Here is a 100,141-nt window from a genome sequence, read left to right as displayed (position 1 = left end):
GTACCGCCTTGAGGTGCCCGCCCTGCCCGCTCACGTTGATGCGAGCGCGATGCGCGCCATCGGTGAAGCGATCACGCGGGAAATGAAGGACACAGGCAAAAAGCTGCTTACGTTGAGAGTCGAGGGGTTTGGCGAGGTGGTGGTGTTTCCGCCGGAGATGAGCGAAACAGTCCTGCTGGGCACAAAGACGACCCTGTTGAACGCCTAACGAACGGAGCACTATGACGATGAAGAAGCTCCCGGTAGTTGCTCGCTTTGAGTCGGAGAACGACTTTCTGAGCAGGCAACTCAATCAAGATCGCCCTGCCCGATTGGCAGTTCGCGTGGTTTTGAACTTGGCCCAGGTCCAAGGAAACCTCGTTGAGAAGCTGACCGAAGCGGCGACCGCTGTCGGTCAAACGATGCAAGTTGCTTTCAAGCGACACATTGCCAACATGGCGGATGCTTCGCAAGCGCTTGCGACACAACTGATCTATGCCGAGATAAACCGTGTATCGCCAGCCCAACAGGCCGAGCTGGTGAAGCAAGGCCGCGATGCTCCTATTGTCTCTGAGGCGACACTGAGGCAGCGGCGCATCGCACCAGAGGTGCAGGCAGCACTGATTGAGCACTGCAGCGGCCACACATCGACCTTGCAGGCCCTGGCGGCACGGCCTGATGCGACGCTGGACACACTTTCTGCCTTGGCAGGCAGCAATGACCAGCGAACGCGGTTGAACGTGGCTGCGAGCATTGGAGGGCACATGCGCGTAGACGAGCCAGGCCTGGCAACTAAAAAAGCTGCTATTTTTAGTGCTTTAATGGTGGGTTACGAGAGCGATTTCGCTCCATATCTCGTCCCCGTGTGCCAGTCATCGGAGCAGCTTCGGGAAATGTTCGACAAGACCTCGAAGGCGCTGGGCGTTGTTGAGGCCTTTGTCGAAAACCCCTACACACCGGACAGCGTGCTGGTGGACATAGCATCGTCGCCCACGATGCACCTTGTCCAGCACGGTGCGGCCAAACGTGCAAGGGATTTGCTGCAGGCCAGAGCAGACCTGCGCGAGTCTTCCAGCTACTCAGACGATATGGCACCATCATGACAGCACATGAAGGCTATATGTCGAATTTGTCCGTCCGCAGAGCAAGCGAGGCCGCTATAGGCATTGCCGCTTTGCGTCAGCTTGCATCCACTCCAGAGAACAGCTATGCGATTGATTCCATGGCTGATGAGATGCTTGGCGAAGACAGTAGAGCGCTGTCGGTGCGCACGGGCATTCACACCCTGGCAGCTCGCGAGAGCCGGTTTCTCAAGGAACGCGCTACACACGCCACAGTTTCCCCTCGGGTCAACGAAACCCGTGAGCGGGAGCTTTCCTCCATGGTCAGCGTCTACGCAGCAGCATTGACCACGTTGAATTCCCTCCCGGCGTTGCGCAGCAATGATGCTGACGGCATCAACGCGCTGCAGGAGAGCTTCGTGACTGCCATGCAGGGCATTGACCAGTTCCCCATGGGCGCGAAGGCGCGGCAGGAGCTGCGCGCGCAGTTTCAGAGCGAGACGGCCCTGGCGGTGCCGGAGGCCAACCGGCCCCAGGTCGCCGAGCTGCTGCTGCAGGCCGAGCAGATTTATTTGAAGCGATATGCCGACATGGTGTATTCGCACTACGACGAACCAAATGACGGCCCTTCGCCGTCGATGTGAGCGAGGTGTCTATGTCTCCAGCGTCCTTCCAGGCTATGTCATCCAGCGTTCTGCCATCGCAAGAACGTGAAATTCTGATTTCCAAGCAGTCCGCGCTGTCGGCCCATGGCCAGCAGACGCGGGCAGCGCTGAACAAGCTCCCTCCCCCGGTGGTGGACTCGCTCCTGGCCGACTACAAGGCGCCAAGCAACGAAACGCTCGATGGCGTTTTTGTCGCCATGGCAGAGCGCGAACGCATCATCGAGTCCGCCGAAAAGGGGCAGAATCTCGATGTGGAATGGCTCAAGAATGGAGCCGGTACTTCTCGTCAGATGGACGAGATCGGCCTGGGGTCCAATGATCCTTGGAATGATGGCCCGTCGATATAGGCCGATGCAAGAAGCTGCTCTTTGTAGCCTTCAAGGAATACAGCCGCCGTAAACTCTTGGGGCAAGAGACACTGGAGGCCGCTGGCCAGCAACGATTGGAGGTAGTCGAATGAGCACCGCACCGACCCTAGACCCTCGCGTCAGCGAGTTCGAGACGCAAGATCAGGCGGACAGCCATGACCTCTGGTTTCGCGCCAAGGTGCAAGCTGCAATTGACGACCCACGCCCGAGCATTCCTCACGACCAAGTGATAGCACGCATGGATGCGCGCATAGCCGAATTGAAGGCGAGACGGCTGAAGGTCGCTTGATGCTTCCTATCGTCTGGAACGCCCAGGCTGAGGATGATTTGCTCTCGATCATCGAGTTCATTGGAGAGCGTGACCCGTGGGCTGCAGAGCGCCTTGGTGAAGCGATCCGGGCCAGCACATGGCCCCTGCCTGAGCACCCCTACCTTTTCCGTCCTGGCCGGGTGCTGGGAACGAGGGAGATCGTAGCTCACCCGAACTACATCATCGTGTACCGCGTTGAGCTGGCATACATCCAGATCCTGCGAGTGCTGCACTCCCGCCAAGAGTATCCATGATGGACCGCGACGATCCCATGGTGGGAGCGAAGGGCTGCTTCTGTGGGAGAAGAAGCCAATCTAGAAACAAAGAGACCCCTAACTACACGACATTTCGGCTCCGATTGCCCAGTGTGGGACGTAATTAGGGATCTGCAAGATATTGTAGGCGCCCAAACGGGCTGTAGGGCCTTACCAACCGATGATGCTCGCGCTGGGCGCCATCGCATGGGCTCAGCATTTTAGTGTCGCTTACGAAGCTCAGGCAATGCTTAGTTCAACCACAAACCGTACACCATCTTCACTGAAGAAAATAGCCGGGTTTAAATAGTAATCATTCCTGGCCTTGGCGTGCGCTATGAGGTTCTTTTTGACCATCTCATTTATTCCATCATGCCAAGCTGATTTTGATATGATAAATCCATCCTCATTGGCATAGTCTGGATGTAATGTAATTCTTTTTTTTGCCCTATTTTGTTGGTGGCTGTGTATTAAATATCGAACTACTTTGCGCGATGCGCTCTTTAAATCAAAAAATACACCAATTTGTTCTGCATGCAAATTTATAAAGTCATCCTCATCGGTAGACACCGATTTCGTCAGGCAGCCGTCGATGCGCGTGGTGCCATTGATGCTTTCCTTCGATGGAGAGCGAGCAGCCTCTACCAAAAAAGGGTTGTGATCGTGTCTGATCCGATCATTATTCTTTTGGGTTTGCAAGCGCGATTTTGAAGCGGTGGCGACCTGGTCTTTCATTTTCTGGTGATTTGGCTTTAAATGGGCGTTATTAAATTGGCATCTAAAATTGCTAAGTTGGCTGTTCTTGTATTCCAAGCGGCGCGCTTGTTAATGATGTACGAATTTAAACCGCCTTTTCCACCGATTTGAACAACCTCTATCCATTTGCCTTTTTTTAATACAGAAACGGCACGTTTAACCGTTGAATCGCTTTTTCCGATTAAAAGTGCTAAATCTTTCCTTGAAGCTATGACAGCGTTATTTTCACTCATCTGTGCGGCCAGCACATGCATCAGACCCGCTGCAGTGCTGTCTTGCGCCGTGAGCTTCGCCCATGCCAGATGAGCTGCCCTCTCTGTCTGAGTCCATGATTCCTGCACGTTTTCCAACGTAGCACCAAGCGACTTATTCATTGCAACCGATAAATCGTGATTAAAAGTACCGCGCCATGTCGCGGCTGTTCTGGCGCTCTTTCGTGGCCTCGTTGAGTGCCGCAACAACGTCCCCCCGCTTGATCTTGATGCCCAGGCCTTGAGGCCTGCCAACATCAATGATCTGGCCCTCATGGACCGTCATCTCCACCGGCACGACATAGTTGGCCTGTGCCATCTCTTCACGCTTGGCCTTTTGATCGCACCAAATACCTATGGTGAGTGGGGGGAGGTTCACCTCCATGCACTGCGCGCCATCTGTGGACAGATAGAGCCTGTCGGAGACGTAGGCCGAGTCGAATGGCATGGCGGATAGCCAAGTCATCTCGAAGGGCTGCGCGGCCAGGAGCAAGGAGCTGCCCTCGACCGCGAAGGCAAACCGGCTGGACTGCATCGTACTGAGCATCACCACGGATGCGTGGCGCGGGTGCCGCTTGATCTCGTCACGGCGGAAGTTCCCTGCCCAACGCATGAAGTTGGTGTATGCGGTCAACAAGGTGGTGGCTTTCTGGAGCCGCTTCTTGTCTTCCTCGGAAATCTCAGGGGCTTCGCTTTGTTCTTGTTTTGCCATTCCGCGCTCCATGTTGCGGTTTTTGGGGTTGAGGTCGTTTTGCCTTGACACGAACTGGTCGGGCCACAGGCGCAGGAGGGGCCGCTGCGGTAGCAGGAGCCTCTGCCTTTGCTGGCTGCAGTGCTTTGCCACGCTTGCGAGCGTCAATGAGCATGAACAGGTCGTGCAGCAAGGAGTTCAGCGCCCTGTTCGGCGAGTAGCCCGTCGATTTAGCATGCGCCAGTACGCGCTCCTCAATCTTCGCGTTGAGCGTCCATTTGATGGCGCTCGCCTCTTTGCGAGATTTGAGCACTGTCATGCCCATCTGGCGGGCCATGACCATCACCGTGTCGTAGTCACGCAGGGTGAGGTTGAAATGAGCCCGCACGTCCACCTTGCGGCGAGGGTTTGCAAGGTGCTCGCCCTCCTTGATCCACTGGATGACCACCGGCATCTTGATGAAAAGCTGGTAGAGCTTTGCCATCAGATTGAATCCGTATGTGATCTGGGTCTGCTCGACCGCCCCGCGTTCGAGATCGGGGCGGGCGAGGTTGCTCGCCAGTGTTTTCAGGGTGATTTCGTTGTCCATCACCAGGGGGTCGCGGTTCTTCTTCGTTTCCGAGAATTCAGGCGACTCGCCCCGGATGTAGTAGATGGAGCCGCGTTTGGAGACTTCGAGCTGCAAGAACGAGCAGGCAGCACAGAACACGTCTTCTGTGCAAAGGCGATGGCGCACAAGGGCAGCAATTTGCTCGCCCTCCACTTCCCCAACAGGATGGACGGCCAGTGTTGCGTTGTACTGGTCGTCGTACTGCTGATAGGCCCTGCGCTTCGCCTGTACGGCCTCGTCAGTGTCCTCCGGCATGTTCTTGGTGTGCTCGTGTGCGAGTACAGCCGAAGTGAGCACTATTCGCTGCAGATCGCGCAGCAGGTTGAAGTAGCTCTTGATCGGCAAGACCTTGTGGGAGATCAGAACCAGTCGCCGAAGCAAGATGACCGCATCGGTCAGTTGCTCCGGTGACGGGATCAAGAGGTAGCGAGTTCGGAGGCAAAAAGCCGCTATTTCCTCGCTCAGTGCTTTTAGGGCGGCGGGGTCGTTTTCGACGTTACTGAGTTCGCGCATACGTGGGACGTGGCTCAACTATTGATGTGTAATGGGCCGCTATGGTAGGCAAGTCGTCTACCCCTTGCTCGCGCATCAACTTAATAAATAGTCGCGCTGGCTCAAGTTGTTCGTCTTGCTTCCATTTGGGCAGTAGTTTGTCGTCGCGGTCACGCATGATGCTCGTCAAATGCCGAGCAGCAGCATCCCGCCAAGCCTGACGCTGGCGGGTGGGGATGAGAGCAAAGTCACCACGAAGACTGGGCACCCTACCTTCCATGAAAGCATCCGGTGTTATGGGGCCGCAAGACAGCCCAGGTCGCCGTTTTTGCCTGGATCAAGGCCCATTTCTCTGAGGGTATTCCTTGTGATCTCGATCTGTTCGTCGCGGGCGCGAGGGTCGTTTGCAAGCGCCTTGTTGACGGCGGACTGAACGGGATCAGAGGACGAAAGCATGATTTTGAGCGTTGCGGCCAAAAGCAGCAAGGCCAGCAGGCCAACAAACCAAGTTGCTTTTTTGCTCCAGCCCTTTTTGCCGCCGCTGTTGCGCGCTGAGCCTGCAGGGGCGGCTGGGCCGCCAGCGTAGGCCAGGGCTGGTCTGGCGGGCCAAGGAGAGCCAGCGGGAGCCTGTTCATAGGCTGCGGTGGTCGGGGCGGCACCTGCGCCGCTGCTGTAGATCATTTCCAGGCTTGCCTCGGTGAAGGCGTCGGCCACGCCCTGGAGAACCTGTTGTTCGACTTCCAGAGCTGGAGGGAAATTGAGCTTCCCTTCCTTGCTGCGCTTGCCGTTGCCCTCAACTTCCAGCGAAAACTCGGCCAGAAGGTATCGAGTAGCTTCTGCTTCGCCCTTTTGGGTGAGCAGGTTGATCTTGCCTTGGTACAGCGCACGGTCCACCAGTTCCTGGGTGGTCACATCGGTCACTTCTGTGGTGATGTTCGTGACGCCTTCGGTGTCGATCATCACCACGCGCGGCGAGCGTTTGAGGTCAAGGTCGGTGGCCGTGTCGAACACGACGACTAGACGGTTGCTTGCGGTTCCTGCTGCTACAACGCGCAGCTCAGGAGCGAAATCGGGCAGAGATTGTTTTGCCATGGGATTTACTTCTTGGGGTTGCCGAGAATGTCGTCAATCACAGCCTGCTCGGACAGGCCCATCATCATGCGAGCCTTGCCAGAGCGCCGATCAACGAAGAATGCGACGGGAACGCCGGGACTCGGCTCGTTGTTTTGTTTGAACGCCTCGAACATGAAATCGAGGTTGTTATTGAGGGCTGCTACGTCTGCCTGGGCGGGCTCAGTCGCGATGGACTCATGCTTGCCCAGTACGCGCTCCAGCACCGCAGGGTCTTTGGAGCGAAGGATGGTCGTCGCCAGGGGGAGGCCCTGTTCGGGGCGCCCCAAGGCGGCAGTGGGAATCCATTTGATGGTCATGCCCTTGGCCACATGCTCGCGCGTCTTGAGGTAGGCGCTGCGGCAGTATGGGCACCGAGGGTCAATGATGATGTAGAGCGTGTCCGCTGGACCGCCCTTCCCTTCCTTGAAACCAGCCAAGCCATCAACGAGCTTGATGGCTTCGGGGATCTGGCTAGGAGCCTTGCCGTCGAATGCGGACGGTGTTGAGTATTTGCCCGTCACAAGGTTGTTTGTGGGCGCGGCAGGCGCCACAACTTGGGGCAGGCGTGCCGCATAGCTGGGGTCGCCTCCGGGCATTGGCATGGGCAGTGCAGCGGATTCGGATACGTTGGCGCCGCTCTCCAGATTCCACACCACCCCGGAAACGAGGGCCTTGCCATCTGCGGTGGTGTACAGCTTTACGGTCTTGCCGGATTTGCTGATGAGGGTCCACATCGTCAGCCCGCCAACAGGCATAACCTGCTTGGTCACAGGTGTGCCGTAGCGTGCGAGATGAGTCATCACGGGGTCGTTTTGCAGAGCCTGAGCAGCTTGCGCCGCTTCTGCGGCACCCGCCCCTACCGCTTGAGCCGTGGGTGTGCCTACGGTCGGCAGCGTCGGGGGAGCGTCGAATCCACGCGATGGTGGTGCAGGTGGGAGCTTGACCTCTGGCCGCTCTCCGGTAGGAGGCTGCAGTGCTGCCATCTTGTCGTGGATGTCTCCACTGAGATCAGGTGAGCGAGGTGGCGCCTTGAAGTCGGCAATGCCATCTGCAGAGAGTTGTGGGGATGCGGTGCGGCTGGCAACGAGCCAAACCCCACCCATCAAGACGGCCACCGCAGCGGCGGCAATTGCGAGTTTTTTGCGTGTCAATTCCATGAGCAACATCCGGTTGAAGCTCACACGATGCTATCACCGATTTAGAAAAGCGTAACGACTAATTTTTGACAACCTTGGCGTTTTGGCGGTCATCAGGCGTTTCTGATTGGTCTTTTTGCTCGGTTAATTCGGGTGGTAGCGCTTCCGCGATTGACCGTGCCCCAGCCCGGTAGGCGTCACGATCCGATGGCCTGTAGCGGAAGGCTGTCAGGGCCATATCCAGGGCCGTAATCGCCTTGTCCAGTTGCGGTTCGATCAATGGGTTGTTGGACTTGATCTCGTACAAGTAGTGGACGTGGACCGCACTGCCCTCCACGTAGGCGCCTTGGCGACCGAAGTTCTGCAGCACGTACCACAGCGTGCGATCAAAGAAGCGCATCCAGCGCATGTCTGCGGGCGGCAGCACGCCCAGGCTGCGCGCGGCGGTGAACATGGCAAACAGGATCGTCCGCACGTAGGCGTGCTTGCCCAGGATGGCCTGCATCGGCTTGCTCTCGATATGGCGTGCAATGACGGTGCGTGGCATCGTCAAATCAATCTCAGGTTGAAGCCATGCGAGTGGGTCTGTTGCGATACCAGCTTTGTCAGCCTTGGCGCTATCCTTTGGCGGTGGTTTGAACTGGTCCCAGCACCAATTGACCATCTCGTTGGACTCGGCAAGACAGGCCTTGAAAGCAGCATCGTCCAGCGAGCCATCGGTGGCGGCTACGCGCGGGATAGCGATTGCGAGCAACAGCGTTTCTGCTGGTGTGAGGTTTGCAACCCCGGTCCAAACAGAGCCAAGTTGCTCTCGCAGCACACGCTCTGCTTTGGCTCTATCCAGCACAGGGGTGACAGAGCCATCTGCCTCTTCTATCCAGCCGTCCCCAGGCTCCCCGTTGTCCACGATAAGGCGATGGTGATAGACGAACTGGCGCGAGGTTTGAGACATGCCCAAGACGGGGTGATCCAGGGGCGCCTCTATCAAGTCCAGCGCATCGAACATGCGCAGGTGGCGATAGAGCGGCTTTTTCTCGCGAACAAAGCTGTCCACGGTGAACGTTTTGGAAAACCGATTGTTCGGATGCTTGGACTGGATGTTTGCGAAAATTTTGAACGCAAAAAGCATGATGAAGGGCAGCAAAATCACATTCACGTAGAAGGCGAGATTGGTAATTTCCCTCCAGCTCATCGTGCTGAAATCGCGTGTGCAGCGCTCCAACAAGCCGCTTGCAGCGCAGCCCTTGGCAAACCATTTGCTGACTGCTGCCGCGCCTGGAAGACCTGTGGCTCCGATCATGTCAAGCCACCACAACTCCACTCGGCGCACGTATGTGTACGCCATCGAAAGCTCGGTATGAAACGCGAGCCAAGCAATGAAGATTGCGATGACCGACCCTGCAAGGAGGGCCAGGATCATCGTGAAATCGTCAACGCTGCGCCCGTTGCCGCTGCCGCTCGCGCCAGTTGCCATCAGTCGCTCCCTTTTTCTTCGGAGGTAATTGGTTTGGGCTGAGTCGCACCGCCTACCAGCGAGTTCAAAGCGCCCCAGCGCGGTTTTGTAGCCGCTGGCTGCACTTCGTGCGTCACCGGCGGTGCAGCCTTGTCGTCAGGTTGGGATGGCTCGCGCAGCGCCTCTGACGGCTGCGCAGGTGCTGTCACAACCGCCTGCACATGAGCTGGTGGTTGTGCAGCGTTCTGCGTTGTGCCGCCCTGCCCTTTCCGCAGGCCTCTGACCTTCAAAAATTCAGCCGCTTGCCGGAAATCATGTTGTGATTCCTGTGCGCCAAATAGCGCGGCAAGCGCTGTCGTCAGCGCCGCGTGGTCCTGCGTTTTTTCGCACAGGTCCAGCGCGAGCTTGTAGCCGAGCAGTGCGTAGTTGCGGAGCAACTCCGACTTCCGACCCTTCACCGTGCAACTCTCAAGCTCCTGCAACAGTTGCTGATCGTCTTCGGGTGAGAGATACATGCCATGGCGTTTAGGGCTCATGCGGTTGACCTCCACCTGGGTGTGCCACGGCAGTCGCCGCAGCGCTGCCATGACTGCTGTGGCTGGCCTTGAAGCCCGCCCGGATCAACGCACGCAACAGCTTTCCGCTGTTGGATGTGTCGGTCTTCTGGAGATCGCTCTGCAAGTCGCTTTCGGCTTCGTAGCTGCCGTTCAAAGCTGTCGAAGCCCTAACCCACTTGCCTTCGCTCGCCATTAGGCCCCCACCACATGCTTGGCGAACTTGAGCATGCCACGGGCGTTGGCGAACACTGGTTCGTCTGGCACCCGAGCATGGGGATAGTGTTTCAGCAGTTGCTCTTTCAGCACCAGTGCCCCACCACCGACGAAGAGCACATGATCGAGATCAGCGCCGCTGCCGACCTTCGTGCGGACTGCGCTCATGATCTGCTGGGTCAGGCGCTCCTTTTCGTCGTCAATGATCTTCTTCACGTCCTGCTCTTTGCCATACAAGCGGACGGTGCCTGTGGTCAATGCTTTTTCGATGGCCGAGGCAGGGAGCGCAGCGTCCAATTGCAGGTGTGCAAGCAGCTTGGCGCCAACGTTTTCCATGAGCTGCAGCACGCCCACATCGTTTGAGCCTGAACGGCTGGGGTCAACGACCATTCCAGGCAAGAGCACTGCGCAATCAGTTGTCTTACCGCCCACGTCAATGACGCCCACAGGCATCTCGGAGAGGTTCTGGAAGTCACCGGAGGGGTTCCCATCGAGGTCCATCAGTTGATCCACAAACGAGGCAACCGCTTCGGTTGTCACGGTGTTGGCAACGATCTTGGCAAGGGGGGTATCGCCGTAGCTGACCCGCTTGCCCAGGTTGGCAACTTTCGCGTCGATGAGCGCTTGATTCTTCTCGCCGTTGGCGAGGTAGTAATAGCTGACGGGGAGGCCCGTGGTGATACGCACGTTGCGGCCACCCAGGCCTGCGCGGCGCAGTGCGTCGTGCACAAGCACACGGTTCAACTCGGACTTTGGGTAGTCCATAAAGCGCGTGTCCTCGAACTTGGGGAGCTGAGCGCTAACCGTGAAGGTGCGGCCTTCTTCGGTGTCGTAGAAAACGCCGTCGTCGCTATCGCGTAGCGAAATCAGGTGTTTGCCTGCAGCGGCCCGCGAGGGGATCGAGAACGTTTGACCAGTCTCCAGAACGATTTTGATGGCGTAGTGACCATCATCCACGCCAACGAAGAGATCCTTATCGCTATTGTTTTCGCTCATTTGGGAGGTTTCCTTCTTTTTGGTTGCCATCATTGCCCCTTGAAAGGCCGCTCAACACGTATCGCATGACCCAGGAAAAACGTTTTTTTCGATTTGAGAAACGTCCTGAAATTCATTTTCTTGAATTGCACGTACAGCAAAAAAGCCGTCAATATCAATGCAATTGCGAGCGTGGTCCAGCGTGGAAAAAGAATCAGCGCAAGCCACGGCACACTTGCCGACGCATTGATTATGAAAAATTTGGCTTCTCCAGAGACATTGCTCCAGTGATAACGCCCAGTTGACATAAATCCCCCTTCAATTTGTCAGCAACAAGAGTCGATACAAATACCCATGAACAAGTCCCAAGGGACCAATTCATGGCACGTAGATGGCGTTGCGCGCCATCGTGAGTGCAGTGTAGCACTCACGGCACGTAAGCGACACCAAAACGACACCAATACAACACGCAAGCGGCCTATGTGGCACGTAAGCGACACTAAAACAACCCTATACAGCACTTTTGCGGCGCTTATATGGCACCCAAACGGCACCGATGTAGCACATAGGAGCGAGGTGCTTAGGACTCCTGACTAGCCAGGATCGCCTTTAGCTGTTGCTCCTTCTGCGGTGGGAAGATGCTTTCAGCGACGGCTTTGGTGATCCGCCCCTCGGCGAGCAGCGTGCTGGCTTCCTTGCGGAAGGAGTGACCTTTCTCTTCAACGATTCTGGCGATTACGCTGGTAATCTTTCCCATCTGGTCCAGCTCAGCCAATTCATCGCGGATTTCGTCGGTGAATTTTAAGTATTCACGTACAGCGATCAATTTCCCGTCAATGCCTTTTACAAGGCGCTGCGCCATTATCATGCGCGCAGTATCAACAATGTCGTAAATGGCGGTTGCGCGCTCGTTTGATGGAAATCGGGATATGAGTCGTCGCATTACCGATGGCACGTCAGTAGCATGCACCGTGGCGAAAACTGGATGCCCAGTAAGAGAAAGCTCCACACCGGCACGAATAGTTTCTTCGTCACGCATTTCGCCAACCAGTACAAGTCCTGGCTTTCTGCGCATTGCTTCACGATTGGCTGCGTAGAAATCCTTGAAGTGCTGTGGCACCTCAGATTGCACGATGATTGAATGCTGGCTGTTGATTTGGTCGTATGTGAACTCAATCGGTTCTTCATGCGTCAACAGATTACCCTTGATGGGTGTGTCGTTTTCCAGGATGTAGCGGATGATGGCCGCGAAAGTGGTGGTCTTGCCTGATCCGGTAGCTCCGGCGATGTAGACCAGTCCGCTCTCGGGGATGCAATCGCGCACAAGCGTCTCTGGCAACCCGATTTTGTAGAACGGTATTGGCTCGTTTGGGATCGAGCGCAGCACGATCTGGCCAGACGTACCACCAGGGTTGAGGATCGGGGAAATGTTCACCCGGTAGCCGTAGCGCAGCTTGGCGCCACGAGCATCCCTTTCCGTGGGCGAGAAAAGCTCGTACCGAGCATTGACAGGGACGCCCGAAAGAATGTCCGTCTCAGCAGTGTCCCGGTTGCTAGTCCACTTAATCATGTACATGACCTCGCTCTCATCGAGAGTGCTGGGGGTCAATGCCATGAGGTCGCCATTGATCCGTGCACAGATCGGCAGCCCAGGCTGGATGTACACGTCGCTGGCGTTGTGTGCCTGAGCTTCGAGCATGACGCCCTTCAAGTGCTCCGGCACGATGAAACGCTGTGGGGGCACGAAGTCGGTCAGTCGTTCAGCGCGCGGTAGCAAGCCACCGGCTTCAACCCGCAGCTTGTGCACGGGTTCGCTCATGTCAGACACCGGCAGCACCCTGCCCTTCGCCGTCCTGGCCCTGTAGCTGAGGGCGGCGTTCGGTGGATGGCGCCTGCGCTGGGTCTGGCGCGGGGTTGAACTTGGGCGAAATTCTGCGCATGGACTGTGTAGGCTGCGCTGGAATTGGAGGCACGATTTCGGAGGACTTGACCGAAGCCCGCCATTTGTCGATGGCGGGATTGAACTCGGGCAAAGTCGTGATGCGCAAAAGCGTTTCATCAACAGCAATAGTTTCATTTTGCTGTGCTGAATATGCCCAGGTTTGCGTCGCAATAGCGGGCATCGTAATTTTGTTCTGCAGCACGAACGTGTGGAATCGGATCATTCCAGTTAAATCGCGGTTCAGACGGTCCATGCCATATTGCAGCATGACATTCGCTTGGTCGATGCCTTGCTGCCAGCCCTTGCCGATGTATTCACGCCAAAGCTGGCGTTCATATTCTGTTTTGGGGCGCATGTTGCCGAAAGACACGTCATCGTCTTTGTCGGCGTTGCCGAACCAAAGGTAATCACGCCAGTTCGGCGGAACAGATGAAAAGCGTGGCTGCTGGTCGATTTTATAGGAAGCGCCTGACAACCGCAGGGCGTATGCGCCGTCTTGGTTATAAAGATCACGGGCTTCCGTGATAACTGCAGGTACTACACGATCACGAATCATCAGGTTGCCGAAGTCGTAGATCGTATCCAGCTCGCGTGACTTCTTTTCGATCACGCCGTTAATGTGGGCGAGTTGTTTGCGCAAGCCGCCCTTGACTCCAATGCCCAAAGCAGCTTCTTTGAGGGCCTCAATCTTGACACTGGATGAAGAATCATCTGCGGATCGAACCATTGCAGGACGATCATATTGCGCCTGCAGTTGTTCAAGGGACATGGGAATATCAGCAGCCATGACGATTAGCCTCCCTTGGGTTGATTTTGTTCGCTGTCACGGTTCTTGTACTCAATGGTGAGTGACTTGCCGGGGCGATTCAGAACAATATCAGCGGCAAGGTGCATTTGATTGCCAATATTGCGGAGAACAGAGTCCGGTGTAACTGCTTTCATGCGGATATTAATGGGGCGCAATTCCGCTGGACGGCCAGTCTCGTTGAAAGCCATGCCATAACGAGAAGCGAGCGATTGCACCAGCTCGCGTGGATTGCCGATGTAGTCAACGTCGATGGTGTCGGTATCAAAAGCTGCCTGACGCTTTTGAACGGTCGAGTAGTCCTCTGCGAGCAATGCTGCGTAATCGCGCTGAGCACCGGCTGCGATTGCTGCCTTCTCAGCAATCAGCTTGGACGCAAAGTCCTCGTCCATGGGGGCGGGGGGTGTGGCGCAGCCCAACAGCGTGAACGCCACGGCCAGACTCGCACATGCAGTCAATCTCAATCCCATTGCAGACTCCTTCAAAAAGTGAAACGACGATAAAACGACAAACTGTGATGTTGTGGCGTGCTTGGAGCGCACTTTCGCACGCGGGGATCATACCCCGTCGAGGAAAAAGAAGCATCCCCAAGTTCATGAATTCGAGGGCAAAAATGCGTTCTCTAGCACCAAAACGACACGCAAACGGTTCTTTACTGACACGTACACGGCACCAACGCGGCACCTATCTGGCGCCTTCTGCGCCCCGTGGAGGCCTTGGATGGGTCTGTTGCGGCACCTACACGGCACGTATGCGGCGCGAATGCGGCGCTTACACGGCGCTAACCCTACCCCATATGGCACCATTGCGGCACGCATGCTGCAGTTGTTGGCAGTCCTCTGGTCGCAGGCATCATGAGATTCTGGTCACAGGAGCCCACATGGGCGTTACTCCGTGTGTTTTTGCCGCGAAATTTCGACCTTCCATCTGTGCCCCTTGTACCTGCTGCAATACATCCGCATAATTGCTGAAATCGGCATGCATGGCCCTCTTTTTGGGCACTTTGAGGGGGGGGTTGTTGCTGCGATACATCCACCTTTTGGCGGCGATACATACAACTTCTGGCGGAGTAACGCCCATCTGTGACCAAGCCGACCAATCTGCGACCATGCTTTTCCGCCTCTGCTACCGAAACACCGATGATCTGGAACCTCCGTCTGTTACCGGAGCCCGCGTGCCGGGACTGCTGGGGGCGTGTGTTCTGGTTCCGAAGCACACATTCTGGTCACAGGATTCGCTTGGTTCTGCGCCCTTTTGGCGAGCTGGTGCCAGGCCCTGTGCCAGGTCTGGACGGTCTGCTGAACTGGTGCCTGACTGGAGGTTTTCGCTTGATGCCGCCCTGTCTTCTTCTGTTTGGAATTGCGGTACTTTGGATGATCTGTATTCGCGAAATGCCTATTTTTTGAGACCTAAATAAATAATTGCTATGTACGAAAATTCGATAACAGGAGGCACGCGGGCACTTGATCTGCTTTCTCGTATTGGAGCTGAGGAACGTGTGGGTCAATCACTGTCCGCAGATACCATAGTTCTGTATTCGAGAAAGATAAGACAAGCCGCCAGCCGAGTGGCTGGCGGCGAAATTTCCAGATTAACACCTGAGATGCTGGTGCGCGATCTTTCGGATCGCGTGGACAACAGCCAAATTACCAGAGCCACAGCGCGCCTTGAAAAGGCCGCTGCTTTATTTTGGATAGCGTCGGAAGCGCAATCGCTTATGGATTCTGGTGATTTAGTCATTGACCGTTATGAGTCTGCCTACAGAGATATTCAGTTTCTAGGCACAGGCGGACTACCAAAAAAATCAGGCATGACTTCAAGTCCAAATTTGAAGGCGTTTCCCGATGAAGCAGTTGATATTCTTTCTAAGGCTGCAATTGATGACAGGAACTTGAATCTCTTGCATGGACTGTTGTTTATTCGTGCAAATCTCGTGGTTGGTTTGCGGCCAATTGAATGGTTGAATGCAGCGCTCATCAAACATCAAAAGACAGATCCATTGGGAGAGTTTGTTATCGGTAAAGATGGCGAGATTGAAACCTGTATTGCTTTGCGGGTATATAACGCAAAGCAATCTGTTGAAAGGGCCAATGGCGAGCATCGAATAATCATGCTTGAAGGTCTGACAGACCAAAATCTTTCCTATATCAGAAAGTGGCTTGCTGCAATCAAGGAGTTGTACACGCCTGAGATTGCTAGGTTGTCTTATGGAGATAAGACCAAAAGGATTTATGACTCTTTGCAGAGGGCGATACGCCGAACGCTTCTAAGTAAAGGGTGGGAAGGAAGTGTTCCGTCTATTTACGGGACGCGCCATCAAGCTGTTGCAAATGCAAAAGCTGATGGTCAGGACCGCCGTCAGATTGCTGCCTTGTTTGGGCATGCAAGCGAGGAAACGGCGCACAGGCATTACGCACGGAAGTTTTCGGGCTACACCGGGCGAAGCATGCGCGCCGCGAGGGAGTCCCTGCTGGCCGTGCGCTACACGCAGGTAAAGGCGCCCCAGGACGCTGCGCAGTGGAGTGAGCCATCGCCCCGCCCAGGCCCCCGGCCAGATAAGAGTTGACTCAAAAGCACGACCGTGCTTTGCACCTACACACTTGCACGCACAGTTGCAATTGTTAAATTTCGCAACATTGCGTCGATACGCATTTTGTAATCGTGTGACACGTATGCGACACGGGGGCGGCACGCAGGCGGCGCCCAACTGACCCTCAAGCGGCACGCATGCGGCACCCAAGAGGGAGTGCTGTACCTTGTGTATACCAACACGGCACCATAACAGCACCGATACGACCCATACACGGCGCAGACGCGGCGCGTATGCGGCGCTTATGTGGCGCCTTCGACGGGTGCAGAAATCCAGGCTTTGACTGTCTCTTCAGAGTGGGCAACCACGCGCGCAGCGCTCTGCTGATCTGCCTCCAATGTTTGATGCATGGAATGCTTCAGAATGTTGCATAAGGGTATGTCTGCAAGGTCATAAGGGCGTGCATTGCAACAGCAACATACGCAGAAATCGCAAAATTGCGTGATTGCGGATTTTGAAATGGCTTGTAGAATGCGGCCCAACGAGAGGTATTCATGCGTCTGCACAGCGTTCGGGATTGGCTTTCGGGCCAGACGAGTTGGGGGGTCAGTGATGGAAGTTCGGACGTGCGCACATTGCGCCGTCTGAATCGCTTTTACGACCGCGCTGCCGTCTATGGGGAGGTGGCTGTAGTGGTGCTGGTCTTGGGCCTCATGGGCTCGTGTGCTTGGCTCCTTACGGAAACCAGTTATGAGGACGTGATCTTTTGGGACGCGACCGATCACATTTGCGTGCTTGACAGCCGCACCGGAGAGATTCGCTATGGCAAAAACTGAGAACAAACAACCGGAAAGCGGCAAGGATCAGCTTGAGGGGCGCCAGCTTGACGACGCGATCCTGACTCAGATTGCCAACGATCAGACCCCTGGTGAAGCTGCTGCAGTGCTGCGCGAAGTCGCACGCCTGCACCAAGAAAACATCACGCTCAAGAAGCGCAATGTGAGGGTCTGGGGATTGGCGCTCACACTGGGTGCCACCTTTGCGGTGTCAGTGAGTTCGGCACTCTTTCTGTTTCCTAAGTACCGCTACATCCCAACGACTGACAACAGAGCGCTGTGTGCAGTCAGCAGCGACGCGCAAGTGCGCGTCACTCCCGCTGCTCTGACTGAGTACGCCAAAGACACAGTGGTTGAGGCCTACACCTACGACTACGTGAATTACCGGCCCGCGATCAACGATGTGGCCACGAAGCGTTTCACGGATGCTGGACGCAAGCAGTACCTCGCCTCGCTCCAAGAAAGCGGCAATCTGGAGCGTGTCATCAAGGGGCGTCTGGTCCTTCGCACGATGGCTACGCGCACGCCGCAGATCGAGGAAGAGGGCCGTCGCGGCACCAAGCGCTACTGGGTGGCAATCGTGCCTGTAGCTATCGAGTTCTATTCGGGCGGCGAGAGCCAGCCACGGTCGCGCCAGGACTTCCTGGCCCATGTGACGATTCTTGAGCAAGAAGCCAGTGCAGTGAACTTGAAGGGTATCGCTGTCGATTCCCTGGTGCTGTCCCCAATCGCAAGTCAACGTTGAAGGCATGTAGGGAATGATGATGAAAGCAGCTTTTTCTTCTGTCGCAACGGCTGTTGCGGCGCTCCTGTTGCACGGCGCAGCCGCTGCGCAACAGAGTCCAGTCGCGCCTGCACCCCAGCAGGCGCCCCAGGTGTTGGCGCCAGCCTCATCTGCAGAGTCGGCGCCGGTTGCACCCGCACCCGCACCCGCACCTGCAGCCTCGCCTCGCGAAGCTGCTCCACCGAACAGGCTGGGGCAGCAGGTGAATGCTCCGGTCCCTATCGTGATGCCAGCGGCAACCGTCAATTCAACTGCTGATGGTCCCAGTGTGGTGTATCCACCTGCTGAGGCCATTGTGGAGCGGGCCGTTCGCCAGATCGAAAACATGCAGCTCACGCCCGAGCAGGTTGAGCGTTTGAAATCCATTTACATCGAACGCCAGCAGCAGCGTTCGATGCCCTATTTGAACCCCGCGAAGCCGGTCACGCGCACTCTGCTCGTGAATCTCGATCCAGGCGTCGCGCCTCCCACGTTGCGCTTGTCTCGCGGGCAGCAGACGAGCCTTGTTTTTTCGGATGTAAGCGGCCAGCCATGGATGATCGAAAAGGTCAGCATGAACCGCCAACTTTTCAGTGATGGTCGTGTCATTGGGGCAGGGCAGGGCGGGCAGGGCGGGCAGGCCGAGGCGCCTACGAACGTGCTGAGCATCGAAGCGCTCACCCCCGCAGCCTATGGCAACGTGACGGTTACGCTGCGCGGCCAATCGACGCCCGTGATTTTTGTTCTGACGACTGGTCAGGCAGAGGTCGATATGCGCGTCGATGCCAAGGTGCCGGGGCGCAATCCTGATGCCGAGGCTGAGGTGTCTATGCAAGCAGCACCAGGGCTGGACAACGCTATGCCGTACTTCCTTGATGGCGTGCCTCCTGCAAGCGCGAAGCGGTTGCGGGTGACGGGTTTGGATGGCGCCGAGGCCTGGGTCTATGACCGCAACCTGTATGTCAAAGCTCGCGCAAACGCCCAGTATCCAGCGTACTTCGCTGCTGCCCGCAGCACCAGCGGAGTGTCCGTGTACCGCTATGTCGGTGTGCCCAAAGCTGCGACGTTCACCATCGGTGGACGTGCACAGACGGCTTTCTTTGAGTGAGGTAGCAGCAGATGAGCGACACAAACAACAACGGTACGGGCACTAACCCCGACGCAGTAGCAGAAGACCTGGGATTCAGTCCAGAGCCTTCTGTGAATCCTCAAGCAACTGGCGCTGCGCGCAAGGCTGATGCCGATGTGCGGCGGCGCAACCTACGCGCGACTTTTGGCTCTGGCCCTGGCAAACTTGCGCTGATCGCTACAGCGGTTGTCGTAGTGGTTTTTGGTGTGCTTGCAGCAACGAATATGCGCAATGCGCCAGTGGTCACCAGCAAGGCTCAAGTGGATGCGCCCACTTCGCCACAAAATCGCGTATCGACCAATGCTGTGACGCCCGAAGAGGCTGCTCGCAGAGCCGAACAGTCACGGCGCGAAGCGGAGGAAGCGCAAAACAAGGGGGGGAGCTACCAGCCCGGTTTTGATTACAACATCGGTGCCAGCTCCAAGCAGGATTCCCCTGGTGCGCAGGCCAAGTTCGCTGGGTTTGCCACCCCCGAAGAAGAGGCGGCTCGTGCCCAGGCCAACGGTAGCGCGCGGAGCATGCAGGCGCAGCCCATGGCTTCGGGCACAGCGCCACAGCAGCAGACGCCGCAACAGCAAGCGGAGCAGCAACGCCGTGACCAAGAGCTGCAACGTGCTGCAGCGAAGCTGGAAACGGACCAGAAGCAGGCGGAAGGTGATCGCGATAAATATGTCGAATCTGTCTCGCAAGAAATCGTGAAGCAGATCGGCGGCATGTTTGCCTCACAGGGCAGTGAAAGCCTGAATAACCTGGGGGCCTACACCCAGTCCACCTACTATGTGGCCCCCGCTCGTGGTGCAAGCAGCGGAGCCGCTGCCAGCTCACTGCGTGCGGCGAATCGCAAGCCAACGATCAAGGCTGGGAACACCATGTTCGCTACCCTCGATTCGGAAGCCAACACTGACGATGGGCGCACTGTCCTGGCTACGGTCCGCAGTGGTCCATGGAAGGGTGCCAAGCTAATCGGCATGATCGAGCAGAGCTACAACAACATCTCGCTCACCTTCACTACTTTGGCTCCCCAGGACGAGCGCAGCACTATGCGCATTCGCGCTGTGGCGTTGCGCGAGCAGGATGCCAAGCTGGGCATGGCTGAGAAGATTGACCACCACACGCTCAGCCGCTATTCGGCACTTGCAGCGGCAGCACTGCTGCAAGGCGCAGGCCGTGTGTATCAGCAGCCCGTGGGGACTACGGTATCGACCCCTGGCGGCATCGTCACGACGAACGAAATGCCGCGTGACAGACAAGTGATTGGCTCTGCGGTCGGGGAAATGGGTTCAGCGATTGGAGCCGAAATTCGTCGTCGTGGCTTCAATCAACCGAGCACCTATTCCACGCCTGCAGAGACTGGTTTCATGCTCTATTTTCTCGAAGACGTGATGCCAACAAACGGCGATGAGCAGCATCAGCAGCAGCAACCTCAGCAGCAACCTCAGCAGCTCACGGCGCAGCAGTTGGCCCAACAGTTGGCCCAGCAACAGGCGCTCCAGCAATCCGGTGGTCTGGGCAACGCAGTCAATGCCCCAACGCCCGTGGGGTTCCCGCAGGCAGGGCAGGGCACCTTCAATCCTGGTTACGGAACGACCCCATACGGCTACGCCCCAGGCGGGACTGGTGCTGTACCGAGCCAGTACCAGGGCACTGGCTATGACAACAGGTATCGCGGTCCTTTGAACAGCAACTATTGAACGCAAAGCGAGAAATCATGGCAATCAATCTCAAAAAAATGTCGTTCGGCCAACTGGTCGGGATCGCAGCCGCCGTGTTTGTCGTCGTGATGGTGATCGCAGGCGCGCTCATCTCAGCGTCGGGCAAGCCTGAGAAGACGGTCAGAAGCAGGCCAGCTCAGTTTGATGCACCAGTCAACGGCGCATCAGTCGAGTTGGAGCAGCTTCGCCTTGAGGTCAAGGCGCTGCGCGAGAAGGTCGATGCCAATGCTCAAAGCGCACAAGCCGCTTTCTCGCAGACGGCCTCGGCGGTTGACCAGCAGAACAAGAATCTCGCAACGCTGGACAACAACATTCAAGTGACTGCCAGCCGCGTTGGCAATCTGGAGAAGGCCCGTATTGGCACGCGGATCAACGTGGTGAAGCCCGAAGAGCAGGACGCTCGGCCAACTCGCAGTGAGCGCCTTGCGGCTGCTGAGCGTCGTGCATCCAGGGACAAGTCGATGCAACTCACTGGCGGCGAGTCGAAGGTTCTGGCATCGGTCGGGAATCGTGCTTGGATTCGCAATGGCAATGACGAGTGGAGCGTGAGCGAGGGCGAGACGATCCCTCTGGATGGCGCTCTTGTCGTCAAGCGTGTATCGCCCAATGGGCAGGTGCTTGTCGATGTTCAGGCCAAACGCTGAGAGCCGTTTTGCGCACGTCATTTCTGGAGCACTGAACCATGGGCACCGGCTTCCCCGATCTACTCGATTTGCTCGTCAATGCAGGCAAAGTCGCTCCTGCATTGCTGATGATGATCCAAGGCATCGCAGCCTTGGTTGGTCTGTATCTCGTCGGCTCTGCCTTGGTCGAGCTGTGGGGGGTGTCTCATGACAACGCGCTGAAGTACGTTGCTGGCCGTCAGCGCTTTTCGACCGGATCGGCGCTGATCTCTCTGCTGGTTGGTGCGCTCTTGAGCGCGCTGTCCACCCTCAACCTGATGGGCATCATGTCCCGCACTGTGTCGGATGACTATGTGGCGTCGCGGATCATGCCAACGGACATGGCCTACACCGCTGGTGGGTCGCTGGCGGACAAGGGGGCCGTCGCCACCATCGCTCTGCTGTCGATCATGCAAGTCGTGGGCTTCATCGCGATGTTCAAGGCCCTGATGACCGTCAATCGCTACTACAACAATGAGCAGGCTCACCTGGGCTCAGCCGCTGGCTGGGCGCTTGGAGGCGTGCTCTGCTGGAACTTCAAATGGTTCGCTGATGTAGTCAACAACACACTGGGTTTCAACATCATCTCGATGTTCACCCCGTTCTGATCTCGTTCTCTAATTTTTACTTTTTTACAACCGGAGTTCACTCATGAAAGCAGCTTTCCTCAATCTCGCAGCTACCGCTCGCTACAAGGCATATCTCGCCTGCTCGTTGGTCATCGCATTTTTCAGCGGCACGCTGGCCCTGCCAGCACACGCGATCAGCAAGACTGACCTGACGCAGGACATTTCTGGTGGCAAGAAGTTTGACGACATTGCGGGCAACATCGACGGCGCCGCTCAGACTGGCGCATCGCTGCTGATCCAGCTCGTGGCCATCGGTGGTTTCGTGGTCGTGGCCATCTCGCTGTACACCCTCTGGAAAGCGTCCAAGGATGAGCGCGAAAAGCCACTCTCGGCTGTCGTGGGCCTGTTCATCGGTGGCGCGATGGCGGGTGTTGGCACCATCATGTGGATGATGCGTAACACCGTCACGGGCTAATCCGATCCAGCGGCCCAGGTGCTATCACTGGGCCGCACCCACAGCTCAATCACCGCATCACGGACGAATATGGGAAGCATGGAACTGATACCGCCTACGAGGCCCGAGGCCTTCCTGACGCGGTTCGCGAATTTGCCGGTGTTGAGCGTCAAGCGCAAGCAGTGGCGCATGGAGCAGTCGGAGCATGACCGCAATGAAGCGGATGCCGTGTTTCTGGAAGTGCGCAAAAAAGTGCTCGACCGCGATGGTCGGCGCTGCTGGTTCTGCGGGTTTGCCAGCACAGCAAACCAAGAGGTTCATCACCTTGATGATGACCACACGAACAACCGCGAATCGAACCTCGTGACGATTTGCAATATCGACCATCTCTGCTTTCACCTGGGCTTGGCCGCGATGCGCGGTGCGATGTTTCTGGCAGTGGTGCCTGAATTGACCCAAGCTGAGATCACGAACCTGATGCGCATCTACCACTGCGCAATGGCAGTGGGTAACGAGGATGTGCAGTCGCGTCTCAAGGGTCTGTATGCGATCTTCGAGAGCCGTTCTGTAGACATTTTCAAGCGCGTTTTTGAAGCTGACTTCTCCAACGGCCATGAGATTGCTGTGGGCCTGTCCAAGCTCGACGATGCAGCATTTGCGCTGCGCAACAAAACGCTCGATGGGCTTCGCGTGATTCCAACGGAAGCCGCGTTTCGTGACGGCCAAATTGCCGGTTACCTCACGCGAACGCACAGCCAGTATCTGGACATGAATCACTGGCCTGCGTTGCTCGATACGCTGCGCCCGCAGCACGTCTGAGCCAGTCGTATGCGCATTGGAGCCATAGTATTTGACCCCAGTTCGGTGATGGGGTCGGGGGATCGCTCAGTCGTCTCCCTGACAGCCGGGTGGGCCTCCATAGGTGGCACACCCGCGCGCCGCATTCAAGGTATCTCGGAGCTGCCCAACGATGTGATCTGGCTGACGAACCTCGGCTACTCGGCATTCCTTGCTGCCAAGTTGAATATGCATGCCAATTTCCGCAATGACAGTTGGCTGCGAACTTCCTTTGAGCAGATAGCCACGGAGTTCGGCCTGGGCCGCAATACCGGCAAGGCCAAGGACACAGCGGAGGCGTTGTCGCTGATTGCGCATCGCGTGGTGGCTTACTCCTGTCGGGAGTTGAATGTGAAGATCCAGAGCCATGGCCGTCTCAATGACGACTATGCGACCACCATGGGGTTAGACCGTTGCCGCATCCCCGAGGTGCACTACTCCACTTTCGAGACGATTGCGGGGCATCCAAGCGTCTCCGTGATCCAGCCCGTGAGCTTTGGCCGAGGCACCACCAGCAGCACCACGCTTCGCTGCAATCGCCTGGGCTATGCGCGACGCATGCTCGCCCATAAGGTGCCACCCGATACAGGCTGGGTGTTGGCAAAGCAAAAGCTGTCAGAAGCCGAGCTGGAGAACATGGAGCAGCCATTCATGGTGCGCTGCCGTATTACCAACGTGAAGCCGATCATGGCCGAGGCCCTGTCCTGGGGCAGCGGTTCCAAGTCCATTCGCGAGTGGTTGACTGATGTTGAGTGGCGCGTTGTGCGCCAGTACGCGGATGTGGAGCTGCGTGCCGCAATGATTTGCGAGCAGGGCTATGAGAGCCTTGCTGGCTATGCGGAGAAGCTGCCACAAGGGGCAATGGACGAGCTGTCCTACAGCCTCGGTCTTGTGGCCGAGCAGGTTTGGACAGCACTGATGAACAAGCAGCCGCGAGTGGGACGGATCACGGGCTTCACCGCGCGTGCGGCCTGGATGCGTGCCATCGACCGCATGCAAATGTTCGACTATGCCCAGCGCATGCAGTCACGCCGGGGCGTGAACCTGATTGCCTACGGCATGGGCAATGTCGTTGTGCGGGTGCCCGAGGGTGGCATCAAGCACATCCTCGACGTTGCGATGGATGTGGGCTTGATGCCACCCATGGCTAGTTTCATTGAAGCCAGGGAGTCGGCATGAGCCAGGGCGAGCAGGGAAAGAGTGGGCTGTACCAGATCGAAGCGGTGTTGCGCTCGCATGCAAGCGTGGTGCAAATGCTGGAGCTGGACGGGATTTTGGTGGACAGGGAGTCGGATGAGGCTGTGCGCACCGCGCAGGCTCATGGCTTTATCGAGCAGTTTGTCGAAAGGGTGAGTCATGCTGGAAAAATTTGAGTCGGTGATTGTCTCCATCTTGGAGTCGGTGAAGATGAGCGTGCAGGACTATTGCGACATTGAGACGGTGGACGAGGGCCGTAGCCTCGTCACCTCCGATGGCAGCTTTGCGACCATCGTGCGCTTTCATGGCAGCAAGGGCATCCTTGGCGAGGAACAGTTTCGGCAGTTGCTTTCGCTTGTGACGGGCTCTCTGGGCATCTTCTTGGACCACCGTGGGCACCAGTTGCAGGCGATCTTTCGCCGTGACTTGGATGGGCGCGAGGCCCTGGTGAGCAATGCCGAGCAGCAGCACGCAACAGCCAAGCGCTTGTCCCTGGCGGTCCACGATTTGATTGATGAGACGGTGGACCGCTACGGCGACTATGTGTACGACGAGGAGTGCTATCTGGTGTTCTGGTCCCGTCCATCGCTGCTGGACCCCATCGAAGGCAAGATTTTTCAGGAACAGGTCAACACGTTCCGCAAAGAAAGTGGTTGGCCTGCTACCCGCGATGCGCAGAACCTGTTGCGGCCGATTTCATTCTTGCGAGATCGCCACAACGCCTACGTGACCAAGGTGGTCACGGACCTGTGCTCGCCGGAGTTCAATTGCTTCGCGGAAATTCTCAACGCTGCCGACGCGCTGCGTGCAGTGCGTTCCAGCGTGTACCCAGACATAAGCGGCCCAGGCTGGGAGCCTGCGCTGCCTGGGAAGAAGATTCCTTTCCGCTGGAAGGACAACGCGAGGCACGAGGACTACAGCGAGTTCTTGTATCCGCGCATCGCTGAGCAGGTGATGACAGCCTCTGCGGACATTGGGTCGATCTCGAATCCACAGATCCCCGATCCGACCACCATTCGTGTTGGAACGCGCATCTATGCGCCGCTGTTCGTTAGCGCTCCACCCCGCGAACCCAAGTTCTTCAATCACCTGTTTTCTGCTCTCAATCGCTCCGATACTCAGGAAAATGGGCGTTCGCGGTCCATGCCCTACACCCTGTCGGTGATGATCGAAGGCGACGGCCTTCAAGGCACGGGATTCAAGCAGCTTTTCGCAAACCTGCTGGGCTTCACCTCTGAGATCAATCGCAATATCAACCTTGCGCTTCGCGATCTGCAGGAGCGCAAGCGCGATGGCGAGACGATTGTGAAGTTGCGGATTGCGGCCATGACCTGGGCCGACTACACACCAGAGGGTGTGCGCGAGCTGCGGTTGCGCAAGTCCAAGGTGCTCCGCGCGCTCGAAGGGTGGGGTAAGTCATCGGTCACGGAGCGCACAGGCTACGTCATGGATGCCTTTCAGACGTGCTGTGTGGGTCTGACCCCTAAGCACTACGCTCCAGCGTGCCCTGCGCCCCTGTATGAGGCGCTGGGACTCTTGCCGCTGACACGGCCCGCATCGCCGTTTGCGCGTGGTTCCATCATTTTCCGCAGCCGCGATGGCAAGGTGCTCAACTACCAGCGCTTTGCATCGGAACAAACCACATGGATCACGCTGATCGCTGGGCGCCCTGGCTATGGCAAGTCGGTGCTGATGAACTCCAACAACTTCGAGTCCTGCCTGTTGCCGGGTATCCAGCGTCTTCCGTTTGTGGGCATCATCGACATTGGTATCTCGTCGGCTGGATTCATTGATCTGGTGCAGGACGCTCTGCCTGAGAACATGCGGCACCTTGCGGTGTACAAGCGCCTGCAGAACAACGAGCGTGATTGCATCAACACGATGGACACGCCGCTGACGAAGCGTGAGCCATTGCCTCGTGGCCGTGAGTTCCTCAAGAACTTCATGACGGCCCTGGTCACCCCTCCTGAGCGGGATGGCAAGGCCTTCGAGGGCATGTCCACGTTTGTCGGTCGAATCATCGACCTTGCGTACATGCGCAAGTCGGATCGACTGGAGAAGGCCCAGCCGAATCGCTATCGACCTGGGCATCATCGGTTGCTCGATGAGGCCGTTCAAAAGCTGGGTATTCAGATCATGCCTGCCACCAGCTACTGGGAGCTGGTGGATGCCTTTTTCAAGGCTGAGCAGTATTACGAGGCGGAAATCGCACAGCGATACGCTGTTCCCACGCTGTCCGATCTCGCCGCCGTTGCCAGCTCCGAAGAGGTCAAGTCGGAGTACGGCAACACCAAGACGGAAGGCGGGCGCGAGCTGATCCCGACATTTGTCACGGGCGTGCGCGAAGCGGTTGGCGACTTCCCGGTGTTTGCCAGCTACACAAAGTTCGACCTGGGCGCGGCGCGCGTTGTGTCGCTGGACTTGCAAGACGTGGCGATGCTGGGCTCTGCCGCTGCCCAAAAGCAGACCTCGCTCATGTTCATGATCGCCCGCGAGTCGTTCATGAAAAAGGTGGCGTATTCGCGTGAAGACTTGCCATTCTTCGAGAACTACGCCCGTCCGTACTTCACCAAGATGGTCAACGAGATCGTTGACGAGAACAAGGTGCTGTGCATGGACGAATTCCACAAGACAGGCGGGCACCCAATCCTGCGGCAGCAGGTTCTCACCGATGGGCGCGAGGCGCGCAAGTGGAACATGGAAATCGTGCTGGCAAGCCAGCTCATGGAGGACTTTGGCGACCTCTGCAAGATCGCGACCACGCAGTTCATCATGGACTCAGGGACCGAGCAGACGCGCCGTTGGATGCGCGAGAACATCGGACTGACCCCCGTCGAAGAGCAGGGCTTGGTCAACTTTGTGCACGGCCCCAATGCCGATGGCGGCACCTTCCTGGCGAAGTTCGAGACGAAGAGTTCGCCCTTCTCGCAGTTGTTCACGCTGACGCCAGGGCCGATGCGGCTGTGGGCGCTCTCTACGACCGCCGAGGATCGCAAGCTGCGGATGATGCTCTATGAGGCAATGCCTCGTGATGCGGCTCGCAAGCTGCTCGCAAAGCGCTTTCCGTCTGGCTCGTGCAAGAAGCTCGTGGAGCGTCGCAAGCAGGAGCAGTTCGCGGATGCCGACTTTGTGGACGAAGCGATGGAAAGCTCTGTTATCGAGAAGATCGCCAAGGAGTTGTTGGCGGAATGGTTCGAGTCACCTCAGCACGCGCTGGGTTGAATGCTGCTGTAGGCGAAGGGGTTACGAATGGTTCAGTACAGGGGTTCTTCGCGTAAGCACGAGGTCAAGGCGACAAGGCGCCGCAAAGACACACGGCTCGCGGGACAGAAAATCTCGGAGTTCTTTTCGTCACCCGATGGCGGCGCGATCTTCCTGTTGATTGTGGTGGGCCTGTCTGTGGCATTCGCCATCGTCAAGCCTCTTCCCTTCGCAGGGGAGTTTGCGCTGCTCATCCTCTGGTTGTTCTGGCGGATGTACGGCAACGTGGACGGGCGGGCATTCGATTTCCCCTATCGCATGCCCATTGAGTCGAAGCTGCGCGATGGCTCCACGCTCAAGGGCAAGGGCCTTGGCTCTGGCATCACGATGCTGGGAAACGACCTGGAGACACGCGAGCAAATCTACGCTGGCGACAGTGACTTGCGGACTCACCAGCTTGTGCTGGGCACCACGGGCTCCGGCAAGACCGAATACCTGTTGGGCCTCGTCTTCAACGCCCTGGTACAGAACACTGGGTTCATCTACACGGACGGCAAGGGCGACCCCGCCCTGCAGAAGAACATCTTCAAGCTGGCCCGCCGTGTTGGCCGTGAGGATGACCTGCTCATCATCAACTTCATCACCTCTGGCCGCGACTTCGTTGAAAAGCAGTACGACAAGGTGACGAACAACATGAACATGATGGGGAATACCTCATCGGGCATGTTGATTGAGTTGATCGTGGCCTTGATGGACGATTCCGGTGGCGGCGGTGATATGTGGAAGGGCCGAGCAATCAGCTTTGTGGCCGCGCTAACTCGCCCCCTCGTTTTCTTGCGCGACAAGGGGTACATCAATCTGGCGCCGGAAAGCTACCTCGAATACTTCGAGCTGAACGCTATCGAGGAACTGGTGTGGGAGCACAAGGGCAAGTACGGTGAGACGTTCGATGTGGTGTGTGCACCGTTGCGCTCGTATCTGCTGACGCTGCCTGGATACCAGAAAAACAAGATCAAGAAGCAGGAGACGAAAACGCTGGAGCAGCACGGCTTTATCGTCATGCAGCTCACCCGGATTTTCAATGACCTGACTTTCAACTACGGCCACATTTTCAAGACGAAGGTGGGCGATGTTGATTTCTATGACGTGGTGATTAACCGGCGCCTGCTGGTGGTGCTGCTGCCCGCGCTGGAGCGGGCGCCAGACTCCATGCGCATGCTCGGCAAGATGATCGTGGGCTCCATCAAGCAGATGATGGCCGGGTGCCTGGGCAATCGCGTGGAGGGCCTGGTCCGAGAGATCATTGATTCCCGGCCCACCAACGCCGCTGTGCCGTTCTACACGATCCTTGACGAGTACGGCTACTACGCAGTGATCGGCTTCGCTGTGGCGCCTGCTCAGGCCCGTTCGCTTGGCTTCTCAGTGATCTTCGCGGCACAGGACTTTTCCTCGCTCAAGAAATCCTCCGCAGAAGAGGCCGACGCCACATGGGAAAACACCAACATTCGTGCGATTGGCCGTATCACCTCTGGGCAGGAGAGTGAGACGTGGAAGCGGGTGCAAGGCGCAGCGGGCGAGGCCGAGGAGGCGCGCATGGCGGGCTTCGAGCGCAAGTCGGGTGCGGTGAATGAGGTGTTTCGCCAGCAGGACAACATCACCATCGAGCGTCGCAATCGACTCGACTACGACGATCTTGCAATGCAGGAAAACGGTGAGTTCACATTCCTCATCGGCAAGAAGGAGCGGGGAGGGCAGAGCGGTGGTGTGCGTGTTATCCGTGGGATGGGCTTCTACACGGGTGGTGGCAAGACGCCGAAGGAAATGCGCATCAATGACTTCCTGCCCATCCAGGCGCCGGAGCCAGCCGATCTGCCGCAGAACCGCAAGGCTGTGAAGCTGCTGCAAGGTGCCTTGAGCGACGGATCGCTGGGTGTCATGTTGGTCCAGGCCGTGGAGGCTGACCCCATCTTGACCTCCATGAAGAACCTGTTTGCGCACAACTACGCGACGCCGGATTCCACGCGGCTGAGCCGTCCCGACGCGGCTGCTGCGGTGATGCACTGGTTCTTGTCCCGCAAGGGTAACGAGCTGGTCGGCGCAGTCGGCAGCAAGGCGCCCGCCGTGGCTGTGGTGCCGGTGTCAGCTCCTGCATCGGCGCCTGCTGATATGCCCGAGGTGCCGGAGACTCCCGACACGCCGGAATTCCCGCACGAGGCACCTGAGTTCCCATCGGATGCCGAGGACGCACAGGCGGCTGCTGGAGCCTCTGGGGCGGCGCAGGGTGGGTCCAGCCTGCGAAGCCGCCTTCTGGAGGTCTGTGAGGCTCTGAACGCCGATCCTGCGGCATTCCCCACCGCTACTGGATCTGCATCTGCAGCCGATGATGACGAGATCAGTCTCAGTGACGACTATGTGTCCACGAGCATTGTTCTCACACAGAGCGAAGCGAACGCCTTCAAGGAGAGGGCGCTGCCGCTGCTGCGTCAACACCTGATGCTGGCCGGGGCCGTGGATGCACCCCAGACAGAGGACGACTTCGATGCCGAGCTTTCTGTGGGCGATGAGGCGTTGCTCAAGGACATTGAGATGCTGGGCCGGGGCCAGCCCTACGAGAGCCTGGATGCGAAGTGGCAAGCCGAGCAAGAGGTGTTGGCCACGCGCAAGGCAATCATCAAGCAGACCTCATACATCGACCCTCCCATGCCCGCCAAGATGGACGTGCACGAGGCCCAGGAGCGCCTGTCGAAGCTGGATGCCTTCTGCGGGGCGCTCATGAAAAAGACCTTGAAAGAGGATTGATGCCTTCCCGGTCTTCTGTTCAAATAAGCGCAACGACTGTTTTTTGAACATTGCTAAAAGTTTGGCGTCAAAATGAGCATTTTTGGAAAAGCTAAAGGCGCTGCAAAGTACGTCTTTGTCACGATACCGGCTGGCGTCTTGGGTGTGAATACCCTGCGCCAGAACAACCAGACCATCAAGGCTCTGTATGACACATTGACCAACCCCCTGTGCCCGCATTGCTCCGGTGGGGTCATGCGGATGCAGGGAGCCCAGGAGGGCGACAACACTGCGATGGCCTATACCTGGGCCTGCACCAAGTGCGATTTCATGCTTCTGGGAGGTCGGGACAAGGACACGGTGATCCCGACCCTCATGGCGATCCGTGAAGAGCAGTCGCTCTCGGTATTTGATGGGTTGAGCGCTCAGGAGCGTGCATCGGTCGTGAAGTCGCACACCCTGAGTTCGCGGATATTCCTGGGCGCTGCGGTTGTCTTTTTCCTGGGCTTTTGCTGGATGCTGTTGCAGGGCTCAAGCCTTCTGCTGTCGATCAATTGGGCCGCGCTGGCCCTGTGCATGTTCGTGCTCTTTCTCAAAAAAAGCTACCGGGCATGGCAAGTGGAAAACGGTGTGCTTTACGTCAAAGGCGCTTTCAAGTCGTGGTTCAACAATGAGAAGTGGTTTCGCTAAAGCCCTGGCAGGGCTGACCGCGTGCGCGAGCGCTTTGACGGTCGTGAGCGCGGCGGCGATGCCCGTGCTCAACGTCAACGATCCGCAGCACCGCGTCGGCCCTGCGGACATTCCCTGTGTGATCCGCGCAGCGATGCGCCAGGGGGTTCCGGCGAACGTCCTGTTGGCATTGGCGTCTGTTGAGGGTGGCAAGAATGGGCAATTCGTTCGCAACACGAATGGCACTGATGACCTGGGCCACTTCCAGATCAACACCATGCATTTCGACACCCAGTCGGGTGTGTTCCGGCATGTCAGCAAGACCGATGCAGCATGGCGCGGTTGCTACAACGCCGAGCTGGCCGCATGGTTCCTTCGGCAGCGGCTGGATGCCCCTGGCAATCACGACTACTGGGTGCGTGTCGCCACCTACCACTCGGCCACAGCTCAATACAACACGATCTACCGGCGCAAGCTGGTGCCACTGGCTGCGCGTTGGGGGCGTTGGCTGATGGCGAATTACCCCACACAGGTTTCTACTCACTGATACAAAAGGAAGTCGCAATGTCTCGAATTCAAAACAGTTTTCAAGTTACTGGCCGCTTAGCAACTGACGTTGAGATCGTTAACCCAGATAGCCAACACCCTGTTGGGCGTGTGAATCTGGGTATCGAAAATGGCTACAAGGATCGCCAGTCGGGCGAGTGGGTCGATCAAACGTTGTGGGCTGAAATCACGTTCTTTCAGGCCAATCAAATTGAGCGGCTGCAGAAGTATTCTGGCAAGGGGGCCGAGATAACGGTGCGTGGGCGGTTGGATAAGAACGTGTGGGAGAGCAAGACCCGCACGAACGGTGATGGCACCCCCGCAATGGATGCCAAACTTGTTCTTATCGCGACAGAGCTGCGACTTCATGGCCGTCCGAAGGGCCAGGAGGGTGGGGCGCAAGCACCTGCGGGCGGTGGATACGATGATTCGGATGACACGCCCTATTAATTGATCTGCAAGAACTGTGGCGCTTAATTGGCGTGTTCTTGAGGGGCGCTGTGAAGTGCCCCTTTTTTATTTCTGATAGACGTGAGTTATCTTGAATATGGCGATTAATTTGGGGGCGCATGCGGCGCGGTTCGCTACATTTTTCGTGGCTGCGTGGAGTGGCTTCTTTGTCCTTTCGGTTGAGCTGCTCAGCTCAAGGCTTCTGGCTCCTTACTTCGGCTCCAGCATATTCGTATGGGGAGGGATTCTCACTACGTATATGCTTGCCTTGTCTCTCGGTTATTTACTGGGTGGGGTTTTTTCCACCCGGCAACCCAGACTCTGGAAGTTAGCTGCATTGCTGGCTGCAGAAGCGCTGTTGACACTGCCAGTAATTGAAGCAGAGCCGCTGCTTGAGGCGATTTCAATAGCCTTCCCTGATCCACGGTGGGGCAGCATCATCTCCAGCATGTGCCTCTTTGCCATTCCAACAGTCATCTCCGGCATGGTGAGCCCGTACTGCATCCGGCTGCTGGTGCGCGGCATTGGTAGCAGCGGTCGCGAGGCTGGGCTGGTGTACTTCGTGAGCACCATTGGCTCTGCCGCAGGCACGATTGGCACCGGCTTCTTTCTGGTGCTGGTCTTCGATGTATACCGCCTGATCGCCATGCTTGCTGTGATCTCGTTGCTTGTGGCCGCTGTAGCAGCAAGTCTGTCGTACCAACTGCGTATCCGCAATGATGATTAAAACCCTGGTTGCGGGCGCGCTGGCCCTGCTGGCAATGGTGGACGCCCAGGCGCAAGTCTTCGGGGCGACAAAGCCTATTTGGGTGCAGCGGTCGATGTACCGCAACATCATCGTCCTCGACGGGCCTACACACAGGTGCCTGACCTTTGGGCGCCGCAGCGCGAGGCAGAGTTGCATGGAGAAGGATGCTGCGGCGACAAAGTTGGTATTCGGTTATACGCAGAGGATGTTTGACGCTCTGCAATATGTACCAAACGTCAAGCGAGTTTTGGTGATCGGCATTGGCGGGGGCAGTATTCCCATGGCTATCCGTGAGAAGTATCCCGATGTGATGGTCGATGCTGTCGAGCTGGATCAGGAGGTGATAAATGTCGCTGAACGGTTTTTCAATTTCAAACCTAATAATGAACTTCTGAGAGTCTTCGCGGAAGACGGAAGAGTTCATATTAGGAGGGCAATTCGTGAAGGTGTTAAGTTTGATGTGGTGATGCTTGACGCATTTGATAAAGACTACATACCCGAGCACATGGCGACGGCTGAGTTTCTGACGCAAGTGAAGAGTGCGTTAACTCCTAACGGCATTCTTATGTCGAACACCTATAAGAAAACTGGGTTTGCCAAGTATGAGGAAGCAACCTATCAGCATGTTTTTGGTGGTGTCTATGAGTCGGCTATTCCCAATGGAAACCGCATTATCTTTGCGGGAAAGCATGCTGCGGATGTAGCAAGCCATCTTCCCGATTCTGCGCTTATTGATAAATCGGATGCGACGGTGATGCGGGATCGGTTCTCTCCGGTTAATTCTCTGCTTGTTCGCTGATGCGGATTGCGAAAGGAGTGCCTGTGTTGACGGATGAGGATATGGATGCTCTTTCACTCGGTGAGCTGATGGAGTTGCATGAGAATGTTGGCGCTCGAATAGCACGATTGAGGGCCGCTGGCAGGGCGCAAGCAATCGCGAAGGCCAGGGCATTGTGCGACAAATATGAAATTGAGCCATTGGTGATATTCGGCGCTGATTGGGAAAGTGGGCAAAACCCCCGCAAGCGAAACACGCAAAAATATACCGAAATGTCTGCTGGTAAGGATTGGGACGGGATTGGAAAAACACCCCGGTGGGTGGTGGGAAAATCCCCCAAGTTAATAAAGTTTCCAAACCTTGTCGGCTGAGTGCGCGGCTTATCTTTCCGGGCGATGCAGTCGCGCTGTCCTGTCTTGTAGTCGCGATGTTAAAGAAGCATCATTGCGTTTGTTGATCGAAAATTTCAAAAAGCGCGACGATGCATTTATGATGTTTGTCAATTTGTACGCGGTAAAAATGGCGAGTTGTTGACAGTACAATTTCATGCGGGCTATATTTCGGCCAACGTAATTTCCCTCGTTTATTTGGAGAACCGCATGAGCAACTTCGACCCTTCCATGGCAAAAGACGCTTTGAAGCCGCAGGCTCAGCAGCAGCGGCGCGTCTACGACGAGCGCGTCTTCATGGCTGTGGAGCGTTTCCAGCTTTCGCGTCCTGGCACAGGCGGTGAAGACTGGGCCATCGGGCGCTCCGTGACTGATCCCAATGTGAAGTTGGCTGTTCGTCTGAGCACGGTGGACGAGCGGATGGTGGACATGCCCAAAGCCAATGAGGCCCGCTTGCGCCAGTCCTACGAAAGCGGCGAATTTCGCCGCGAAACCCTGGCTGAGAAAGCGGCTGCGAAGATCAAGCTGATTGCGTTCGATGGTGCCCGCCCGCTTGGTGAAACAGAGCATGGCGTCAGGACGTACCGCGCCCACTGGCCGCAAACCATGGCGGCAAAGCCCGAGGCCGAGGTGCTTCATGGCCTGGGCACTATCAGTCTCTTCCAGCCCAAGGATGGCGCCCCTGGCAAGGCGTCAGCACACGTTGAATATCTGCGGACCTCCACCATTGTGGATGGCTCCAACGTTCGCGAGGCGTTGGTGTCGGCCCTGGCGACCAAGGATGACCTGGGCAACGCCCGTGACGGCCACGCCATCATGCGTGTCTATCACGGCGGGACGGAGTTCGCGACCGCGCGTGTCTTCCCTGCTCGCGAGGAAACGGCGGTGAAAGACCCGTTGTACGGCGACAGCAAAACAGTTCGTCTGCCGGTAGCGGGCGAGGCGAGCGTACAGGCGCTGCTCGATGGCAAGCGGGCGGGCCTGGACAATGTGGACGTGCAGAACGATCTGGCGCGGGCCATCGTCGCCGGGATGCTTGACGATGATGAGCCTCCCGTGTCCCACGTCATGGCGCCAGAAAAGGCTGCGAATTTCTTCTATGGGGCCAAGGCAGGCGAGCTGACGGTTGAGATCGTGGCCGCTGAGCGCATCAACTTCGGGCTGGACAGCGCGAAGACATACCTCAAGGACATTGATAACCCCAAGTTCGCCGGGTATCTGGTGCGCACGGAAGTGGAGGGGGAGCGCACCACTGTGGAGCGCGGGTATGGCAACACGGTGACAGCGATCCAGCGGCATCCCGATGGCCTGCCTTACGCGATCTACGCATCGCCGCAGGAGCACTTCCCCCAGGTCAGTCCCCTGGCGCACTTTGATGCGCAAATGCCTTTGACTTCGATCTTGCCGGAAGACCCCAAGGCCCCCCGAAAAGAGGCCGCTTACGAGAGCAGCCCAGGCATGTAACGCTCCATGAGCGGCAAGAAAACCACCACGGCGCCCAGGTGCCCTGGTGGTTTTCTGTTTGTGCCGTATTGGTGCTGTGTGGGCGCTGTATAGGTGTTGTGTGGGTGCTGTTTGCGCCCTGTTTTGGTGGATTTTGAGGGTAGTGCTTTGGCTGCAAAGAAATGGTTTGATCTCGCTTCCCATGGCTATTTTGTCGGTGCGGCAAGGCTACGCGACGGGGTGCAGCGCATCCTGTTGCTGGATGTTGAGGACAAGGCAGATGCCGACAAGCTGCTTGCGGCGGGCTTTGCTCGTACTCAGGGCTCGCCAGCCTACGAACGCGGGCTGTACTTCCTGGCGCGTGACGATCAGCGCATCAAAGGTGCCGAACTGGCTGCTGCGTTGGGTCTGCCCAACTGCCCGATGGTCATCAAGGAGAGCGACGAGATTGCTCGCGAATTTCAGGCTGCTTTCAAAGACAAGATTGGCAAGAACCTGTGGACTGCGCTGCAGCAGTCTCGCCAATTGGGCCGCAACAAGGATGGCTACCTTGTATACGAGTCGAACACGGGGCGACTGATCCAGTGGACCAACGACAACGGCGATGCTGAAATCGTTGCGGCGAACTCCAAGGCGGGCCGCGAGCTGGGGGCAGGGGCCTTCCTGTACGCCGATGACGCCGAGTCTCTGGCTGATTGCGCTCAGGGGTTCTTCGGGGAAATCAGGGCTGGTGCCCGCAAAGACTGGTCTGACATGGAGCGGGCCACCCGAGCTGCTTATGCGCGCCACCTCGTCAACGGCGAGGTGTCTGACATGCAACTCAAGGCCTTTCAGGAGGCGGTTGAGGCTGCTGGCTACCGAGCCTTCAATAGCCGTCCCTCCCGGAAGATCGACAAACTCGCGTTCACCGTGGCCGAGGACTACTACAACGGCCTGCCGGTGGCGCGCATGCGGACTGCCGAGTCGATAGCCCTGCAGCAGTATTCGACCCCGCTGCCGATGGGCGTCATCGCCCAGCGCCTTTTGGTGGGCAATGAGGACTTTCAGGGCAAGACGTTCGTGGAGCCCACGGCGGGTAACGGTGGGCTGCTGACGCTTGTGAACAAAGGGGGCCGCGTCTTTGCTATCGAGCTGGACAGCAAGCGTGCGAGCGTGCTCAAGGCTAACAACTGCGAGAAGGTGGTGGTCGGCGATGCCGTGGAGCTGAACTATCGGCGGGCGCTGGAGCAGCCAGATGGCTTCGATTACTCGATAACGAATCCACCGTTTGGAGCCATGGAGCGGGATCGCTCTTTCGAGAAGCTGCCGCGCGTGCGGCGAGCCGACTACTACATTGCCCTCAAGACCCTGGAAGCCCGCAAGCCAGAGGGTCGTTCGGTGTTGATCCTGGGGGGCGATGACGCGCGAAATCCGGGCGAGTTTCGTGGCGGCACCAAGGCGTTTCTCGAATACGTCTATGACCACTATGAGGTGCTGGGTGCGGTCGAGCTGGACGGGCGGATGTACGCAAAGCAGGGCGCGGGCGCCAACGTTCGCCTGTTCTCAGTCGGCGCGCGCCGCGAGGTGCCATTGACCATAGAGATTCCTGAGCGCTTGCCGGTGATTCGTACCTACGCCGAGGCTTGGGATTGGGCCGAGCGCGTCGTGGAAACCTACCCGGCGACTGTGGTCGAGGCCGTCACTGTGGTTGAGCCGGAGCGGCCTGAGTTCGAGCTGCAGGGCGATTCGCCCGCCCAGGCGCCGGTGATGGCCTCCGTCGAGGCGGATGCGGGCGGTGCGCCTGCTTCTGCCCCAGTGAAGAGCGCGCCAGAGCGCAAGGTGAACGAGTACCAAGCGCCCTATCAATCGGCATCCAAGGTGGCGCCCCCGACTGGCATGGTTCCAATCAACCTTGCCGGAGCTACTTATGGCGCTCTGGCCGATCTGGAGTCGAAGGTCGGCCCGATTGATGACTATGTGGCTGGCAAGTTGCAGTACGCGAAGGAAGACTTGGGCGGGTACTTCTCGCCCGAGCAAGTGGATGCGCTGGGCCTTGCGATCAGCAAGATGGACGATGGACGTGCATTCACGAACAGTGACTTCACTGGCTTTGGTAAGGGGCGCTTCTGCGCAGCCATGCTGCGCTATGCCAAGCTGGAGGGCAAGGTGCCGGTGTTCTTGACCCTCAAGCCTGAGCTTTTCACTGACATTTTCCGTGACCTCAAGGACATTGGTTCGGACGATCTGTTCCGTAGCCCGTTCATCTTCAATGAGGGTGTTGGCATCATGCAGTTCGGTTCTGGCTCCGATGTGTTGCACCCTGCTACATCGGCAAGCGCCCGCAAGGCGGCGCTCGATGGCGGCGTGCTGCCCGAGGGGACTGATCTTGTGCTCGCCACATACAGCCAATTCCAGCGCAGGCCGGAGATCAACCGCAAGGCGGGCTTCTTGGCCGAAATTGCACGCCAGGGCACGGCCTTCGTGGTGGATGAGGCCCATGTTGCTGCTGGTGAGTCCAACATCAGCGCGTCCATCGGCGCCGCCCTGTCCGAAACGGATGCGGTGGTTTATGCCTCGGCAACCCCATTCAAGGGGGTGGCGTCATTCCACATTTACTCGCGGATGTTCCCCAAGTCCGTCGATCTGGCAAGCCTGCCTGAGACGCTGAAAGCCGGTGGCGAGGCCTTGATGGAGGCCATCAGCTCCAACATGGCCCGCGATGGGGTGTTCATCCGTCGCGAGCTGGACTTGTCCAAACTGGAGTTTGCGTCGCGTGAGCCATCGCCTGAGCGCACTCAATTCAACCGCGACGTGAGCGACAAGGTTGCACGCATCCTGAGCCGCATGTCTTACCTGTCTGGTGATGTGAGCAAGGAAGTCAACGAGCTGAATGCGGGGTTCAAAAAGCAGCTCGAAGGCATCCCTGAAAACGAGCGCCAGGGTGCACGCATGCAGGCGTCCAGCATGAATTTTGGTTCGCGGCTGTACAGCCTCAATCGCCAGTTTCTGCTGTCGCTGGTGGTTGAGGATGCAGCCGATGCCGCGATCCAGGCGTTGAAGGAAGGCCGCAAGCCAGTGATTGCGGTCGAGAACACTGGGGAAAGCCTGCTTCGCGAGGTGTTGCAGCGCCGTGCGAACGTGGCCGATCTGCTCGATGAGATCGAAAGCATCAAGGCCCGCCCAGGCGACGACGCAGCAGCAGCGCAGGAGCGTCTGGATGCGCTCAAGGAACAGGTGGATTCGCGGATGGCGGCGGTCAAGCTCGAAAAGCCGCCACAGTTCCGCGATCTGCTGGAGGTCATGCTGGATCGCATCGGTGTGATTAAGGTGCAGGAGCGCTATGGCGAGTACAGCACTCACCGTCCATCGTCTGAGGAGTACCAAGAAGAAGCGCAGGCGTTGCGTGAGCTGATCCGGGAGCTGCCTGACATGCCGCTCAGTGCCCTGGACGTTATCAATCAGCGTCTGCGTCAGCAGGGGTATGAGCCAGCCGAAGTGTCAGGGCGCACCGTGTCGCTGCATCAGGACTTGGAAGGCGGGCAATGGGTGCCCACCGAGCACAAGAAGGCCAACGCGGTTGCGAATGTGGCGGGTTTCCAGAACGGGCAGTACGACTGCATCACGATCACGCGCGCCGGGTCCACAGGGATCTCATTGCACGCCACCAATCGCTTTGCAGACTCTGACATTCGGCAGCGCGAATTCATCATTGCTCAGAAGGCCGCGAACATTGCCGAGTACCTGCAGTGGATGGGGCGTGTGAATCGTCGCGATCAGGTGTGCCATCCGATCATGCGCAGCCTTGAGACTGCGCTGCCTGCGGAGTCACGGCTGACGATGATGCACAACTCGAAGCTGCGGCGCCTGTCTGCCAATACCACCTCCAATCGCGACAACTCGAACATCTCGGATGAGTCTCTTGATCTGCTCAATGACCTGGGAGACGAGATCGCTCTGGAGTGGCTTGTCGAGAATCCGCGGTTCGCTCGCGATCTGGACATTGATCTGCCAACAGACGAAAACTCTCTGGATGCCCGTGCCCAGGACAACCCGTACATCAACAAGCTGATGGGTCGTTTGGTGATGCTGCCCGTCGCCAAGCAAGAGGAAATTTTGGCTACTTTGTCCCAGCGGTTCCAGGCCAAGGTCGAGGAAATGGAGCAGCGTGGCGTCAACCCGTTCAAGGTGGATGTGTACGAGTGGGGCGCCCGCGTGGTGGCAGAAGATGAGCTGGTCGCTCCTACGCTCAAGATCACGTCATCGACGTTCGATGAGCCGGTGAAGATCGTGAAACTGCACTACGAGGAAGAGGTAGTGCCAATTCGCGAGGCCAAGCTGATCGAGATGATCCGCGCTGGCATGGCCGACTACCACGAGGCGTTTGGACATGGAGAGGAAGGCACCACGAACCGCGCAAGGTTTCGCGAGGCTGTTGCCAATGCCGCCGAGGCTTTCGTCCACAGGCAGCTCCCCGATGAGCTGCGCGATGCGGTCGAGGCTGGCACTAAGTCCATCCATGAGGCTCTGGAGCATGAGAAGGCGGCGAGCGCCAAGCGGGCCGAGATGCGCATGCGCACCCTGGTGAACGGGTGGCCTCAGATGCTCCCAGGTACGCTCATTGAGTTTGATGACCCGATCAAAGGCACGCTCAAGGGCTATGTGACCGATGTGTCATTGCCCAGACCGGAGGCCCTGACGTTGCTCGGCGACTACCGCATGCGTGTGGTGTTTCCTGGCGAGAGCGGGGTGAAGACTGTCTCGCTGGCCACGATGTTCAATCAGGACAAATCGCTGGGCGAGTTCAGCAGCTTGCGCATCAACACTGACAAACCAGACAACGGGATTGCGAGCTGGATGAAGCGTGAGTACGACAAGCTCATGTCAGGCTACAACGATGTGCCGGATGGGTTGGTGACTCGCTCGGCCATTGTGCTCAGCGGCAACATTTTTCGCAGCGTGGAGCTTGCGAGCAATAACGCCCTCGGTAACCCCATTCTCTACACGGACGCGGAGGGCAACCGGCAGCGTGCGGTGCTTGTGCGGTCGCATATCTCGCCTGAGAAGCTGAAAAGCATGCCCATCGGCATGGACGCCGATGACGTGGCCCAGTACATCCGCGCGGTGGATGCGAAGTTTGAGGCGCTGCCTGACAAAGGCTACAAGCCGTGCGTTGAGATGCTGATCTTCAACAACGCCCTGCTGGACGGCCCAGAGGATGGCGGCATTGTGCTTTCGCGCCGCACGCCTGGGCAGTACATGCTGCGCCTTCCCGGCACCAAGAAACATGCTGGTGGCTTGATGGCAGATGGACGAATTTTCGATATTGGTCCCAAGACACCGCCTGACAGCTTGCGGCTCAAGCTGGCGGGCACCCGAAAGACCATGAGCTGCAAGGTGGAAGAGGGGCAGTTGCCGGAGTTGTTGACCCGGATGAGCCAGGGCCACCATGTGAGTCGTTTTTTCGTTCACGACCTGGACTTGGAGGTCATCAAACAGCTCCAAAAGGCCAACAGGGAGAGCACTGCGGCGCTCGCGCAATCGCGCGATACCGAGGTTGTTGCTTCCTTGGGCTAATTGGATTTCTCAAAGGGTCCAATCGGTGTCAAAATAACGAAACGGCGTAATTTTGATGATTTCGCAAATGTTGAGTTTACCGGGGTGATTTATGACAGTAGGTAGCGGCGCTGCAGCGCCGATTGACCTCAGTGGCTACGCAATCATGTCCAACTTCGCGCGCAGTACCCAAAGTGCGCGGGTTTTGGCGTTCCTGCTTCGCATCGACAGTGTTGATGCGTGGGCGGTGGACTTCAAAGAGGACGAGGCAGCGAACGCACTGGAGGTCAAGGCATTTGTGACGCAATTGCAGGCATTCCTGAACTCCGGGGGGATGGACAGCCTGCAGGTTGCGCCGCATGAGTTTTTGGAGCTGCTAGGTGGCATGCGGTCCAGCCGATGCCTCTACTTGCTCAAGAAGGCGAGCGAGCAGAACCCTGTGCTCGCCGACCAGATAGAAAAGCTGCTTGGTGAGGCCAAGCCAGCGGATCGGTTGGTGATGGTCGTGCGTCGGAGGCTGGAGGCCTTCACCAAGGCGCAACTGATCGGGGAGATTTTTTCTAATTCACGGCTTGAGCGGATCAAGTCCATCATGGGAGTTGAAAATGGGAAGCGCTGAGAACGTAGTGCCGGTGTTGGTGTCCCGCAAGAACTTGTTGCCGGATTTCATGCAAATCTTTTTCAGCAAGGGGTTCATTGCTGGGGTTGCGCTGGGTGTTGCTGCGCTGGGTGGCGGGTACGCCATCTCTGCTTCTGGCGGCGGCGGCTCGCCCTCTGATCCGACCAGCACGCTGCTCTCCGATCAGGAATCTGTCATCACGGCGCAGATGCGTGCGGACGCGCAGGCGTGTGCGAGCGGCACGCAGCAAGGCACTGTGGGCAATGCGATCAATATGTCGCTCAAGGCCCATTTGGAGTTGGCTTCGGCTTCGCCGAACGTTGAGCAGCTCTTTGACGTGAATGCGGACTGCTTCGCTGGCCTCAGCGCGCTGCTGGACCTGTCCTTTGCAATTCCTTCTCTGGCTACCATCATCGCAGCGGCGCAGGCGGCTGTGATTGCCTACGCCAAGAAGAAAATTTGCTCCGCTGTGTCCAGGGTTACCGGCATGGTGACTGGGCCAATCAATCAGGCCATCGGACAAGCGAACCAATACATCGGTGCACTCAACGGCCTGAGCGCGAACCTCAATAGTTCTGGTGGCATGTCGTTGCTTGACCCGAACCTGGGTGCTAACTACAACATCGGTCAATCTGGCACCTACAACACCGGGCAACCGTTTGGCAACCAGCCACAAGCGACAGTGCCTGATTCTGCGGGCGGCAGCGGGTCTGGCACCGGGACAGGCACGGGCACGGGCACGGGCACTGGCACAGGGACTGGAACGGGCACCGGGACGGGCACGGGCTCGATGACGGGCAATGGCCCAGGCTCTTACTTCGCCGTGTACTCTGGGCTGATTAACCAGTTGAACACTGCCGAGGCGCAGCTTGCTACTGCCAACCAGAACTTGGCCGCAGCCCAGCAAGCAGCCAATGTTTGCGTCGCGGATTGCACGTCGCAGCAACAGGCGGTGGCTGCTGCGCAGACGGCGGTGAACAATGCACAAGCAGCAATCGACACCATCCGCTGCAGGATGAACAACCTGCAGGCGGATGGCACGATCCCCGCAAATGCTTGTGTCACCTCTGGCACGACTCTTTCGAGCCGTTCGGTTCAACAGAGTCAAAGCCCGCAGAGCCTGACACAGAAGCTGACCAACCTTTTCCAGTGATGCACGCATCATGAAAAAGTCCGTCGCATCTAAGCTGGCTCAGGTGGCCTTGGTGGCCTCCCTGGTAAGTGTCTCAGCCCAGGCCCACGCCTTTGGCTGGGCCTCGGTGGTGTCGTGGTTTATGACGATGCAGCGCGAGCTGAGCGCCCTGGCAATTGCGGTCAAGCAAACCGCAGTTGCATCGAACCAAATCAGCGATGCCGAAGTCAACACCCGCAAGCAGCTTGCGGTGGCGATGGGCGCGGTGATGACCAGTGAACGTGTGCGGGAAGTGGTCAAGAACTACGACCCGTCGCTCGGTCAGCCGATGTTGCTCAAGTGCGAGGCGCAGTTTGATCGTCGGCTGCAGGTTGAAGTCATCAACCAGTCGGAGAAGAACGCCCGTGTTCTGGTGTCCAACTTCGCCTCGGCGTCCACACCATCCCGTGCCGCAGCGGATCGGGATGTGCTGACCCAGCATCGTGAGCTGTTCTGTTCTGTGTCCGAAGCGAAGCAGGGCTTGTGCGAGCTGAAACCAAACGGCATGCAGGGCTGGGATGCTTCCTACTCAGGACCATTTGGCGAGCAGACGATGACGCCTGATGTGGAGCTGGCTGGCTACAACTACATCACCAACGTGGTGGACACCAGGGCGTCTCATTCCATCAATTGCAAGTCCGAGGCCTGCGCGGCGGCGCGGCTTGAGAACATGCAGGCCACTGCCATCGGTTCGATGGTGGCGGAAAGTTTCATTGGACAGTTGAGCATGCGCCGCTCGACTCGTTTGGAGTAGTGACTATGCGTAGACGTAATCGACATGCCGCCAAGCGGCATATCCTGCAGGCCTCTCTGGCTGCAGCGCTGGGTAATCCGAAGGTCATTGCGACCGGCGCGATCTCTGCCGGTGTGCTGGTATCGGGCGCGGCCTATGGCGCGCTGTACGGCTTCGGGCCTGCTGAGACGTGGACCATTGGGATGATTACGGCCATGACCAGCGCTGTGTCGGCCCAGCTCGCCGCCTTCCAGGCGCTGTTCATGGCGCAGAGCCAACTGCGGTTTGAGCAGGTGATTTCGGCTGTGGCCATCGCCACCAAGCAAGAGTCTGTGTCGGCGAACCAAGTGGTCGATGCCACGCGCAATTCCGGCCAAACCCTTGTGAATGCTGTCCGTGCGCAGCGCATCAACGATGCCACGGTCAAGGCCTACTTGGACTACTCGCCAACTACTGGGCAGGGCTTTGACGCCTGCGGCACTGTGGCGCGCAATCAGTCCTTGGACAAGGCATTTGATGACGTGCCAGGGCTGGCGCGTCAAACACTGGCTCAGCTCGACGTTGCGCCTGGGCGACTGGTGGATTCGCGCGTGGGCGCTATGTCAAACCGGCTGAATCTGCATCGGACGAAGTTCTGCACTCCAGCCGAGGCCAATGCAGGTCTGTGCAGCGTCGGTAGCGTTCCTGGCGGCGACACGAATGCCGCTCTGCTGTTTACTGGCGTGGATCAAGGTAGCGATGCGGCAGCGGCCCGCAAGGCGTTCATCCAGAACGTGGTGGGCGCCCCTGATGAGCGGATTACGCGGGACGCGGGTCAGTCACCTGCAGGGCAGGCCTATGCCTTCGAGAAAAATCGCAAGGATTCCCTGTTGTCGATTCCTGCGTACTCCCTGGCGATGATCGACGCCAACAACACGCGCAGTGAAGCCTACGGTGGCAAGTCTGCCAACGAAATGATGAAGCTGCGCGTGAACCAGTATTTTGGCGGCAAGGAAGCGCAGCAGTGGTCTTCGTCCATGGCCGCGCAGACCACGCGCGGGCTCGTCGTTGAACTCACCAAAATGTCCGGCCTGGAGGTGTGGATGCGCCATAAGCAGTACGAGCAGGGCCAGCGGATGGAGGCCAATCTGGCGGCATTCGTTTTGAGCAGCACTGATGACATGCAGGCCGAGGTCGATCAGAAGTACGACGCTGTGCTCCGACAAACGGCAGCGCAGGCAGTTCGGCCATAAAGGGGGCGGTATGCGTACAAGATTGAATCGTGCAGCACAAGCGGGCAAGACCGGGATGACCCGCGCCCAGCGGCGGGTGGTCACTGGCCTTGCAGGACTGACAGCAGCGACTTCGTTCGCTGCTTTCTGCCCACCGCAGTATCAAGAGACATGGGTGTACCCGGCGTTCGTGGCTGCGACCTCCACCTTGACGGCGCAGATCACGGCCATGGACGTTGCGCTGTCGGCGCAGCTCTGGTTCCAGAGTGAGCGACTGATTAGCGCGATAGCGATCATGACCAAGCAGAAGGCGGTTGCCGCCAACCAGATCGCGGATGGCTTGCGCAACACAAATCAGAACGTGGCAGTAGGCCTGAATGCCCTTGCAACAGCAGAGCGCGTGAAGAAAGCGCGCTTTGAGTATGGCGGTGACTTCGGCCAGGGCTACTCCCCTTGCTACGTGTTCCAGGGGCGTCTGGGGATAGCGCGTGCTGAGTCTGACCTGAGTGGTGCTTCTGCGGCTGCGCTGCGCGCAGACGTTCAGGCAGCTCCGGGCCGCTTTTCCAATCCGATCACCGCTCAGAAGGAGATGCAGATGGAGCACAACCAGCTCTTCTGCACTCAGGATCAGGCGAGTTCTGGCCTGTGTACCGCGCAGGGTAGTTTGCCAGGGGCCAATCTGAATGTGGCGACGCTGTTCAAGCCAACGGCGGGGGAAGAAGACCTGACGAAGGCCAAAACCTCGTTCATCAATTTCGTTGCTGGCCTGCCCGATGGCGAAGTACCCCAAGGCGGCGGCTCTTCCCAGGTTGCAGCGACGTATCAACTCGCAAAAATCCAGAAAGACGCGGTGCGCAGCAGTGCGCTGGCATCCTTGACCCAGATTCGCCTGGAAACCACCAGCGGTGGTCACGGTGAGCATGGTGACGGCGATCTCCCGCTCTCGATGCAATACGCCACCGAGGTCAAGCGCTACGCAGGCAATACGCCTGAATACAAGCGCTGGTCCAGCGTTATGGCTGCCCAGAATGACCGTGGCGTCATGGTGGAGCTGCTCAAGATCAAGGCGCTGGACCTCACGCTGCAGGAGCGCCAGTACCGTCAATATGAGCGCATGGAAGCGCAACTGGCGAGCGCAGTTGCTGCTAACCTCAAGTCGGGTCAGGCCCGCAAGGCGCAGGCCTCGGCAGAGGCTGCAGTCCGTCAGAACGCCGCGAGTAAAGTGGGGTTGTGAGCATGGCGATGAAGTCTGCCAAGTGGCTCGCATTCCTCGGCTCTGTTGCTGCAATCAGTGCAGCAGGCCTGATGCCGCAAGCAGCTTTTGCGGCTTCTGCCTCGTGTGCCATGGACCCCACCAAGGGCGGCGGTGGCATGGCTGCTACAAGCCGCTTCGGCACATGGCGTTCCTACTACAACGGCGGCAAGGGCGGCGGTCACGGTGGTCAAGACTTGCGTGCCGCCGTGGGCATGCAGTTGTACGCCCCATTCGATGGCACGGTTCTGTACAAGAGCGTGCAGCCTAGCGGCGCGGGCAACTTCCTTGCGATCAAGAACAGCAACGGGGATGTGGTCTGGTTCATGCACTTGAGCGGGTATGCCAATGACATTGCTGTCGGCAAGACGGTAAGTGCAGGCCAGTTCGTGGCCTTGTCCGGTAATACAGGTCGCAGCAGCGGCCCGCATTTGCACCTTGAGTACACAGTGAAGAAGCGCGAGGACGCGCGCAACGTGTTTGTGACCAAGGGGATGGAACGCGAACAGGTGTTCCAGGCAAAGAACAACTACGTGCAGAAGAGCGATGGCACCTACACCACAGATCCTGCTGGGTATATGTGCGATCCCTACACGTTCGTCGGCGATGCCACCAAAGACAACGCGGTGTTGGGCAAGAACACCAAGGAGCAGTACCAGATTCTGCATGGCAGCGTGCCCAATGGCACCCCTCCAAATGCCGAGTACACGGATGCCCAGTCGGTCGCAGCAAACTCGGTCGCAGTGCAGGCCAACGCCGTGGGCAAGACCATCCCCGAATTCCTTTCGGATCGTGATGGGTACGGGTCGTTGCCGGGAGTGCGCTATGAGAGCTACACCAATGTTTCGCCCTCGGAAATGATCGCTCGTGAGTCCAAGCGGCGCATGATCGACGCCGAGTGGCAAAAGAACCTGACACAGGTGTCGTCTCGCGCATTGTGGGTTGATTACGCCCAGACGGTGGCGGTCAGCAACTACATGCAGGAGGCCATCTATCGCAAGCGCGAAAAGGTGGAAGCGCTCCTGGCCACGTTGGCTGCTCAGAAGGCTGAGAGGCAACGCAGGGCGACAGATGCAGCGCGTGAGCGCGCTGTAAAGCAGGGTGCAACGAAGGCACTCCAGTAAGGCAATTTCGCGTAGGAGAAGACCATGAGTAGCGAGAAAGATATGGATGAGTTGAAGGTAAAAGATGGTCTTCCTAGCTTTGGGCCAGACCCAAAGGCCGCGAAATCTGCAGCGGCGAAGCCCAAGGATTCGGCTCAGCCGAAGAAGGCCGATTTGGCTCTGGATGCAGAAGCCCTCAAGGCGGTTCCTGGCGGGTTGCGAGTCATTCGCGGCGGCGGCGCGGAGATCGTGCAATTCGCGCAGGCGCAAAAGAGCGCCCTCGCGGCCCAGGCAGAGGCCATCGTGGCGTCCAGCTCAAAGACTGAGAAGGGATTTGATGCAAAGGTCGGCGTGGACAAGGATGGAGTGAACGCCAGTGTCGGCTTGAGCATGAAGAAGACCACCGAGGTCAAGTCCGAAAGCAAGTCCAAGGGGCAGTTCAGTCTTGAGGACAAGGAATTCATCGCAGCTTTGAAGGCGAAGGGTGTGGACCTTTCCAGCGGGAAGATTCCCCTGGACGTGCTCGCAGAAGTGCTCGCGGAGATGGCAGGAGAGGCGCCCAACACAGCGCTGCTTGATGCCAAGGCCCACGACAAGATGCTTGCCGACATTTCCAAGCGGTTGTCCGTTGGACTGCGCGAGGAAAAGGGCGCGGAGCTGCGCGCCGGGGTCACTGCTGGCGGTGGTGGCGGACGGGGTGCGCGAGGCGACGACGCGCCGCAGTACGGCAGCTCAGTCGGCGCCGAGCTGGTCGCCACAGGCGGCGCTTTGATCGGCGGGCTGGCGTCCCTTGCATCCGGCTCTGCCAAGCTCATCGGCGCCGCAGTTGGCGCCGCTGGTCGGGGCATCGGAAATTGGGGGGCGAAGCCTGAATTTGCCGGTAGCAGCTACGACCGCGTTTCGATCATGCCAACGATCAGTGAGTACCGGATCAATCAGATTGAGAAATCAACGTCCAACTACGAGAAGGCGCTGAACAAGTTTTGGCAGGTGGCGCCTATGGCTGCTCTGCGCGAAGAAATCGAGGAACGTGCGCGCAAGACGGGCATTTCTGTGCCCGATGCGATGGCAAAGATGAAGCCCGGTGGTGAATGGGCCGAGCTTCACGACAAGTTCGTGAAGGAGGTCGCTGCATCACCGGACGCGCTGCAGGCCAAGGTGTCCCTGGACAAGGCCCTCAAGAGCTACACAGGGCAGTACGAGCACAGCGCCGAAGAGCTGATGAATGCCGACATGACCGATCCAAAGACCATGAAGGCCCGCAACAAGGTGGATGCATCCAAGGACAAGATGCAGGAGCTGGCTGCAGAAACGCCGGTATTTGGCGGCGAGACTGAATCGCATGCTGAGCGTCTGAAAGCGGCTATCCAGGCCATCATTGAGCGCGTCAGGGAGCTGCTGCAGGCAGTGGGCGCGAAGTTCACGGGCGGTGAGCAAGAGCATGCAGCACCCTGAGTCGTTCGACCGCACCCATTTCCCTCGGCTGAGCCTGCTGCGCGCATCGGCCAGCGACTTTGGCTTGCAAGATGCCGATGCCGTTTGTCTCGATGCGATTCTGGGCGCAGCCATTTCCTTTGGCTCCGAGGCAGAAGATGGTGCGTTTTCGAGCATCCATCTGGCCTATGGGCAAGGCCAAGACCGGGTGAAAGTCACTGTCACCGGCACACGCGATGAGGGTTACCAGCTCGTTCTGGAGCGCGCCACCAGTGGTGCGAAGGAGTCGTACATGGCTGGGCTCGCTGCTACCACGTTGGGCGGTGGTAGTGCCTGGAATGTGGTGACGGCGCATGTAGCTGGGCAGCAAGCGACGGCAGGCAAGGTGCTCGCCGAGATCGCCGAGCTGCGCAGCCTGGTTCTGCAGGATAAAGAGGTCGGTGAGCGGCTAGAAGCGGTGGAGTGACGCAGTGAAGTGGTTCAATCTTTCCCGCTATGCGGCCAAGCTCACTGTGCTGCCAAAGTCCGATGCGCGCACGCGCACGGTATTGCGGCTGGAAATGCCGCATTCCAGGGACTGGGCAGCGCAACGGGCCATTGCCCAGGTGCTGGACCCTACGGTAGCGGAGCGCTACACCCCGGATCGCTTTCGCGAGGCGCTGGCCGATCTTGGATTCAGCGCGATGGACAGCACGCGGCTGGCCTCCGGGACTGCGGCCGATTTCAACGCCCACGGCTCCGAGTACCCAACCTTCGCTGCGGAGGCCTTGCGCGATTCAATCAAGTTGTCCGATCTGCAGCGGTTGTTCCCAGGCCTCACGGTGAACGATGTTGAAGACATGCCGCTTGAGCGTGTTCTGGTGGCGAGCGAGGATTTTCAAGGCTACGAGGAACGTTGGGAGCGACTGCGCAGAGCGATGGTGAATGATTCCATCGGTGTCTGGGTTCCCAATCAGCAGCCTTGGGGGCAAAGCGACAAACCAGTGCCACTGCGCGAGGCCCTGGAGACAGCCGGTTTGCTGGGCAAGGACCGGGATCGGACCATAGCGATTGCGCTTGCGCTCAAGGCATCGCAGCTTGGCTATCGTGATGATGCGCTCGCGGTCTACTACGTGAGCGAGGAAGCCGCCCAGGCGGATGGGCTCAAGGAGGGGCAGTACCACCGGAGCGGTTTCGCAGCCAGCGTCCCCATTGCCGTGGTGGGGCAGGGCAAGGTCGTGGCCTTGCGCGACGTGTGGGCGATGCCCGATCTGCGGCGCACCATCTCCCCGGAAAACGCGCTCTGGCTGCGCCAGGACAAGGTGCCGCAGTCGCTCGTGGTGGACTACCTCCGCGAGCGCATGGCCTATTCCACTAGCCTGAAGACGGCACTGGATCGACTGGATAGCTGGATCGCCGATCCCAAGCAGCTCAAGGACGAGTCTTCGGATTTGGTGTGGGGTCAGGTGGCTGTGTTCAACGAGGGCTATGCCCTGGTCGAACGCCATTCGTCGTTGGCCGATTCGGTCTTTGGCGAAACGGAGCTGGCCTTGGAGCGCAACGATGGTGGGAACTGGCGCCTTCGCAAGCTCAACAACATCGACAACAGTGCTTACGAGGCCCTGGCGCTGAGTGCTGAGAAGCTGGGTATTGCCTCCAAAGACAAGGTGCTTGACACCCTGTTGGGCGCCCGCCTGCTGTGGCAGAAGATGGTCAATGCGGAGATCGCTGCAGAGCGGGATGCTGCCATGGCCGCAGCCAAGGCAGTGCAGGCCAAACCTGTGCAGCAGCCATTGGTGGTCGATGCGCCCGACACGCGCAAGCATGTGGATGTGGGCGAGAAGATCGGTGGTGCGCGCAAGGACTATGCGAAGCGCGCGATGGCCCTTGACGATGTGTTGGCGATGAATGATCTTGAGATCAAGTTGCACGTCAACAAGCAGAACGTGTGGCCTCCTTTGAACTACGCGGCGATGAAAGAGGCTGGGGTGGAGCCGAAGGTCGCGATGGCATTGAAGCTGTTCAAGGACAGCATCAACACCGCTCCCGTGAAGTACAGCCCACTGAGTGATCGCGAGTGCGCCGACAATTTTGTGACCGCAGTTGGGCGGATGCGGGATTTCTTTGAAGGCGTGAAGACCGAGGCTGAATTCAGAAGCGCAGCGGTTGCTGCCGTTGAATACCTTTCGCAAGGGGAAGAGCGCCTGATCTACGGTGGCTCCCTGTGGCACCAAGTAGGAAGGGACACCTCCAAGTTCCTGCAGCGGGACTTTTTCTATGCTGCCGAGAAGAAGATCCAAAAGGCAACGCGGTCGTGGAACTCTGCTACACAGCGGATGGAGTACGCGGAGCCTTGGACAGCCCTGGTCAAGCCGACCAAAACGGCGACCGAAGAAGAGGCGGCAGAGCGCAAGCGCCGCACGGAGATCGACAAAGAGCTGCATGTCCCTCACCTTGAGCATCTGCAGCGCAACGGGGAAGACTGGCGCGATGGCCGTGACGTGACGGCTGACGAGCTGCTTGAGCGCTTCGGGTTTCGGGCTATCGAGTATGGCGAGTGGCTTCCGCAAAAGGAGCGGCAAGCAGTCATCAATACGGCGTTCGACAGCTTCGCCGATCTCGCCCTGGCGCTAAATCTCAGGCCCCAGGACTTGAGCATGGGCGGCAAACTGGCCGTTGCCTTCGGTGCTCGTGGAACTGGAGGCAGGGGGGCGGCGCTTGCTCACTATGAGCCGGGGCGTACCGTCATCAACCTCACGCGGCTCAAGGGCGGCGGTTCGCTGGCGCACGAAATGGGGCATTTTCTGGATCACCAGATCGCGGCGCTTTCTGGTGGCGGCACGTATGCCTCCGAGATGACGAGTCCTCCCTTGGATTCGATGCGCGTCCTGGCTACGCGGCTCAGTTGGCGGAATGCCACGGTCGAGGAATTGACTGAGCTGGCCTCGCGCAATGCTGCGCGCAGCAAGTCCAATGCGGAATCCTGGCTGGGCAGCGTGCCAGTGGAGCAGCGGCCCGAGGCCCTTGCTGATCTGGGGCATGCGATGGACTCCATGCGCATGGAGATAACGCGGCGCGTGGAGGCGCTGTTGCCCGATACCTTGGCCAACAACCCGTACCGTGGTGTTCTGGGTGAGGCTGGCGTGATTTCGTTCTCTGTGTTGCACAGCCTTGCTGACGAGGTGCGCGATGAAATGAGTACGAAATGGCGCGGCAAGCTGGGCAAAGATGGCTTCAAACACATGCGCGATAACTGCTGGCACATGGGCAAGGCTCTTGGGCTCGGTAGCACCCTGCAGGCCTATGCAGAGCGTGGCCTGCAGGTGCCCGAGGTGCTGCTTGGACAAAGCAGTTTGCGCAAGCAATCGGTGTTCAGCCGTGATGCAGAAAAGCTGGACAACCTTCGGTCTGCGCCCTACTGGAACACCACTCGCGAGCTATTTGCTCGCGCCTTTGCCGCTTATGTGCAGGACAAGATTGAAGAACTGGGCGGGCGCAGCGACTACCTCGTCCATGGCGCTGGCGATGGGCGAAAGGTGGCCGACATAGAGGCCAGTCCTAACCCATCGGGCGAGGATCGGGAAGCGCTGCGGGCCTGCTTTGACAACCTGCTCGATGAGTACCGCGCAACGCTTACCAACGAAGCAACACAGGACATGACACCATGAAAATGCAAGTGCAAGACTACAAGGACATGGTAGCCACGCCGGAGGCCCACTTGGAATTTCTGCGACACGCTACGCAGCTCGCCGAGGGCATAGAGGGCACGGGCCAGGATGTGGCTCGCAAGCTCAACACGGCGCTGCGCGAATCCATCGAAGTAGCTGGGCAACCCTTCACGCAGGCTCGCCATCTTGTTCAGCTCGAAAGACACAGCGATGGCTGGGACTTGGAGGCAACGAAGCCTGAAATCCTGCGCGAAGTGATCCAGTTGTCGGAAGGGTTGAAGGCTGTGGATGAAGGGTTGGACCTCCCGCATTTCACGACTGGATTCGAGTGGATGCGCGAACTGGCTGGCGGTCCTGAGATCGCACCGTCGCGTTGATCGGCACAACGGGACCAATTCTCGGCACCCGCGCGATCAAAAGCATGCCTCACTATGCCCAGCATCACGACGCTTCCCCCTTCGGGGTCTGCGCTGCAGGCCTGCAGCGCCTGGGCATGTAGACGCAGCAAGACCCGCCGACTCGGACTGCTCCGAGGTACGGCGGGCCTGCCGAGGGCCAGCAGCGGGTTACTCCAGCCCTTCCAGATTCCCCTGACTGGCTTTGGCCGCGCGCTCCGATGCGCGGCTGCTGCGTTTCTCGGTGATCGACTCCAGGGCATCGTGTGCCTCTTTCAGCGCCAGGAGCGCCGCCGCGTCCACCTCGATTTTCTGCCCCTTTGGCATCCCGCTGGCTTCCCAGCGGGCAAGCCCTTCGAGCACGCCGCCGCGCGTGCGCTTCCCGAAGAGTTCGCCAAATGCGCCCGTCACGGTTCCTGCAACCTTGGGTGGAATGCCGGCGCCGCGCACAGCTCCGCGAGTGACCTTTCCACCCTTGTTGAGCGTGCTTTGCATGTATTCGCCAGCGGCTTCGCCATGCAAGCGCACAGCTTCGATGGCCGCGTCTGCGGACACCTTGCCACTTTTGACCAGTGCATGCACGTCGCTGTTCGCCATGCCCAGCAGCAACAACTGCTCCACGCGAGCCACGGTACGGTGCATTTTTTGGGCGATCTCCTGATTGGAGTAGCCCTTGCGGTGCAGTCGCAGGTAGCCGATTGCTGTGTTCAAGGGGCGAAGCTGCAGGCCATCTGCAGAACGCAGCATCACTTCGATTCGTTCCGCATCGCTGCCCTTGAAGCTCACGCATTCGAGGTAGGGCAGGTCGTGGCCACGCTCGATGGCAAGCATTGCGCCACGTCGCCGCAGGTGGCCTTCGACAGGGCTGATGCGGCCCTCATCGTCGGTCCACACGATGAGCGGTGGCACGTAGCGCCCCGCAGCATATGCGTCTGCGAACGCCTCGATTTGAGCGATGACCTCTGGGTCGTCGTAGTCGCGCAAATTGAAGCCCTCGACTTCGATCAAAACGCGAGGATCGACTTTCCACAGGTCAGTCTTCTTCACCGCGTTGTTGTCTTTGTCGGCGGCCATTGCTTTCAGGGATTTACCGGACATTGCTGCGATCCTCCATGTGATTGTGCATGTGTGTATTATGCGCCGCAAACATGGCGTATACGCCATGGTGTGAGGCAAAAAAGCAGCTTTAATTTGTATCTAAATGTGGCGTATGCGCCATGTTCGTGGCGGAAAAGCTGCTTGAAGATGGCTCTAGGTGGGTGTTCATGGCGTATGCGCCATGGCTGTGCGTTGGGTGGCTGCTATAGTCATTTGGATACATGGAAAGGATATGGCATGGCCACAGACAAATTGCCGGGGGATACCTCCCCGTTGGAGCGATTGACACCCTCCGAATTTCGTGCCGAAGTCGTGCGCAAAGGATGGACCTTTGTGGCGATAGGTCGGCGCTGGGATATGTCAGCCAACTGGCTGCAGAAGGTGGCGGGGAACGCACAGCGGCCCAGGTACTGGGACGATGCAATTCGAGGTCTTCCCGACCGCGCGAAGGGGGAATGACGTGCGTGTGACATGGGGATACGCAGCACGGGACTTGAAAGCTGGCAACAGAGTTCCTGTGGCAAGTGATACGGCCTACACGGTGAATGGTCACGCGCTGATCTGCGGCATGACGGGCGCCGGGAAAACGTTCACGCTCAAGCGCATGGTGCGCGAGATGAGTGCCACTAGCGATAGCCGAAATCCTGTGCGGTTTCATGTGTTTGACGTTCACGGGGATATTGCCATCGAGAACGCCAGCAGCGTCATGTTTTCCGAGCAGACCGATGTGGGTATTAACCCGCTCAAGCTGAGCGCGGACCCTCACTTTGGTGGAGTGCGCAAGCGGGTTCAGGGATTCATGGCGACCATGAACAGTGTCATGCGTGAATTGGGGCCAAAGCAGCAGGCAACCCTGCGCAACGTCCTGTATGACGTGTACGAGCGTCATGGCTTTCGTCAGGACGACCCCAGCACTTGGGCCGTCAACGAAGATGAATCGCACCTGATGAGCGATGGCAGCGGAAAGCTGTACATCGACGTGCCACTCGCGGAAAAAGATTCGGCGAAGTCATTGGGCGCTCGTTGGGATGCCGGAGCGCGCTGCTGGTACATCGACGCCAGGGAGTACGACGGTGCCATCACCAGATGGCCTCCGAAGACGCTGACACGGACCTATCCCTCGATCAGCGATGTGCTGCGGACAGCTCGCTACATCATGAAGCAGAGCTTTTTGGGCAGTGGTCAGGAGGCCATCACCTGTCTGGCTGCGGCAAACAAAGCGTCTGCAGCCTATCAACGCAAGCTGCTTGAAGCCTTGCGCAAAGGTGAGCGAGGCTTTTCCGACGAGAAGATGCAGGCTGACATTGATAAGGCCAAGCAGAAGGCAATCGAAGCCTACACCGAGTATGTGAGCGCCATTTCGACTGGGCGCGAGGTCGATGACCTGCTTCGCTATGACAGCACTGATGTGTTGAAAGGGGTCGTGGATCGGCTGGAGAACATGAATGCCATCGGGGTGTTCAAACCAAAACCTCCGCCATTCGATCCAAATGCTTCGGTGTGGCGTTATGACATTCGCGCACTGGGGTTGGAAGAGCGCAAGCTGTTCGTGTTGTTCAAGTTGCAGGAGCTTTTCGCGCAGGCTGTTGAGTCGGGCGAGCAGGCGCAGCCAACCACAGTTATCGTGGTGGATGAGGCCCACATCTTCTTTGACGCGGACCCTGAAAATCCCCTCAACACGATTGCTAAAGAAGCACGTAAGTTCGGTGTCGCATTGATCTGTATCTCGCAGTCGCCAACACACTTCTCCGAGGATTTCATTGCCGCCGTGTCCACCAAAGTCATCCTCGGCATTGACGAGCTGTATTGGCGGGGTGCTGCCACCAAGCTGCGCGTGGAAGAGCAGGCGCTTGCCTGGATCAAGCTGCAGAAGTCGATGCTGGTTCAGATCAAGTCTCGCGGCGCTCCCAAGAACGATTGGCATTGGGTAGTGATACCGGAGATGGGCCATGGTTGATGTTCACAGCCTGCTCTCGACGCTGTGGGCGGCTGTGCTCGCCATGTCTCCCGTTGAGATGCTGGGTGCCGCTACGGGGATCTCCGGCGCGGTGTTGCTCGCTTGGCGTGGGCGGCTCGCCCCTTGGGCTTGGGTGTTGTGGATCGTGTCCAGCATTGCATGGATTGTTGCTGCGTACCGCCTGGGTTCTCACCCTCTGATAGCGCAGCAAACGATCTTTCTGTGTGCGAATCTTCTGGGTGTGTACCGATGGCTCATTCGCAAGGAATGCTGATGTTCGCGGAGCTGCCCGTGCTCTTTAGTGGAGGACTGTGTGATGGGGGCATTTGATCCCAGCGCAATGCATGTCACCAGACTTGCTGAGGCCGATCTGGGGGAGTCAGTGGCGGACACCACCGCGCAGATCAGCCTGATCGCCGATGGCGACGTGCGTCAGCGATGTGCAAGCGCCAAGTTGGCCGCTCAGATCGTCTCGCGGGTCTACCACGTCAGTGCGGACCTGGGCGATGGTGAGATTCTTGGGGGCATGACGAATGTGCTCAAGCGGCTTGCAGCGGTTCGCCAGACATGCCTTGCAATCGCCGGGGTGAACGAGGATCACCCAGACTACGGCGCGGCCTTTGCCATGTGCACTGCAGTGGCTCTGGAAACGGTGACCGAAGAATTCAAGTGGCGTCAGATCGGGGGGCGCACGAAAGAATTGCCGATGGCACTCTTCGGGCGCCTGATTGAGGCGGTGAGCGCCAAGCAGCCCAGGTTGTTCCCGAAATCGTCGGGGCAGTTGGACCTTGGCGCTGCGCGCAAGCTCGCCACACTGCACGCGGCCCCGGTGATGATGGGACTCGTGAACCTGTTCGACTTCTACGTGATGGACACGGAAGCGATGGCGTGCCGTCTGGTCTATGCCGTGGCGGCACAGGCGGAATTCCACGCGCTACAGGGCGTGGACGGCATGACGGAATACGGGCAGGCCTTGATGATCCAGCGCGCTTACGGGGTGAGTGTGGATGTGATGGCCCAGGTCTACAACGCATGTGCACGCAAGGCGGTCGAGAAGCTGCATGACATGCAGGAGATCGACCGCGCGTTCGCCATTGGTAACTACGAGCGCATCGGCGGCATGAACTACGAGCATGTGCTTGAAGAGCATGACCGCGTGATGCGCAAGACATACGAGGTGTGTGAGTTGATCGTCATTGCCCAGTCGGGCAGATCGGAGGGTAAAAATGTCGTTTGAGGAAAAGAACTGGGAGTCTTTGATGACCCTGGTGACGGGATTGGCTGAGCGCGAGCACGCGCAGGGCACGCAGTTTTTGTATGACAGGGCTCGCCTGTTCCCCGAGGATGTTGCGGACATGCTTCTGCCTTCGGTGATTTGCCTCGCACAGGGCGTTTCGCGCTATGTGGGCATGGGCGAATTTGGCTACGACTACAAGCTCGATCCTGAAAGCAAAGAGGCCTTTCCCCTGGTCGCTGTGCGAAACATAGACAAGCTGGCTCCATTTCATCGCGTCGGCCCGTTTGTGGTCGAGGTGTTCGATTCCTACGTGCTCGAACACCGTGCGGATGTGGCTCGTGTATTCGAGGCGGCTGCGCAGTCCATCCATCCAGATTTCACCTTGGAGCGCAACACGCGAGTGGGGCGCGAGGCGACAGCTTTCGGCAACCAACAGCAACAGGGGCCACGGGTATGAGCACTTATGGGCAACAACGGGGCGCGGCAACGCGCAAAACAGTCCAGATCGCACGCGAGCCGGTGCTGGAGAAATTGGTCATCCCTGACCTGATCGCCATGGCCGATGCGGGCAAGCGCGTTGATCGCAATGTCTTGCTGTGGATGCAGGATGCGTGGGTCCAGCAGGCTATGGTCGAAAACATGCCGCTGCTGATCGACCTCATGCGCAAAGGTCGCGAGGACGGCAGCTCGCCGGAAGAGCAGCACCGTGATCGCATTCAACTGTTGGCGAAGCTGGCGAAGGAAACCTACTCTTCCGAGAAGTCTCTGGGTCGTGGTGCTGACCTCAAGACTTATCTGGAAGCCGCCACAACCTTCTTTGAGGCCGAGTCCACCCGCTATGCGGGACACCTCAAGGACATTTCGGAAGAAATCGCCAAGGCCATTGCCAACGGTGAACGGCCTGACGTGGACCGGATCGCTCGCTCGATCTACGGTTCCACCTCGAAAATCCTGGGCGCCATGGACAGCCTGGAGCATCTGAACAAGGCCAGCGCAGACGCAGTGAAGAGGTCCATGGAGCAGGGCATGGAGCGGATAGGGATGATCGCGGCCACCAGCGGGCCGTTGGAGGTCAACCGCGTGTTGTTCCAGGCAATGGACCAGATCAGCAAGGAGCCGCAGCGCTACGTGCTGTTCACTGACCCGCAGCGCATCCAAATGCCCGACTACCAGCTCTGGGACTTCGAGCCTGAGCATCGGGCTCATTCGCTTTAACCTAAAAATTTCAATAATTGCAACGACGTTTTTTTGAACATAGTTCGAGAAAGTGCGTTAGTATTGGTGCCATAATGGCAGCGCGTCGCCATGGTGGCGCACATCGGAATGGAGTACGAGATGAGCAATCTGGAACAGTCGATCAAAGCACGCAGTCTCGCTTTCGGGAACTACATCGACCCGCAGCGCGAGCTGTTCGATGCGCCTCAGCTCTCACTGGTGCAAGTCGATTTGCCTGAATACGCGAATAGCGGCCTGGGTCGGGCGCTGTTGAGCGTGATTCGCTACGAATTCACCGATCTCGATGGCGCCTTTGGCGTCGAGGGCATGTCCGTGGGTGCAGACAGCAGCCGGGGCATGATGGTTTACAAGGACATGCAGCCCACGGTCGTGGCCGCAAGCCATGCCGAGTTGCATGCGCGCAATGCCGAGCTGGCGGAATCACTGCGCAAGGTCAATTTGCCGCCTGAGCTGATCTCCATCGGTGTCCTGCGCGCTGCAGAGTCTGCAATGTCTTTCGAGGACTTGTATCGGTTCATTGAGGTGTACCACGCACGCGCTTCGTGGATTGAATCCCATCCTGTCGAGGTGAAGTTTGCGAATCTGGAGGCCATGTCCGGTGGTTCTGGCATCCAGTGGAGCCGTGTACTGCCCAATGGGCCTTCCTTCGAGTAAGGGGTGAAGATGGCGACCAGCTTCGCTGATGCAATTCGGGGCCGTGTCTACGGCTACCTGACCGCTGCAGGGGCGGAGTTGACGCGCAACGGCATTGAGCCGCTGCGCGTTTCTTGGCTCGTGTCTGGCGTTGAGCTGGATGGAGTCAGGGCCAGCTTCTCCGATGCGGATGGGGTGATCGAGTTTGGTGTGCTGTCCCGTGTGAACGGCGTGCCGACTAATGTTCTGAATGCCACCCTGAGCCTGGACGACGATGAGGCTCAGATTTACTGCCTCTCCGAGGAGCGTGCAGACATGAATTTCACGGGGCCTGTGGGTGCGGAGCAGGCATCCGATGGGCTGTTTCTCGCCTGCGATTACTTCGCTGAGGTGACGGGGTTGGCGGCGCGTTCCTGACGGGCGTCCCAGGCCATGGCTGAGACGCTTGTCATCATTGAAGCACCCGGCAAGCGCGCCAGCTTGAAGGATGTGCTTTGGCGAGCTGGGATGCGTGGCTTCGAGGTGGAGGCCACCGCAGGCCACATTGCAGGCAACCCGGCGCGGCTGTCGCCACTGGGAATCACAAGCAGCTTTCGTGAGACAAGCTATGCGATCCGAGAGGATCGCATAGCTACGTGCGAACGCATCCGAGAGGCTGCGCAAAACACTACAGGCCGGATCGTCCTCGCCACTGATGACGACCAAGAGGGCGACGTGATCGCCAGAGACGTGTGGCGTTTGGTCATTGCCCCCGAGGACCGTTCGCGTGTGGTGCGTGTGCGGCTTCGTGCCCTGTCTCCGTCTGAGGTGCATGCTGCATTCGATGAGGCATTGCCCTTTGACCCGCTGTCGGCGGCGAAGGGCGATGCAAGGCGTGTGCTGGATCGCCTCGTTGGCGCACTCTCCAGCTCCGAGGGCGCAGTGGGTCGAGTGCAGGGATCGCTTCTCCTGGCCTTGGCTCAGCAAAAGCCCGTAGTTGGGGTTGCAACCTACACAGCCACTGCCGAGGACGGCGGCGAGCCCTGGATCGCGCAGCGGCCAGTGTTCGCTGGCGACGACACTCCTGAGCCCGCGATGCTGGACGTGCATCTGTCGGTCGGCAGTAGCGTTGAATCGACGGTAGGAGCCCGTCCCCTCAACTACGGTGAGATTGTCCTGCTGTCGAGCGTAGAGACGGGTGCCGAAGTGGCTGACGTTTCCAGGGCGATGCAGGACTTGTATGAGCGGGGGCAGATGACATACCCGCGATCAATGGCCCAGGCGATCAGCGTGGACGCCGCACGGCGTCTCGATGTGATAGCTCGCATGAACGGCGCCGCCTTCGACGCTGAGCGTTTCACCGCCGTGCGCGCCCATGGCCTGCAGGTTGAGCACGGCCATGAGGCGCCGAACCCCGCGACTTTCGAGGTGCCGTTGAATCGGGCGGCAGAACTGCTATCCCTGCCGGAGCATGTGCTTGTTCTCGTCGCTCGCAATCTGGTGGATTGTGGAGTGCGCTGCACGCTGGAGCAGCCAGCGCTGCGCGATCTGCAGCGACTGCCTGATGAGCTTGCAGGTTTGCCCTGGCACCGAAAGACGGAAGCCGGTTTGCGTCTGTACCCAGTGGTTGTGCCGGAGGCCGGATTCAAGCCTTGGACCCAGGAGCAGAGCCTGTTGCATCTAATGCACAAGAACGGCCTTGGCCGTCCTTCGACGCTGGTGGAGCATGTCAACAAATTCGCTTCGCGCGGGCTGGTAAATGAGGACTTCGAGTTGACGGCAAAGGGGCGGGATTGGAGTGCAAACGTTGGCCAACTGTTCCAGCACCGCAACCTCGCAAAAATGGTTGAGGATTACCTTGGAACGCACCGTGAACCAGCAGCCTTGATGGTTGCTGAGATGGTTGAAAAATTTGGCATCCCCGTGGTCACGGACGATGGGATGCCTTTAGTGCAGGAGCATGAATATGGACAAGAGAACGAAATATAGGCCCGCCACTTTTCTGGAGGTCGAAGACCTTTACGGTGGCCGCAAGACCGTCATGGTCGGCGCCGATGGCATCACATTCTGGGATGCCATCGACGCGGAGAAGGTCACTCCACTCGTGATCCATCCAGTATTCAAGCCGGTGGAAATTGGGCCTTTGATCGAGTTCGCGCGCAAGAACGATCTGCTGGACGCTCTCCGTGCTCTGACAAACCACATCAACGAAACCCAAGGGGGGCGCAGTGAGCGCGATCCCTTGTATGTGATGCGTGTGCTGGTTGCCTACTCGAAAGGTGCTTGCGACGGCAGTGTCGGCGCAATTCGTATCGCCGTGCTCGCGGCGAACGATGAGGAAGCCCGTGCCATCAAGGCGCAAGAGATCGTTGAGCAGTTCATCAACAAGGCCGAGCAGGACGCAGGCCAAGCGCACTGAGGGGATGGTGATGGGAAGAGTCTTGATCGTTGCCGAGAAGCCATCGGTTGCTGGTGACATAGCGAAGGCGCTGGGTGGATTCAGCAAGATCGACGGCCACTACGAGCGTGCCGACGCGATTGTGTCGAATGCACGCGGCCACCTGATCGAGATTTTCTCGAAAGAGGCGGACGAGGGTGGCAGGAGCTTGAACGACTTGCCGGTGATCCCTCAGCGGTTTGAGCTGCGTCCAACGAAGGACGCAGGCCCGCAGCTCCGGCAACTGGTCAAGCTGATGAAAGACTCATCGGTGACGGAGGTTGTGAATGCTTGCGACGCTGGGCGCGAGGGTGAGCTGATCTTTCGACTCATTTTCGATTACGCGGGTTGCCGCAAGCCCATGAGCCGTATGTGGCTGCAGTCGATGACGCACGACTCCATCCTTGAGGCCTGGAAGCACCGCAGCGACGGTGCAAAATTCCAGGGCCTTGCTGATGCTGCTTACTGCCGCAGCGAGGCCGATTGGGTCATGGGAATCAATGGCACCCGTGGCGTGACTCGCCTTCACGAGCGCCAGAATGGCGCTTACGAGCTGATGAGCGTGGGGCGGGTTCAGACGCCCACCCTGTCGCTGGTGGTGGCGCGTGAGCGCGCTATCAAGGGTTTCGTGCCCAAGGATTTCTGGGAGGTGCGCGGCACCTTTGGTGTCGCTGCTGGGAGCTACCAGGGGACTTGGTTTGATGCCAGCTCCAAGGCCGAGGCTGTTGACGAGGTGGACGACGATGATGCTGGTGCCGAACCCGAGGCCTCGACGGGTCAGCGCATCTTCGACAAGGCCAGGGCCGACGCCCTGGTGGCGAAGTGCCACGGTGTCCCGCCGAGCAGCGTGACTGAGGAATCTAAGCGCACCGAGGAAGCGCCGCAGCGCCTATTCGATCTCACCACGCTGCAACGTGAGGCGAACAAGCGCTTCAAGTTCTCCGCGAAGAAGACGTTGGACATTGCCCAGGCGCTGTACGAGACGCACAAGGTCACCACCTACCCCCGGACTGACGCGAAGGCGCTGCCGGAGGATTACGTGGCCCCTGCTGCAGCTCTGATGGGGCAGTTTGGCGGCACTGCCTATGCCGCATTGGCGCAGGCCGTCATCGACGGCGGCTGGGTGAAGCCAAACAAGCGGATTTTCGACAACAACGAGATTTCCGATCACTTTGCGATCATCCCCACGGGCACGAGGCCGAGCGGCCTGTCCGACGATGAGCAGCGCGTCTACGACCTGATCGCGCGCCGGTTCATCGCGGCCTTCTACCCGAATGCGGTGTACCAGACCACCACACGTATCACTGTGGTGGCCGACGAGCGTTTCCGCACTTCCGGGCGGGTGATGCTCGATGCAGGGTGGCGTGTGGTGTGGGGCGGGGACCGCCAAAAGGGTGATGCGCCAAGCCTGTGCGCTTACGTCCAGGGGGAGACAGTGCGCAACCAGGGTGTCGCGGCTGCTGGCAGCAAGACCAAGCCTCCATCTCGCTACAACGAAAGCACGTTGCTGGGGGCGATGGAGAAGGCCGGGAAAACACTTGCGGATTCCGAGCTGCGCGCGGCGATCCGCGAAACCGGCCTGGGCACGCCAGCGACGCGGGCGGCCATCATCGAAGGCTTGCTGAGCACTGGTAGCAGGGAGAAGCCCAAGCAGCCCTATATGACCCGTGAAGGCAAAGAGCAGTTTCTGGTTCCAACGGACAAGGGCGACGGTCTATATGAGTTCCTGACCCGCAACAACCTGTCCGCGCTCACCTCTGCCGAAATGACGGCTTCGTGGGAGCACCGGCTGCAGGACGTGCAGCACGGGCGCCTTTCCCGCCATGAATTCATGTCCGGCATTGGCAAGAGTGCGCGCGGCATGATCGACGTGCTCAAGGGCAAGGCCTCGGACATGCCTGAGCCGACTCAGCGGGTTTTCAAGACCCCATGCCCGAAGTGTGGCGGCGAGCTGCGCGGTAACCGCAAGCTCGAATGCAGTTGCGGTTTTGGGATCTGGACCACGGTGTCGGAGCGCGTGATAACGCCCGACGAGATGACCGAGCTGTTGACCAAGCGCCGAACGGGCTTGCTCAAGGGTTTCCACAGCAGCAAGACGAAGCGCAAATTCGACGCGATCCTCGTGCTCAAGGACGATTTCTCCATGGGCTTCGAGTTCGCAGATTCAGCGGAGGCCAGCGGCGCCGCTGCAGCCGCCAAGCCATTCGAGGCACCTTGTCCACGGTGCCAGGGCGAGTTGCGCCATCTGGGTGGCGACAAGCCCAGGTACTCGTGTGCAACAGGGGACTTCACGCTGTGGGCAAACATCGCTGGCCGAACGCTCTCTGAGCGTGAGGCATCGACGCTGATCCGCACGGGCTCATTGGCTCCAGTAAGTGGGTTCACGTCTGCTGCCAAGAAGAAATTCGCCGCAGGCCTGCGCCTGGACCCAACGGGCAAGGTTTCTTTCTTTTTCGAGGACAAGTGAGGATGCCATGAACGATGAAATCGACGTGACGATTGCCGAGCGCGAAGACGCGGTTCCGCAGGACTTTCTGGACGAGATCGTTGCCGAGTACCAGCGCAACGTGATCTTCGACGGCCAGCAGCTCGTGGCTGCAGGAGGTTGATGCATGGACGAAAAGAAGCCACGCCCGAACTTCACCCAGGACGTGACCAACAAGGTCATCGAACTGATGGAAACGGAGGGCATGAAGCCGTGGGAGGCGAGCTGGGATCGCGGGTTGACCAAGGCGTTCAATCCCTACACGCCGCAGAAAGGCAAGCAGGGCCGCGAGTATCGCGGCGCCAATGCCGTGAACCTGCTCATGGGCCAGCTCGCACGCGACTCGGCTGACCCGCGCTGGCTGACATTCAATCAGGCCAAGCAGGCAGGGCTTTCGATCCGCAAGGGCGCGGTATCGGAGGCGGTGATGTTCTGGCAATTCCCTGAGTCCAAGCCCAAGGATGTGGAGTGGTCTGCAGGGACAGACAAGCCTGCTGTCGAAGCTGTCTACCAGCTCAAGAGCGGCAAATATGCCGCCTATGGACGCCTCGGCTGGATGAAGGAAGCGGACACTATTGAGGCGGCGCAGAATGCGCGTGTCACGGGCAGCAGGTTCCGTGGCCACGATTCGTATCAGTGGGCTCCGGTCGATGACTTGGAGGCTACGGCCAGGGTGGAGCGGCCAAGGCCCATCTATGCCCTGGTGTTCAACGGGGCTGACGTGGTTGGCATGCCGCCCATGAAAGAGCGGCGCCCGTTCAATGCCAATGAGCATGCAGAGCGCCTGATCCAGGCAACCGGCGCTGTGATTGAGCATCGTGAGCTGACCCGTGCAGCCAAGGGCGCTTTGGTCAATAGAGCCTTCTACGATCCTGCGGGCGACGAAATCACGGTGCCGCCTCGCGGTCACTTCAAGACCCCAGGTGACTACTACCGCACTGTCATCCACGAGATCGCGCATTGGACTGGGCACGAATCCCGGCTCAATCGCGGCGTTGAGGATGCCAAGCGCGACTCGCCCGAGTATGTGTGGGAAGAACTGCGCGCCGAGATGGCGTCGGCCATGATCTGCGCCGCATTGGGCGTTGAGGGTGGTCTGCAAGACCACGCGGCCTACCTTGATGACTACATCAAGCTCTTGAAAGAGGACCGTTCTGCGATCTTCAAGGCAGCTCGCGACGCCGAGAAAATCTACAACGCAGTCTTTGACTTCGACCCGGAGCTGCGCGCAATTGTTGAAGGGCACCTTTCCGATAACGCACTTGGCGCAGCGGACCCCAATGCGAAGCGTCAACAGGGCATTGACCTCAAAAAGATCATCAAGGGTGAGCTGCCGAACTTTGCGCCGATCAAGCCCGCAGTCACGCAACAGCCTGTTGCGGAACCGACTTCCACGGCAGGGGGTGGGCATGTGGCGTGGCCGATGCCCGCTGCCGCTCCCGTTGCCACCCCACCGCCCGCAGCGCCAGAGGGCGGTGGGGTGGTGTGGCCGATGCCTGCGCCTGTTGCCCCGTCACCGGCTGCTCAAGCTGCCGATGAGGACGTGGAGATCGACTTTGGGGGCCTCCGGTTGGGCGACGAGGCGACGCAGGCAGTGAGTGCGGGCGCCGCCCAGGATCAGGGCGACGATGAGATCGCGCTGGACGGCTTCGAGCTGGATGTGGCGTTGGACGGCCAGTACAGCGACATTGAAGTTGGTGGACCAGCGCCGTAAGCGCTGCACCGTTTGGAATCAAAAATGGCTTCTATCAAGGCGACAAGAGACGCGATCAAAGAACTGCCAGGCATGACTGCGCTGCACTCCGATGGAGAGTGGCGCGTCACGGTCAACCTGTACAGGCTTTCCGAGCGCTACCCTGACAAAGGCAGGGCATGGTGCGAGGAAAGGCAGGAAGCGATTGCGTACTACACAAACGACGCGGACGATGCGCTGGCAACTGCCAAGCGCATGTCGCAGAACTGGGTAAATGAAGGATTGACCATGGAAAACAAAGAACAGCCCGCCGCCAACTCAGCAGACCGCGAGCGGGTGTACGACTTGCCCAATGCGTATCGGGACACGGCGGAAACGATGTGGGGGCGCCTGCGCGCACAAGGGTTTTCGCCAGCTTGGGACATTGGCGAACGCAATGGCGCGCAGATGATCGGCATCACCATTCCGCAAAGCGAGGTGTCCCAGTTGCGTGAGTTGCAGAAGGCAACGCCTGCGACCTGGGGCAATCATCCCGATGTGGAAAAGCTGCTTGATGCGAATCGCCACGGGATGGATGACGCTGCCAAGGTCAGGCAGTACCGGCTGAATGGTCTGACGCCCGAGCAGCGTGAATTTATCGAGCTGCTGCACTACCAGTCCAAAGACACCCTGCAGGTGGATGCGGCGCTTGATTTGAACGACCGTCTCCACGAGATGGCAGTGCAGCACCAACGTCTGGCGCAGATCAGCGTGGGCGAAAGCGGCTTGAGCAAAGCCCAGGAGCGCGTGCGTGACGATGTGGAGATGAAGATCGTCTTGTTGGCCCGCGAGATTCCAGGCGTTCTGGAGCCGAAATTCATGTACGACCCTCGTGGAACCACTGTGGGCTTGGTGTTCGAGTCGGGCGCCAACAACAGTCTGAACGGCAGCTACAAGGTGCCGCTGAACCCGCAGCGGGTGAAGGAGCTGGCGAATGAAAACTTCCAATCTGCTGTGGAGGCCTTGGAGCGGGCTGACAAGGAACGTGGCCCCGTTCGCTATGTGGTGGTGACCATTGAGAACACCAGCAACGCAGCATTTGTGGACACAGGGCGCGAGGCTGAATCTGCGCGGATCATCCGCAGCGCCTCCGACAAGGTGTCGGAGTTGTGGGCAGACGCCCCCGCTGATTCCCCGTTGCGGGACTTGAATGGCAACAAGGTCGGCCAGTTGGTGGTTCTGGACAACGAGCCAAAGTTGCCAGAGCTTCCCGAAGGGGGGGTTCGCATATTCCTGGAGTGCGAGCTGGGCAACGACGCTTATCGAGACGATCCGGTGTCTGAGGTCGCCAGGAGCCTGCAGGATGCCGCTAATCACATCGCCGAGGGGGAAGTTGCTTTCCCGATCTATGACTTGAACGGCAACATCGCTGGCCACGGCATCACGAGCGATCCCCCCTCCCTGGAGAAAGATGGGGTGATCGACATGCGCGCTGCGCTGAGTGATGTGTATCTCGCGGAGGACGGGTACTCAGGCATCGCAGATGGCGAGTTCCGCTATGTCGTGCCGACCAACGGGTTTGAGCCTGGATACCACCAGGGCGAAGGCGATGCGTGGCTCGTCAATGCCAAGGGCGAGAAGGCCCCTGGCTATGAGGAACCGCAGACCGTGCGTGAGACGGCCTTTCGGGAGCTGAAAGCGGATGAGCTGAATGCCTTGCGCGATGTGGTTGAGGGGCGCGTTCCATTCGAGGATTTCGAGCGCCAATTTGACGATGCCGATCCTGCACCGTAAATCCTGAGCAATCAATCGCAACAAACAACCAGGGGGCAATATGGACCAAGCCAACAAGTCGCTTGCCAGTGATCTGGCGAAGATCGCCATGGGTGAGATGCACTCCGATCAGGTGCTCCGTGCGAGTGTGGAGCGCCTGGAAGCGCTTCGCGATCAGCACGAGCATGCTGATCCAGTCATCACCAACAGCCGGATCGTTCAGGCGTTGGTGCATTGCAAGCTCGCTCTGCACGGTGTTCACGAGGCTCATCACAAGCTGCAGGACGCTTCTGTGCTATTGGCTTTGGCCGAGGGGCAGGGCGCCAGTCTTGATACAAGCCTGCCCGCTGGCCAAGACCCGCGTTGGCGGGTGCAGATTCAGGCATTGAAGGATGTCACAGCGTCCATCAATGCATCCATGGAACCCGAGATCATCAAAGCTGATTTCGCACTGGGCAAGCTCCGCGAGTATGGCGAGGACGTTGAACTGGAGTTTGGCGGGGCAGTCGAAACTCTTGACGACGGCACAGTGCGGGCGCGTTTCAAGCGAACCGACCCCGATGGGCTGGCCTTGCACGTTGTTCTGGATGCGCCCCCAGGTGCGGCCATGGTCCTGGCCTATGCGAAGCTGGGCCGAGGCGACGATGTGCTTGTTGAGGGGGAGGTCATGCCTCGCAGGTCCGTGATCGGCGCGCTTGATGCGGCTATAGCCTCATTCGACGCACTGAAAGCCAAGATGCCCGTTACCGAGGCGCGGACCCAGCCCGAGGCGCAGGCTCTCGCGCAACGAGTGGCCGGTGCGATGGGTGCAACGCTGGGGGATTGGGTGCAAGCCCAGGCCAAGGAGTGGGTGCGTAGCACGATGACCACTCCCGATGGCAGGGCCATTCGCGTAAGCGCATCTACGGGCGGCGTGGTCAGCATCAACGGAGATCCATTCACCCCTGACGCAGACCGCATTCTCAATGTGTCTGACGCGGCGGTGGCCGTCTCCATGCGTGTTGCGATTGAGCGTACTCCGGCGCCGTCTTTTCCGATCAGGACTGATCGTGTGTTCGCCGATGCCCCTGGCGAGGTGGGCGCTGCCTGGGCCAACTTATGCGAGGAAGAGAACCGCCTTGCGGGCTACCTGTCCAGCCAGGACGAGGGAACTGCCGTAGTGCTGGATGGTGATGCGTGGTATCTCGAAATGGACGAAGGCCAGCAGCTTGTCCTGATGCATGGCGAGGTGGTGGACGGCAAGATCAAGAACGCGAGTTCGCGATTCGACTTCGACTTGGGCTGGGTGGACATTGAGGCCGAGGAAGTGGCTGCGTACACGTCTCGCGTCAGCAGTGTGGCCGACGATTTCATGATCGACCGGGCTCTGTGGAAGACCATGAAGGTCGAACACTGCGATTCTCCGACCCCTGGCATGTGACCGTTACACCGTACCCGCAAGGAACTTTATGAGCACAAACTACACCGTTTCCATCACATTCGAGGTGGTGACTGACGAATCCGCCGACGCTGGTGAGGTCGCGTACCGTGGCTACGAGCGCGAGCGCGAAGACGTGGATTTTGACGAGCTGAAACGGCTTGTTCAAGACTTCGGCTTTTCCGAGCCTTCCAGTACCCAACTGCAGGAGCGCATGTGGTTCTCCACCACCACCCCGAAAGAGGATCGGGCCTACTTCGAGGAAGGTGAGCGACGCTTCTTTTCGCTGCACCTGCATTCGGTCAACGGCGACGAGCCCACCCTGGACGACTACGCGGACATTGCACGCATGGCTAGGATCAAGGTGAGCGGCCTTGAAACGGCTGGAACGCGCATTCAGCCAGAAGATGACGAGTTGTCGGCCAGCCCAAGCGCTTAGGCAGTAGTCCTGCCCATTCCGGCGCGGGCTTAGACCACCCGGTGGTCGGAGTGGGCAGGGCGCACGCAAGCGCAAAAAATCTTTATTAGTGTGTACTAAAAGGCCAATTAGTGCGCAATAATAGGGCCATCGCTTCATTCACAGGAACAGCATGGCCCACCAACGTATCTTGAATCAATCGCAGGCTGTGGCTGTCTGCAATGCAATGAGCCACATCAACAATGTCGCCATCGCCTACGGGGAAGGCTCCGGTCTGAGCATCAGCTTCTTTGGCAATGTCGAGGCTGCTGGCAACGAACCGAGGAAAATCGAGGTCGTTGAGGTGGATGGCGGACTGACCGTCAGCTACGGGTTGCTTGATCGCGAGCGTGAGACCTACCCCAGTCAAGCCGCTTTTGCTACGGCCTACGGCCTGGACTAGCGATGGCGCGCAGCACGCAGGCCTCTCTGGAGGCCAGTCGCAAGAAGGCAGGGCTGGCTGCTGCAGCTAAGCTCGAAGCGGCGGCGGATGCTCTCAATGCGTACATGAGGGCATGCCGCGAATGCGCCGATGCAAGCAATCCCGACCGTAACGGCGCCGCTGACAGCAGGGTCATTCTCGTGTCGCAGTGCTCGCACTACAGCAGCTATCTGCAAGATATTTACTCGAAATAGTGGGAGTGGAGATGTTGAAAGTTTTGGTGGTGATAGCGGCGATTGCGCTGACGGCGTTCATGGTGGTGGGGCAATCGGAGCAGGCAGAGCGCACTGCGCAGCAGGGCATGCTTCTGGAGCGCCTGGAGGCCTTGAACACCCCCCAGGTGTCGTTGTTGGTGGACGAGTGGCGCGAGGCCTATCCAAGCCCGAGCGCCGAGCGACTGACTGAGCTGCGGGTGCTTGTGCAACGTGTGTCGGCGGACCCCCGTTTGGCCGAGCAATACACAGCCAGTGCGCGACAGCGGAAATTCGATGCCCTTGGCGTTGAGTCTCCGTTTGGCAGTGTCAAGGCATCCCCTGGCATTGGTCCAGTGTCGCAATGAACAAGCGACGGCGCGACGCTATTCAGACCATCCTAGATGAGCTGCAGGTGCTGCGCGAGCGCATTGAATCGGTGCGTGATGAAGAGCAAGAGGCGTTCGTCAATTTGCCTGACAGCCTACAGCAGGGGAGCGGGGGGCAGAAGATGGACGAGGCCGTGAGCGCCCTGGATGTTGCCCTTGATGGCATTGATGAGGCTGCGGCCAGCCTGGACGAAGCTCAAGCATAAAGCGCATCAATTGTGGCTACAGAAAAAGAAATCGAGCACTGACATGCACAAGCATTCCCATCAGCGAGAAGTCGCCCAGGTGCCCATTACTTGGCTCATCGGCTCCTTCGCGTGTGGCCCGCTGATTCTTTGGGTGCTCAAGCAGCTCCAGGCGGCGGCAATGGGCGCACCCGATCTGTCGATTGCCGATTACATCAAGCCTATGTCGGCGGTGATTCTTGATGCTTGGCCAGGGGTGCTGGCAGGGCTTTTCATGGCCTGTCTTCTCGCCATCGCGGTGAACATTCGGTTCGCCTATCAAACCCGGACGCAACGCTTTGCGATCTTCGTTGCGTGTGTAGTCGCATTCATGTTGGGCTGTTTGTTGGGCTTGTGGCTGATCTGGGAGTCCGTGCCTGGGTGACTGCGCGTAGCGCTTGCCTTCCATCTCCCTGAAAAAATTGAAAGAGTAGGGCAAGGCTGAGCTGTGGGCATGTGGGCAACGCTTGCGTTGTCCATCATGTCCATGGTGAGGCGCGTCAGCGAGAGGCAAGGCAGAGCTGTGGGGTGTGGGCAACGCGAGCGTTGTCCATCGCTCCATGGCGAAGCGCGTCAGGGTCTTGCTGTGGGCAAGCTGCAGGCTTGTCCATAGTGCCCGGAATCCTGGCGGTGTTGGGTGAAGGGCGGGGGTGCTCCTGGCCGCACGGCCTTTGCGCCTCACAACCTGCGGTTGAAACGGCGCCTTATTCGTGTGTAGCAAATGACTATAATCAGGATTAATTGCACAGCAATTTAGTCAAGGGTTAAGCGGATATGCAAATCACTCAGAACCAACGAACGCGCCTTGTCGAGGCTATCGAGTCACGGCGGGCTGCGGTTGTCGCCGAACGAGCTGAGATTTCCAATGTTCAACGGAAGTGGACCAATGCCGACGCTGCCAAGGCATACGGACTCGATGAAGAGCGGGATGAGCTTGATGTTCTCAGCGCCGCTCTGCAGCAGCCATCGGGGCAACTCAACTGGTAACGGATCGAGCTGCTGCAAACCAATTGCAAGTGGGACTCTTGAAATGACCGATGCCAAGCAGCTTCTTTGGTGCTGGGTATCCAGCGGTTTTCAGGTTCTGGTCCCGAAGCGCAGGGGGTATGGCTTTCTCCGGGTGCCCTACGGCCACCATCATGACGCGGCCTTGGATGCGATTGGCGCCCTGGTGAGTGTTGATGTGTTCGGCCTGGATGGAGCACTGTTCTTCGAGTGCGCTGGCTCAGTGTTTCATGGTGCGCCTGCTGTCCGCGAGGCATTCGCTGCGAAGGTGGTGCCAGCCCTCGAAAGGCATTACGGCCTGAGTGCGTTGGAGATTTCCCCGGACGAGTTTTGGCAGCTCCACCCCCTGGAGCGGGCCGAGTAGCGAGGATCGACGTGGCAGGCCTTTTGCACGGGCGATTTGGCCCTTACAAGCCCAGGACGCCTGCAGAGCGAGCCAAGGCCCGCAAGCAGGCCCAGGAGGCACGGCAGGCGGCTGTCCAGCGGCAGGAATGGCTGTCCAGGCACAGCACTTGCCTGAATGGCTGCGGCCAGCCTGTGGCGTTCTACGATGAGGTGTATCTGACGCTGCGGTACAGCGGCTGCTGTTCGGCAGCTTGCGAAGAGAGCTACCGCTTCAAGGATGTGTGATCGGCGTCTCAAGTCACGAGGCGAGGACTCATCCAGCGAGTGGCTTCCGTGCTAATATTTCTTGTCTCGTAGGGAATCATGGAACACAGTCTTTACTGTGTCTCTACCCAACCAACACTTAACGCAAGCGATTGTTTTTTGATATGCGAGACACTGGCCCGCCTTGTGCGGGCCTTTCACTTTGGCGGCTAGTGTTGGGCCGAAAAGCCCTAGTTTGAAGCCTCCGATGCGGGAGTTCATTCATCGTCTTCGTCCGTGAACCCCGTCGCACTTGGCCGCACCGGGATGAGGCCGATGCGTCGCATGGCTTCCGCTTCCTGACCCTCTGGGACGCAAAGCCAGGACTGCGGCCACCTGTCTGCTCGGCCCTTGCGCCCGCGCAAAAAGTATTCAGTGCCCGCGATCTGCATAACGCCGTCAATCCGCACTCTTGCCCTGGTGAGGCAAAGCAGCAGTTCTCGCCCGGTCTGACCATCGGTGAGGAATGCCTGCATGTTCACGACTTGCGAGTAGTCGTCTACCGGGGCGGGTCGGAAGTGCAACCAGCCTTTGATGCCACCGGCTTTGATGATCTGGGTGGGTTGTTTGCGCTGGCCGCGCTCGCGCATTTGGTAGACGATCATTTGCACTGTATAAGAATACAGCAATGACGCTGCCGGGTCATTCCGTGACCCGACCTCGGGTCACTTCTGGCCGATAACCGAGCATGTTTGCTCGATTCTGCACCACGGCGGAACGGCGTTACCGGGTCATCCTGTGACCCGACCTCGGGTCACGGCTGCTCGATTGTCGATCAAAAGTGCACGTTTCATCGCCACGGCAGCGGCACCATGCTCACGGCGCCAGTGGTCTTGGCCGCTTGAGTTTGCGTGCACGGCCAGGGAGTGCCTTTCCCGCTGGTTTCCTGGGTGCCGCTAGAGGATGGTGCTTTTCCTTGCTCAGCAGCGCGCGCAAGGCTGCATTGGCTTCGGCCAGCTCCGCGTTTCTTTGCATCGCCTGGGCGTGGTCTGCGCGCAGGCTGGTGTTGGCCTCGGCCAGCTCGTTGAACCGTCGCATCGCCTGGGCATGCTCCATGCGAGCGTCAGCGACTTCGCGCCGCAGGGTCGTCTCCAGCTTCGCCGCCTTCTGCTCACCTTCCTGCAGGCCCTCCTGGCGGGCCAGCGCGACTTGTTGGCGTGCTGTGTCGATCTCTCGCATTGCGCGTCGGCGCTCGTCGTCTAGCCTGGTTGTGAGTGTGTGCAGCTCCTGCGTGTTGGCTGCAATCACTTGGGACATTTCCCGGCGTTGTTGGCCCAGATCGGCGATGTTCTGTGCTGCCATGCGCTCTGCCTGTTCGCGTGCGGCCCTCTCCGTGTTGCCTCGTTCGCGCTCCCTTTCCAACTCGGCTTGGAGTTCGGCTGTTCGTTGCTCGGCATGCGTCAGCGCTGTGGTTTTGGCTTCCAGCTCGCCCATGGCCACATTGAGGGCGCGATCCGATTCCATCTGCTCGGCCAGCAGGGCTTCACGCTGTTCCTCGAAGTCTGAGCGTGCTTCTGTCAGCGCTGCGTGCCATAGGGCCTGCATCGGCTGGGTCAAGGCGTCAGGCAGGCCCTCGGGCCGTTGGTGTAGCCGCTGCAGCCTGACTCCCTGTTCTTCACGGAAGTCTTTGATGCCACGGTTTATGTCGGTGGCAGATCCTTTTTTGATGTGTCCACGGATCACCAGCCAGGAAGGAATTCGCTCTCCAAGCCTTGCCAAAACCTCGCAGCAAATCTTTGTTCGCTCGTATGCCGAGCCATCCTTATATGCAGGGTAGGCCTCAAGTGCGCTCTGAATTTCACTCTCTGCAGGGGTGGACATGCAAGCGCCTTTCTGTGCTGTGTTGGTGTCTTTTGGGTGCCGCATCGGTGCTGTGCGTCGGGGCGCGGCAGCAGTCACATTCTCATTGATCCTGCAAATTTCTCTCTATCTGCAAATGCGATTGTAGCGCCTGTTTTTGGAAAACAGCGTAAATACATGAACGTATATCGTACATATCAGTACAAAAGTGCTTGACGATGTGCTGATAACTGCTATTATCAGCACCAAGAGCCAAGGGGCTAGGGCGGGTTTGAAGGGTCGTTTTGGGCCGTTTACCAGACAGAAGTTGTAAACGGGCAGAAAGGTCGAAAACCTGAAATTCTGAAAAAGCGTTCTAAATCAAGGAGTTACCCATGACCAGTGCCAATGCCACCACCGACCAAGCTGAAGTAGCCTACGACATGACGCCCACCTGGGGTGAGGTGGGTCTGCTGATGTACCGTCTCGCCATTTCCAAAGAGGTGAAGGCCTTGGAGGCTGGCAAGTCGGAGTTCCAGAAGGCCTTCGCAGGTATGGAGGTGCTGAACCAGCTCCTGCGCACGTTGACCCCTGAGCAGCGCTCGCTCTATGAGCGCGTTTTCGCAGAAGAGCTGGCAAAGCAAGATCGTCGTTGAAGGCAGCACCATGAGCGAAATGACCCCTGAGTCCTTCCCCCTGGTGCGCGGCGCCCTGCGCAACACGCGCAGCTTTGACGCGGCCCTGGAAGTCATTCTTGATGGTGACGCTGCAGGGTCGATCCGCAACACGGCATGGAAGGATGCCAAAGACACGCTCTCCCGCGCAGTATATGAGACGTGGCCGCGCCTAGTGAACGAGCCGCATTTCCACGGGCGGTACGCTGAACTTTCCAAGGATCTGCAAGACCTCTACAACGGCGTTCTTGTGATGGGCCTGCATGACGTGATTTCGACGGCCAAGAAAGTCGCCAAGACGAAGGCAACTGGCCCCGCTGTTGATGCGATGCGGGCTTTCTGTGACGAGGTGCTGCCGCTGTCCCTGTTGGTGGCGTCGCTCAAAGACAAGGTGGTGAAAGGCAGGGTCGCGAGCGACGCACCCGCCAAGCCCGTGAATCCCAATCGCATCGAGAAGACGTGCCCGTGCTGCATGAGGGGGATTGCGGTTGTCCGTGGAACCATGGCTCATCACGGCTACCAGCGCCCAGGACATGGCTGGCAGACTGCCTCCTGTGCAGGCGTCCAGTTCGAGCCGCTGGAGGTGTCCCCGAAGGGTCTTGAGTACGTGGTGCGGACGCTGCGCGCCCAGCTTGAGGCCAACCAGAAGGCGTTCGCTGAGCGGGCCACGCAGCCGGAATACCTTCTTGGCAAGCGTGAGCGCAAGGGGCCGATGGAAAGGATTGCGCGTGGCGATCCTCTGTGGCCCCGCCTGTTCAGTGCGCACGTCGCTGAGCTGGAGTATTCCATCCGCGTGCTCCGCGCCGACCTCCCGCCTCTGGAAAAGATGCTCGCTGAGTGGCAACCGGGCATGGGTGGCCGCTGAGCGGTGCTCCTTTGGCGCAAAAAAGTTAATAACCGTAACGATGCAATTTTGTCGATTGTTGCAAAAGCACGTTTATGGCATGAATTTATCAGTGAAAAACCCTTCCTCTGTTATGCTGACTGGATCACTATGAACCTGCCTGTACATGAGTCTGCGCCCATGCCCGCATCGCTTAGCGAAGGCGGGCTGTCTGTTTTGGGCGCTCGTGGTGATGCAGACGCGGTGGCGATCTGGCTGCAGGCGCGCGGGTCGCGTTCCATTCACACGCAAAGAACCTACCGCCGAATCGGCGAGCGCCTGTTGGTTTGGCTCGCCAGGACCGAGAAGACCCTGGCCGAAATGACGGTGACAGACGCGCAGGCGCATCTTGATTCCCTGCGCAGCCCGGATGTGAGCTTGCTGATCCCGCGCAATGAGGTGGGCAAGCTGGCCGAGCCCTTGTACAAGAGCCAGACACTCAAGCGGCCACTGTCCGCGCAGGGCTTTGTTTTCTCGCGGACGGTCTTGAGCCAGCTTTTCCAATACCTGATGACGGCGGGATATGTGCGGAGCAATGTGTTCGCGCTGACGGAGGTGCCCGAGGTCGTGGAGCGCGATGCAGCGGACAAGGTGCTATCCCAAGAGGGGAGCAAGTACCTGTGGGAGTGGCTGCGCCCTCAAGAGCTGCCCATTGCGCCGCACAAGCGACTTGTCGCCGCGCGCAATCGGTGGGTCTGTGCCCTGCTCTATTACACCGGCATTCGCAGCAAAGAGGCAGTTGCGGGCCGTATGGCTGACGTGGTGCGTGACTCTGACGGATGGCAGCTCAGGGTGCTGGGCAAAGGCGCGAAGATTCGCCGTGTCACGGTGAGCAACACGCTGGGGCGCGAGCTGATGCGCTTTCGTGAGGCCATGGGTGTCCCGCCTTGGCCGACACCCGATGACCCGATGCCCTTGATTCCTCATGTGCGAGGCAAGGATCGGGCTACTACGCCCATCTCGTCGCGAATGCTGCACAAGCTCGTGAGCGAGCTTTGCAAGGCTGCAGCCAGTGCCAGCGACGATCCCCACGTCGCTGATGAGCTGCGCCGCATGAGTGTCCACTGGTTTCGTCACACCTCGGCGACGCATCGCCTGGAGGCGGGAGCGCGCTTGGAAACCACTCAGCAGGAGCTGGGGCATGCCAACCCGAAAACCACCCTGCTCTACGCCCAGATCGCGGGCCGCGCCCGACGCGAGGACGCAGAGCTTTTTGAAGCCGCAGTAGCGGCACGAGGCAAACAGGAGAAATCGAGATGACGAGAAGGATTAGGCGCCCTGCGCGGGCGCGCGCCCGCCAGCCGCATGTGAGCTATGGGGTGCCGTCTGAGCGCGGCACGATCAGCCCGAGGGCCGTGATGCTGCTGCTGCTGTGCGGCGGGCCGCTGCTGCTGATCTTCGGTTCATTCATCTTTGGTGTGGGCCTGCAGACCTTTGGCATGGTCGGCGCGGCCAAGCATGGCGGGTTCCTGGGTGGCATCGGCTCAATGGCATTGACCGTCCTGATCGGCGCATTCCTCTGCATTCCCGGTTATCTCGTGGCGGTCATTTGGTATGGCGTCAAGACGAGGGAATTTCGTGATGACGTTCCAATGCTCATTCAAAAAACCATGACTATTCCGCTCGTGGCCCTGGTTATGTTTTGGGTTCCTGCGGTCCTCATTCCCAATCTTCAACTGGGTGTCCGCATTCAGGTTGCTGGGTTGAATGTGATTTTGATGCTGATTTTTGGTTATCTGTGGATCGCAATTGTGCGGTTCACGATAAAGGCATTTGTGCGGATTCGAGTTATTCAGTACACGTAATAGGAGGTTGAGATGAAATATCGGCTGATCGCTATCGCCGTCCTGGGGATTGCAGGGCACCCGAGCCTGATGGCCGGGTATCGAGTCATCGGTGAAGGGACGCCCGAGGCGCCCTACACGGTCCCCGTGCCGGTGCCAATTGCGCCTGTGGTCGCCGCTCCCCTTGCCGGTGGCCAGGGTGCTGAGCCGCAAGTGCTTGCGGCCCGCGTCCAGGCGCTGGAAGCGGAGAACCGCGAACTGCGTGAGCGGCTGCGGGATGCCGAATGGAAATTGGGCAACCGCAGGGCGCCATCTGTCGATGGTGATGACACAGCATCCGTTGGCTTTGACACTGGGAGCACCTCGGTGGCGCAGCCTGCTTCGCGCAAGGCCGAGATTCTGGCGCGCGCTCGATCTGCCTCTGCCATCGAAATCGTCGGCTACACCGACAACACCGGCAGTGCCGCGATCAATAAGCGCATAGCGCTTGCTCGCGCGCAGCTCGTGAAAGACATGCTGGTGAAGGAAGGCATCCCGGCGCAGTCAATCCGCGTCAAGGAGCAGTCTGGGGTGTACTACGCGAGCAACGACACGCCCGAGGGGCGTGCTGCCAATCGTCGTGCGATTGTTTCGTTCCGCTGACCTGGGCAACACGTTATGCAGAAAAAATTACTGCTGATCCTGAGCGGACTGTTCTCGGTCCTCAGCGCCTCGGCGCAGATGCCCGTGCCGTTGCTGGATGCAGGCCCGCAGGCTGCTCAGGCCCGTAGCCAGCTCGAAGCCATCTTGCTGTGCAAGAGCGGGACCAAGCTCTCGCCCAAGGCCATAGAGGGCCAGTTCCTGGCGCTTGGATTGGCGAAGGGGCCAGATGGGGTGTATCTGCCAGCACGGGCCGGGTACAAGCCATCGCTGTTTGGGGATACGGTTGTGGCCGCGCTTGTGAGCGAGGGGGCGGGGGAGGTGAAAGCCGCCGTCTACCTTGCATCCCAGTCGGGCAAGCGCATGGCGAGCAAGCTGAACGTGCTCGACGTGGACGAGCAGGCGAATACCGACGACGCCTCGTATTTCAAGAAGACGGGCAAGAAGACCACGCTGCTGGTCGGCGCAGCTTCGGAGCTGTCCGTGGGTAATGCTGTGGTGAAATATCAGTCGGCTATTACCTGCCAAGTTTTGTAAACAAGTGGATATTGATATGTCAATAAAATTGCTTGAAGAAGCTACGGCGCGTAAATTCACCGCTGCTGAGGTGTTGCACACGCGAGTTATCAGGTTGCAGCGTTCTGATGGTCAGATGGTGGTTCGGTTGGTCGCGGGCGCACTTTCCGGTGTTATTAATGTTGACTACTCAAATCCTGACTTGTCTTCCCTGAAGGACGATGTTCAGTGGGCATTAAATAATATATTGCGCTCGGTTCGTAAGGAGTCCCCGGATTTGCGCCCTGAAATTTACGATGGCTCAAATCATCTGGATATTATAAATCCCGGCGTTGGCTCTCTCGATTGGTTGCTTGTTTCTGATAATTACGTTTCTTAAAATCATGAATAAATTTTTCAAATTGGCCTCAATTTGCTTGGTCGCGTCGGTCGTTGTGGGCTGCGCTGGCTACGATCAATGGGCCGAAGACACGAATAAGAAGATGAATTCTGGCTGGACGGAAATGCTCTATGGCAAGCAGACTGTGGATAAAAGCGGTATGCCTGCCGGATTCGATATTGATGTGCGTTATGGCAAGGGCGAGGGTTCTGGTATTCCAGGCCCTGCCGCATCGAAATTCATCGACAAGCTGACGGGACATTACTCTTACAACAAGAGCTGCAAGGGAATGATTATGTTCAACGTCAACCTGTTGAATGATGCCGGTATGCTTGTGCGCAGTGAAGCCATCATGCAGCCCGGTTACACCGCCAACATGAAGGTGCAGATCAGCAAGGACGTGTTCACCGACGCGATGATGCAGAAGTCCACCCAAGTGACCAAACTGGTGGTGGGCAATTTGCAGTGCATGTGATGGGCGGGGCTATGCGCGCTGATGCGATCCGGGAAGAGATCGCAACACTCACAGACGCCGCCATGTGCGGCGATTGGGAGTTCGGCGAAGCGGCCTCAGTGTTGCGGGCCATGGGCCGCAACACCCTGCAGGCGAAGGACGTACCGGGCGCTATGGAGATGGTTGCGCTGCTGCTGCACTTCGCCCCGCGTGTTCGGGTGATCGACACGCCCTGCCTGGGCGAGGATGGCAAGGATGTGGAGCTGGCCCAAGGGATCGTGTGGGGCGACGGCAAGCTGCTTTTGCTGATCGAGATACCCGAAGGCGAGTTCGAGAACATCGCCTACTGGGTTGCCGATACCCTGCCCAGCAGCAAGATCAAAGCGATGCCGGGTGTTCTGGCCCTCCCCTTCACCATCGAGAACGCTGGAGAGGACGGCAGTGGGCAGCGCGTCCTCTTCCCCGACTGGTTTGCGGTGTTCTACCCACATGGCATGGCAGAGCATGCCTTTGCCACCCTGGTGCTGCGCTCAATGTTGTCGCATGAGGCTTTGGGAGGAGACTGGGTGGATGTGGCCGTGGGGCGCATGGCTTACTACGCCTTGCCAAGAGAGAAGGCTGAAAAATTTGTAGCCAAGGGAACCAAGGCTAATTAGTGTGCATCAATAGTGGTAGGCTCTTGTCCTAGACTATTTGGAGTGATTTATGACCACCTTGAACCCCGCAAGTGCCAGTCTCGCGGATGCATTCCACCACTCCGAGTCGATTTTGGCGCTGGAGGGCATGAGTCCCGATTCAACCAGCATTGCAATCAAAAATGCTGTCATCGCTGGCCGTGTGACCGGCTCCCAGGCCGTGGCTGAGTTGTGTGAGTGGGTCAAGGCCCACCAGTCGCTTGATGGATTTATTGCGTCCCGCGCGTGGGTATAGTGGGCTGCGGTGTCAAATCAATACATAAACAAGGACGGTGTTTTTGACAACAAGCTCGGCATTAAAGACCCGGCATTGCTTGATTCGATAGAGTACAGCGTTTCCCAGAATAAGCAGGTTGAAATACTAAGTGGCAAGGTTGCGCTTGCCGAAAATGGTTTTGGCCTGGAAACACTTAGAGCCATTCATAAATACCAGCTTGGTGATATTTATGAATGGGCGGGTGAGCTGCGAACGATACCGCTTGCCAAGGAGCTGAGCCTAAAAAAGGGTTATTTTAGTGTCTTTGCCAATCCAGACCAGTTGCTGGATAAATGGTCAGCCCTGGAGGAAAAAACGGCTGAATTTGTCCACGCCAAGAATCTTTCTTTTGACCAAAAGAGAGAGGCATTGGTAGATATTTTCATTGAAGCTAATCACATACACCCATTTCCCGAGGGTAATGGCCGTGCCCTGCAGACGTTTATGAAGCTGCTTGCTGATAAGCAAGGTGTGGAGCTGGACTATGGCGCCGCGAACTCGCGTTCTTGGAATCATGCGAGTGCAGTTTCGGGCATCTACGGCGAGCGTGAAATACGCGATGGCGAGAACCATCTGAATCGCCTGCCCCCGGATGATCGGCCAATCCGCGAAATCTTCGAGCGGATGGCCACCCCTCGGCCCAGGTCTGTGAAAGAACGCCTCACTGATGCAGCTCGTGATTTTCAGGTGCGCCTATCGGTGTTGACCGGCAGCAAAGGCTACAAGGAAGCCCTCACCCCGCGCCCCGCGCCGTGGAGCGCTGAGCAGGAGCTGCGAGCGTCAAAGCTGGATGCAATGCGAGCAACTGCCACGGGAACAAGACTTGCGTTTGCTGAGATCGGCGTTGAGGCGATTCAGCAGTCTGGAAGCGCCTCAAAGGTGGACTGGAGAGCGGTCGAAGATGCAGCGATTTCCAGGGCTATTGGCGAACAAAGAGAGGCCCCAGAGGCCGTGTACAAGACACTGCTGGATACCAGCCCGAACGCTGTCGCGGAGCCTCAGAGGACAATCCTCAAGGTGCGAGTGGATAGCGCAGCGCGCAAAGCAGCTTTACCGCCCGACCCATCGCCTAGCGCTGGGCCTTCGATGTAGATGCCGTTACGGCTTTGAATCTCCTTAATGGTGTGTAATAATACACACTAACAAAGGAGTGATTCATGCTGAACAAGACCAGTTACGAGAACCCCGCAGATCAAGTGCGTGATGATGCCTTGGCTGAGCGCGGACTGCCGCCCATTGCTTACGCAGACAACACCAAAGGCATCTACGGATGCGATGCCAAGGTCATCGCCATCAAGCGCGGTGAAACCGGCTTCTATCCAATTCAAAGCCGCTTGTCTGCCGATGAACTCAATGCAGCCGAGGGCGTGAGTGAAGCTCAGCGCGAGGCGATGCTGGCAGGCAGTATGTTTGGCTGGCATCTCAAAGGAGCCGACCCTGACTTTCAGCAGAAGTTGCTGGGGCGTTCTGCAGCTCGCGCCGCCGCCTGTCCAGCATGAGTGGGTTTACTATCCCCCTCGCCCGCCGTAGCCGCTGCGAGGCGAGCGGCAAGGAGTTCACGCGCTATGTGCGCCGTGGCGTGCCGAATGAGCACGGCATGCTCAATTGCCCCGTGTGTGGCAAGGGCGTCACCTTGCGCAGCAAGGAGGCGGGCGGCGTGGCAGTTGTCATCCCCAGACACCTTGAACGCATCGTCGGTCTTTAGCGCAGGAGGGAGTTATGCCAGAGTCGAAACCAATGCCGCTTCGCGTAGTGGACGTGGAGCAAATGCGAAAAGAGTTCGCCGCCATCGAAGCGCGGCAGACCGTGCTGACGAATGTCGGTCAAAGGCTGCTGGCCCGCGTTCGTCCAAGCTCCAAATACTACGGCCAGGGCGTTGAGGGGGCGCTGTTCCCCGTCTGCATTGGGCCAGCCGGTGAGTACGTGGTCATCGGTGGCCCTGGTGGGCAGTACCGCCTGTTCGATGTTGACCTGTTTGCCGTCTTTGACGACAGCAGGCCTCCGACACAGATCACTTTTGAGGCAGTGAGCGAACCATGCAGCAAGCTCGATTGACCGACCACACGACCGTCTACCCGGCAAGAGCTGGTGCCTTCCCTGCAGTGTCGTTCCGCTCGGTGGCCGATGCGTTGGAGCACATTCATGTTGAGCTGCGCGACGCGCCCTGCGGAATTTGTTCAGGGACAAGAACAATGAAAAGACCCGGATCAATCAGCGGTGTCTTGAATGGCCTTTCGGCTGTTTACTTGGTCGTGTCGGCCTGTGTTGCGATGGGTCTATTGGTGGGTTCGTTCGCCAGTGGGATCGTTGTCGTCGGCGCCCCTGGCTGGGCTTGGACTTTGTGGAGCATTGCCATGTTGTCGGCAACCTCCATAACGTATTTCTTTGGCGAGCGGCGCCACGTCTTGCCGATACTGATGCTGGGCTTCATGCCCCTGCTCTTCTTTCTCTTGATCGGCGCTTTTGGTGGCGCATCGGGAGACGAGAGTCCAACGAGCATCGTTCCGATGCACGAGATATTCGATTTGGTATGGGTGATCGCTTTGGTGATCTCGCCGTGTTTTCTAATGATGGTTGCATGCGTAGAGTGGCGCAGCGGACGTAAGCGCGACGCTTCTTGAAGGAGAGCAATGAAAGTCGAGTACACAGTATTTGAGGATGCAGTCGGGTATTGGTTTGTGCCGCGTGCGGCAGAAGCTGCCGCGATTGCGGAGCCGTCAGCGCATCGCAAAGATGCGCACCCCACAAAGATTGCCGCGTGCCGCGCAGCACTCGCGGATGCATTGACTCAGGGTGCCACGGAGCTGCATTTGCACGGCATGGGGGCCACCCTTGGCATCAAAGCGGACGCCTCAGCCAAGGGCGTCAAACCCTATATCTACATCCCCTCGATCACCACAAAGATCGCGCCATTCGTGCGAGGCAAAAGGGCGTGAAAGGCATCTTCCCGGCCCAACCGGGCGAGAGGCCAGTCCGGTTCGCCCGGTTGAAACTAGCCACGGCAATCGTGGCCGTTTGCATGCTGCTGGCCGTAGGCGCTTTCGCCCTGGCCAGCAGCCTTGATCCTCTGGCAGGCCTCGGCGTCTTCGTGCTGCGCGCCGTTTTGATGATCCTGTCCACCGCGTTGCTGCTGTTGGGATTGGTCACTGGGTTCGGAATCTTTCTGGCGCCGAAAGACTAGCGGCCTGCCGTGGGGCCAGCCCTTCCCAAGATCCATGGGGTGGATGTTGTGTTCGTTTAAGCGAACAAAACATTGACGCAGTTTTGCAAATGTTCGATACTACGAACATGCGGAACACCGCGAAGGAGCCCAGCATGAGCATCAGAGCGACCATCAAAAACCCGGACAGGCCCGAGGGGCCGAAGCGTGCCCAAGACAGCGGGACGTTCGGCCAAATGGTTCGCAAGGAGCGTATCGCGCTGGGCAAAACGCAGGACGATCTCGCCCACGCTGTGGGCACCCGCAGGCAGACCATCGCTGACCTTGAGAGGGGCAAGAACGTGGGCTCGCACATCGTTTTTGCAACGCTCGGAGCCTTGGGCAAATTGGTGGAGATCACCGATGCCCGCCCTGACACGGAAAGCATGCGCAAGATGCTTGTTGGGTTAGACAATGGCTGAGGCTCTGCGCGGGAAGATCAAGGCCCTGGCGGTGGACACCCCCCAGGGCCATAGTGGGAAGCTGCTGCGCGAGTCGCAGTACGTTTTCAACTACGACACACAAGACAGGCAGGCAGAGCTGGCGTTGGGCATGCCGCTTCGGGCGGCGAGCTACAACAGTAGCCAGCCTCATCCCATCTTTGCGATGAATCTGCCCGAGGGCAATCTGCGTCACAAGATTCGTGAGCGCTACGGGAAGGCTTTCAGCAAGCTCGATGACATGTCGCTCCTTTCAATCGTGGGCCACGACCAGATCGGTAGGCTCACGGTCGTTGACCCCACCGAAGAGGTGACCCGCCCTGGTGCCGGTGTTGGCCTGCGTGAACTGCTTGGCTCGAAGGCATCTGACGAGCTGTTCGATCACCTGCTCGACACCTATCTGGCATCGGGCGTCAGCGGGGTCCAGCCCAAGGTGATGGTCCCTGACGCAGATGCCAGTAGCGATGGCGTTGCGGCCATCATGCACACCACAGCGCGCCTGTCTGATCTCATCGTGAAGGCGTCCAGTATTCAGCACGAGAACCTGACGCAAAACGAGTTTCTGTGCATGGACGCAGCCAAGCGAGCTGGCATCGACGTGCCGGAGTTTCACCTGAGCGATGACGGCAGCTTGTTTGTTGTTCGCAGGTTCGATAGAACGGACACGGGGGAGCGCAAGGGCTTCGAGGACATGTCGGTCCTGGCCGGATTGACATACAACGAGTACGGCTCTTACAAGTACGAGGGTTCGTATGAAAACATCGCCACGATCATCGAAGCCTACTGCGGACCGAATGCCACTGAGTCCAAGCAACGGTTCTTCGACTATTTCTGCCTGAGCACGATGGTCAGAAACGGCGACGCCCATTTGAAAAACTTTGGCCTGCTTTACGACTCACCGCACAAGCCCGAGAGCATCAGGCTGTCGCCACTGTTTGACGTGGTGACGACCTCGGTTTATGACGTGGAGAACCTCCGCACAGGGAGGATCACCCAGGACCGTGACATGGCCTTGAAGCTCAACAAGTCTTCGGCCTATCCAGATCGGGCAGCGCTGATCGCGTTCGGCCACCGTTGCAACGTGCTCAAGCCCGAGCGTGTGATCGAGCGCATCGACGCCGGTATGACGGCATCGCTTGAGGCCAATCGTGACCGCGTGCCTGACCAGCTCTGGCAGCGTATGAAGAAGGAATGGGACATGAGCAGGCTTGGCCTGGAGTCCCAGGTCAAGAAGGTGCGCCTGGGTGGCTTGGGCAACCCTCGTGCATACAAGCAGGTAATGGCCCCGGCGACGCCTGCATGGACGGCTGCGCAGGACCAGCGCGCCGGAATGTTGGACAGCCTCAAGGCCATGACCACGGGAGCGTTGCTCACGTTTGCGGAGATGGGGTCAGAGGCAATCGAGCGAGCTGGCGGCGGCGCCAAGGTCGATTGGCGGGCCGTGGAGGATGCCGCCATTGCCAAGAGCCTGAACGCTGACAAGCAGTCAGCGGATGACGTGTACCGGGCTATTGCTGGCGCGAGCCCTGCAGCACTGACGGATGAGCAGAAGGCAGCGTTGCGCGACCGTGTGAACACTGCAGCTCAAGCAGTGGCCCACGAAACGGAGGGCAAACCCTCCCCCGCGCACTTGGGCCGCGAGAGGGATTCTGAGCCGGGTCTGTGAGCAACGGAGAAAGATCAAGATGATCCCAGAAGGGCCGCTGTCGATTGTCGATGTTTTGGCTGCAGCAACGTCGAGATCGACGCCAGCAATGGCATCGAGCGAAGAGTCCCGGTTCCCGGTAACGGTGACTGGAGAGACGCGAGCTTGGCTTGATGCGCAAGCAAAGGTGCTTGGCACTTCCCTTGCGGGTCTGTGCGGCACCATCTTGAACGAGGTTGCAGCGGAGTCGGTGCGCAGGGCTTTGGCCTCCCCGCCCGCGCAGCCGGTGCGCTTGTCTGCAGCGACGGCCACCGAAACTTTCGAGCCGTGATCCCCCTCAGAATTCGTTTTCAGAAGCCTAATTAGTGTGGGACAATAGCGCATCCTAATAACGGGGCGCACATGAACGGGAAATATCACTGGGCTATTTGCTCCTGCTGTGAAGGCGAAGGCCGTGTTGAAAATCCGGCCTTCTCCAACGGCTTCACGTCCACGGAGTGGGCCGAGATGGACGGCGATGAGCAACAGCGCTATCTGAGCGGCGCCTATGACGTGACCTGCACGGAGTGCAAGGGCAGCGGCAAGGTTCAGGTGCCCAACGTGTCCGCGCTGAGCTTCGCAGAGAAGCGCGCGTTGGTGACGAAGCGCCGTGCGGATGAAGCACGGCGGGACTACGCGGCAGAGGTGGCTGCAGAACGTCGCCACATGGGGTACTGCTGATGCAAGCTCCTTCCAGCTCAAGCAATCAGACCATCTGGCTGACAGACACAGCCTCGTTCTCTGGCCTCAGCTTTTTTACGCTCTGTCGCCTGTCCGACGCGACCATGGTCGTCTTTCCGATGCACGCCCTTCCCTCTCGCATAGCGAGTGGGGAATTCAAGGGTGAGTTGGTGGTGGATCACCTGGGAAATTTCGTCTCCTTCTCGTGATCCGCTATGCCCAGATTGAAGCCAGACACGATCTTGCAGCGCTGCATCCCTTCCGCGATCCAGGATCGCAAAGGGCTGGTGGACGCCTACTCCGGGCAGGGCGAGGGGGCCGAGCAAGCGCGCTCAGAGATGCGCGCCATACATGCGTTGCGCGGCAAGGCGCTTGCCGACATGAACGAGGCTGAGCGTGCCACTGCTTTCACCGCACTGTGCTGCGCTGAAAACTGGCACCAGTCGCTCGGCGATGCCATGGGGCCTTCTGGGCGCGGTGAGCTGCGGGAGGCCTCGCTCATCCGCACTGCTCGACTATCTGTGTTTGGCAAATCGGCCCTGGAGGAAATGATGGCAAGGTGCGTTGCTGTAGACGTTCTGGATGCAATCAAGATCATGGAGGCTCGTGCAGCCGCAACGCCACCAGGGGCCGCGACATGAAGGTCGTGGTACGCGCGATCTTGATCGGCGGCACACTTGCCCTGAGTTGGCAGGTTGCAAGTGCGGCCCCATGGTCATTGACTGGCAAGGTGATCCACGTCGATGACGGCGATAGCCTGACGATTCTGCAAGCTGATTTCTCCAAGTCCACAGTCAGACTTTCTGACATTGATGCCCCTGAGCGCGGTCATGGAGGTGGTAGGCCTGGGCAACCGTTCAGCCAAGCAGCCAAGCAATCGCTTGTCTCTCTGGCGAGAGGTCAAAGCGCGACGGCTACTTGCTACGAAACCGACCACTGGGGGCGATCTGTCTGCACGGTCTTTGTCGGTGGCCTGGATGTGAATGCCGAGCAGTTGAGGCGCGGGATGGCATGGGTAAACCGTGTCAACCGCTCCTATGTCCGCAATCCCCAGTCAGCGACTTTTGAAGCTCAAGCCAGGGCTGCAGGGCTTGGCATCTGGGCTGCAGGGGGAACGCAGCCTGTACCGCCGTGGGAGTGGCGAAAGCAATGCTGGAAGAACCAGGCCTGCGATGGTGCAGGCCAGTAGATTGACGAATGACGAAGGTGGTGAATGTGCGTACTGAGCCCGTGAAAATGGGTCCGTCGAATCTGCTGCATGCATTGAGCATTTGGGGCGAGATCGCAAGTGGTGTGGGCAGTTCCTCTGGCGTCTGCATCGGTTCGTGGCGGCTGCAGGACACGTATGCCGAGGTTGAGGATGCAATGCATCTTGATCCCGATGGGGTCACGGCCAGCTTGTTGCTGGCCTATTTCCTGAAAACCTACCTTGCTGGGGTCGAGTGCAGCGCCCTGTCGCTGCTTAATGACCCGGAGTGCTTGGCATCCCGGCTTGAAAAGCCGCGCTCCCTCATGGAGCTGCTGGGCACGCCGGAGCTGGTGCAGGCCAGGGCGGCATTTTTCGCCACCGTGGCCGAGTCACTGAATGGCTACGGTGCTGCCGACCATCCTGGCGTGCAGCAGCTCCTTGCCCGTGATGACTCCATGGCGCTGCTGCGGCGGGATGCGCTGCGCGGCATCGAAAGGCTGCGCGTCGAGCAGTTCCTTGAAGGCCCAGAGGATACGGCAGGGCGTCGCCCCGACTGCAGCAGAACCGTGATGCAGTGGTGGAGTCTGGAGTCGATGGTGGCAGCGGCCACCCGCATGCCTTCTGGCGTGTCGCTGAACCTGATCCGGCATCAAGAGACTTATCAGAGCTATTTCTGCTTTGTGGTCAAGAACGGGGGCAACCTGTTTGTGCTCTCGGATGTGCCGGAGTACGAAGAGCCACCGCTGGAGGTGAGCGAAACAGGTGATGGCTATCAACAAAGGCCTGTGCCCCGGAGCTGGTTTCCGTATGGCTACCTGGGTCTGCGCTATCACGGTGAAAGTGAGCGACTGTATTTCCAGCGCACTGAGCATCGTGCCGTCGCAAGTGAACAGAACGTGTCGATTTCGTTGACGCACATTGCCGATCTGCACCCCCTGGAGCTGGTGTGGTTGTCCATGATGTTCGACCTGATCGTGGAAAAGTTCTGGCGCCGTGGCTACAAGGTTTCCCGGCCCGCTGCCCTGTCGCAAGCGCAGCGGCCAAAGGCCGCTGCGCTTGCCGGGTTCAGCGCGGTACCGCGTAGCGAGGTCAAGTCGTCGGCCAGCCTTTGGATGGAAGATCGGTATGGCTGTGAGGTGCCCTTGGAGGCCTACACCGGCACCGGCCAACTGGGCGGTGACGAGGATCGCGCCCTACTCGCGCGGATCAAGTTTGCCGCCCGTGTTGGTGAGCTGGCCGCATCTGAGTTTGCAGCTCGCAAGGACGACGTGCTCGCTTGGTACTCCGAGCGAGTGAAGGCAAACGCGCCCACGTTGCTGAGCTTGTGCGGTCACACATCGCTCTGGGTCGAGGCGCCGCAGCATGGGGTGCCTCGCCAGTTCCTGCGCCGGTTCCTCATGAGCAAGAGCACGGAGGCGCAACGCGCCCAGGCATCAGGGGTGGTTTTTGGCGAGCGCTCAGACCATGGCGATCTGCACTGCTATCTCAACGGGAAGATTGCCACCTATTGGGTGGGAATCTACCCCTGCAACCCTTGCGAACTGGCATTCCTGGCTGGTTGCGAGGTCAGCGAGTTGCCTGATGTGCTGCAGCACTGGGAGTTGTGGCAGGCATGTACTGGGGGGCGCGTGGACCCGATGGATTGGGTGGCCCCCAACCCATGGCTCGCACTGAATCTGTCCATTCTGATCCCCTTCTCTCAGGTCAGCATGGCGCGGGTCTTGAAGCGCCCGACCGACCGCCCCGCGCTGGAAACAATACTGCGGATGGAGAGCTGGTAGCTATTTGTTCGTCAATGCTTATTAATGTGTGCAATTGATGGGTATGATTTGGCGAATGTGTCCAGCACGGAAAATGCATGCGCTGGTTTGCTAACAAAGAGTGGTCATGCAGCTAACAAAGAGTGGTCATGCGCCACCCCCAGTGACTCCGTTCATGATGGCGGCAGCACAGTGTTTGCACGCAGTGCGTGGCGCCTGGATGCCATCGCTGCTTTTTGGCATGATCGCCGCAAAGCCCACCGCCAACTGAGTTGATAGACATGGAAGAAACCACACCAAAGACTGCACCTGTCAAGCGTGCACCCGGCGCGGGCGTCAAGGCAGCAGATGGCGTGCAGGACGGCAAGCGCTACAACGTCATGCTCGATCCCGATAGCGTCGAGCTGTTTTTGCAGATCGGTAAAGGGCAACTATCCCTTGGCGCCAGAGAGGCAGCGCGTCGATTGGCGGAAGCAGGCGATGTGCGCGTATTCAGTGAGAAGCGGCATGCCCTTCGCACGGCAACGCCAGCACCAAAGAAACGATCCTCGAAAGCCTGACGCGGGTCTGCGGTGAAGCCGCCCAGATTGAGGTTGCACAAGCCTTAATAGTGTGTATGATTAGGCCATGGACCTGAATTTTTCATCTATGGCCGCACGCATTCAAGCCGCTTTCGCAGCTCGCCGCCTCGTGATTGGAGCCCAATCATGAAGGCGTGGCGCGATCTGAGCGCGGTGGCTATGCCCGCGCGCATGGCCCGCCTTGCGCGTGACCCGCGAGGCTACCCCATAACCGCGCATGCTCGCGTGGTCGATGGGGTGGTTGATTTTCGGACAATGGACCCCTACAAGGTAGCGGCGCTCATTCAGCGCCGTTGCTGCGCCCTGTGCGGTGAGCCCTTGGGCTCACGCATGGCTTTTGTGGGTGGCCCTCGGTCAACTGAGGCAAGGTGCTACACCGATGGCCCGATGCATCGGGACTGCGCGATCTATGCGCTGCAGGTGTGCCCATTCCTGGCCGCGCCTTCCTTCGGCTATCGAAAGAGCGCACCGGAGGATGCGGTGGTCAACGAGGCTGTGACCACGCAGCGCCCTGACGTTTTCGGTCTGGGCATCTGCCGCGACTTCGCCGTGGGCCTCATGGGTGGTCAACACCTCGTGATGCAGGCATCGCCCTTTGAATCCGTGTCTTGGTGGCGCCATGGCGCCAATGTGGACGCTCCAGGGATCGCAGGGGTAGCGAGGTCCGCATGCTGAACAGCATCCTGAACCTCACTCCATTGACGCTGATCGAAGTTGCGTCAAAGCGCGTGATCCGCGAAGCCTCCCAGTGGTCCCGGATGTACGCCGTTCCCAAGGAGTTGCCCTATTGGTTCTTTCAAGGCATGCACTCTGGAGGCGAGATGCTTATCGCCTCGCCTTCGGGGCATGGAGAGCGGATTTCAGCTCTGGATGTGATGAACGTCATACCCACGGAGCCTATCCGCACCTTGGCGGTTCCCCCCAGCAGGTTCAACGAGATGGGGCGACACAAGACCGGATCGCTTGAGCTGTATGCGCCTGCCTCGGTGCTCTGTGCCATTCGCACCCGATTCGGGTTTGAGTATCAGGTGCTGTTCGATGATGAGGCCTTGCGCACGCCCTCCAATACATGGCTGGCGCCCCTGGCTCCGGGCGAGCGTGAAAGGCTCAAACCTCTCACACGCCGCACAAGGATGCCTGTGAGCAGCCTTTCCAGCGCGAACTGGTCAGCAGATGCCGAGTCCAAAAAAATCGAGAGACACCATGCAAAGGCCTGTAGGCATTTTTTCTCCCGCGCGCTTTCTACTGTCGCAGTCAGCGAAGCCAGTCATGGCTGAACGGGCACTGAGATACTGGAAAGGCGACGGGTCGTGCTGTCGTCTGGCGAACGATCCACTGTGGCGAGCCCTGCCCTTTTCTGCTGCACCAGCGGCTTACGCCGCCGCGTTTAGTCGCGATGATCTATCGCGAATGATCGAGGAATACTCGGGGCGCAGGCCCTCGGGAGTCCACATCAGAGAGTGTTGGTCCGAGGGCTGGTGCTTCGCAATGGTCGGCGCGACTGAGGGGCGAGGACTGTGGATTGCGTTCGAGCCCGATGCTCCGATCCGTGTACTTTAGCGAGGCCAAAAAATGCCAGCCAAACCGCTCACCCAGGCCGAGAAAAAGTGGCTTGCTGACTTGCAGTCCGTTCTCGATGCTTGCCCCTCGGATCGGCTTGGGGCCTACACCGTGGGCGATCATGACGTTGGGTTTTTCGACCGTAAGGTGTGCAAGGCGTGGCTCGTGGCGAACCCGCGCGCAGAGCTGGATGTGGGTGAAGAGCTGCGCGCCAGCGGTGCCGACTTGAAAGCGTCTATCCGGTTTCCATTCAACGTAGACAGCCGTTCGGGCTGATTCAATTTTTCATAGAGAGGTATCCATGATCCGAGCAAAATTCTTCCCCCTGGTGCTTGCTGTTGCCCTCCTGGCCGGATGTGCAACCAACCCGCACCAGAGCTTGCCTGTGCGGATGGGGACGGTCATCGAAACGCAGGAAGGGCTGCGGCCTGAATTCCAGCCCAGCACCGGCGGTGCGGTTGCGGGCGCGGTCGTTGGCGGCGCAGTTGGCAACCAGATCGGCAAGGGCAACGGTCGCAAGCTCGCAACCGCCATCGGCGTCATTGGTGGTGCAGCCGTTGGAGCTGGTGCCGGTGGATCGACCAAGATGGTGCGCTTCGTGAACGTCACATTCAGAGACAACGCCTCGGGCCAAATTTTCGACGCAGACCTGAGCGGCCCATGGCGCCCAGGCATGGCAATTCGGTACTCGCTCACCGAAGACGGCAAGCTGGTCTTGCGCTAACTCGGACGCTCGAAGGCCATGCCCATCACCAAGCGCCCGTGCTCAAACTGCCCGTTCCGGTGCGATGGTGCGGCCATCGAGCTGAGGCCTGGGCGGATTGAGGGGATCATCAAAGGGCTGCTGGCCGATGATTTCCTCACCTTCACCTGTCACAAGACCGTGGATTCCGAGCGCATGACCTGCGCAGGAGCGGTCGCGGTCATGGCTAAGTTGGAACGCCTGCCCGTGATCGCCCGTCTGGGCCTGCAGGTGGGGGTGATCTCAAACGAGGACATTGCTGCGAGCATGGCAATGGTTCTTGACCCGGCAACCCTCAATACCCAGTCATTCTGACAAGTCAGTCCAGCGCCGTTGCCAGGGCGCTCAAGTGCTCGCCCAGGTCTGTCATCCCGGCCTTGCGCATCTCCAAGGCCACTCGCATCGAGCGGCCCTCGCTGCGCGGAAGCAGAACGGCGGTGGAGCGCTCGTAGGGCCTGGGTAGTGGGTGAGACAGCCAAGTTGCCCGAACGGCCCTCATGGCGTCCGCAAAGGCTGTCATCCCCACATCGTCGTCAGCCAGGGCAAATAGCTCAAACTCGGCTCTGAGCGATGCCACGGCGCTGGCGTCCAAAGAGTGCGTGTGAAGGTCGCCAGTCAAGGAGACAGATTGGCCCAAGCGGGCCGCAATGAGCTTTGCTGCTGCGAGGTGGTGGCTACCGCCTGAATTCATCAGCCACAGTCTCGGGGCAGGTACGTCCCACAAGTACCGGGCAAAGTGGTCGGCGCCAGGGGAATGGATTATGCGGATTTCTCTGTGAGCAAGGGCCTTGGCCAACTGCTGCAGGCTGATCTCGGCGATCAGCTCGCGCGAATTGGAGACGACCATTTCGTCGGTGGACGCGAAGGTATTCAGGTCTGATTTGGATGCAGCGAATCCGTCTATGGCCTGCAGATCCAAAGTGGCTTGCGTGATCTGGCAGCGGGCAAGCCGTGCGTACTCTGGGCGCACGATGTGGAAGCTCTGCCAGCCGTCGCCACCAGATGCCGTCCAGCCAACCAGATGGCCTTTCGCCCTTCTGGGCCAGCCCAAGAGCGGCGGCGTGCCCAGCTCGTGCCAGGAGGGCACGTTGCGGGCGCTGATGGTGCGGGCCGGGGCGCGCAGGCTGGCGCGCATACGCGGATGCGTGGCGAGCACACGGCGGATGCTGGCCGGGTCGCCGAAGGCGTTGCGAACGCCTTCCCAAATCGAGCTGCTTATCGTCTGCAAAATCGCTTCTCCTGTGACTTCGATTCTGCGTATAGCAACCGTTGATTGGCACAGAGCGCCAGGGTCAGCTCCGTTTCGACCTGGGCGGTCGAAAACTTGCCTTTTGTTCAAGCTGCAGCTCGCACCCAGCCTCAAGCATCGCGAGGGCTCGTGCGCGTGAAGATGGGGCGTTGCCCAGCTTCATTCGCAGCTTGTTCCCTTGAACCTCGCATTCGATGATGGGCACTCCGAATGCTGTGTATGCCGCTGCGCAGCGCGCCTGCTTTTCGTGCTCAAGCTGCTCCGCTACCCGTCGCGCAGTCAGCGTAGCAGGGGCGCTCTGGTGCGCTTCGAGCTTGGCAATGAGCTGCTGGGTAACAGGCACCCGTGGGAGGCGTGTCAGGTAGTCTGACGCCTCCTGCAGCAGTTTGAGCGTATCCACCAGCACAGCACCCACATCGGTTTGCCCGATGATGAGCGCCGGATCGAGCGGCGGTTGAAGGCCTGCCCATTCAGTCATTTGCCATCGTCCGATTTCAGACCCCACTTGGTGCACATCGCCTCGATGCGGCGGGCGCCGTCAGGCACCAGAGAATGCAGATCGGCTCGCCCCCATCGCAGGGCGTCAAGGCAGAGCAGCATGTCGTCTGAAATGTCCACGTCCAGGGTACGGAGGATGAACGGGTCGAGCGGGAACGCTGTTCCGTTGTAGGTGGCAGCGACGAACTGCGCCACACGCAGAATCTGGCCGCTGTCGCGTTGCTCGGTGAGGGTGAGCAGCCGAGAGTAGGCCTGTGCTGCAGGGGGCTGCACGCTATCAGCGCGTCTGGCCCATTCGTTCTGTTGTTCAAGGTAGTCGTTCATTCACACCTCCTAAGTCAAAGAATGCCCAATCGTGCCATAATTATTCCACACTATTAAACGAGTGCAGGGGCCTTCCAGGCTACTTTTCGTTGGTGTGTATGATTTACGGCAGCATGCAATTGCGGAGGGGTTCTATGACAGAGGATCGGACAACGGCGAAGGCGCGGCAACTGGTGGACCAGCAGATGGCCCGCGCTGCAGCTCGCAAGAGCGAAGAGCTTGAGCTGCTGCACAGCGACGGGCAGTTGATGATGTGGCCGGAGGACGAGCGAGCGGCGCCCAACGAAGTTTTCCGTAGCGGGCTATGCAGTGCTCGCAATCGCAAGGTGCCGCGCAGCGTGTTCGTTGCTCAGAACCCGCTGCGCACCCCCATCCTGGGGGGCGGGGAGATTTTCTACATCGGCGAGGAACTGCGCCAGGACGATGAAACCGTCTGGCTGCAGCTCGTGCATCTGTCCAAGGCGGCGCGGTGCCCTTCCGTCACTTTCACGCCGCACAGTTTTCTCAAGGCCATCAGGTGGCCGACCACCGGCCCCAGCTACCAGCGGCTGCTGGGCACGATTCGTCGCCTCTCGTCAGGCACTATCGAGGTTTACAGCCAGCGCTTCGACAAGGGCTGCAGCACCCGGTTGATCGCTGGCTACGAGTACAGCAAGGACGAGCAGAAGCCCTGGACTGTCAAGGTCTTCGACAAGGAAGACAGGTTGCTGTTCTTGTTCGAGCGCATGTACAGCCGGATAGATTGGGAGACTCGACTGGCCCTCCCCGAGGGCGTGGCCACATGGCTGCACGCCTATTTCTCCACCCATCAGGAACCCTATGCGCACAAGCTGGAGACGCTGCTGCGCGGAGCTGGGATCGAGGTCGATGCACCGGAGGATGCTGACCTCGATGCCAAGGCCCAGGCGAGCCGTAAATCTGCTCGCTTGCGCGAGGCCAAGAAGACCATGAAACGTGCCCTGGAGGCCCTGGTGAGCGTGGGCTTCCTCAAGGCCTACGACATATCTAAGACCGGCCTCGTGACCGTCTTCCGCGCCTGAGACAAGCCGCTCGTGCCGTCTGCGCTACCGCAAGCGCTCGGTACCCTTCCCTCCCTGGATTCGTACATAGACAACCGCCGCGCATCGCTGGAGTGATCCAGCGGTGCCTGCACGCTGGGCGTGTTCGTCACTAGACCCCCGTCCTCACGGTCAAGACGCTGCGCCACGGGCAGTGGCGAGCACTGCTGTTCGTCGGTTGACCCCCGGCAGTTCGTTTTTTGACCCCCACAAGCAGCATTGAAGCGCTATGCACGAGCGATTTCCCTAGTGAAAAGCCTATTCCAAGCCGCTTTTGAGGCGGGTGGGGGCCTGATCTGTTCGCTGGCCTGCCGTTCGTATTTTGACCCCCGGCCCGCGCCAGGGCGCGCTACTGGCCGGCTGAGGCCGGGACCAGGGGGCAAAAGTTCGTATTTAGACCCCCGGCAGCACCGATTCAGAGCAGGCATGGGTATGCTGGGTAGGTTCTGTTCGTATGTTGACCCCCGCGAAGCACCTGCAGGCACCCGGATTCGTATTTAGACCCCCGCAGAGTTCGTATTTAGACCCCCGTTTTCGGGATGAGCAGCCACCCATGGCAGGGAACAGAGGCCTTGAAGGTGCAAAACGTATCAAAAAGTACGCCGCGCGGGCGGGATGGACGCGATTCGTATGTTGACCCCCGATTTAGAGGCCCACTTCGTAGGTTGACCACCGTCCAAACGGGCAAATTCGCATGTTGACCCCCGCCTACTCGTATGTTGAGCCCTGCAAGTTCGCATGTTGACCCCCGCCAGTTCGTATGTAGAGCACCGCCGCCAATTGCCTAAGCCTATGATTCACAAAGCGTTTTTTGGGTTACCCACACCCCTCTAACTGTCTTTTAACTTTCTTATAACTGGTTTTTTAACTAGGCCCGCGCCCTGTGGATAACTCGCGAAATTTTTCGCGGGGTGCACAAAGTCACCGCCTCTTGGGGGGCTGCGCCCCCCGCCAGCTCCTCCGGCCTTCGGCCTACGCCCGCGCTTCGCGCTCCCGCCCGGCATCCCCCCAATACCATTAACTGGCCCCCGAAGGGGGCAAAATAGATCCCCCCAGGCCGTAGACGAACTACCCATGTGGGAGGGGCGCTCCGACGCCCCTCGGCCTCCGGCCCGCTGCCTGCTGGCAGCTCCCCCGCTGCGGGCTGTCGCCCCAGACCCCATGGGAGGGCAAGCCCTCCCCCCGCTGCCGTCGCAGCGGCTCCCCCCTCCAACCTGTTTATCAGGAAGAGGGGGCGGTGGGGTCGGTTGAAAATACCCTTGCCGCTTGCCCACAGGCCGAGGAAGGGCCTGAAAACTGTTAGGCAAGGGGTCGGGCTGGGTGGTTTCCTAAGCGGCCTTCCTGCTGGATGCCCCTGCGGCCTCGGTGAAATGACTCACGACGCTGGCCAGGGCGTCTGCCTTCCCTTCTGACATTGCGCCGTTCCGGTGGACCGCCGAGGCGGGTTTGTGCACGAGCTGCTGCTTGCTGAACACAACAGGCAAAAAAAAACCAGCGGAGTGCGCTGGTTAAAGGGAGGAACCGTGATTGAGTTGCGTCAGGCTGTGGCCGCTGCGCCTGGAGATGGTGAGGCTTGCTGCTTCTTGATCTGTGCAATCGTTTCGTTGATGACGTGGTGCCCAATCGAAAGGTACTGCTTTACCAGTGGCTGGTTGTGAGGAAACCGATGGGCTGTCACGTATTCCCGCCCTTGCAGCTTGTAGGCGTTGTCCCCGTACTCTGAGATGAAGGTATCGCGGGCCGCGAGCGGCTGATGCGCAACAATTTTCATTGCAGGTGTGGCAATAGCTACAACACCCAAGAATGCCTTGTGCATGCCCTCGTAGTCGGATCGCAGCGACTGGGCTTGCTCCTGCTGCAGTTCAAGGAGCTGCTGCATCTGCGCAAGTCGGTACTGTAGGTTGGCGTTCGCGTCGTGGAGACGCTCAATCACGCCGTCACGTTCAGCGATCACGTTCTCGCTGTGGATCGTGGCAGCGTTCCAGCCATTGGTGTACCCCTGCTCCAGGCCCAGTGCATGGCCGTGAGCATGTCCGGTGTTGTAGCCAACGGACTCAGCAAGTCGAGGGTCTTGAAAAACGGACATTGGGTACTCCTTTCACGTTGTAATTAGTATGCGCTAATTAGAAAATTTGCGCACGGGTTTTCTTTAGGCTGCAGCGCTTCTGTCGCTCTCATTGTCATCGAGCATGTGGTTTTTAGCTGTACCAGATGGTTGTGCGGTATCCGAATTCAGCACCGCACCAACGCCTGCAGTCGATGCAGCTTCATTGGATAGCGGTCTGTTGCCATTTGCATCGGCATTGCCACTTCTTGCATCATCAGCCCTCACATCGTCAGGCATTGCTCCAGCGGTTGCGGATTCATTGTTGACCAGTCGGTCCCGTTGTGAAAGGTGGTTCTGCACGGCTGCACCAGCGCTAATACCTTCTCGCGAAGAGCGCGAGGTGGACGTGGCTGGCGACTGTTCGGGCGGTACATAGTCTGGTGTGTCGTGTCCCTTGGACTGCCCAGTGTCGGAGATTGGCCGGTGGGCACGATTGGCATCGCTTCCCGCTCCACCAGCATAGGCTGCTCCAGCCGCTGCGCCGCCTGCTGCTGCACCGGCATACCCCAGGCCTGAGCCGCCAGAGGGCATAGCGCCGCCGCTGCGCCCTGCGTTACCCGATCCAGCGGGTGGCAGGCGGCGGGCACCTGCTGCAGCGCCAAGTGCAGCGCCGCGTGCGGATGCTCCATGGCGTTCCATGCCGCTGCGCATCTCTGCCGTGGCTTGGGTTTCGCCCAGTGGTTTGATTCCGGCGCCGATCCACGTAAGGATTGCATCAGGAAGTGTATTTGTCAGACCGAAGATCATGTACACGATAGGCCCCAGCATAAGCCCGTACATAATCATCCAGTTTTTCCAAGTAAGGAATTGGACATACCAACCGATGGCTTCTGCGCTGGAGACGTTTGCTGTTCGCATGGCCCAAAATGCCTTGGAGACATATAAAACGATGGGGTTAGCAAGTAGCATTGCAGCGAACAGAGCCGCAATAATGAGTACAGGCCGCATAAAAAGCGATAGGAACATTAAATAACCCTGAGTCTGGCTACCAACGAATGTCCGGTCAGGCGTCATATGCATAACGGCCCATAGAGGCGCCGCGAACACTGTTTGAAGAACTGCTAACAACCACCCAACCACCGCCACAATGAAAATTGTATACGGTAGACTGGGTAGAAAAATTCCAAAATAGAAAGCGAGAATATCCATCCAGCCTGTAATTTCCGCGATGGGTTGTAAGATATTCCGTCCGAGGAATTCGCTAAGAATATCAGCCGCTTTTGACACCCCTCCTACGACAGGCAAGCCTGTCGTAGCAGCCGCAAGAACGCGCCCTGTTGTCACGGCAGTATCAAGCAGCTTTCCAATGCCAGAAAGCGTACCGTTAGCAATTGCCAAAATATCCCCGGTGGTCTTAATACGAGCGATGGCATCTGAGTTCCCATCAGCGCCGGTTGCGGCATTTGTGACGGACTCCATGACTCTGCCGACAAGCGAGTTCATCACCTTGTTGCCACGTTCACCCATCTGGTCAATGTCCACATCGTCCAGATCGACAGGAATGATGCTTGCGACGTTGCCTGTGTCAGTGATCGACTTGGGGGTGTAGCCAGAGCCATCAAGAGCCTTGCGGGCGATGACAGCGGGCATGATGGCGCTTTGGCGCACCAAGTTGCCCTTGGCATCTTCCGGGAGCCAGCGCAGAGCTGGTTGGGTCACTGTACCGGGTGACTCTGCATAAATCTTGCGCAGCTCTTCGCGGATGCCTCCGAGACGCTGGTAATAGCCGCCAGCCATTGCCCAACCGTCTTTGGTAATGTCATTCGTGAAACGCTCCATCAATCCTTTGAGCGTATTGTCAGACTGCATGCGAGAACGGAGGTTCGACAGCATGTTTGTCTGCGCGTTATCAGCAATGGTATTGAATGTATTGACGCTTACCGTACTCCAATCCTGATTAATGTCTCCAGGCCAGGACGCAACCCAACTGTCAATTTCCCGCATCATGTCTTTGACTGCGGACAGTTTTGCTGCGAGGATGGCGTCCCGCAGCAGGCTGATCGCTTGATTATTGGCATCACGCGCCGCATCGTCAAAAACTGCGGACAGCAGAACTGGAGTGGAACTCGGAGTCGGGTTTACATGCTGATATTCATACAGATTGACCGTTCCGCAAACTGCGTTGCCGCCAGCCAGCGGAGCCAAAAGATTTCTATCTTTGAACTCGTATGTGTATGTGGTTTTAATACCAGCTTCGGTAGCTTGCCTGTCAGGTGTGCCACCCGTATTCAAGCTGACATTCGGTGGCACGATGCCAGTAACAACACCGTCGCCGTAAACTGCATTGACAGTTTTAGCGCAATAAGCCGCGACCATGTAGTTAGATGCAAGCTCGCGCATGTTGAATAAAGGAAAGTCTTTATTCGCTGTAGCGCTGGAGCCAACCCCGATTTGCTGACTCACATTTTGTAGTGAGCCAGCAATGATGCCGTTTTCAACACCCATCTTGAAGGTGCCGTTGGCAAAGCCAACCGACCACAGCGAGAACATCATCACGATGAGCTGGATGAACGAGTAGCCGGTGCCCGTGGGCAGAAGCACCGCCGCACCGGACACGATCCGCACGGGTGTCCACAAGGACGACCAGTTTTTGCCGAAGGCCTCGCCATCGTTGGCCGTGTTGATGACGCCCATGACGGTGATGAAGCTCACGATGAGCATCGCGACGGTCAGCACCCCGCTGTTGAAGTAACTCATCATCGTCGCGATCACGTTCACAACCGGATCGACCGTGCCAGGGTCCGCTCCAAGGGTGAGATTGCGGATAACTGGCCCGAAGACTGTCTGCAGGATGCTGACTGTTACGTCTGTGCATGGATCTGCGGTGCAGGGGGTGAAAGGCATTGTCGCCATTGAAGTGTCCCGAAGTGATGTAACCGAGTCCTAAGATTCTCTCAGGATGCTAGTGTGTTTTCAATGAAGAAAATATACTCGGCGAGTGCCATCATCGTAGGAAAGTGAAAAAACATGCCGTTGCAGGAATTGAATTACACGGATGGAGCCCAGTGGGTGCTCGCGCGTAGCGCCATCAAAGTCTCCAACGTTGAGATTTATGCAGCGCTCCAGGCGCTGGCCTACTCAGCGGCCCAGGCGCGGGCCGACTGTGCGGTGGGTGGTCTTTTTCCAGGCTCCACGCTTGAGGTGCTGCTGACACGCGACCTCGATGCAGAGTACCGCCTTGAGGTGCCCGCCCTGCCCGCTCACGTTGATGCGAGCGCGATGCGCGCCATCGGTGAAGCGATCACGCGGGAAATGAAGGACACAGGCAAAAAGCTGCTTACGTTGAGAGTCGAGGGGTTTGGCGAGGTGGT

At 58.7% G+C, this 100,141-nt stretch carries 111 protein-coding genes; 89 read left to right on the top strand and 22 right to left on the bottom strand.

The window, feature by feature from the left end; genetic code table 11:
- From ACOQFS_RS23255 to ACOQFS_RS23230, 6 genes are all read left to right on the top strand, one after another.
- On the top strand, positions 1-208 hold a 208-nt coding region (locus ACOQFS_RS23255; RefSeq protein WP_421565151.1), incomplete at its 5' end, for a hypothetical protein.
- A 13-nt stretch (positions 209-221) separates the two neighbouring features.
- Entirely contained in the window at positions 222-1,082 is an 861-nt protein-coding gene (locus ACOQFS_RS23250) for a hypothetical protein (protein ID WP_421565150.1), read from the top strand.
- Positions 1,079-1,684 (top strand): hypothetical protein, encoded by a 606-nt coding sequence (locus ACOQFS_RS23245; protein WP_421565149.1) that lies wholly within the window; start codon positions 1,079-1,081, stop codon positions 1,682-1,684. Before ACOQFS_RS23250 ends, ACOQFS_RS23245 begins: the two co-directional genes overlap by 4 nt.
- Before the next feature lie 35 nt (positions 1,685-1,719).
- Complete coding sequence (locus ACOQFS_RS23240; RefSeq protein ID WP_421565148.1) at positions 1,720-2,052, top strand: hypothetical protein; 333 nt, start codon at positions 1,720-1,722, stop codon at positions 2,050-2,052.
- 109 nt (positions 2,053-2,161) lie between these two features.
- Positions 2,162-2,362, top strand: coding sequence for a stability determinant (locus tag ACOQFS_RS23235; RefSeq protein WP_421565147.1), 201 nt, complete (start codon positions 2,162-2,164; stop codon positions 2,360-2,362).
- On the top strand, positions 2,362-2,637 hold the full coding sequence (locus ACOQFS_RS23230) for a type II toxin-antitoxin system RelE/ParE family toxin (protein ID WP_421565146.1): 276 nt from the start codon (positions 2,362-2,364) through the stop codon (positions 2,635-2,637). The genes ACOQFS_RS23235 and ACOQFS_RS23230 overlap by 1 nt, the downstream gene beginning before the upstream one ends.
- A gap of 240 nt (positions 2,638-2,877) precedes the next feature.
- Here the strand turns inward: ACOQFS_RS23230 and ACOQFS_RS23225 are convergent, their stop codons facing one another.
- From ACOQFS_RS23225 to ACOQFS_RS23165, 13 genes are all read right to left on the bottom strand, one after another.
- On the bottom strand, positions 2,878-3,372 hold the full coding sequence (locus ACOQFS_RS23225; RefSeq protein WP_421565145.1) for a hypothetical protein: 495 nt from the start codon (positions 3,370-3,372) through the stop codon (positions 2,878-2,880).
- Positions 3,373-3,389: 17 nt separating this feature from the next.
- Entirely contained in the window at positions 3,390-3,767 is a 378-nt protein-coding gene (locus tag ACOQFS_RS23220; protein WP_421565144.1) for a hypothetical protein, read from the bottom strand.
- A gap of 19 nt (positions 3,768-3,786) precedes the next feature.
- Positions 3,787-4,356: a hypothetical protein gene (locus ACOQFS_RS23215; RefSeq protein ID WP_421565143.1), complete on the bottom strand. Its 570-nt coding sequence runs from the start codon at positions 4,354-4,356 to the stop codon at positions 3,787-3,789.
- Positions 4,325-5,458 (bottom strand): hypothetical protein, encoded by a 1,134-nt coding sequence (locus ACOQFS_RS23210; RefSeq protein WP_421565142.1) that lies wholly within the window; start codon positions 5,456-5,458, stop codon positions 4,325-4,327. The genes ACOQFS_RS23215 and ACOQFS_RS23210 overlap by 32 nt, the downstream gene beginning before the upstream one ends.
- 273 nt (positions 5,459-5,731) lie before the next feature.
- On the bottom strand, positions 5,732-6,529 hold the full coding sequence (locus ACOQFS_RS23205; protein ID WP_421565141.1) for a hypothetical protein: 798 nt from the start codon (positions 6,527-6,529) through the stop codon (positions 5,732-5,734).
- A gap of 5 nt (positions 6,530-6,534) precedes the next feature.
- The gene (locus ACOQFS_RS23200; protein WP_421565140.1) at positions 6,535-7,707 is read right to left on the bottom strand and encodes a hypothetical protein; all 1,173 of its coding nucleotides are present in this window, start codon (positions 7,705-7,707) and stop codon (positions 6,535-6,537) included.
- A 58-nt stretch (positions 7,708-7,765) separates the two neighbouring features.
- Entirely contained in the window at positions 7,766-9,160 is a 1,395-nt protein-coding gene (locus tag ACOQFS_RS23195) for a hypothetical protein (protein ID WP_421565139.1), read from the bottom strand.
- A complete protein-coding gene (locus ACOQFS_RS23190; protein ID WP_421565138.1) occupies positions 9,160-9,675 on the bottom strand; it encodes a hypothetical protein in 516 nt (171 codons plus the stop codon). Before ACOQFS_RS23190 ends, ACOQFS_RS23195 begins: the two co-directional genes overlap by 1 nt.
- Before the next feature lie 213 nt (positions 9,676-9,888).
- Complete coding sequence (gene parM / locus ACOQFS_RS23185; protein ID WP_421565137.1) at positions 9,889-10,905, bottom strand: plasmid segregation protein ParM domain-containing protein; 1,017 nt, start codon at positions 10,903-10,905, stop codon at positions 9,889-9,891.
- 29 nt (positions 10,906-10,934) lie between these two features.
- Positions 10,935-11,192: an IcmT/TraK family protein gene (gene icmT / locus ACOQFS_RS23180; RefSeq protein ID WP_421565136.1), complete on the bottom strand. Its 258-nt coding sequence runs from the start codon at positions 11,190-11,192 to the stop codon at positions 10,935-10,937.
- Positions 11,193-11,464: 272 nt separating this feature from the next.
- Positions 11,465-12,703 (bottom strand): ATPase, T2SS/T4P/T4SS family, encoded by a 1,239-nt coding sequence (locus tag ACOQFS_RS23175; RefSeq protein ID WP_421565135.1) that lies wholly within the window; start codon positions 12,701-12,703, stop codon positions 11,465-11,467.
- A 1-nt stretch (position 12,704) separates the two neighbouring features.
- Complete coding sequence (locus tag ACOQFS_RS23170; RefSeq protein WP_421565134.1) at positions 12,705-13,613, bottom strand: type IV secretory system conjugative DNA transfer family protein; 909 nt, start codon at positions 13,611-13,613, stop codon at positions 12,705-12,707.
- Positions 13,614-13,618: 5 nt separating this feature from the next.
- Entirely contained in the window at positions 13,619-14,023 is a 405-nt protein-coding gene (locus ACOQFS_RS23165) for a DotD/TraH family lipoprotein (protein WP_421565133.1), read from the bottom strand.
- A gap of 1,034 nt (positions 14,024-15,057) precedes the next feature.
- On the opposite strand from ACOQFS_RS23165, the gene ACOQFS_RS23160 reads away from it, so the two are divergent.
- From ACOQFS_RS23160 to ACOQFS_RS23010, 31 genes are all read left to right on the top strand, one after another.
- Complete coding sequence (locus tag ACOQFS_RS23160; protein WP_421565132.1) at positions 15,058-16,197, top strand: hypothetical protein; 1,140 nt, start codon at positions 15,058-15,060, stop codon at positions 16,195-16,197.
- Between the two features lie 518 nt (positions 16,198-16,715).
- Positions 16,716-16,997 carry a hypothetical protein gene (locus tag ACOQFS_RS23155; protein WP_421565131.1) on the top strand — a complete coding sequence of 94 codons (282 nt, stop codon included), beginning with the start codon at positions 16,716-16,718 and terminating at the stop codon, positions 16,995-16,997.
- The gene (locus ACOQFS_RS23150; RefSeq protein WP_421565130.1) at positions 16,984-17,742 is read left to right on the top strand and encodes a DotI/IcmL family type IV secretion protein; all 759 of its coding nucleotides are present in this window, start codon (positions 16,984-16,986) and stop codon (positions 17,740-17,742) included. Before ACOQFS_RS23155 ends, ACOQFS_RS23150 begins: the two co-directional genes overlap by 14 nt.
- A 265-nt stretch (positions 17,743-18,007) precedes the next feature.
- The gene (locus tag ACOQFS_RS23145) at positions 18,008-18,868 is read left to right on the top strand and encodes a DotH/IcmK family type IV secretion protein (protein WP_421565129.1); all 861 of its coding nucleotides are present in this window, start codon (positions 18,008-18,010) and stop codon (positions 18,866-18,868) included.
- 11 nt (positions 18,869-18,879) lie between these two features.
- Positions 18,880-20,580 (top strand): DotG/IcmE/VirB10 family protein, encoded by a 1,701-nt coding sequence (locus ACOQFS_RS23140; protein WP_421565128.1) that lies wholly within the window; start codon positions 18,880-18,882, stop codon positions 20,578-20,580.
- Between the two features lie 17 nt (positions 20,581-20,597).
- A complete protein-coding gene (locus ACOQFS_RS23135) occupies positions 20,598-21,245 on the top strand; it encodes a hypothetical protein (RefSeq protein WP_421565127.1) in 648 nt (215 codons plus the stop codon).
- Between the two features lie 38 nt (positions 21,246-21,283).
- The gene (locus ACOQFS_RS23130) at positions 21,284-21,871 is read left to right on the top strand and encodes a hypothetical protein (RefSeq protein ID WP_056639281.1); all 588 of its coding nucleotides are present in this window, start codon (positions 21,284-21,286) and stop codon (positions 21,869-21,871) included.
- Between the two features lie 43 nt (positions 21,872-21,914).
- Complete coding sequence (locus ACOQFS_RS23125; RefSeq protein WP_156391344.1) at positions 21,915-22,307, top strand: hypothetical protein; 393 nt, start codon at positions 21,915-21,917, stop codon at positions 22,305-22,307.
- Between the two features lie 78 nt (positions 22,308-22,385).
- Entirely contained in the window at positions 22,386-23,105 is a 720-nt protein-coding gene (locus ACOQFS_RS23120; protein ID WP_087864737.1) for an HNH endonuclease, read from the top strand.
- A 9-nt stretch (positions 23,106-23,114) separates the two neighbouring features.
- Positions 23,115-24,302, top strand: a complete 1,188-nt coding sequence (locus ACOQFS_RS23115) for a hypothetical protein (protein WP_421565126.1) — start codon at positions 23,115-23,117, stop codon at positions 24,300-24,302.
- Complete coding sequence (locus tag ACOQFS_RS23110; RefSeq protein ID WP_087864736.1) at positions 24,299-24,496, top strand: hypothetical protein; 198 nt, start codon at positions 24,299-24,301, stop codon at positions 24,494-24,496. Before ACOQFS_RS23115 ends, ACOQFS_RS23110 begins: the two co-directional genes overlap by 4 nt.
- Positions 24,480-27,542, top strand: a complete 3,063-nt coding sequence (locus tag ACOQFS_RS23105) for an IcmB protein (protein ID WP_421565125.1) — start codon at positions 24,480-24,482, stop codon at positions 27,540-27,542. The genes ACOQFS_RS23110 and ACOQFS_RS23105 overlap by 17 nt, the downstream gene beginning before the upstream one ends.
- 27 nt (positions 27,543-27,569) lie before the next feature.
- Positions 27,570-30,320 carry a TraM recognition domain-containing protein gene (locus ACOQFS_RS23100; protein WP_056639291.1) on the top strand — a complete coding sequence of 917 codons (2,751 nt, stop codon included), beginning with the start codon at positions 27,570-27,572 and terminating at the stop codon, positions 30,318-30,320.
- Between the two features lie 72 nt (positions 30,321-30,392).
- Entirely contained in the window at positions 30,393-30,989 is a 597-nt protein-coding gene (locus ACOQFS_RS23095; protein ID WP_421565124.1) for a hypothetical protein, read from the top strand.
- Between the two features lie 64 nt (positions 30,990-31,053).
- Positions 31,054-31,515: a transglycosylase SLT domain-containing protein gene (locus ACOQFS_RS23090; protein ID WP_421565123.1), complete on the top strand. Its 462-nt coding sequence runs from the start codon at positions 31,054-31,056 to the stop codon at positions 31,513-31,515.
- 17 nt (positions 31,516-31,532) lie between these two features.
- Positions 31,533-31,964, top strand: a complete 432-nt coding sequence (locus tag ACOQFS_RS23085; RefSeq protein ID WP_421565122.1) for a single-stranded DNA-binding protein — start codon at positions 31,533-31,535, stop codon at positions 31,962-31,964.
- A gap of 97 nt (positions 31,965-32,061) precedes the next feature.
- Positions 32,062-32,691, top strand: a complete 630-nt coding sequence (locus ACOQFS_RS23080; RefSeq protein WP_421565153.1) for a fused MFS/spermidine synthase — start codon at positions 32,062-32,064, stop codon at positions 32,689-32,691.
- A complete protein-coding gene (locus ACOQFS_RS23075) occupies positions 32,681-33,511 on the top strand; it encodes a spermidine synthase (RefSeq protein ID WP_421565121.1) in 831 nt (276 codons plus the stop codon). Before ACOQFS_RS23080 ends, ACOQFS_RS23075 begins: the two co-directional genes overlap by 11 nt.
- Before the next feature lie 26 nt (positions 33,512-33,537).
- Positions 33,538-33,861 (top strand): hypothetical protein, encoded by a 324-nt coding sequence (locus ACOQFS_RS23070; protein WP_421565120.1) that lies wholly within the window; start codon positions 33,538-33,540, stop codon positions 33,859-33,861.
- A 228-nt stretch (positions 33,862-34,089) separates the two neighbouring features.
- Positions 34,090-35,343, top strand: coding sequence for a hypothetical protein (locus tag ACOQFS_RS23065; protein ID WP_421565119.1), 1,254 nt, complete (start codon positions 34,090-34,092; stop codon positions 35,341-35,343).
- Between the two features lie 147 nt (positions 35,344-35,490).
- Entirely contained in the window at positions 35,491-40,875 is a 5,385-nt protein-coding gene (locus ACOQFS_RS23060) for a strawberry notch C-terminal domain-containing protein (RefSeq protein WP_421565118.1), read from the top strand.
- A 145-nt stretch (positions 40,876-41,020) separates the two neighbouring features.
- Entirely contained in the window at positions 41,021-41,473 is a 453-nt protein-coding gene (locus ACOQFS_RS23055) for a type IV secretion protein IcmW (RefSeq protein ID WP_156391347.1), read from the top strand.
- Positions 41,460-42,626, top strand: a complete 1,167-nt coding sequence (locus ACOQFS_RS23050; RefSeq protein WP_421565117.1) for a hypothetical protein — start codon at positions 41,460-41,462, stop codon at positions 42,624-42,626. The genes ACOQFS_RS23055 and ACOQFS_RS23050 overlap by 14 nt, the downstream gene beginning before the upstream one ends.
- Before the next feature lie 10 nt (positions 42,627-42,636).
- The gene (locus ACOQFS_RS23045) at positions 42,637-43,398 is read left to right on the top strand and encodes a hypothetical protein (protein ID WP_056639309.1); all 762 of its coding nucleotides are present in this window, start codon (positions 42,637-42,639) and stop codon (positions 43,396-43,398) included.
- Between the two features lie 5 nt (positions 43,399-43,403).
- Complete coding sequence (locus ACOQFS_RS23040; protein ID WP_421565116.1) at positions 43,404-44,609, top strand: hypothetical protein; 1,206 nt, start codon at positions 43,404-43,406, stop codon at positions 44,607-44,609.
- A 55-nt stretch (positions 44,610-44,664) separates the two neighbouring features.
- Entirely contained in the window at positions 44,665-45,822 is a 1,158-nt protein-coding gene (locus ACOQFS_RS23035) for a hypothetical protein (RefSeq protein WP_421565115.1), read from the top strand.
- An 8-nt stretch (positions 45,823-45,830) separates the two neighbouring features.
- Positions 45,831-46,964 (top strand): M23 family metallopeptidase, encoded by a 1,134-nt coding sequence (locus ACOQFS_RS23030; protein ID WP_421565114.1) that lies wholly within the window; start codon positions 45,831-45,833, stop codon positions 46,962-46,964.
- A gap of 24 nt (positions 46,965-46,988) precedes the next feature.
- Positions 46,989-48,398: a hypothetical protein gene (locus ACOQFS_RS23025; RefSeq protein ID WP_421565113.1), complete on the top strand. Its 1,410-nt coding sequence runs from the start codon at positions 46,989-46,991 to the stop codon at positions 48,396-48,398.
- Positions 48,385-48,843, top strand: a complete 459-nt coding sequence (locus ACOQFS_RS23020; RefSeq protein WP_056639317.1) for a hypothetical protein — start codon at positions 48,385-48,387, stop codon at positions 48,841-48,843. The genes ACOQFS_RS23025 and ACOQFS_RS23020 overlap by 14 nt, the downstream gene beginning before the upstream one ends.
- Positions 48,844-48,847: 4 nt before the next feature.
- On the top strand, positions 48,848-52,024 hold the full coding sequence (locus tag ACOQFS_RS23015; RefSeq protein WP_421565112.1) for an LPD1 domain-containing protein: 3,177 nt from the start codon (positions 48,848-48,850) through the stop codon (positions 52,022-52,024).
- The gene (locus ACOQFS_RS23010) at positions 52,021-52,401 is read left to right on the top strand and encodes a hypothetical protein (RefSeq protein WP_421565111.1); all 381 of its coding nucleotides are present in this window, start codon (positions 52,021-52,023) and stop codon (positions 52,399-52,401) included. Before ACOQFS_RS23015 ends, ACOQFS_RS23010 begins: the two co-directional genes overlap by 4 nt.
- Before the next feature lie 189 nt (positions 52,402-52,590).
- On the opposite strand, the gene ACOQFS_RS23005 is transcribed toward ACOQFS_RS23010, so the two are convergent.
- Positions 52,591-53,517: a ParB/RepB/Spo0J family partition protein gene (locus ACOQFS_RS23005; protein WP_421565110.1), complete on the bottom strand. Its 927-nt coding sequence runs from the start codon at positions 53,515-53,517 to the stop codon at positions 52,591-52,593.
- A 418-nt stretch (positions 53,518-53,935) separates the two neighbouring features.
- On the opposite strand from ACOQFS_RS23005, the gene ACOQFS_RS23000 reads away from it, so the two are divergent.
- The 20 genes from ACOQFS_RS23000 (at position 53,936) to ACOQFS_RS22905 (ending at position 70,431) form a co-directional block, all read left to right on the top strand.
- Positions 53,936-55,474, top strand: a complete 1,539-nt coding sequence (locus ACOQFS_RS23000; RefSeq protein WP_421565109.1) for an ATP-binding protein — start codon at positions 53,936-53,938, stop codon at positions 55,472-55,474.
- Positions 55,467-55,748: a hypothetical protein gene (locus tag ACOQFS_RS22995; RefSeq protein WP_421565108.1), complete on the top strand. Its 282-nt coding sequence runs from the start codon at positions 55,467-55,469 to the stop codon at positions 55,746-55,748. Before ACOQFS_RS23000 ends, ACOQFS_RS22995 begins: the two co-directional genes overlap by 8 nt.
- A 42-nt stretch (positions 55,749-55,790) precedes the next feature.
- Entirely contained in the window at positions 55,791-56,711 is a 921-nt protein-coding gene (locus ACOQFS_RS22990; RefSeq protein WP_421565107.1) for a hypothetical protein, read from the top strand.
- The gene (locus ACOQFS_RS22985) at positions 56,701-57,168 is read left to right on the top strand and encodes a hypothetical protein (protein WP_421565106.1); all 468 of its coding nucleotides are present in this window, start codon (positions 56,701-56,703) and stop codon (positions 57,166-57,168) included. Before ACOQFS_RS22990 ends, ACOQFS_RS22985 begins: the two co-directional genes overlap by 11 nt.
- The gene (locus tag ACOQFS_RS22980) at positions 57,165-57,926 is read left to right on the top strand and encodes a hypothetical protein (RefSeq protein WP_421565105.1); all 762 of its coding nucleotides are present in this window, start codon (positions 57,165-57,167) and stop codon (positions 57,924-57,926) included. Before ACOQFS_RS22985 ends, ACOQFS_RS22980 begins: the two co-directional genes overlap by 4 nt.
- Positions 57,927-58,046: 120 nt before the next feature.
- Positions 58,047-58,601 carry a hypothetical protein gene (locus ACOQFS_RS22975; protein ID WP_421565104.1) on the top strand — a complete coding sequence of 185 codons (555 nt, stop codon included), beginning with the start codon at positions 58,047-58,049 and terminating at the stop codon, positions 58,599-58,601.
- A gap of 9 nt (positions 58,602-58,610) precedes the next feature.
- Positions 58,611-58,997, top strand: coding sequence for a hypothetical protein (locus ACOQFS_RS22970; protein WP_421565103.1), 387 nt, complete (start codon positions 58,611-58,613; stop codon positions 58,995-58,997).
- Between the two features lie 15 nt (positions 58,998-59,012).
- Positions 59,013-60,548, top strand: a complete 1,536-nt coding sequence (locus ACOQFS_RS22965; protein ID WP_421565102.1) for a toprim domain-containing protein — start codon at positions 59,013-59,015, stop codon at positions 60,546-60,548.
- Positions 60,526-60,978 carry a hypothetical protein gene (locus tag ACOQFS_RS22960; RefSeq protein ID WP_421565101.1) on the top strand — a complete coding sequence of 151 codons (453 nt, stop codon included), beginning with the start codon at positions 60,526-60,528 and terminating at the stop codon, positions 60,976-60,978. Before ACOQFS_RS22965 ends, ACOQFS_RS22960 begins: the two co-directional genes overlap by 23 nt.
- A 22-nt stretch (positions 60,979-61,000) precedes the next feature.
- On the top strand, positions 61,001-63,463 hold the full coding sequence (locus ACOQFS_RS22955; protein WP_421565100.1) for a DNA topoisomerase: 2,463 nt from the start codon (positions 61,001-61,003) through the stop codon (positions 63,461-63,463).
- A gap of 7 nt (positions 63,464-63,470) precedes the next feature.
- Positions 63,471-63,605 carry a hypothetical protein gene (locus ACOQFS_RS22950; protein ID WP_421565099.1) on the top strand — a complete coding sequence of 45 codons (135 nt, stop codon included), beginning with the start codon at positions 63,471-63,473 and terminating at the stop codon, positions 63,603-63,605.
- Between the two features lie 3 nt (positions 63,606-63,608).
- Entirely contained in the window at positions 63,609-65,195 is a 1,587-nt protein-coding gene (locus ACOQFS_RS22945; protein ID WP_421565098.1) for an ArdC family protein, read from the top strand.
- 24 nt (positions 65,196-65,219) lie between these two features.
- On the top strand, positions 65,220-66,947 hold the full coding sequence (locus ACOQFS_RS22940) for a hypothetical protein (protein WP_421565097.1): 1,728 nt from the start codon (positions 65,220-65,222) through the stop codon (positions 66,945-66,947).
- A gap of 40 nt (positions 66,948-66,987) precedes the next feature.
- Positions 66,988-68,346: a hypothetical protein gene (locus ACOQFS_RS22935; RefSeq protein ID WP_421565096.1), complete on the top strand. Its 1,359-nt coding sequence runs from the start codon at positions 66,988-66,990 to the stop codon at positions 68,344-68,346.
- A 28-nt stretch (positions 68,347-68,374) separates the two neighbouring features.
- Positions 68,375-68,782, top strand: a complete 408-nt coding sequence (locus tag ACOQFS_RS22930) for a hypothetical protein (protein WP_421565095.1) — start codon at positions 68,375-68,377, stop codon at positions 68,780-68,782.
- A 151-nt stretch (positions 68,783-68,933) separates the two neighbouring features.
- A complete protein-coding gene (locus ACOQFS_RS22925) occupies positions 68,934-69,203 on the top strand; it encodes a hypothetical protein (RefSeq protein WP_421565094.1) in 270 nt (89 codons plus the stop codon).
- A gap of 2 nt (positions 69,204-69,205) precedes the next feature.
- A complete protein-coding gene (locus ACOQFS_RS22920; protein WP_056639108.1) occupies positions 69,206-69,436 on the top strand; it encodes a hypothetical protein in 231 nt (76 codons plus the stop codon).
- Positions 69,437-69,447: 11 nt separating this feature from the next.
- Positions 69,448-69,801 carry a hypothetical protein gene (locus ACOQFS_RS22915; protein ID WP_421565093.1) on the top strand — a complete coding sequence of 118 codons (354 nt, stop codon included), beginning with the start codon at positions 69,448-69,450 and terminating at the stop codon, positions 69,799-69,801.
- Positions 69,798-70,028 (top strand): hypothetical protein, encoded by a 231-nt coding sequence (locus ACOQFS_RS22910; RefSeq protein ID WP_421565092.1) that lies wholly within the window; start codon positions 69,798-69,800, stop codon positions 70,026-70,028. The genes ACOQFS_RS22915 and ACOQFS_RS22910 overlap by 4 nt, the downstream gene beginning before the upstream one ends.
- A 43-nt stretch (positions 70,029-70,071) precedes the next feature.
- On the top strand, positions 70,072-70,431 hold the full coding sequence (locus tag ACOQFS_RS22905; protein WP_421565091.1) for a hypothetical protein: 360 nt from the start codon (positions 70,072-70,074) through the stop codon (positions 70,429-70,431).
- A gap of 437 nt (positions 70,432-70,868) precedes the next feature.
- On the opposite strand, the gene ACOQFS_RS22900 is transcribed toward ACOQFS_RS22905, so the two are convergent.
- Positions 70,869-71,090 carry a hypothetical protein gene (locus ACOQFS_RS22900; RefSeq protein ID WP_421565090.1) on the bottom strand — a complete coding sequence of 74 codons (222 nt, stop codon included), beginning with the start codon at positions 71,088-71,090 and terminating at the stop codon, positions 70,869-70,871.
- Between ACOQFS_RS22900 and ACOQFS_RS22895 the strand changes: the two genes are divergently transcribed.
- A complete protein-coding gene (locus tag ACOQFS_RS22895; RefSeq protein WP_421565089.1) occupies positions 71,077-71,415 on the top strand; it encodes a hypothetical protein in 339 nt (112 codons plus the stop codon). The genes ACOQFS_RS22900 and ACOQFS_RS22895 overlap by 14 nt on opposite strands.
- 502 nt (positions 71,416-71,917) lie before the next feature.
- Here the strand turns inward: ACOQFS_RS22895 and ACOQFS_RS22890 are convergent.
- Positions 71,918-72,304, bottom strand: a complete 387-nt coding sequence (locus tag ACOQFS_RS22890) for a hypothetical protein (RefSeq protein ID WP_421565088.1) — start codon at positions 72,302-72,304, stop codon at positions 71,918-71,920.
- A gap of 211 nt (positions 72,305-72,515) precedes the next feature.
- Entirely contained in the window at positions 72,516-73,520 is a 1,005-nt protein-coding gene (locus ACOQFS_RS22885) for a DNA-binding protein (protein ID WP_421565087.1), read from the bottom strand.
- Between the two features lie 353 nt (positions 73,521-73,873).
- Between ACOQFS_RS22885 and ACOQFS_RS22880 the strand changes: the two genes are divergently transcribed.
- The 29 genes from ACOQFS_RS22880 to ACOQFS_RS22740 all read left to right on the top strand — a co-directional run bounded on the left by ACOQFS_RS22880 (position 73,874) and on the right by ACOQFS_RS22740 (position 91,909).
- A complete protein-coding gene (locus ACOQFS_RS22880) occupies positions 73,874-74,134 on the top strand; it encodes a hypothetical protein (RefSeq protein WP_421565086.1) in 261 nt (86 codons plus the stop codon).
- On the top strand, positions 74,088-75,017 hold the full coding sequence (locus ACOQFS_RS22875; RefSeq protein ID WP_421565085.1) for a hypothetical protein: 930 nt from the start codon (positions 74,088-74,090) through the stop codon (positions 75,015-75,017). Before ACOQFS_RS22880 ends, ACOQFS_RS22875 begins: the two co-directional genes overlap by 47 nt.
- 159 nt (positions 75,018-75,176) lie before the next feature.
- On the top strand, positions 75,177-76,295 hold the full coding sequence (locus ACOQFS_RS22870; protein ID WP_421565084.1) for a tyrosine-type recombinase/integrase: 1,119 nt from the start codon (positions 75,177-75,179) through the stop codon (positions 76,293-76,295).
- Complete coding sequence (locus tag ACOQFS_RS22865; RefSeq protein ID WP_056639157.1) at positions 76,292-76,840, top strand: hypothetical protein; 549 nt, start codon at positions 76,292-76,294, stop codon at positions 76,838-76,840. Before ACOQFS_RS22870 ends, ACOQFS_RS22865 begins: the two co-directional genes overlap by 4 nt.
- 12 nt (positions 76,841-76,852) lie before the next feature.
- Positions 76,853-77,461, top strand: a complete 609-nt coding sequence (locus ACOQFS_RS22860; protein WP_056639161.1) for an OmpA family protein — start codon at positions 76,853-76,855, stop codon at positions 77,459-77,461.
- A 15-nt stretch (positions 77,462-77,476) separates the two neighbouring features.
- Positions 77,477-77,995 carry a hypothetical protein gene (locus ACOQFS_RS22855; protein ID WP_421565083.1) on the top strand — a complete coding sequence of 173 codons (519 nt, stop codon included), beginning with the start codon at positions 77,477-77,479 and terminating at the stop codon, positions 77,993-77,995.
- A gap of 4 nt (positions 77,996-77,999) precedes the next feature.
- Entirely contained in the window at positions 78,000-78,353 is a 354-nt protein-coding gene (locus tag ACOQFS_RS22850; protein ID WP_421565082.1) for a hypothetical protein, read from the top strand.
- Between the two features lie 4 nt (positions 78,354-78,357).
- Complete coding sequence (locus tag ACOQFS_RS22845) at positions 78,358-78,828, top strand: hypothetical protein (protein ID WP_421565081.1); 471 nt, start codon at positions 78,358-78,360, stop codon at positions 78,826-78,828.
- Positions 78,829-78,839: 11 nt separating this feature from the next.
- Positions 78,840-79,463 (top strand): hypothetical protein, encoded by a 624-nt coding sequence (locus tag ACOQFS_RS22840; protein WP_421565080.1) that lies wholly within the window; start codon positions 78,840-78,842, stop codon positions 79,461-79,463.
- A gap of 49 nt (positions 79,464-79,512) precedes the next feature.
- Positions 79,513-79,737, top strand: a complete 225-nt coding sequence (locus tag ACOQFS_RS22835) for an antitoxin VbhA family protein (RefSeq protein WP_056639174.1) — start codon at positions 79,513-79,515, stop codon at positions 79,735-79,737.
- Positions 79,738-79,746: 9 nt separating this feature from the next.
- The gene (locus ACOQFS_RS22830) at positions 79,747-80,850 is read left to right on the top strand and encodes a Fic/DOC family protein (protein WP_421565079.1); all 1,104 of its coding nucleotides are present in this window, start codon (positions 79,747-79,749) and stop codon (positions 80,848-80,850) included.
- 65 nt (positions 80,851-80,915) lie between these two features.
- Positions 80,916-81,257 (top strand): hypothetical protein, encoded by a 342-nt coding sequence (locus tag ACOQFS_RS22825; RefSeq protein ID WP_421565078.1) that lies wholly within the window; start codon positions 80,916-80,918, stop codon positions 81,255-81,257.
- Complete coding sequence (locus ACOQFS_RS22820) at positions 81,254-81,463, top strand: hypothetical protein (RefSeq protein ID WP_056639182.1); 210 nt, start codon at positions 81,254-81,256, stop codon at positions 81,461-81,463. Before ACOQFS_RS22825 ends, ACOQFS_RS22820 begins: the two co-directional genes overlap by 4 nt.
- A 14-nt stretch (positions 81,464-81,477) precedes the next feature.
- Positions 81,478-81,813 (top strand): hypothetical protein, encoded by a 336-nt coding sequence (locus ACOQFS_RS22815; RefSeq protein ID WP_056639185.1) that lies wholly within the window; start codon positions 81,478-81,480, stop codon positions 81,811-81,813.
- Positions 81,810-82,379 carry a hypothetical protein gene (locus tag ACOQFS_RS22810; RefSeq protein ID WP_421565077.1) on the top strand — a complete coding sequence of 190 codons (570 nt, stop codon included), beginning with the start codon at positions 81,810-81,812 and terminating at the stop codon, positions 82,377-82,379. The genes ACOQFS_RS22815 and ACOQFS_RS22810 overlap by 4 nt, the downstream gene beginning before the upstream one ends.
- A 9-nt stretch (positions 82,380-82,388) precedes the next feature.
- Positions 82,389-82,694, top strand: a complete 306-nt coding sequence (locus ACOQFS_RS22805) for a hypothetical protein (RefSeq protein WP_421565076.1) — start codon at positions 82,389-82,391, stop codon at positions 82,692-82,694.
- Positions 82,691-82,939 (top strand): hypothetical protein, encoded by a 249-nt coding sequence (locus ACOQFS_RS22800; protein WP_056639192.1) that lies wholly within the window; start codon positions 82,691-82,693, stop codon positions 82,937-82,939. Before ACOQFS_RS22805 ends, ACOQFS_RS22800 begins: the two co-directional genes overlap by 4 nt.
- A 134-nt stretch (positions 82,940-83,073) precedes the next feature.
- The gene (locus ACOQFS_RS22795) at positions 83,074-83,379 is read left to right on the top strand and encodes a helix-turn-helix transcriptional regulator (protein ID WP_421565075.1); all 306 of its coding nucleotides are present in this window, start codon (positions 83,074-83,076) and stop codon (positions 83,377-83,379) included.
- Positions 83,372-85,063 (top strand): type II toxin-antitoxin system HipA family toxin, encoded by a 1,692-nt coding sequence (locus tag ACOQFS_RS22790; protein WP_082576744.1) that lies wholly within the window; start codon positions 83,372-83,374, stop codon positions 85,061-85,063. The genes ACOQFS_RS22795 and ACOQFS_RS22790 overlap by 8 nt, the downstream gene beginning before the upstream one ends.
- A 381-nt stretch (positions 85,064-85,444) precedes the next feature.
- On the top strand, positions 85,445-85,762 hold the full coding sequence (locus tag ACOQFS_RS22785) for a hypothetical protein (RefSeq protein ID WP_421565074.1): 318 nt from the start codon (positions 85,445-85,447) through the stop codon (positions 85,760-85,762).
- A 215-nt stretch (positions 85,763-85,977) separates the two neighbouring features.
- Positions 85,978-86,403 carry a hypothetical protein gene (locus tag ACOQFS_RS22780; protein WP_056639200.1) on the top strand — a complete coding sequence of 142 codons (426 nt, stop codon included), beginning with the start codon at positions 85,978-85,980 and terminating at the stop codon, positions 86,401-86,403.
- Positions 86,400-86,951, top strand: coding sequence for a thermonuclease family protein (locus ACOQFS_RS22775; protein WP_082576745.1), 552 nt, complete (start codon positions 86,400-86,402; stop codon positions 86,949-86,951). Before ACOQFS_RS22780 ends, ACOQFS_RS22775 begins: the two co-directional genes overlap by 4 nt.
- Before the next feature lie 8 nt (positions 86,952-86,959).
- On the top strand, positions 86,960-88,732 hold the full coding sequence (locus ACOQFS_RS22770; RefSeq protein WP_421565073.1) for a hypothetical protein: 1,773 nt from the start codon (positions 86,960-86,962) through the stop codon (positions 88,730-88,732).
- A gap of 260 nt (positions 88,733-88,992) precedes the next feature.
- The gene (locus tag ACOQFS_RS22765) at positions 88,993-89,271 is read left to right on the top strand and encodes a hypothetical protein (RefSeq protein ID WP_156391337.1); all 279 of its coding nucleotides are present in this window, start codon (positions 88,993-88,995) and stop codon (positions 89,269-89,271) included.
- A 147-nt stretch (positions 89,272-89,418) separates the two neighbouring features.
- The gene (locus ACOQFS_RS22760) at positions 89,419-89,967 is read left to right on the top strand and encodes a hypothetical protein (RefSeq protein WP_421565072.1); all 549 of its coding nucleotides are present in this window, start codon (positions 89,419-89,421) and stop codon (positions 89,965-89,967) included.
- Complete coding sequence (locus ACOQFS_RS22755) at positions 89,961-90,569, top strand: hypothetical protein (RefSeq protein ID WP_056639206.1); 609 nt, start codon at positions 89,961-89,963, stop codon at positions 90,567-90,569. Before ACOQFS_RS22760 ends, ACOQFS_RS22755 begins: the two co-directional genes overlap by 7 nt.
- Positions 90,570-90,864: 295 nt before the next feature.
- Positions 90,865-91,128 (top strand): hypothetical protein, encoded by a 264-nt coding sequence (locus ACOQFS_RS22750; protein WP_421565071.1) that lies wholly within the window; start codon positions 90,865-90,867, stop codon positions 91,126-91,128.
- A 25-nt stretch (positions 91,129-91,153) separates the two neighbouring features.
- The gene (locus ACOQFS_RS22745) at positions 91,154-91,576 is read left to right on the top strand and encodes a glycine zipper 2TM domain-containing protein (protein ID WP_156391338.1); all 423 of its coding nucleotides are present in this window, start codon (positions 91,154-91,156) and stop codon (positions 91,574-91,576) included.
- Positions 91,577-91,594: 18 nt separating this feature from the next.
- Entirely contained in the window at positions 91,595-91,909 is a 315-nt protein-coding gene (locus ACOQFS_RS22740; protein ID WP_056639215.1) for a hypothetical protein, read from the top strand.
- Positions 91,910-91,913: 4 nt separating this feature from the next.
- On the opposite strand, the gene ACOQFS_RS22735 is transcribed toward ACOQFS_RS22740, so the two are convergent.
- The 3 genes from ACOQFS_RS22735 to ACOQFS_RS22725 form a co-directional block, all read right to left on the bottom strand.
- The gene (locus tag ACOQFS_RS22735; protein ID WP_421565070.1) at positions 91,914-92,822 is read right to left on the bottom strand and encodes a DUF6685 family protein; all 909 of its coding nucleotides are present in this window, start codon (positions 92,820-92,822) and stop codon (positions 91,914-91,916) included.
- Between the two features lie 64 nt (positions 92,823-92,886).
- Positions 92,887-93,321, bottom strand: coding sequence for a hypothetical protein (locus ACOQFS_RS22730; protein WP_056639221.1), 435 nt, complete (start codon positions 93,319-93,321; stop codon positions 92,887-92,889).
- Complete coding sequence (locus ACOQFS_RS22725) at positions 93,318-93,665, bottom strand: DUF7673 family protein (RefSeq protein ID WP_421565069.1); 348 nt, start codon at positions 93,663-93,665, stop codon at positions 93,318-93,320. The genes ACOQFS_RS22730 and ACOQFS_RS22725 overlap by 4 nt, the downstream gene beginning before the upstream one ends.
- 134 nt (positions 93,666-93,799) lie before the next feature.
- Between ACOQFS_RS22725 and trfA the strand changes: the two genes are divergently transcribed.
- Positions 93,800-94,705 (top strand): plasmid replication initiator TrfA, encoded by a 906-nt coding sequence (gene trfA / locus ACOQFS_RS22720; protein ID WP_172415356.1) that lies wholly within the window; start codon positions 93,800-93,802, stop codon positions 94,703-94,705.
- Between the two features lie 1,555 nt (positions 94,706-96,260).
- Here trfA and ACOQFS_RS22715 read toward each other — a convergent pair.
- The gene (locus tag ACOQFS_RS22715; protein WP_421565068.1) at positions 96,261-96,809 is read right to left on the bottom strand and encodes a hypothetical protein; all 549 of its coding nucleotides are present in this window, start codon (positions 96,807-96,809) and stop codon (positions 96,261-96,263) included.
- Positions 96,810-96,872: 63 nt separating this feature from the next.
- Positions 96,873-99,674: a DotA/TraY family protein gene (locus ACOQFS_RS22710; protein WP_421565152.1), complete on the bottom strand. Its 2,802-nt coding sequence runs from the start codon at positions 99,672-99,674 to the stop codon at positions 96,873-96,875.
- 123 nt (positions 99,675-99,797) lie between these two features.
- Between ACOQFS_RS22710 and ACOQFS_RS22705 the strand changes: the two genes are divergently transcribed.
- Positions 99,798-100,141 (top strand): hypothetical protein (locus ACOQFS_RS22705; RefSeq protein WP_421565067.1); only part of this gene is annotated, 344 nt, incomplete at its 3' end.

The sequence above is a fragment of the Paracidovorax sp. MALMAid1276 genome, assembly GCF_049198005.1.
Lineage (GTDB): Bacteria > Pseudomonadota > Gammaproteobacteria > Burkholderiales > Burkholderiaceae_C > Acidovorax.
The sequence above is the reverse complement of the archived record's forward strand: the minus strand, read 5'-3'. Positions and strand labels throughout refer to the sequence as shown.

What these genes read in the sequence shown, in the direction of transcription:
- ACOQFS_RS23250 (WP_421565150.1), top strand. Translation starts at nt 222, where the DNA reads ATGACGATGAAGAAGCTCCCGGTAGTTGCTCGCTTTGAGTCGGAGAAC.
- ACOQFS_RS23245 (WP_421565149.1), top strand. Translation starts at nt 1,079, where the DNA reads ATGACAGCACATGAAGGCTATATGTCGAATTTGTCCGTCCGCAGAGCA.
- ACOQFS_RS23240 (WP_421565148.1), top strand. Translation starts at nt 1,720, where the DNA reads ATGTCATCCAGCGTTCTGCCATCGCAAGAACGTGAAATTCTGATTTCC.
- ACOQFS_RS23235 (WP_421565147.1), top strand. Translation starts at nt 2,162, where the DNA reads ATGAGCACCGCACCGACCCTAGACCCTCGCGTCAGCGAGTTCGAGACG.
- ACOQFS_RS23230 (WP_421565146.1), top strand. Translation starts at nt 2,362, where the DNA reads ATGCTTCCTATCGTCTGGAACGCCCAGGCTGAGGATGATTTGCTCTCG.
- ACOQFS_RS23225 (WP_421565145.1), bottom strand. Translation starts at nt 3,372, where the DNA reads ATGAAAGACCAGGTCGCCACCGCTTCAAAATCGCGCTTGCAAACCCAA.
- ACOQFS_RS23220 (WP_421565144.1), bottom strand. Translation starts at nt 3,767, where the DNA reads ATGAATAAGTCGCTTGGTGCTACGTTGGAAAACGTGCAGGAATCATGG.
- ACOQFS_RS23215 (WP_421565143.1), bottom strand. Translation starts at nt 4,356, where the DNA reads ATGGCAAAACAAGAACAAAGCGAAGCCCCTGAGATTTCCGAGGAAGAC.
- ACOQFS_RS23210 (WP_421565142.1), bottom strand. Translation starts at nt 5,458, where the DNA reads ATGCGCGAACTCAGTAACGTCGAAAACGACCCCGCCGCCCTAAAAGCA.
- ACOQFS_RS23205 (WP_421565141.1), bottom strand. Translation starts at nt 6,529, where the DNA reads ATGGCAAAACAATCTCTGCCCGATTTCGCTCCTGAGCTGCGCGTTGTA.
- ACOQFS_RS23200 (WP_421565140.1), bottom strand. Translation starts at nt 7,707, where the DNA reads ATGGAATTGACACGCAAAAAACTCGCAATTGCCGCCGCTGCGGTGGCC.
- ACOQFS_RS23195 (WP_421565139.1), bottom strand. Translation starts at nt 9,160, where the DNA reads ATGGCAACTGGCGCGAGCGGCAGCGGCAACGGGCGCAGCGTTGACGAT.
- ACOQFS_RS23190 (WP_421565138.1), bottom strand. Translation starts at nt 9,675, where the DNA reads ATGAGCCCTAAACGCCATGGCATGTATCTCTCACCCGAAGACGATCAG.
- parM (WP_421565137.1), bottom strand. Translation starts at nt 10,905, where the DNA reads ATGAGCGAAAACAATAGCGATAAGGATCTCTTCGTTGGCGTGGATGAT.
- icmT (WP_421565136.1), bottom strand. Translation starts at nt 11,192, where the DNA reads ATGTCAACTGGGCGTTATCACTGGAGCAATGTCTCTGGAGAAGCCAAA.
- ACOQFS_RS23175 (WP_421565135.1), bottom strand. Translation starts at nt 12,703, where the DNA reads ATGAGCGAACCCGTGCACAAGCTGCGGGTTGAAGCCGGTGGCTTGCTA.
- ACOQFS_RS23170 (WP_421565134.1), bottom strand. Translation starts at nt 13,613, where the DNA reads ATGGCTGCTGATATTCCCATGTCCCTTGAACAACTGCAGGCGCAATAT.
- ACOQFS_RS23165 (WP_421565133.1), bottom strand. Translation starts at nt 14,023, where the DNA reads ATGGACGAGGACTTTGCGTCCAAGCTGATTGCTGAGAAGGCAGCAATC.
- ACOQFS_RS23160 (WP_421565132.1), top strand. Translation starts at nt 15,058, where the DNA reads ATGTACGAAAATTCGATAACAGGAGGCACGCGGGCACTTGATCTGCTT.
- ACOQFS_RS23155 (WP_421565131.1), top strand. Translation starts at nt 16,716, where the DNA reads ATGCGTCTGCACAGCGTTCGGGATTGGCTTTCGGGCCAGACGAGTTGG.
- ACOQFS_RS23150 (WP_421565130.1), top strand. Translation starts at nt 16,984, where the DNA reads ATGGCAAAAACTGAGAACAAACAACCGGAAAGCGGCAAGGATCAGCTT.
- ACOQFS_RS23145 (WP_421565129.1), top strand. Translation starts at nt 18,008, where the DNA reads ATGCCAGCGGCAACCGTCAATTCAACTGCTGATGGTCCCAGTGTGGTG.
- ACOQFS_RS23140 (WP_421565128.1), top strand. Translation starts at nt 18,880, where the DNA reads ATGAGCGACACAAACAACAACGGTACGGGCACTAACCCCGACGCAGTA.
- ACOQFS_RS23135 (WP_421565127.1), top strand. Translation starts at nt 20,598, where the DNA reads ATGGCAATCAATCTCAAAAAAATGTCGTTCGGCCAACTGGTCGGGATC.
- ACOQFS_RS23130 (WP_056639281.1), top strand. Translation starts at nt 21,284, where the DNA reads ATGGGCACCGGCTTCCCCGATCTACTCGATTTGCTCGTCAATGCAGGC.
- ACOQFS_RS23125 (WP_156391344.1), top strand. Translation starts at nt 21,915, where the DNA reads ATGAAAGCAGCTTTCCTCAATCTCGCAGCTACCGCTCGCTACAAGGCA.
- ACOQFS_RS23120 (WP_087864737.1), top strand. Translation starts at nt 22,386, where the DNA reads ATGGAACTGATACCGCCTACGAGGCCCGAGGCCTTCCTGACGCGGTTC.
- ACOQFS_RS23115 (WP_421565126.1), top strand. Translation starts at nt 23,115, where the DNA reads ATGCGCATTGGAGCCATAGTATTTGACCCCAGTTCGGTGATGGGGTCG.
- ACOQFS_RS23110 (WP_087864736.1), top strand. Translation starts at nt 24,299, where the DNA reads ATGAGCCAGGGCGAGCAGGGAAAGAGTGGGCTGTACCAGATCGAAGCG.
- ACOQFS_RS23105 (WP_421565125.1), top strand. Translation starts at nt 24,480, where the DNA reads ATGCTGGAAAAATTTGAGTCGGTGATTGTCTCCATCTTGGAGTCGGTG.
- ACOQFS_RS23100 (WP_056639291.1), top strand. Translation starts at nt 27,570, where the DNA reads ATGGTTCAGTACAGGGGTTCTTCGCGTAAGCACGAGGTCAAGGCGACA.
- ACOQFS_RS23095 (WP_421565124.1), top strand. Translation starts at nt 30,393, where the DNA reads ATGAGCATTTTTGGAAAAGCTAAAGGCGCTGCAAAGTACGTCTTTGTC.
- ACOQFS_RS23085 (WP_421565122.1), top strand. Translation starts at nt 31,533, where the DNA reads ATGTCTCGAATTCAAAACAGTTTTCAAGTTACTGGCCGCTTAGCAACT.
- ACOQFS_RS23080 (WP_421565153.1), top strand. Translation starts at nt 32,062, where the DNA reads ATGGCGATTAATTTGGGGGCGCATGCGGCGCGGTTCGCTACATTTTTC.
- ACOQFS_RS23075 (WP_421565121.1), top strand. Translation starts at nt 32,681, where the DNA reads ATGATGATTAAAACCCTGGTTGCGGGCGCGCTGGCCCTGCTGGCAATG.
- ACOQFS_RS23065 (WP_421565119.1), top strand. Translation starts at nt 34,090, where the DNA reads ATGAGCAACTTCGACCCTTCCATGGCAAAAGACGCTTTGAAGCCGCAG.
- ACOQFS_RS23055 (WP_156391347.1), top strand. Translation starts at nt 41,021, where the DNA reads ATGTCCAACTTCGCGCGCAGTACCCAAAGTGCGCGGGTTTTGGCGTTC.
- ACOQFS_RS23050 (WP_421565117.1), top strand. Translation starts at nt 41,460, where the DNA reads ATGGGAAGCGCTGAGAACGTAGTGCCGGTGTTGGTGTCCCGCAAGAAC.
- ACOQFS_RS23045 (WP_056639309.1), top strand. Translation starts at nt 42,637, where the DNA reads ATGAAAAAGTCCGTCGCATCTAAGCTGGCTCAGGTGGCCTTGGTGGCC.
- ACOQFS_RS23040 (WP_421565116.1), top strand. Translation starts at nt 43,404, where the DNA reads ATGCGTAGACGTAATCGACATGCCGCCAAGCGGCATATCCTGCAGGCC.
- ACOQFS_RS23035 (WP_421565115.1), top strand. Translation starts at nt 44,665, where the DNA reads ATGACCCGCGCCCAGCGGCGGGTGGTCACTGGCCTTGCAGGACTGACA.
- ACOQFS_RS23030 (WP_421565114.1), top strand. Translation starts at nt 45,831, where the DNA reads ATGAAGTCTGCCAAGTGGCTCGCATTCCTCGGCTCTGTTGCTGCAATC.
- ACOQFS_RS23025 (WP_421565113.1), top strand. Translation starts at nt 46,989, where the DNA reads ATGAGTAGCGAGAAAGATATGGATGAGTTGAAGGTAAAAGATGGTCTT.
- ACOQFS_RS23020 (WP_056639317.1), top strand. Translation starts at nt 48,385, where the DNA reads ATGCAGCACCCTGAGTCGTTCGACCGCACCCATTTCCCTCGGCTGAGC.
- ACOQFS_RS23010 (WP_421565111.1), top strand. Translation starts at nt 52,021, where the DNA reads ATGAAAATGCAAGTGCAAGACTACAAGGACATGGTAGCCACGCCGGAG.
- ACOQFS_RS23005 (WP_421565110.1), bottom strand. Translation starts at nt 53,517, where the DNA reads ATGTCCGGTAAATCCCTGAAAGCAATGGCCGCCGACAAAGACAACAAC.
- ACOQFS_RS23000 (WP_421565109.1), top strand. Translation starts at nt 53,936, where the DNA reads ATGCAATTCGAGGTCTTCCCGACCGCGCGAAGGGGGAATGACGTGCGT.
- ACOQFS_RS22995 (WP_421565108.1), top strand. Translation starts at nt 55,467, where the DNA reads ATGGTTGATGTTCACAGCCTGCTCTCGACGCTGTGGGCGGCTGTGCTC.
- ACOQFS_RS22990 (WP_421565107.1), top strand. Translation starts at nt 55,791, where the DNA reads ATGGGGGCATTTGATCCCAGCGCAATGCATGTCACCAGACTTGCTGAG.
- ACOQFS_RS22985 (WP_421565106.1), top strand. Translation starts at nt 56,701, where the DNA reads ATGTCGTTTGAGGAAAAGAACTGGGAGTCTTTGATGACCCTGGTGACG.
- ACOQFS_RS22980 (WP_421565105.1), top strand. Translation starts at nt 57,165, where the DNA reads ATGAGCACTTATGGGCAACAACGGGGCGCGGCAACGCGCAAAACAGTC.
- ACOQFS_RS22975 (WP_421565104.1), top strand. Translation starts at nt 58,047, where the DNA reads ATGAGCAATCTGGAACAGTCGATCAAAGCACGCAGTCTCGCTTTCGGG.
- ACOQFS_RS22970 (WP_421565103.1), top strand. Translation starts at nt 58,611, where the DNA reads ATGGCGACCAGCTTCGCTGATGCAATTCGGGGCCGTGTCTACGGCTAC.
- ACOQFS_RS22965 (WP_421565102.1), top strand. Translation starts at nt 59,013, where the DNA reads ATGGCTGAGACGCTTGTCATCATTGAAGCACCCGGCAAGCGCGCCAGC.
- ACOQFS_RS22960 (WP_421565101.1), top strand. Translation starts at nt 60,526, where the DNA reads ATGGACAAGAGAACGAAATATAGGCCCGCCACTTTTCTGGAGGTCGAA.
- ACOQFS_RS22950 (WP_421565099.1), top strand. Translation starts at nt 63,471, where the DNA reads ATGAACGATGAAATCGACGTGACGATTGCCGAGCGCGAAGACGCGGTT.
- ACOQFS_RS22945 (WP_421565098.1), top strand. Translation starts at nt 63,609, where the DNA reads ATGGACGAAAAGAAGCCACGCCCGAACTTCACCCAGGACGTGACCAAC.
- ACOQFS_RS22940 (WP_421565097.1), top strand. Translation starts at nt 65,220, where the DNA reads ATGGCTTCTATCAAGGCGACAAGAGACGCGATCAAAGAACTGCCAGGC.
- ACOQFS_RS22935 (WP_421565096.1), top strand. Translation starts at nt 66,988, where the DNA reads ATGGACCAAGCCAACAAGTCGCTTGCCAGTGATCTGGCGAAGATCGCC.
- ACOQFS_RS22930 (WP_421565095.1), top strand. Translation starts at nt 68,375, where the DNA reads ATGAGCACAAACTACACCGTTTCCATCACATTCGAGGTGGTGACTGAC.
- ACOQFS_RS22925 (WP_421565094.1), top strand. Translation starts at nt 68,934, where the DNA reads ATGGCCCACCAACGTATCTTGAATCAATCGCAGGCTGTGGCTGTCTGC.
- ACOQFS_RS22920 (WP_056639108.1), top strand. Translation starts at nt 69,206, where the DNA reads ATGGCGCGCAGCACGCAGGCCTCTCTGGAGGCCAGTCGCAAGAAGGCA.
- ACOQFS_RS22915 (WP_421565093.1), top strand. Translation starts at nt 69,448, where the DNA reads ATGTTGAAAGTTTTGGTGGTGATAGCGGCGATTGCGCTGACGGCGTTC.
- ACOQFS_RS22910 (WP_421565092.1), top strand. Translation starts at nt 69,798, where the DNA reads ATGAACAAGCGACGGCGCGACGCTATTCAGACCATCCTAGATGAGCTG.
- ACOQFS_RS22905 (WP_421565091.1), top strand. Translation starts at nt 70,072, where the DNA reads ATGCACAAGCATTCCCATCAGCGAGAAGTCGCCCAGGTGCCCATTACT.
- ACOQFS_RS22895 (WP_421565089.1), top strand. Translation starts at nt 71,077, where the DNA reads ATGACCGATGCCAAGCAGCTTCTTTGGTGCTGGGTATCCAGCGGTTTT.
- ACOQFS_RS22890 (WP_421565088.1), bottom strand. Translation starts at nt 72,304, where the DNA reads ATGATCGTCTACCAAATGCGCGAGCGCGGCCAGCGCAAACAACCCACC.
- ACOQFS_RS22885 (WP_421565087.1), bottom strand. Translation starts at nt 73,520, where the DNA reads ATGTCCACCCCTGCAGAGAGTGAAATTCAGAGCGCACTTGAGGCCTAC.
- ACOQFS_RS22880 (WP_421565086.1), top strand. Translation starts at nt 73,874, where the DNA reads ATGACCAGTGCCAATGCCACCACCGACCAAGCTGAAGTAGCCTACGAC.
- ACOQFS_RS22875 (WP_421565085.1), top strand. Translation starts at nt 74,088, where the DNA reads ATGAGCGCGTTTTCGCAGAAGAGCTGGCAAAGCAAGATCGTCGTTGAA.
- ACOQFS_RS22870 (WP_421565084.1), top strand. Translation starts at nt 75,177, where the DNA reads ATGCCCGCATCGCTTAGCGAAGGCGGGCTGTCTGTTTTGGGCGCTCGT.
- ACOQFS_RS22865 (WP_056639157.1), top strand. Translation starts at nt 76,292, where the DNA reads ATGACGAGAAGGATTAGGCGCCCTGCGCGGGCGCGCGCCCGCCAGCCG.
- ACOQFS_RS22860 (WP_056639161.1), top strand. Translation starts at nt 76,853, where the DNA reads ATGAAATATCGGCTGATCGCTATCGCCGTCCTGGGGATTGCAGGGCAC.
- ACOQFS_RS22855 (WP_421565083.1), top strand. Translation starts at nt 77,477, where the DNA reads ATGCAGAAAAAATTACTGCTGATCCTGAGCGGACTGTTCTCGGTCCTC.
- ACOQFS_RS22845 (WP_421565081.1), top strand. Translation starts at nt 78,358, where the DNA reads ATGAATAAATTTTTCAAATTGGCCTCAATTTGCTTGGTCGCGTCGGTC.
- ACOQFS_RS22840 (WP_421565080.1), top strand. Translation starts at nt 78,840, where the DNA reads ATGCGCGCTGATGCGATCCGGGAAGAGATCGCAACACTCACAGACGCC.
- ACOQFS_RS22835 (WP_056639174.1), top strand. Translation starts at nt 79,513, where the DNA reads ATGACCACCTTGAACCCCGCAAGTGCCAGTCTCGCGGATGCATTCCAC.
- ACOQFS_RS22825 (WP_421565078.1), top strand. Translation starts at nt 80,916, where the DNA reads ATGCTGAACAAGACCAGTTACGAGAACCCCGCAGATCAAGTGCGTGAT.
- ACOQFS_RS22820 (WP_056639182.1), top strand. Translation starts at nt 81,254, where the DNA reads ATGAGTGGGTTTACTATCCCCCTCGCCCGCCGTAGCCGCTGCGAGGCG.
- ACOQFS_RS22815 (WP_056639185.1), top strand. Translation starts at nt 81,478, where the DNA reads ATGCCAGAGTCGAAACCAATGCCGCTTCGCGTAGTGGACGTGGAGCAA.
- ACOQFS_RS22805 (WP_421565076.1), top strand. Translation starts at nt 82,389, where the DNA reads ATGAAAGTCGAGTACACAGTATTTGAGGATGCAGTCGGGTATTGGTTT.
- ACOQFS_RS22795 (WP_421565075.1), top strand. Translation starts at nt 83,074, where the DNA reads ATGAGCATCAGAGCGACCATCAAAAACCCGGACAGGCCCGAGGGGCCG.
- ACOQFS_RS22790 (WP_082576744.1), top strand. Translation starts at nt 83,372, where the DNA reads ATGGCTGAGGCTCTGCGCGGGAAGATCAAGGCCCTGGCGGTGGACACC.
- ACOQFS_RS22785 (WP_421565074.1), top strand. Translation starts at nt 85,445, where the DNA reads ATGAACGGGAAATATCACTGGGCTATTTGCTCCTGCTGTGAAGGCGAA.
- ACOQFS_RS22780 (WP_056639200.1), top strand. Translation starts at nt 85,978, where the DNA reads ATGCCCAGATTGAAGCCAGACACGATCTTGCAGCGCTGCATCCCTTCC.
- ACOQFS_RS22775 (WP_082576745.1), top strand. Translation starts at nt 86,400, where the DNA reads ATGAAGGTCGTGGTACGCGCGATCTTGATCGGCGGCACACTTGCCCTG.
- ACOQFS_RS22770 (WP_421565073.1), top strand. Translation starts at nt 86,960, where the DNA reads ATGACGAAGGTGGTGAATGTGCGTACTGAGCCCGTGAAAATGGGTCCG.
- ACOQFS_RS22765 (WP_156391337.1), top strand. Translation starts at nt 88,993, where the DNA reads ATGGAAGAAACCACACCAAAGACTGCACCTGTCAAGCGTGCACCCGGC.
- ACOQFS_RS22760 (WP_421565072.1), top strand. Translation starts at nt 89,419, where the DNA reads ATGAAGGCGTGGCGCGATCTGAGCGCGGTGGCTATGCCCGCGCGCATG.
- ACOQFS_RS22755 (WP_056639206.1), top strand. Translation starts at nt 89,961, where the DNA reads ATGCTGAACAGCATCCTGAACCTCACTCCATTGACGCTGATCGAAGTT.
- ACOQFS_RS22750 (WP_421565071.1), top strand. Translation starts at nt 90,865, where the DNA reads ATGCCAGCCAAACCGCTCACCCAGGCCGAGAAAAAGTGGCTTGCTGAC.
- ACOQFS_RS22745 (WP_156391338.1), top strand. Translation starts at nt 91,154, where the DNA reads ATGATCCGAGCAAAATTCTTCCCCCTGGTGCTTGCTGTTGCCCTCCTG.
- ACOQFS_RS22740 (WP_056639215.1), top strand. Translation starts at nt 91,595, where the DNA reads ATGCCCATCACCAAGCGCCCGTGCTCAAACTGCCCGTTCCGGTGCGAT.
- ACOQFS_RS22730 (WP_056639221.1), bottom strand. Translation starts at nt 93,321, where the DNA reads ATGACTGAATGGGCAGGCCTTCAACCGCCGCTCGATCCGGCGCTCATC.
- ACOQFS_RS22725 (WP_421565069.1), bottom strand. Translation starts at nt 93,665, where the DNA reads ATGAACGACTACCTTGAACAACAGAACGAATGGGCCAGACGCGCTGAT.
- trfA (WP_172415356.1), top strand. Translation starts at nt 93,800, where the DNA reads ATGACAGAGGATCGGACAACGGCGAAGGCGCGGCAACTGGTGGACCAG.
- ACOQFS_RS22715 (WP_421565068.1), bottom strand. Translation starts at nt 96,809, where the DNA reads ATGTCCGTTTTTCAAGACCCTCGACTTGCTGAGTCCGTTGGCTACAAC.
- ACOQFS_RS22710 (WP_421565152.1), bottom strand. Translation starts at nt 99,674, where the DNA reads ATGCCTTTCACCCCCTGCACCGCAGATCCATGCACAGACGTAACAGTC.